Annotated in this window: 96 protein-coding genes (1 of these 96 only partly in view); 40 read left to right on the top strand and 56 right to left on the bottom strand. The window is 72.2% G+C overall.

Translation table 11 applies throughout. The features are described from left to right. The 8 genes from ABZ928_RS47505 to ABZ928_RS47470 form a co-directional block, all read right to left on the bottom strand. Positions 1 to 224 (bottom strand): alcohol dehydrogenase catalytic domain-containing protein (locus ABZ928_RS47505; RefSeq protein ID WP_361534396.1); only part of this gene is annotated, 224 nt, incomplete at its 3' end. 14 nt (positions 225 to 238) lie between these two features. Beyond that, a complete protein-coding gene (gap, locus tag ABZ928_RS47500) occupies positions 239 to 1267 on the bottom strand; it encodes a type I glyceraldehyde-3-phosphate dehydrogenase (RefSeq protein WP_361534393.1) in 1029 nt (342 codons plus the stop codon). Positions 1268 to 1398: 131 nt separating this feature from the next. Beyond that, positions 1399 to 2097 (bottom strand): response regulator transcription factor, encoded by a 699-nt coding sequence (locus ABZ928_RS47495; protein WP_361534390.1) that lies wholly within the window; start codon positions 2095 to 2097, stop codon positions 1399 to 1401. A gap of 180 nt (positions 2098 to 2277) precedes the next feature. Next, complete coding sequence (locus tag ABZ928_RS47490) at positions 2278 to 2898, bottom strand: hypothetical protein (protein WP_361534387.1); 621 nt, start codon at positions 2896 to 2898, stop codon at positions 2278 to 2280. A gap of 143 nt (positions 2899 to 3041) precedes the next feature. Beyond that, positions 3042 to 5429 (bottom strand): phosphoketolase family protein, encoded by a 2388-nt coding sequence (locus tag ABZ928_RS47485; RefSeq protein ID WP_361534384.1) that lies wholly within the window; start codon positions 5427 to 5429, stop codon positions 3042 to 3044. A gap of 184 nt (positions 5430 to 5613) precedes the next feature. Beyond that, positions 5614 to 6444, bottom strand: a complete 831-nt coding sequence (locus tag ABZ928_RS47480; RefSeq protein WP_361534381.1) for a universal stress protein — start codon at positions 6442 to 6444, stop codon at positions 5614 to 5616. After that, positions 6441 to 6941: a pyridoxamine 5'-phosphate oxidase family protein gene (locus ABZ928_RS47475; RefSeq protein ID WP_361534378.1), complete on the bottom strand. Its 501-nt coding sequence runs from the start codon at positions 6939 to 6941 to the stop codon at positions 6441 to 6443. The genes ABZ928_RS47480 and ABZ928_RS47475 overlap by 4 nt, the downstream gene beginning before the upstream one ends. A gap of 131 nt (positions 6942 to 7072) precedes the next feature. Beyond that, on the bottom strand, positions 7073 to 7753 hold the full coding sequence (locus tag ABZ928_RS47470; protein ID WP_361534375.1) for a pyridoxamine 5'-phosphate oxidase family protein: 681 nt from the start codon (positions 7751 to 7753) through the stop codon (positions 7073 to 7075). Positions 7754 to 7955: 202 nt separating this feature from the next. Between ABZ928_RS47470 and ABZ928_RS47465 the strand changes: the two genes are divergently transcribed. Further along, positions 7956 to 8339, top strand: a complete 384-nt coding sequence (locus tag ABZ928_RS47465) for an STAS domain-containing protein (RefSeq protein WP_361534372.1) — start codon at positions 7956 to 7958, stop codon at positions 8337 to 8339. Between the two features lie 18 nt (positions 8340 to 8357). On the opposite strand, the gene ABZ928_RS47460 is transcribed toward ABZ928_RS47465, so the two are convergent. Then, the gene (locus ABZ928_RS47460) at positions 8358 to 9359 is read right to left on the bottom strand and encodes a nitroreductase family protein (protein ID WP_361534370.1); all 1002 of its coding nucleotides are present in this window, start codon (positions 9357 to 9359) and stop codon (positions 8358 to 8360) included. Between the two features lie 225 nt (positions 9360 to 9584). Between ABZ928_RS47460 and ABZ928_RS47455 the strand changes: the two genes are divergently transcribed. From ABZ928_RS47455 to ABZ928_RS47445, 3 genes are all read left to right on the top strand, one after another. Continuing rightward, positions 9585 to 10154 carry a hypothetical protein gene (locus ABZ928_RS47455; protein ID WP_361534368.1) on the top strand — a complete coding sequence of 190 codons (570 nt, stop codon included), beginning with the start codon at positions 9585 to 9587 and terminating at the stop codon, positions 10152 to 10154. Positions 10155 to 10248: 94 nt separating this feature from the next. Then, positions 10249 to 11991, top strand: a complete 1743-nt coding sequence (locus tag ABZ928_RS47450) for a GAF domain-containing sensor histidine kinase (protein ID WP_361534365.1) — start codon at positions 10249 to 10251, stop codon at positions 11989 to 11991. 86 nt (positions 11992 to 12077) lie between these two features. Next, complete coding sequence (locus tag ABZ928_RS47445) at positions 12078 to 12500, top strand: pyridoxamine 5'-phosphate oxidase family protein (RefSeq protein ID WP_361534362.1); 423 nt, start codon at positions 12078 to 12080, stop codon at positions 12498 to 12500. 243 nt (positions 12501 to 12743) lie between these two features. Here the strand turns inward: ABZ928_RS47445 and ABZ928_RS47440 are convergent, their stop codons facing one another. Together ABZ928_RS47440 and ABZ928_RS47435 are read right to left on the bottom strand one after the other, a co-directional pair. Next, positions 12744 to 13316, bottom strand: a complete 573-nt coding sequence (locus ABZ928_RS47440) for a hypothetical protein (RefSeq protein WP_361534359.1) — start codon at positions 13314 to 13316, stop codon at positions 12744 to 12746. A 128-nt stretch (positions 13317 to 13444) separates the two neighbouring features. Then, positions 13445 to 14104, bottom strand: a complete 660-nt coding sequence (locus ABZ928_RS47435) for a YceI family protein (protein ID WP_361534356.1) — start codon at positions 14102 to 14104, stop codon at positions 13445 to 13447. 362 nt (positions 14105 to 14466) lie between these two features. Here ABZ928_RS47435 and ABZ928_RS47430 point away from each other — a divergent pair, with 362 nt between their 5' ends. Continuing rightward, positions 14467 to 15192 carry a carbonic anhydrase gene (locus ABZ928_RS47430; protein ID WP_361534353.1) on the top strand — a complete coding sequence of 242 codons (726 nt, stop codon included), beginning with the start codon at positions 14467 to 14469 and terminating at the stop codon, positions 15190 to 15192. Between the two features lie 107 nt (positions 15193 to 15299). Here the strand turns inward: ABZ928_RS47430 and ABZ928_RS47425 are convergent, their stop codons facing one another. From ABZ928_RS47425 to ABZ928_RS47390, 8 genes are all read right to left on the bottom strand, one after another. Further along, positions 15300 to 16238 carry a hydrolase gene (locus tag ABZ928_RS47425; RefSeq protein ID WP_361534350.1) on the bottom strand — a complete coding sequence of 313 codons (939 nt, stop codon included), beginning with the start codon at positions 16236 to 16238 and terminating at the stop codon, positions 15300 to 15302. Positions 16239 to 16417: 179 nt separating this feature from the next. Next, positions 16418 to 17386: a TIM barrel protein gene (locus tag ABZ928_RS47420; protein WP_361534347.1), complete on the bottom strand. Its 969-nt coding sequence runs from the start codon at positions 17384 to 17386 to the stop codon at positions 16418 to 16420. Further along, positions 17383 to 17991 (bottom strand): nucleoside deaminase, encoded by a 609-nt coding sequence (locus ABZ928_RS47415; protein WP_361534344.1) that lies wholly within the window; start codon positions 17989 to 17991, stop codon positions 17383 to 17385. Before ABZ928_RS47415 ends, ABZ928_RS47420 begins: the two co-directional genes overlap by 4 nt. Positions 17992 to 18007: 16 nt before the next feature. Then, positions 18008 to 19528, bottom strand: coding sequence for a GMC oxidoreductase (locus ABZ928_RS47410; RefSeq protein ID WP_361534341.1), 1521 nt, complete (start codon positions 19526 to 19528; stop codon positions 18008 to 18010). A 1-nt stretch (position 19529) separates the two neighbouring features. Further along, entirely contained in the window at positions 19530 to 20669 is a 1140-nt protein-coding gene (locus tag ABZ928_RS47405; protein WP_361534432.1) for an ROK family transcriptional regulator, read from the bottom strand. 35 nt (positions 20670 to 20704) lie between these two features. Then, positions 20705 to 21526 (bottom strand): carbohydrate ABC transporter permease, encoded by an 822-nt coding sequence (locus tag ABZ928_RS47400; RefSeq protein ID WP_361534338.1) that lies wholly within the window; start codon positions 21524 to 21526, stop codon positions 20705 to 20707. Continuing rightward, complete coding sequence (locus ABZ928_RS47395; RefSeq protein ID WP_361534335.1) at positions 21523 to 22464, bottom strand: sugar ABC transporter permease; 942 nt, start codon at positions 22462 to 22464, stop codon at positions 21523 to 21525. Before ABZ928_RS47395 ends, ABZ928_RS47400 begins: the two co-directional genes overlap by 4 nt. 7 nt (positions 22465 to 22471) lie before the next feature. Then, the gene (locus ABZ928_RS47390; protein WP_361534332.1) at positions 22472 to 23767 is read right to left on the bottom strand and encodes an extracellular solute-binding protein; all 1296 of its coding nucleotides are present in this window, start codon (positions 23765 to 23767) and stop codon (positions 22472 to 22474) included. Positions 23768 to 24054: 287 nt separating this feature from the next. Here ABZ928_RS47390 and ABZ928_RS47385 point away from each other — a divergent pair, with 287 nt between their 5' ends. The 3 genes from ABZ928_RS47385 (at position 24055) to ABZ928_RS47375 (ending at position 26611) form a co-directional block, all read left to right on the top strand. Further along, entirely contained in the window at positions 24055 to 24684 is a 630-nt protein-coding gene (locus ABZ928_RS47385) for a hypothetical protein (RefSeq protein WP_361534329.1), read from the top strand. Positions 24685 to 24770: 86 nt separating this feature from the next. Continuing rightward, complete coding sequence (locus tag ABZ928_RS47380) at positions 24771 to 25490, top strand: DUF1775 domain-containing protein (protein ID WP_361534326.1); 720 nt, start codon at positions 24771 to 24773, stop codon at positions 25488 to 25490. A 44-nt stretch (positions 25491 to 25534) separates the two neighbouring features. Then, on the top strand, positions 25535 to 26611 hold the full coding sequence (locus ABZ928_RS47375; protein ID WP_361534323.1) for an NAD(P)-dependent alcohol dehydrogenase: 1077 nt from the start codon (positions 25535 to 25537) through the stop codon (positions 26609 to 26611). A gap of 40 nt (positions 26612 to 26651) precedes the next feature. Here ABZ928_RS47375 and ABZ928_RS47370 read toward each other — a convergent pair whose 3' ends face one another. After that, positions 26652 to 27170: a MarR family transcriptional regulator gene (locus tag ABZ928_RS47370; RefSeq protein ID WP_361534320.1), complete on the bottom strand. Its 519-nt coding sequence runs from the start codon at positions 27168 to 27170 to the stop codon at positions 26652 to 26654. A gap of 40 nt (positions 27171 to 27210) precedes the next feature. On the opposite strand from ABZ928_RS47370, the gene ABZ928_RS47365 reads away from it, so the two are divergent. Next, positions 27211 to 28128 (top strand): EamA family transporter, encoded by a 918-nt coding sequence (locus ABZ928_RS47365; protein ID WP_361534317.1) that lies wholly within the window; start codon positions 27211 to 27213, stop codon positions 28126 to 28128. A gap of 20 nt (positions 28129 to 28148) precedes the next feature. After that, positions 28149 to 28952, top strand: coding sequence for a class I SAM-dependent methyltransferase (locus ABZ928_RS47360; RefSeq protein WP_361534314.1), 804 nt, complete (start codon positions 28149 to 28151; stop codon positions 28950 to 28952). A 74-nt stretch (positions 28953 to 29026) separates the two neighbouring features. Here ABZ928_RS47360 and ABZ928_RS47355 read toward each other — a convergent pair whose 3' ends face one another. The 5 genes from ABZ928_RS47355 to ABZ928_RS47335 form a co-directional block, all read right to left on the bottom strand. Further along, positions 29027 to 30208, bottom strand: a complete 1182-nt coding sequence (locus ABZ928_RS47355) for a barstar family protein (RefSeq protein ID WP_361534311.1) — start codon at positions 30206 to 30208, stop codon at positions 29027 to 29029. 50 nt (positions 30209 to 30258) lie between these two features. Then, entirely contained in the window at positions 30259 to 30849 is a 591-nt protein-coding gene (locus tag ABZ928_RS47350) for a ferredoxin (RefSeq protein ID WP_361534308.1), read from the bottom strand. After that, positions 30846 to 31400, bottom strand: coding sequence for a hypothetical protein (locus ABZ928_RS47345; RefSeq protein ID WP_361534305.1), 555 nt, complete (start codon positions 31398 to 31400; stop codon positions 30846 to 30848). Before ABZ928_RS47345 ends, ABZ928_RS47350 begins: the two co-directional genes overlap by 4 nt. A 58-nt stretch (positions 31401 to 31458) precedes the next feature. Then, positions 31459 to 32688, bottom strand: a complete 1230-nt coding sequence (locus ABZ928_RS47340) for a glycosyltransferase (protein ID WP_361534302.1) — start codon at positions 32686 to 32688, stop codon at positions 31459 to 31461. A 153-nt stretch (positions 32689 to 32841) separates the two neighbouring features. Beyond that, a complete protein-coding gene (locus tag ABZ928_RS47335; protein ID WP_361534299.1) occupies positions 32842 to 33771 on the bottom strand; it encodes a LysR family transcriptional regulator in 930 nt (309 codons plus the stop codon). Positions 33772 to 33912: 141 nt separating this feature from the next. On the opposite strand from ABZ928_RS47335, the gene ABZ928_RS47330 reads away from it, so the two are divergent. Next, the gene (locus ABZ928_RS47330) at positions 33913 to 35127 is read left to right on the top strand and encodes an MFS transporter (protein ID WP_361534296.1); all 1215 of its coding nucleotides are present in this window, start codon (positions 33913 to 33915) and stop codon (positions 35125 to 35127) included. Between the two features lie 25 nt (positions 35128 to 35152). Here ABZ928_RS47330 and ABZ928_RS47325 read toward each other — a convergent pair whose 3' ends face one another. Next, positions 35153 to 36382 carry a SpoIIE family protein phosphatase gene (locus ABZ928_RS47325; protein WP_361534293.1) on the bottom strand — a complete coding sequence of 410 codons (1230 nt, stop codon included), beginning with the start codon at positions 36380 to 36382 and terminating at the stop codon, positions 35153 to 35155. Positions 36383 to 36518: 136 nt separating this feature from the next. Here ABZ928_RS47325 and ABZ928_RS47320 point away from each other — a divergent pair, with 136 nt between their 5' ends. The 5 genes from ABZ928_RS47320 to ABZ928_RS47300 all read left to right on the top strand — a co-directional run bounded on the left by ABZ928_RS47320 (position 36519) and on the right by ABZ928_RS47300 (position 45439). Further along, positions 36519 to 37622: a serine hydrolase domain-containing protein gene (locus tag ABZ928_RS47320; protein WP_361534291.1), complete on the top strand. Its 1104-nt coding sequence runs from the start codon at positions 36519 to 36521 to the stop codon at positions 37620 to 37622. Between the two features lie 142 nt (positions 37623 to 37764). Continuing rightward, the gene (locus ABZ928_RS47315) at positions 37765 to 40215 is read left to right on the top strand and encodes a SpoIIE family protein phosphatase (protein WP_361534288.1); all 2451 of its coding nucleotides are present in this window, start codon (positions 37765 to 37767) and stop codon (positions 40213 to 40215) included. A 72-nt stretch (positions 40216 to 40287) separates the two neighbouring features. Further along, complete coding sequence (locus ABZ928_RS47310) at positions 40288 to 42966, top strand: SpoIIE family protein phosphatase (protein ID WP_361534285.1); 2679 nt, start codon at positions 40288 to 40290, stop codon at positions 42964 to 42966. Between the two features lie 167 nt (positions 42967 to 43133). Beyond that, on the top strand, positions 43134 to 43907 hold the full coding sequence (locus tag ABZ928_RS47305; RefSeq protein WP_361534429.1) for a chitosanase: 774 nt from the start codon (positions 43134 to 43136) through the stop codon (positions 43905 to 43907). 167 nt (positions 43908 to 44074) lie between these two features. Next, positions 44075 to 45439, top strand: coding sequence for an FAD-dependent oxidoreductase (locus tag ABZ928_RS47300; protein WP_361534282.1), 1365 nt, complete (start codon positions 44075 to 44077; stop codon positions 45437 to 45439). Between the two features lie 70 nt (positions 45440 to 45509). Here the strand turns inward: ABZ928_RS47300 and ABZ928_RS47295 are convergent, their stop codons facing one another. Beyond that, positions 45510 to 46145, bottom strand: a complete 636-nt coding sequence (locus ABZ928_RS47295; RefSeq protein ID WP_361534279.1) for a GNAT family N-acetyltransferase — start codon at positions 46143 to 46145, stop codon at positions 45510 to 45512. Between the two features lie 83 nt (positions 46146 to 46228). On the opposite strand from ABZ928_RS47295, the gene ABZ928_RS47290 reads away from it, so the two are divergent. Both ABZ928_RS47290 and ABZ928_RS47285 read left to right on the top strand, forming a co-directional pair. Further along, positions 46229 to 47194 carry a DUF1152 domain-containing protein gene (locus ABZ928_RS47290; RefSeq protein ID WP_361534276.1) on the top strand — a complete coding sequence of 322 codons (966 nt, stop codon included), beginning with the start codon at positions 46229 to 46231 and terminating at the stop codon, positions 47192 to 47194. A 97-nt stretch (positions 47195 to 47291) separates the two neighbouring features. Continuing rightward, positions 47292 to 47786, top strand: coding sequence for a lamin tail domain-containing protein (locus tag ABZ928_RS47285; protein ID WP_361534273.1), 495 nt, complete (start codon positions 47292 to 47294; stop codon positions 47784 to 47786). Positions 47787 to 47804: 18 nt separating this feature from the next. Here the strand turns inward: ABZ928_RS47285 and ABZ928_RS47280 are convergent, their stop codons facing one another. The 4 genes from ABZ928_RS47280 to ABZ928_RS47265 form a co-directional block, all read right to left on the bottom strand. Beyond that, on the bottom strand, positions 47805 to 48806 hold the full coding sequence (locus tag ABZ928_RS47280; protein WP_361534270.1) for a hypothetical protein: 1002 nt from the start codon (positions 48804 to 48806) through the stop codon (positions 47805 to 47807). Next, on the bottom strand, positions 48803 to 49165 hold the full coding sequence (locus ABZ928_RS47275; protein WP_361534426.1) for a PadR family transcriptional regulator: 363 nt from the start codon (positions 49163 to 49165) through the stop codon (positions 48803 to 48805). The genes ABZ928_RS47280 and ABZ928_RS47275 overlap by 4 nt, the downstream gene beginning before the upstream one ends. A gap of 81 nt (positions 49166 to 49246) precedes the next feature. Further along, positions 49247 to 49990: a dienelactone hydrolase family protein gene (locus tag ABZ928_RS47270; RefSeq protein WP_361534267.1), complete on the bottom strand. Its 744-nt coding sequence runs from the start codon at positions 49988 to 49990 to the stop codon at positions 49247 to 49249. Continuing rightward, positions 49987 to 50706, bottom strand: a complete 720-nt coding sequence (locus ABZ928_RS47265; RefSeq protein WP_361534264.1) for an NAD(P)-binding domain-containing protein — start codon at positions 50704 to 50706, stop codon at positions 49987 to 49989. Before ABZ928_RS47265 ends, ABZ928_RS47270 begins: the two co-directional genes overlap by 4 nt. A gap of 103 nt (positions 50707 to 50809) precedes the next feature. On the opposite strand from ABZ928_RS47265, the gene ABZ928_RS47260 reads away from it, so the two are divergent. Beyond that, positions 50810 to 51415, top strand: coding sequence for a TetR family transcriptional regulator (locus tag ABZ928_RS47260; RefSeq protein ID WP_361534261.1), 606 nt, complete (start codon positions 50810 to 50812; stop codon positions 51413 to 51415). 228 nt (positions 51416 to 51643) lie between these two features. Further along, on the top strand, positions 51644 to 52696 hold the full coding sequence (locus ABZ928_RS47255) for a hypothetical protein (RefSeq protein WP_361534258.1): 1053 nt from the start codon (positions 51644 to 51646) through the stop codon (positions 52694 to 52696). A gap of 119 nt (positions 52697 to 52815) precedes the next feature. Here ABZ928_RS47255 and ABZ928_RS47250 read toward each other — a convergent pair whose 3' ends face one another. After that, positions 52816 to 53835: a hypothetical protein gene (locus tag ABZ928_RS47250; RefSeq protein WP_361534255.1), complete on the bottom strand. Its 1020-nt coding sequence runs from the start codon at positions 53833 to 53835 to the stop codon at positions 52816 to 52818. A gap of 282 nt (positions 53836 to 54117) precedes the next feature. On the opposite strand from ABZ928_RS47250, the gene ABZ928_RS47245 reads away from it, so the two are divergent. The 3 genes from ABZ928_RS47245 to tgmB all read left to right on the top strand — a co-directional run bounded on the left by ABZ928_RS47245 (position 54118) and on the right by tgmB (position 55766). Beyond that, a complete protein-coding gene (locus ABZ928_RS47245; protein WP_361534252.1) occupies positions 54118 to 54393 on the top strand; it encodes a YkvA family protein in 276 nt (91 codons plus the stop codon). Positions 54394 to 54583: 190 nt separating this feature from the next. Further along, positions 54584 to 54775, top strand: a complete 192-nt coding sequence (gene tgmA / locus ABZ928_RS47240) for a putative ATP-grasp-modified RiPP (RefSeq protein WP_361534249.1) — start codon at positions 54584 to 54586, stop codon at positions 54773 to 54775. A gap of 16 nt (positions 54776 to 54791) precedes the next feature. Next, on the top strand, positions 54792 to 55766 hold the full coding sequence (gene tgmB / locus ABZ928_RS47235; RefSeq protein WP_361534246.1) for an ATP-grasp ribosomal peptide maturase: 975 nt from the start codon (positions 54792 to 54794) through the stop codon (positions 55764 to 55766). Positions 55767 to 55785: 19 nt separating this feature from the next. On the opposite strand, the gene ABZ928_RS47230 is transcribed toward tgmB, so the two are convergent. The 3 genes from ABZ928_RS47230 to ABZ928_RS47220 all read right to left on the bottom strand — a co-directional run bounded on the left by ABZ928_RS47230 (position 55786) and on the right by ABZ928_RS47220 (position 57162). After that, complete coding sequence (locus ABZ928_RS47230) at positions 55786 to 56337, bottom strand: YciI family protein (protein ID WP_361534243.1); 552 nt, start codon at positions 56335 to 56337, stop codon at positions 55786 to 55788. A gap of 51 nt (positions 56338 to 56388) precedes the next feature. After that, positions 56389 to 56604, bottom strand: coding sequence for a hypothetical protein (locus tag ABZ928_RS47225; RefSeq protein WP_361534240.1), 216 nt, complete (start codon positions 56602 to 56604; stop codon positions 56389 to 56391). Between the two features lie 102 nt (positions 56605 to 56706). Continuing rightward, on the bottom strand, positions 56707 to 57162 hold the full coding sequence (locus tag ABZ928_RS47220; protein ID WP_361534237.1) for a DUF2269 family protein: 456 nt from the start codon (positions 57160 to 57162) through the stop codon (positions 56707 to 56709). A gap of 205 nt (positions 57163 to 57367) precedes the next feature. On the opposite strand from ABZ928_RS47220, the gene ABZ928_RS47215 reads away from it, so the two are divergent. Beyond that, a complete protein-coding gene (locus tag ABZ928_RS47215; protein WP_361534234.1) occupies positions 57368 to 58339 on the top strand; it encodes a helix-turn-helix domain-containing protein in 972 nt (323 codons plus the stop codon). Here the strand turns inward: ABZ928_RS47215 and ABZ928_RS47210 are convergent. Continuing rightward, positions 58232 to 58549, bottom strand: a complete 318-nt coding sequence (locus tag ABZ928_RS47210; protein ID WP_361534231.1) for a DUF5133 domain-containing protein — start codon at positions 58547 to 58549, stop codon at positions 58232 to 58234. The two genes, ABZ928_RS47215 and ABZ928_RS47210, sit on opposite strands and share 108 nt — an antisense overlap. A 253-nt stretch (positions 58550 to 58802) precedes the next feature. On the opposite strand from ABZ928_RS47210, the gene ABZ928_RS47205 reads away from it, so the two are divergent. Continuing rightward, positions 58803 to 59129 (top strand): hypothetical protein, encoded by a 327-nt coding sequence (locus tag ABZ928_RS47205; RefSeq protein ID WP_361534228.1) that lies wholly within the window; start codon positions 58803 to 58805, stop codon positions 59127 to 59129. A 39-nt stretch (positions 59130 to 59168) separates the two neighbouring features. On the opposite strand, the gene ABZ928_RS47200 is transcribed toward ABZ928_RS47205, so the two are convergent. Both ABZ928_RS47200 and ABZ928_RS47195 read right to left on the bottom strand, forming a co-directional pair. Beyond that, the gene (locus tag ABZ928_RS47200) at positions 59169 to 60941 is read right to left on the bottom strand and encodes an ABC transporter ATP-binding protein (protein ID WP_361534225.1); all 1773 of its coding nucleotides are present in this window, start codon (positions 60939 to 60941) and stop codon (positions 59169 to 59171) included. A gap of 121 nt (positions 60942 to 61062) precedes the next feature. After that, positions 61063 to 61920, bottom strand: coding sequence for an aldo/keto reductase (locus tag ABZ928_RS47195; protein ID WP_361534222.1), 858 nt, complete (start codon positions 61918 to 61920; stop codon positions 61063 to 61065). A 257-nt stretch (positions 61921 to 62177) separates the two neighbouring features. Between ABZ928_RS47195 and ABZ928_RS47190 the strand changes: the two genes are divergently transcribed. Next, a complete protein-coding gene (locus ABZ928_RS47190; protein WP_361534219.1) occupies positions 62178 to 63056 on the top strand; it encodes a Gfo/Idh/MocA family oxidoreductase in 879 nt (292 codons plus the stop codon). A gap of 233 nt (positions 63057 to 63289) precedes the next feature. On the opposite strand, the gene ABZ928_RS47185 is transcribed toward ABZ928_RS47190, so the two are convergent. The 3 genes from ABZ928_RS47185 to ABZ928_RS47175 all read right to left on the bottom strand — a co-directional run bounded on the left by ABZ928_RS47185 (position 63290) and on the right by ABZ928_RS47175 (position 65580). After that, positions 63290 to 64258, bottom strand: a complete 969-nt coding sequence (locus tag ABZ928_RS47185) for an aminoglycoside phosphotransferase family protein (protein WP_361534216.1) — start codon at positions 64256 to 64258, stop codon at positions 63290 to 63292. 15 nt (positions 64259 to 64273) lie between these two features. After that, positions 64274 to 64600: a hypothetical protein gene (locus tag ABZ928_RS47180; protein WP_361534423.1), complete on the bottom strand. Its 327-nt coding sequence runs from the start codon at positions 64598 to 64600 to the stop codon at positions 64274 to 64276. Between the two features lie 80 nt (positions 64601 to 64680). Beyond that, on the bottom strand, positions 64681 to 65580 hold the full coding sequence (locus tag ABZ928_RS47175) for a GNAT family N-acetyltransferase (RefSeq protein ID WP_361534213.1): 900 nt from the start codon (positions 65578 to 65580) through the stop codon (positions 64681 to 64683). Between the two features lie 236 nt (positions 65581 to 65816). On the opposite strand from ABZ928_RS47175, the gene ABZ928_RS47170 reads away from it, so the two are divergent. Further along, a complete protein-coding gene (locus ABZ928_RS47170; RefSeq protein ID WP_361534210.1) occupies positions 65817 to 66911 on the top strand; it encodes a PP2C family protein-serine/threonine phosphatase in 1095 nt (364 codons plus the stop codon). Here the strand turns inward: ABZ928_RS47170 and ABZ928_RS47165 are convergent. Then, complete coding sequence (locus ABZ928_RS47165; protein ID WP_361534207.1) at positions 66898 to 69147, bottom strand: MMPL family transporter; 2250 nt, start codon at positions 69145 to 69147, stop codon at positions 66898 to 66900. The genes ABZ928_RS47170 and ABZ928_RS47165 overlap by 14 nt on opposite strands. 151 nt (positions 69148 to 69298) lie before the next feature. Between ABZ928_RS47165 and ABZ928_RS47160 the strand changes: the two genes are divergently transcribed. Beyond that, positions 69299 to 69505 carry a hypothetical protein gene (locus ABZ928_RS47160; protein ID WP_361534204.1) on the top strand — a complete coding sequence of 69 codons (207 nt, stop codon included), beginning with the start codon at positions 69299 to 69301 and terminating at the stop codon, positions 69503 to 69505. Between the two features lie 37 nt (positions 69506 to 69542). Here ABZ928_RS47160 and ABZ928_RS47155 read toward each other — a convergent pair whose 3' ends face one another. Next, the gene (locus ABZ928_RS47155; protein ID WP_361534201.1) at positions 69543 to 70673 is read right to left on the bottom strand and encodes a sulfite oxidase; all 1131 of its coding nucleotides are present in this window, start codon (positions 70671 to 70673) and stop codon (positions 69543 to 69545) included. A 91-nt stretch (positions 70674 to 70764) separates the two neighbouring features. Between ABZ928_RS47155 and sthA the strand changes: the two genes are divergently transcribed. From sthA to ABZ928_RS47140, 3 genes are all read left to right on the top strand, one after another. Continuing rightward, positions 70765 to 72168: a Si-specific NAD(P)(+) transhydrogenase gene (gene sthA / locus ABZ928_RS47150; RefSeq protein ID WP_361534198.1), complete on the top strand. Its 1404-nt coding sequence runs from the start codon at positions 70765 to 70767 to the stop codon at positions 72166 to 72168. Between the two features lie 282 nt (positions 72169 to 72450). Next, positions 72451 to 73923 (top strand): APC family permease, encoded by a 1473-nt coding sequence (locus tag ABZ928_RS47145; protein ID WP_361534195.1) that lies wholly within the window; start codon positions 72451 to 72453, stop codon positions 73921 to 73923. An 11-nt stretch (positions 73924 to 73934) separates the two neighbouring features. Further along, positions 73935 to 74894 (top strand): hypothetical protein, encoded by a 960-nt coding sequence (locus ABZ928_RS47140; RefSeq protein ID WP_361534192.1) that lies wholly within the window; start codon positions 73935 to 73937, stop codon positions 74892 to 74894. Positions 74895 to 74900: 6 nt separating this feature from the next. Here the strand turns inward: ABZ928_RS47140 and ABZ928_RS47135 are convergent, their stop codons facing one another. From ABZ928_RS47135 to ABZ928_RS47115, 5 genes are all read right to left on the bottom strand, one after another. Continuing rightward, complete coding sequence (locus ABZ928_RS47135) at positions 74901 to 75959, bottom strand: HoxN/HupN/NixA family nickel/cobalt transporter (protein ID WP_361534420.1); 1059 nt, start codon at positions 75957 to 75959, stop codon at positions 74901 to 74903. A 188-nt stretch (positions 75960 to 76147) separates the two neighbouring features. Continuing rightward, positions 76148 to 77002, bottom strand: coding sequence for a proteasome subunit beta (gene prcB / locus ABZ928_RS47130; RefSeq protein ID WP_361534189.1), 855 nt, complete (start codon positions 77000 to 77002; stop codon positions 76148 to 76150). Between the two features lie 109 nt (positions 77003 to 77111). Further along, entirely contained in the window at positions 77112 to 78050 is a 939-nt protein-coding gene (locus tag ABZ928_RS47125; protein ID WP_361534186.1) for a lysylphosphatidylglycerol synthase domain-containing protein, read from the bottom strand. After that, positions 78047 to 79567 carry a hypothetical protein gene (locus tag ABZ928_RS47120; RefSeq protein ID WP_361534183.1) on the bottom strand — a complete coding sequence of 507 codons (1521 nt, stop codon included), beginning with the start codon at positions 79565 to 79567 and terminating at the stop codon, positions 78047 to 78049. Before ABZ928_RS47120 ends, ABZ928_RS47125 begins: the two co-directional genes overlap by 4 nt. A gap of 165 nt (positions 79568 to 79732) precedes the next feature. After that, entirely contained in the window at positions 79733 to 80128 is a 396-nt protein-coding gene (locus tag ABZ928_RS47115; protein ID WP_361534180.1) for an SgcJ/EcaC family oxidoreductase, read from the bottom strand. An 83-nt stretch (positions 80129 to 80211) separates the two neighbouring features. On the opposite strand from ABZ928_RS47115, the gene ABZ928_RS47110 reads away from it, so the two are divergent. Next, on the top strand, positions 80212 to 80874 hold the full coding sequence (locus ABZ928_RS47110; protein ID WP_361534177.1) for a nucleoside/nucleotide kinase family protein: 663 nt from the start codon (positions 80212 to 80214) through the stop codon (positions 80872 to 80874). Here ABZ928_RS47110 and ABZ928_RS47105 read toward each other — a convergent pair. Next, entirely contained in the window at positions 80859 to 81227 is a 369-nt protein-coding gene (locus tag ABZ928_RS47105) for a helix-turn-helix domain-containing protein (protein ID WP_361534174.1), read from the bottom strand. The two genes, ABZ928_RS47110 and ABZ928_RS47105, sit on opposite strands and share 16 nt — an antisense overlap. Before the next feature lie 103 nt (positions 81228 to 81330). Between ABZ928_RS47105 and ABZ928_RS47100 the strand changes: the two genes are divergently transcribed. Next, on the top strand, positions 81331 to 82176 hold the full coding sequence (locus ABZ928_RS47100) for an NAD(P)H-binding protein (RefSeq protein WP_361534171.1): 846 nt from the start codon (positions 81331 to 81333) through the stop codon (positions 82174 to 82176). A 22-nt stretch (positions 82177 to 82198) separates the two neighbouring features. Here the strand turns inward: ABZ928_RS47100 and ABZ928_RS47095 are convergent, their stop codons facing one another. The 6 genes from ABZ928_RS47095 to ABZ928_RS47070 form a co-directional block, all read right to left on the bottom strand. Further along, positions 82199 to 84028: a hypothetical protein gene (locus tag ABZ928_RS47095; protein WP_361534168.1), complete on the bottom strand. Its 1830-nt coding sequence runs from the start codon at positions 84026 to 84028 to the stop codon at positions 82199 to 82201. A 13-nt stretch (positions 84029 to 84041) separates the two neighbouring features. Continuing rightward, positions 84042 to 85751: a hypothetical protein gene (locus ABZ928_RS47090; protein WP_361534165.1), complete on the bottom strand. Its 1710-nt coding sequence runs from the start codon at positions 85749 to 85751 to the stop codon at positions 84042 to 84044. Between the two features lie 2 nt (positions 85752 to 85753). Then, the gene (locus ABZ928_RS47085; protein ID WP_361534162.1) at positions 85754 to 86656 is read right to left on the bottom strand and encodes a carbohydrate ABC transporter permease; all 903 of its coding nucleotides are present in this window, start codon (positions 86654 to 86656) and stop codon (positions 85754 to 85756) included. Then, on the bottom strand, positions 86653 to 87573 hold the full coding sequence (locus ABZ928_RS47080) for a sugar ABC transporter permease (RefSeq protein WP_361534159.1): 921 nt from the start codon (positions 87571 to 87573) through the stop codon (positions 86653 to 86655). The genes ABZ928_RS47085 and ABZ928_RS47080 overlap by 4 nt, the downstream gene beginning before the upstream one ends. A gap of 128 nt (positions 87574 to 87701) precedes the next feature. Beyond that, a complete protein-coding gene (locus tag ABZ928_RS47075; protein ID WP_361534156.1) occupies positions 87702 to 89024 on the bottom strand; it encodes an extracellular solute-binding protein in 1323 nt (440 codons plus the stop codon). 273 nt (positions 89025 to 89297) lie between these two features. Further along, positions 89298 to 90428 (bottom strand): ROK family transcriptional regulator, encoded by a 1131-nt coding sequence (locus ABZ928_RS47070; protein WP_361534153.1) that lies wholly within the window; start codon positions 90426 to 90428, stop codon positions 89298 to 89300. A gap of 309 nt (positions 90429 to 90737) precedes the next feature. On the opposite strand from ABZ928_RS47070, the gene ABZ928_RS47065 reads away from it, so the two are divergent. The 6 genes from ABZ928_RS47065 (at position 90738) to ABZ928_RS47040 (ending at position 99820) form a co-directional block, all read left to right on the top strand. Next, a complete protein-coding gene (locus ABZ928_RS47065) occupies positions 90738 to 91637 on the top strand; it encodes a BadF/BadG/BcrA/BcrD ATPase family protein (RefSeq protein WP_361534150.1) in 900 nt (299 codons plus the stop codon). Positions 91638 to 91804: 167 nt separating this feature from the next. Then, on the top strand, positions 91805 to 93739 hold the full coding sequence (locus ABZ928_RS47060) for a phosphatase PAP2 family protein (protein ID WP_361534147.1): 1935 nt from the start codon (positions 91805 to 91807) through the stop codon (positions 93737 to 93739). Positions 93740 to 93831: 92 nt separating this feature from the next. Continuing rightward, positions 93832 to 95499, top strand: a complete 1668-nt coding sequence (locus tag ABZ928_RS47055) for a phospholipid carrier-dependent glycosyltransferase (RefSeq protein WP_361534144.1) — start codon at positions 93832 to 93834, stop codon at positions 95497 to 95499. Between the two features lie 71 nt (positions 95500 to 95570). Further along, positions 95571 to 96494, top strand: coding sequence for a MurR/RpiR family transcriptional regulator (locus ABZ928_RS47050; protein ID WP_361534141.1), 924 nt, complete (start codon positions 95571 to 95573; stop codon positions 96492 to 96494). 452 nt (positions 96495 to 96946) lie between these two features. Then, the gene (locus ABZ928_RS47045; protein WP_361534417.1) at positions 96947 to 97321 is read left to right on the top strand and encodes a hypothetical protein; all 375 of its coding nucleotides are present in this window, start codon (positions 96947 to 96949) and stop codon (positions 97319 to 97321) included. Positions 97322 to 97465: 144 nt separating this feature from the next. Then, a complete protein-coding gene (locus ABZ928_RS47040; RefSeq protein WP_361534414.1) occupies positions 97466 to 99820 on the top strand; it encodes a SpoIIE family protein phosphatase in 2355 nt (784 codons plus the stop codon). Positions 99821 to 100050: 230 nt separating this feature from the next. Here ABZ928_RS47040 and ABZ928_RS47035 read toward each other — a convergent pair whose 3' ends face one another. After that, positions 100051 to 100695 carry a peptidoglycan-binding domain-containing protein gene (locus ABZ928_RS47035; protein ID WP_361534138.1) on the bottom strand — a complete coding sequence of 215 codons (645 nt, stop codon included), beginning with the start codon at positions 100693 to 100695 and terminating at the stop codon, positions 100051 to 100053. A gap of 164 nt (positions 100696 to 100859) precedes the next feature. On the opposite strand from ABZ928_RS47035, the gene ABZ928_RS47030 reads away from it, so the two are divergent. Then, positions 100860 to 101211, top strand: partial view of a polysaccharide lyase 8 family protein gene (locus ABZ928_RS47030; protein ID WP_361534135.1) — the beginning only. The gene runs 2093 nt beyond the window's last position; the window shows 352 of its 2445 coding nt (coding positions 1-352); its start codon is at positions 100860 to 100862; its stop codon lies off the right edge, out of view.

Raw genomic sequence — 101211 nt, 5'->3', positions numbered from 1 at the left:
GGGACGCCGGCGCCGACCGCCTGCACCGGGCCCACGCCTTCGTGGCCCGGGATGAACGGCGGCCGCGGCTTGACCGGCCAGTCGCCGTGCGCGGCATGGATGTCGGTGTGGCACAGCCCGGAGGCCTCCATCCGCACCAGCACCTGACCGGGGCCGGGCTCAGGGACCGGCAGCTCCTGGATCTCCAGGGGCTTGCCGAAGTCGGCGACAACCGCTGCCTTCATCATCTTCTCCTGCTTCAGTTCCGCGGCAGACGGCCGGCGACGTACTCGGTGAGGTCCAGCAGCCGGTTGGTGTAGCCCCACTCGTTGTCGTACCAGCCGAAGACCTTGACCAGCTCGCCGTGGGCCTGGGTGAGCGGGGCGTCGAGGACGCAGGAGGCCGGGTCGCCCACGATGTCGCGGGAGACGATGGGGGCGTCGGAGACCCGCAGGATCCCCTTCAGCGGCCCGTCGGCGGCCTCCCGGAACGCGGCGTTGACCTCGTCGACGGTGACCGCCCGGTCCAGGACCACGGCGAGGTCGGTGAGCGAGCCGTCCTCGACGGGGACGCGTACGGCGATGCCGTCGAGGGTGCCGGTCAGCTCGGGCAGGACGAGGCCGACCGCGCGGGCGGCCCCGGTGGACGTGGGGATGATGTTGACGGCGGCGCTGCGGCCGCGGCGGAGATCCTTGTGCGGCCCGTCCAGGACGACCTGGTCGTTGGTGTAGCCGTGGATGGTGGTCATGAGGCCCTTGTCGATGCCGAAGCGTTCGTCGAGGACCTTGACCATGGGGGCCACGCAGTTGGTGGTGCAGGAGGCGTTGGAGACCACGTGGTGGCGCTCCGGGTCGTACGTGCTCTCGTTGACGCCCATCACGACGGTGGCGTCGACGTCCTTGCCCGGCACCGACAGCAGCACCTTGCGCGCCCCGGCCTTGAGGTGCGCGGCGGCCTGTTCCTGGGTGCGGAACCGGCCGGTGGACTCGATCACGACGTCCACGCCGAGGTCGCCCCAGGCCAGTGCGGCCGGGTCGCGTTCGGCGCTCACGGCGACGCGGTGGCCGCTCACCGTGAGGGAGGTGTCGTCGTGCTCGAGAGTGCGGCCGATGCGACCGTACGTGGAGTCGTAGGCCAGCAGATGGGCCAGGGCGGCCGGCGAGGTGATGTCGTTGACGGCCACGATCTCCACCGGAGTGCCGGCGGCGGTCTCCGCCCGCTCCAGTACGAGTCGCAGGTAGTTGCGTCCGATGCGGCCGAAGCCGTTGATGCCCACGCGCACGGTCATGTCCGTCGCCCTCCCGATCGATTCGCGTCTGTGTTCGCCTCCAGCCTGCTGGCGAGCGCGGGATCGGGCTTGGGCCGCACGGGGACCGGTTCAGGGACGTTCGGCCCACCCGGCGGGCCCCGTGGGCGGGCTCAGTCGCCTGCCTGCCGGAGCCGGTCCTGGGCCTGGGCCTGGGTGGCGATGACGGCGGCCTGGATACGGCGCTCCACGCCGAGCTTGGCGAGCAGGCGGGAGATGTGGTTCTTCACCGTCTTCTCCGCGAGGAAGAGCCGCTGGCCGATCTGGCGGTTGGTGAGTCCTTCGCCGATGAGGGCCAGGATCTCCCGTTCCCGGTCGGTCAGGCCGGGCAGGGCGTCCGGTTCCTCCTCCTGCCGCTGGTCCTGGCGCAGCCGTGCCATCAGCCGGGTGGTGGCGCTCGGGTCGAGCAGGGACTGGCCGGCGGCGACCGTGCGGACGGCGCTGACGAGGTCGGAGCCGCGGATCTGCTTCAGGACGTAGCCGGCGGCGCCCGCCATGATCGAGTCCAGCAGGGCCTCCTCGTCGTCGAACGAGGTCAGCATCAGACAGGTCAGCTCCGGCATCCGCGAGCGCAGTTCGCGGCACACCGTGACGCCGTCGCCGTCCGGGAGGCGTACGTCGAGGACGGCGACCTGCGGGCGCAGCGCGGGGACCCGTACCAGGGCCTGCTCGACGGTGCCGGCCTCGCCGACCACGGAGATGTCCGGCTCGTCGTCGAGCAGGTCGCGCACCCCACGGCGTACCACCTCGTGGTCGTCCAGCAGGAAGACCCGGATCGGGTTGTCGGGACCGGGTTGCCCGGTGTCGGCCATCGGTTGCTCCTCGTCACTGTCGTCCGCCGGTCTCGCTCGCCGGCGGATCGGCTCCCGACTCCGATCCTCCCCGCTTCCGGGACCAAGGACCAGGGCCGTTCGGCCCTGCCGTCCCTGTGGGCACACGGGAGCGGGGCACCGTTCCCGGTGCCCCGCTCCCGCATGATCCGCCGGTTCAGGTCAGGTGAGCCAGCGGTTGCGGTCGACGAAGGGGATCCTCGCCCAGGCCCTGCCCAGGCCCCAGGTGGCACCCGCGCCCGCGACCGCCACCGCGATCAGGACGACCGCGTAGATCACGTGGTAGTCGACGAACGGGTTCGTCGACATGCTCAGCGATCCGTCGGAGAGGTGCTTGGCGGGCGGCCACTCGGCGATCCACATCAACGCCATCATCACGGTCCCGGCCACCGCCGCCAGGCGCAGCCCGATGCCGAGCATGAGCGCCACTCCGACACCGAGCAGACCGAGCATGAACAGCCAGTCCGCCCAGCCGTCCCCCGCCCAGTCGTGGAACGTCGACTCCATCGGACCGGCCGCCACCGAGCCGAGGAAGCCCTTGGTGGGCGATCCGCCGTCGATCCAGCCCTTGCCGGACGCGGTCGCGTAACCGAACCCGAACGTCTTGTCCAGGAACGCCCACAGGAAGACGAACCCGGTCAGCAGCCGCAGCCCCGCGAACACGTACGCGCGCGTCGCGGTCACCGCCGCCGTCGTGTCGGCCGTCACCGCGGCCGTCCCGGTCCTGCGCCGGGACGGAAAGTGGAACCCCAGATGCCGGTGCGGGTTGTCGTGCACAGCCATGGTGCTCATCCCTTCCAGAGGATCACGCACGAGGATCTCGACGACTGTCTCGTCGCACCATCAATGTCCCGCTCCCCGCCCCGGGTTCGGAGGGGCTGCGAGCCCCCCGCCGTGGGGCCGAACGGCCCTGATCGGCGGCCCGTTCAGCCGTCCCAGGACCAGTCGGCGATCTCGGGCAGATCGGTGCCGTGGTCGCGGATCCAGGCGTGGTGGCGCAGTCGGGCGTCCTCCATGGACTGCCGTACGGCCGCGGCGCGCACCGCGAGGCCGGGGACGCGGTCGATGACGTCCATGACGAGGCGGTAGCGGTCGAGGTCGTTGCGGACGACCATGTCGAACGGGGTGGTCGTGGTGCCGATCTCCTTGTAGCCGCGGACATGCAGGTGTGCGTGGCCGGTGCGGCGGTAGGCGAGGCGGTGGATCAGCCAGGGGTAGCCGTGGTAGGCGAAGATCACCGGCTTGTCGGGGGTGAACAGGCCGTCGTACTCGAAGTCGCTCATCCCGTGCGGGTGTTCCTCGCTCGGGAGCAGCCGGGCGATGTCGACGACGTTGACGACGCGCACGGCGAGTTCGGGCAGATGGCGGCGGAGCAGCTGGGCGGCGGCCAGGATCTCCTGGGTGGGGACGTCGCCCGCGCAGGCGAGGACGACGTCGGGTTCCCGGGTGCCGTCCTCGGTGCCGGCCCAGTCCCAGATCCCGGCGCCGCGGGCGCAGTGCACCTTGGCCTGTTCCATCGACAGCCAGTCGAAGCAGGGCTGCTTCCCGGCGACGATGACATTGACGTAGTCGCGGCTGCGCAGGGCGTGGTCCGCGACCGACAGCAGGGTGTTGGCGTCCGGCGGGAAGTAGACCCGTACCGCTTCGGGGCTCTTGTTGAGGATGTGGTCGACGAAACCGGGGTCCTGGTGGGAGAAGCCGTTGTGGTCCTGCCGCCAGACGTGCGAGGTGAGCAGGTAGTTGAGGGAGGCGATGGGGGCGCGCCAGGGCAGCCGGCGGGTGACGCGCAGCCATTTGATGTGCTGGTTGACCATCGAGTCGACGATGTGGACGAAGGCCTCGTAGCAGGAGAACAGTCCGTGCCGGCCGGTGAGGAGGTAGCCCTCCAGCCAGCCCTGGCAGGTGTGTTCGGAGAGGATCTCCATCACCCGGCCGTGCCGTTCCAGGTGTTCGTCGACCGGGAGGGTCTGCGCCTGCCAGGCCTTGCCGCTCGCGTCGAAGACGGCCTGGAGCCGGTTGGAGGCGGTCTCGTCGGGGCCCACGATCCGGAAGTCGCGGCGCTCGCGGGTTTCCCGCATGACGTGTTCGAGCAGGTCGCCGAGGACCCGGGTGGGTTCGTGGAGGGTGGCGCCGGGCTTGTCGACGGGCACGGCGTGGCGCTCCAGCGGGGGCAGGGGCAGTTCGCGCAGCAGCAGGCCGCCGTTGGCGTGCGGGGTGGCGCCCAGGCGCCGGGTGCCTTCGGGGACGCAGGCCAGTACCTGGTCGCGGGGGCGGCCGTGTTCGTCGAAGAGTTCCTCCGGCTTGTAGGAGCGCAGCCACCGCTCCAACTGCCGCAGGTGGTCCGGGTTGTCGCGGACGGCCGCCAACGGCACCTGGTGGGAGCGCCACGTTCCCTCGACGGGCAGGCCGTCGACCTCGGCCGGGCCGGTCCAGCCCTTGGGGGTGCGCAGCACGATCACCGGCCAGTGCGGGCGCTCGGTGACGCCGTCCTCGCGGGCCGAGCTCCGGATGGCGGCGATCCGTTCCAGGGCGTCGTCCATCGCGGCGGCCATGGCCCGGTGCACGGTCATCGGGTCGTCGCCGGTGACGTGGATCGGGGCGTGTCCGTATCCCCGCAGCAGCGCGTCGAGTTCGGACTCGGGGAGCCGTGCCAGCACCGTCGGGTTGGCGATCTTGTAGCCGTTGAGGTGGAGGATCGGGAGGACGGCTCCGTCGTGGACCGGGTCGAGGAACTTGTCGGAGTGCCAGGACGCGGCCAGCGGGCCGGTCTCGGCCTCGCCGTCGCCGATGACGCAGGCGACGAGCAGGTCCGGGTTGTCGAACGCGGCGCCGTAGGCGTGGGAGAGGGAGTAGCCCAGCTCGCCGCCCTCGTGGATCGAGCCCGGGGTCTCGGGGGCGACATGGCTCGGGACGCCGCCGGGGAACGAGAACTGCTTGAAGAGCCGGGCCATGCCCTCGGCGTCCCGCGTGATGTCGGGATAGGTCTCGCTGTACGAGCCCTCCAGCCAGGCGTTGGCGAGGACGGCGGGGCCGCCGTGGCCGGGCCCCCAGATGCACAGGGCGTCCTGGCCGCGGGCCTTGACGACGCGGTTGAGATGGGTGTGCACGAGGTTCAGGCCCGGGGACGTGCCCCAGTGGCCGAGCAGCCGCGGCTTGATGTGCTCGGGGCGCAGCGGCTCGGTCAGCAGCGGGTTCGCCATCAGGTAGATCTGGCCGACCGCCAGGTAGTTCGCGGCACGCCAGTGGGCGTCCAGGGCCTTGAGTTCCTCGTCCGTGAGCTCGGCGGTGGACGCCTGCGGTGTGTCGACGGACATGTCGGGTCCCTTCCAGGGGCGGGATACGGAGGGTGGGTCGCGGGGTGGAAGTCGCGTGGACCGGTGCGCGGTGCCGGTGTGCCGCACCGGTACGCCTTGTCGGTGTGCGTCCTTCCACCCTGCTCTCGCCCGCCGGGTACCCGACAGGGCCGACCGGCCCCTCCCCTGGGGCCCGCCCGGCCGGTCAGCCGCTCGGCACGAACACCACGGGGCAGTGCGAACGGTGCAGCAGCGTGTGGGCGACCGGGCCCAGGCGCGGCCGCATCCGGCCGGGGTGATGGTGGACACCGACGACGGCGAGACCGGCCTCGCGGGTGGCCTCCAGCAGGGCGTGCGCCGGGTTGGTGCGGACCGTGCGGGCCTCGACGGTGACCGCGGGGTAGCGCTCGTGCAGTTCGGCCATGCCGAAGCGCGGTACGGCCTCCTCGGCGGCGTCGCGCCGGGCCAGTTCGCGCTGGCCCGGGCTGGTCGCGGGCAGCGGTGAGGGCAGTTCGGGGGTGATGTGCCGGTGGATCCAGGAGTGCACGACGCGCAGGCGGGCACCGCGCCGCTCGGCTTCCTGGAAGGCGTAGGCCGCGGCGTCCGCGTCGGCGTCCCCCGCCAGGCCGAGCAGCACGTCCCGGTCGCCGTCGCACGGATGGTCGCCGCGGACGACGAGGAGCGGGCTGTGCGTGTGGGCCGCGAGGCGCACACCGACCGAGCCGACGAGGAGTCCGGTGAGCCCGCCGAGGCCACGGTTGCCGACCACGGTGAGGGCCGCGCCCTCGCTCTCCCGAACCAGCGCCCGCACCGTGCCGGCCTCGGACGCGGTGGTCACGACCGGCAGGCCGGGATGGTGCTCGCCGACCCGTGCGGCCGCCGAGGCGAGGACCGGTCCCGCCGTGTCCCGGTCCGCCACCGCGTGGACGATGCGCAGGGTGGCGCCGCGGGCGGCGGCTTCCTGCGCGGCCCGGTCCAGCGCGCGTACGGCGATCAGGGATCCGTCCACTCCGACGACGACGTGCTGGGTACTCATGACACTGTTCCCTTCTGATCTCCCGAAGTGCTGTTCATCTGTCGTGCCGGCGTCGCCGCTCCGGTCGAGAGGTCCAGGCCGTACATCGTGCGTCCGCCGACCAGTTCACGGCCGGTGATCAGTTCGGGCTCGATGCGGACGAAGACCTCCACGGGCGCGGGCGCCCAGGAGCGCGGTCCCACCCGGCACAGCCGTTCGTGCTCGGCGGGGTCGGTCACCACGGCCGCCCGGCCGGTGACGACCACGCTCCAGCCGGACTGCGCGACGGCGTCGACCTCGTCCGCCTCGAAGCCGACGACCACGCCGTCAATCGCGCGGGCCAGTTCGGAGGCCGCCGAGGTCCGCAGCACCACGGCGCTGTCGTCGAGGCCGAAGTTGACCGGGAGGACGGCGGGCAGGGCCTGGTGCGTGTGGACGATGCGGCCCACCGACGGCCTCGCCAGCAGGTTCAGGCACTCCTGCCGGTCGAGTTCGCGGAATCCGTCGTTGGGGTACATGGCCACCGCCTTTCACCAGGTGCAGCGGATGCGTCCCATCGTCGGCGGGAGGACCGCCCGGGGAGAGGGGCCATGGGTCCCTGCCCTGCCGGAGAGCGGCCCTCACGGCACATCCGCACGGCCGTGCCACGTCAGTCGATCGCGCGGCCGGTGATACCGAAGGCGTCGACGCACACCCACACCTCGCGCCGGCCGCCTGCCCAGGGGGCGCTGTACGCCCGCTCCGCGAGGCGGCGCCGGTCCTGCGGGTGTGCCACGCCGCGGGCCCGGCCGCGCACGAGGACGCTCCAGCCGCGGCCGAGAGCCTCGTCGATGTGGTCGACCTCGAACGCGACCTGTTTGCCCAGGACTTGTGCGGGGGCGGAGCCGGTGGCGGTCCGGAAGGTGAGGACTCCGTCGACGACGGAGTAGTTCACGGGCAGGACCATCGGTCCCTCGGCGCCGGTCCAGGCGACCCGGCCCACGCCGTGGGTGCCGAGCCGGGCCCAGCACTCCTCCGTGCCGAGTTCGGAGAAGTCGGGGTCGCGGGCGGGCTGTCCTTGACCGGGCGGACGGCCGGTGTCGCCGCCGGTGAGGGCCGTGACGGTGGTCTCCAGGGCGCCCGCGAGAGACAGCAGCACGCTCCTGCCCGGTGCGGCGGCGGGCGACTCCTCCAGGTACGTCAGGTAGTGGACGGACATCCCCGCCCGGTCGGCCGTGTCGCCCGGCGTCAGCCCGAGTTCCGTGCGCCGCTGTAGGAGACGGCGTCCGAGGTCACTGCGTGCGAGTCCGGTCGGTGTGTTCGGCGCGGGAGTCGCCGTGTGCTCGTCCACGATCCCTCGCCTCCCTTCTCTCAGGCGGCCGAGGCGGCCGGTGCCACACCTGCCTCGCGGCTTCAGCTTGTCCCCGGGAGCCCGCGCGTTGCCATGGGCCGGTTGGCCCCGGGACCTCGCCGAACAGGGTCGATCGGTCGGTCGGGTGATCGGGGCCGAACGGCCCTTCCGCCCCACCCGGCTCCCCCGCTTTCCTCGGACCATGTCCACACACCGTCCAGAGCCCGCGCCCCGTCCCCCGCAGATCGGCGCGACCGTGGTGGAACTGCGCGGCGAACTCGACGTCCTGGCCGCCCTGAACCTCTCCGCCCGCCTGGACGCGCTCACCGCCGGGCCCCGCCCCGACCTGGTGCTGGACCTGCGGGGCGTGTCCTTCGTCGACTGCGGCGGGCTCGGTCTGCTGAGCCGGGCACGGAACCGGGTGCTGGCCCGGCGGGGCCGGCTGCGGCTGGTCTCCGACAGCCCCCGCTTCCTACGGGTCCTGCGGTGCACGCGGCTGGCCGGCGTCTTCGAGATCCACCCCGATCTGCCCACGGCCCTCGCGGCGGACCCCGCCGGGAACCCGGCCGTCACCGCGGTCGCCTGAGGGGCGCGCCCGGACGGGTCACCGCTCGGGCGGCTCCGTGTCGAGCACCGCGTCCGGGGCGCGCCGCGGGGTCGCGGGGCCGTCGGGGCCGTAGCCGAGGCGGACGAGTATCTGGGCGTACCCGGTGTGCTCGGGGTCGGGGCTCAGTTCACGGCGCAGGTCGGGCCATTCCATCGGCTGGTGCAGCAGGGACGTACGCAGTCCGTGGGCCGTGGCCACCAGCAGGACGTGTTCGAGGGCCTGTCCGGCCCGCAGCCAGTCGGCGCGGCGGTCGTGGACCGTCGTCAGCAGGGCGATGACGGGTCCGGGCTCGAAGTTCTGCGCGGACAGCTCCTCGGTGTGCCGTCGCGCGGTGAAGTCCCGCATCGGGAGCTGCTCGCGCGCGTCCTGCGGGCCGAGCGCGGACTGCGGAAGGCCGAGGTCGGCGGGGTCGTCGGGGTCTTTGTGCACCCAGCGGCGGCTTTCCGTGCCGCGGTCGGGATCGAGCCGGTTGCGGCGCTCGGCCTCGGCGGTCACCCGCAGCAGCCGGGCCGTCTCGGGCGGCTCGGGGAAGGTCAGCGACGCGCCCTCCATGTGGGCGGCCTCAGCGATCTCGACGCGCGCGTTCTGCGCGAGCGGCCGCCCGGAGAAGGGGAAGCGGCTGCTGTGGCGGCGCCAGATGGCGGGATACAGATCGGTGCGGTGCCGCATGGTGTGCCGGCTCTGGGAGGCCGTGAGCCTGACGGTGGCCAGCAGTGCCGTGTCCTCGGGGCGCGGCAGCAGCCGTACGACGGGTGACCAGCCGAAGTGGGCCACGGCGACACGGAGGTTGAACACGGACGCGCCCACCGACAGGTGCAGGGCGCGGGCGACGGGGTCCGCGTGGCGCAGGCTCCGTTCCTGGGCGGCGCGCACCTCGAAGGCGCCCGCCTCGGGGTCCAGCCGGTAGCGCCACGGCTGGGTGTTGAAGAACGAGGGCGCGGCCACGGCAGCCGAGATGCAGGACTCCAGGGTCGAGGCGTCGAGAGGTGCCGTACGCATGGTGTCCTCCTTCCCTACGGACGTCGGACGGGTACCGATGTCCTTCGAGGATGGGAGCGGGGCCCCGGCGCGGTGAGGGGCCGTTGGTCCCTCGTCGGCGGCCGGACAGGTCACCCCGGAGTCGGTGCCGGTCGGCCCTGCGGAGCGCTCTGTTCGGCCCCTGCCGCGGGCGGTTGCGGGCTGACACCGTGCTGGCAGTGACATGGACGAGGAGGTGCGGAGACGATGCGTGGCGGCAGGCGCACGAAGAAGACACTGTGGCGGTGGCGGAGCAACCCGCTGCGCCGGCGCGACGACGTGCTGGAGGCATGGATCGTCCTGGCCGTCTGGGCGGTCATCGCGGTCGGCGGCACGCTCGCCGGAATCGTGACAGCCCGAGCCGCGGACGACACCTTCGACCGGCAGCGCGCCCAGCGGACCCCCGTCAGCGCCGTACTCCTCGCGGACACCCCCAAGGCCACCTCGAACGCCTACCGGTCCTCCGCGAAGGTCCGCTGGACCGGCCAGGACGGCACCACCCACACCGCCAAGGCCCTGGTGGAGAGCGGGAAGAAGGCCGGGTCGCGCATCACGCTGTGGACCGACCCGCACGGCACCCTGGTCACCGCTCCGCCCAGCCCGACCGGCGCGGCCGTCGAAGCCGCACTGCTGGGTACCTCGGCCGCCCTCGCCGCGGCGGGGCTCGTGTTCGGCGCCGGCGGGCTCGTGCGGTGGCGGCTGGAGCGGCGGCGCATCGCGCAGTGGGGCAGGGAGTGGGACCTGGTCGGCCCGCAGTGGGGCCACAAGACGAGTTGACCGCGCCGCTTCGCCCGGTGCCGGGGCGCCGTCGCCGGGCGCCTGCCCCGTCGGGCATCCTGAGGGAGAGGTCCAAGGGGTGAGGGGAGCCGTGGTGGAGGAGCGCGCACAGGGTCGGGGCGACACCGGGATCACCGGCACGCCCCACCCCCAGTTGCGGCTGGACGAGCTGCTGGAGGGACTCCAGGAGCAGGTCCGGCATGTACGAGAGGCGCGGGACCGTATGCACACCCTTCTGGACGCGGTGCTCGCCGTGGGCTCCGACCTCGATCTGCGGGTGGTGCTGCGGCGGATCGTGGAGTCCGCGGTCACCCTGGTCGACGCCCGGTACGGGGCGCTGGGCGTGCTCGGCGAGGAAGGCACCATCACGGAGTTCATCACCGTCGGCATCGACGAGGAGACCATCGCCCGGATCGGCCACTATCCGCGCGGCGAGGGCATCCTGGGCCAGCTGATCCGCCACCCCGAGCCGCTGCGGCTGGCGAATCTGGCGGAGCATCCGGCGTCCGTGGGGTTCCCGGCCGGGCATCCCCCGATGACCAGCTTCCTCGGCACTCCCATCCGGGTGCGCGGGCAGGTGTTCGGCAATCTGTACCTCACCGACAAGCGGGGCACCGGCGAGTTCGACCCCGACGACGAGGCGGTGCTGCGGACGCTGGCCGCCGCGGCGGGTGTGGCGATCGACAACGCCCGGCTCTACGACGACGCCCGCCGCAGACAGCGGTGGCTGGCGGCCAGCGACGAACTCACCCGCAGTCTGCTGTCGGGCCGGGACCCGGCCGAGGTCCTCGACTCGGTCGTCACCACGGTGCGGGAACTGGCCGGCGCGGACCTGGTCACCCTCGCCGTCCCGGTCGGCGGCGACAGCGGCGAGCTGGTCGTGGAGGCCGCGTCCGGCACCCGGGCCGACGAAGTGCGCGGTCTGGTGCTGCCGGCCACGTCCCTGGCGGCGAAGGTGTTCACCTCCGGGGAGCGGGTGACGAGCGACGCCGTCAGCGCCGATCCGCGCGCCGAGGGCGGCAGCGCCTCCCTGGTCACGCTGGGCTCGGCGTTCTTCGTGCCGCTCGGCGCCCGGGAACGCGTCCGGGGCGTGCTCATGGTGGCGAACGTGCCCGGTGGCGCGGTGTTCCCGGAGGCCACCATCGACATGATCACCGCGTTCGGCAGCCAGGCGGCCCTCACGCTCGAAGTCGCCGAGCACCGCCGGGAGGCGGAGCGGATGCTGGTGCTCGGCGACCGCGACCGCATCGCCCGTGACCTGCACGACCTGGTCATCCAGCGGCTGTTCGCGGGCGCCCTGTCGCTCCAGTCGGCCCTCGGGCACATCGGTGACCGCCCGACGGCGAGCGAGCGGGTCCAGCGGGTCGTGGACGACCTCGACGACACCATCAAGGTCATCCGGTCCACCATCTACGCGCTGCGGGAGAGCGACCGGGCGCGGGGCGGCGGACTGCGGGCCCGTCTGGTCGCCGACACGGACCGGGCCGCACGGGCCCTCGGCTTCTCCCCGGCGCTGCGCATGACCGGGCTGATCGACACCGACGTACCCGCCGAGTACGCCGAACACCTGCTGGCCGTGCTCGCCGAGGCCCTCTCCAACGCCGCCCGGCACGCAGGCGCCACGGCGGTCGGCGTCGGCGTGGAGGTGGCCGACGGGGTGCTCCGGCTGCGGGTCACGGACGACGGACGCGGCATCGACCCCGCCGTCACCCGCCGCAGCGGCCTGGCCAACCTCGGTCAGCGCGCCGAGGAACTGGGCGGAACGCTCACCGTGTCCCCGAACCGGCCGAGCGGCACGGTCGTGGAGTGGGCTGTCCCGCTCCCCTCGCCGGCCTGACGCTTCCGGTGCCGCACCCGTGGGGCCCTCGCACAAGGGCCGACCGGCCCTAACCATGACCGCGCGGCCGGGTGGAGCATGGTCCGATGGTCCACAACGACGGCTTTCGTACGCTCGACCGGCAGGAATGCCTGCGCCTCCTGGCAAAGGTGCCGGTCGGTCGCGTCGTGTACACCCGTAGCGCGCTGCCCGCGATCCTCCCGGTCAACTTCTGTCTGGACACGGACTTCTCCGTGCTGCTGTGCACCTCGTCCGGCTCGGATCTCGCGCGCGCCGTGGACGGCGTCGTGGTCGCCTTCGAGGCGGACGAGTTCGACGCCGCGACCCGGTCCGGCTGGAGCGTGGTCGTCACCGGCCGGGCCGGCGTGGTGACCGACCCCGCCGAGCACGAGGCGCTCACACGGACCGGCCCGCGTTCCTGGATGCCCCTGCACGACGGCGTGTTCGTACGCATCGAGCCGGAGATGGTCACCGGGCGGGAACTGGGCGCGGCCCACAGCACCGACTGACGGTCCGCTCCCCGGGAGTTACTGGTCCTGCACGCCGCCCGCTCCCCGCCGGCCACGCCCTGCGCACCGGGACCGAGCAGCTCGCGGGTCGGCGCGCGGGGACACCCGCCCGCAGGATCCGCTACGAGGTCTTCGGCCCCGGCCTCTGGCTCGCCGGCACCACGTCCTGACCGAGGGGCCGTCGCCTCGGCGGGGCGCGCCCGGAAACACGGGCCAGGGACCCCGGCGGGCCGCCCCGGCTCCTCAGCCCGTCTTCCCGCCCCGCCGGGTGTCAATCCGCTCCCACTCCGCGTCCCACTCGGCGAGGCGCCGCCGTTCCAGGCTCAGCCGTACGATCCAGGCGGCGCCCAGCACGGTCCCGCCCAGGCCGATGGCGGCGAGGACGCCGCCCGCGACACCGTGCAGGCGGGACTCCTCCTCGGTCAGCGGTTCGGGGGTGATCCTGCCCTCGTCGTCCGTCCACACGGTGACGGCGCTGTTCGCCCGGCTCCCGACCGGCACCCGGGCCTGCTCGGTGTGCGTCCTGCCGTCCGGCGTGGTCCAGCGCACCGTGGCCCACACCCGGTGATCGGCCACGACACGCGCGGGGCCGTCGCTCTCCGCGTCCTCGACGAGCACGGCCGAGACCGCGCTGACCCCCGCTCGCTGCCGCTCGGCCGTCGTCTCGATCGCGTGGGCCGCCACGACACCCGCGATCACCCCGCCGACCAGTGCGAACACCCACGCCGAGAGCACGACCCAGGCCTCGACGAGGTCACTGCCCCGCCGCAACGGGTTCCGCCGCCACCGCCACCATCGCGTCCGTGCCACCGCCATCGGCCGACACCCCCTCGTGAGCACCGACAGCACACCTCCAGTGTGCGCCCGACGGAGCCCACTGCACGGGTGCTGACAGCACCCGGCGCGGTAGGGGGGCCGGGGGTGGCCGACCAGGCCTACACGTGTCAGCCCGCAGGCGCCGTGCGGATCGCGGCGATGTCGAGCTGGAGCCGTACCTTCTCGCTCACCATGGCGCCGCCCTCGGCCAGCCTGGAGTCGTAGTTCAGGCCCCATTCGGAGCGGTTGATGGTGGTGGTGCCGTCGAATCCGGCCCGTTGGTAGCCGAAGGGGTCGGTGACGTGGCCTATGTAGGTCAGTTCGAGGACCACCGGGCGGGTGGCGGACTTGATGGTGAGGTCGCCGGTCATGCGGTAGACATCGTTGCCAACCAGCTCCACGGCGGTGCTGGCGAACCGCATCCGCGGGTAGTTCGCCGAGTCGAGGAAGTCCCGTCCGGTCAGATGGGCGTCGCGTTGTTCCACGCCGGTGTCGACGCTGGCGGTGGACAGTACGATCTCCGCCTGCGAGCGGGACGGGTCGCGGCCGTCGAAGTACAGCCGGCTCTGATACTCCGCGAAGGCGCCGCGGACCGTGGTCACCATCGCGTGCCGCACGGAGAAGCCGATCCTGCTGTGGGCGGGGTCGATGACCCATTCGCCGGTCAGGGGCGCCAGCGCGGGATCCGGAAGGACCCCGGCACCGACGGCCGGTGACATCGTGGGGGGCTGGGGCGTGACGGTGCGCTCCGTGCGACGGAACGAAGTGTCACGGCTGAACAATTTCATGATTCACCTAATTACTGCACGGGAGTTCGAGCCGCAAGTCCTCATCGGCGCTCGCCGAAAACTCCACACATTCGCCATCCCTTCACCTACTCCGCCCCGAGGGGAAATCCGGCCGGAATGGAGACGATGCCGGGGTTTTGCAGTGGAAACAGGGCGAAATCCGCGGACGGGTAGAGCGAGGAAGAAGTGGAGGACTCCGAATTTCCGATGGGAACGACAGAGTCCCCGATATGCGGGACCGTGCACCTGCCGCGAATTCGATACCTCACCCCCCGCGAGGTTGTCTCAAATGCAGTGCACAGGACCGTCAAGAGACACCCAAGCCGGAGATCCACTCGGGGCTCGGTCATACGTTCGTCGCCGTGAACTTCTCAGACACCCCCCACAGAACGGGGCGCCGGACGCTTCTGCGCGCCGGCCTCACCGGTGCGGCAGCCCTCGGCACCGGCCTCTCCCTCGGCGTCTCCCCCGCCTCCGCGACCCCCGCCGGCACCCGCGCCCGGCCCAGCACGCCCGGGGAGGCGCTGCGGGAACTGGCCGCGGGCAATCTGCGCTGGCGCACCTTCCGCGAGCGGCATCCGGACGAGACACCGGCCACCCGGCAGGCTCTGACGACGGGTCAGCACCCCTTCGCGCTGATCCTCGGCTGCATCGACTCCCGGGTGCCGCCGGAGCTCGTCTTCGACCAGGGGCTCGGCGATCTGATGACCGTGCGCAGCGGCGGCGAGGTCCTGGACGAGGCCGTGCTGGGCAGTGTCGCGTACGGGGTGCTCGAACTCGGCATACCGCTGGTGCTGGTGCTCGGCCACCAGTCCTGCGGCGCGGTGAAGGCCGCCGTCGAGGCCGACATATCGGGGGCTCAACTGCCCGCGCACATCCAGTACTTGGCCGATCAGATACGACCGAACATCGACCGCACCGAGGAGGGCGACGCCCGCGTCGACGCGACCATCGACGCCAATGTCCGTGCCATCCGCTCCCGTATCGCCGGCGAGCCCGACCTCGCCGCGAAGGTGGCGGCCGGTGAACTGGCCGTCGTGGGCGCCCGTTACGAGCTGACCAACCAGCTCGTGCACCGGCTGGCCTGACACGGTTCGGGGGTTGCCGACGCCGTGAACTCGCCGTCGGCAACCCCCTGTTCCCCTTGTGAGGACTCAGAGGACCCAGAGAACTCAGAGGACTCAGTGGTCTGGCATCAGGAGGACAGCCACTCCGTGGCGTTGAGGGCGAGGGCCGCGTTCGTGGCGCCGGTGTCGTTCCAACCGTCGTAGAGGGTGTTGCCGGACTGGCCGGTGCCGTCGTCGATCGGGGAGCTGTCGCCCCAGAACGCGATCTTTCCGGTGCCGAAGGTGCTGGTGGCGAAGAACGCGCCGGTGTTGCCGGAGTAGCCGCTGCGGTAGAGCAGGCCCTTGACGGCCGAGTTGTCGGCGGGCTTCAGCGTGGCCGTCGTGCCGCTGGCGATGAGGCTCTTGGTGACGGTGCCGAACGAGCCGTGCAGCACGGGGTTCGTGCTGTCGCTGATCGCGGCCGGGTAGCCGGAGCTGATGCTGAGCGAGTCGATGGAGAAGCCGAACGGGTCGGTGGAGTCGACGCTGTTGTTCGTCATCAGGTCGTTGAGGATCTCGACCGCGTCCTCGCCGTCGTTGTTGCGGTCGGCGCCGGTGTGGTCGGAGATCATGAACAGGCCGCCGCCGTTCTTCACGAAGTTCATGATCGCCGTCTTCTCGGCGGTCGTGAACAGCGTGTTGGGCTCCGGCAGGACCAGCGTGTCGAAGTTCGACAGATCGGTCGCCTTCGAGCCGCCGTAGGTGAGGCTGGAACCCGACGGCAGGGTGTCCAGCGTGTAGTCGCCGGTCTCCTGGAGCGCCACGCCCCAGGAGGACAGCGCGCCCGTCCAGTCCGTCTCGTCGGAGGGCGAGGAGTCCTCGCCGGTGGGGTCGGGCTGGCTGGTCGAGATGATCCAGTCGGCGTTGCCGGCCGTTTCGGCGTGCGCGTTGTCGAAGAGGATGCGGTGGGTGGTGGCGGCGGCGGCCGGGGCGGCGGTGGTCGCCTGGACGGCGGCGCCGGTGGCCAGCAGGCCGAACACGGTGACGGCGGTGGTGAGTCTGCGGGGGGACGAGCCGAGGCCGAGCATGCGGTGAACCTCCGGAAGTGGGGGAAGGGAGGCGGTGCGGGCGCCGAATCTGCGCGCGTAGAACGGAAGTTGGGGGACTCCCGCGCCACACAAGGGTGGACGCTACACACAAGATCCAGACCGGCGGCAGAGCCCGCCGCGGCTTCACGTAGATCTCTTACCGTGCCCGACCGCCCCCGTCACCGTGCCCGACTGCCCCCAGGAAAGCCGCTGTTGACCGTTCCGGCCCACGCGGCCTTCGCCACCGCCGTTCCCGCCCGCAGCGCGGCCACGGGGTCGGCGGCCTCGTCCAGCTCGATCAGCACCGTCCCAGCCCCCGGGGTACGGGCCATCGCCTCGGCCCAGCCCGGCCAGTCCACGATGCCGGTGCCCAGCTCCGTCATGAAGGGCTGCTGCCGTGCGTACACCGTCTCGTCGATGGTGAGGTGCACGTCGATCGGCCGCACCGCGTCCTTCCAGTGGGCGAGGGCTATCCGCGGGGCGTGCCGACGGGCGACGGCCACCGGGTCGCCGCCGCCGAGGGCGATGTGGCAGGAGTCCGGGCACAGCCACACATAGCGGGGGTCGGTCAGGGCCATGAACAGGTCGATGTCCCGCTCGTACCACAGCGTGCTGTTCGACTCGGTGTGGAACGCCAGCCGCACCCCGTGCCGGGCCACTTCCTCCCCCACCGCGTGCGCGATGTCCGCCATCCGCCCCATGTAGGCGGCGTCGACGAAGAACGGCGGACGCTCCCCGTACGTCGTCCGCATCGGCAGCCCCGCCACCAGCAGATCCGCGGCCGCCTCCGCGAGGAAGGCCGCACGGCGTGCCGCGTCGGCGACGATCGCGGACAGGTTGTCCCCGGCGCGCCAGTCCGGGGCGTCCTCGCCCGCGATGAACGCGCTGACCACGGACAGGCCCCGTGCGGCGAGGGCCTCGCGGAAGGCCGTCGCGGTGCCGTAGGCGCGTACGGCCGTGTCGATGTCCCCGGGTGCGAAGGTCAGCTCGATGCCTGTGACCTCGGTCTCGGCCAGCGCGTCCATCAGCCGCTCCCAGAAGCGCCGGGGGTGCGCGGCGGCCAGCTCCCGCACCGCGTCCGCGGAGCCGACACCCCAGAACTCCGGGTGGTAGAAGGTGATGATGTCCGTGGCGAAGCGCGGTATCACTGGTCACCGCCCCGGGCGTTGTAGACGACGACGTCACCGGCGTCGACGGCCGCCCGGTAGTCGCCGAACACCTCCAGCGCCTCCTCACGCAGCACATCGCGGACGACCTCGATGCCCCGCGCCTCGAACTGCTCGGCCCAGTCCGCGCCCAGCGGGCCTTCGTCGAACGTGGTGAGTTCCTCCAGTTCCTTGCCCTCGCCGGCGACGACGAGACTGCGCACCCCGGACCACATGGTGGCGCCGTAACACTGGATACAGGGACGCCAGTTGACGACCAGTTCATGGGCGGGCAGGCCCTCGCCGCCGAGGTCCCAGCCACCAGTGGCCGTCTGTGCGAGGCCGAGGGCGACGACCTCGGCGTGGGCGCTGGAGACCCCGGAGGCGAGGACGACGTTGACGCCGACCGAGACGATCCGCCCGGTGTCCCGCTCCGCGACGAGCGCCGCGAACGGGCCGCCGTTGCCCTCCCGCCAGTTCCGGTCGGCGAGCCGGTGCACGAGCCGCATCCGCTCCTCGCGGCCGGGGATGACGGGCGGTACGTCGGACAGGGCGTCATCGATCCACGCGGGCAGCCCCACGCAGTACTCCTTGGCGATGTCGATCACTCTTGCTCAAGTCCTCTCAGTGGGCGGCGAGTTGCCGTGCGGCGACGGCGCGGGCGGCGCGGACCGCGGTCACCATGCCGGTCAGGGTGACGTTGGCGGCCATCGGGGTGGGGATCACACCGTTTCCGGCGAGGTAGAGGTTGTCGAGGCCCCACACCCTGCCGTCCGGGTCGCACACGCTGGTGCCGTCGTCGCCGGCCCCGGCGCGGACCGTGCCGGTCAGGTGCAGGGACGAGCCGGGCGGCAGGAGGGCGCGTTCGGTGGCGGGGTCGAAGGAGCCGAACTCCTCGGCCAGTGCCCGGACTTCGTCGAGCGCCCGGTTGATCAGCCGCCGGTCGGTGTCGCTGTAGCCGAACTCGACGCCGATGCGGGGCATTCCGGCGAGGTCGGTCTCGGTCGGTGAGAACACGAGCCGATTCTCCGGGCGGGACTCGACCGGAACGTACAGCGACATGCCCACCGAGTGGGCGAGGGGACGGTCGTCCTCGTCCACATAGGTGCGGTTCATGATCTGGCCGTGGAAGGGCTGGTCCGTGCCGTTGTGGGGCAGCCAGAGCGAGTCGGTGCAGAACTCGCCGGGGCGGGTCCGCGGCAGGTCGTCGAGGGTGAGGCCGAACCGGTCGAGGTCGAGCAGGACCCGCGCGGTGACGAACGCGTGTTCGTTGAGGTGGCGGCCGAGGGCGCTCGGGCGGATCCCGGAGGCGTAGAGGAGCTGCGGGGTGCGCAGGGCGTCGGCGCACACCACCACGGTGTCCGCGCACAGCTCGGACTCCCGGCCGTCGGCGACCCGCCGCAGCCGCGCGCCCGTCACCCGGTCGCTCATGACGACGAGCGAGGTCACGAGGGTGCCGGTGAGGAGGGTGAAGAACGGGTCCGTGGCCGTGGCGAGGGCGGGGAAGATCGTGGCCGGTGCGGTGCGGGGCATGGGGCCCGAGGAGGTCGGGGTCACGGCCATGGGCATCGGCTGGGGGCGCCGGTCGTACGGCCCGGTGGCCCCGTAGCGGCGGCGCAGGACGTCCAGCACGACGCGCCCGGTCCCGGTCGGGCCGATCGGGGACGGCGTGACGGCCAGCAGTCCGCCCGCGGTCGCGAGGTCCGCCGCCCAGCTCTCCGGGTCGCCGAAGTCGAAGACCTCGTCCCCGGCGGGCCAGGGTGTCGCGGCGGTCCAGTGGACGCCCATGCCGCCCGTGTTCCAGGCGAGCGCGGCCTGCGGCATGGCCTCGCTGCCCTCACCGAAGGCGAGGGCGTGGACCATGCCGGGCGGGAGGTCGGCGAGCCGGTCGGGGATCTCGCGGGTCGCCTCCGCGCCGGTGTACATGCCCTGGATGCCGGTGGCGACCTGTTCGTTGTAGCGCGCCCACAGGGTGGGGTCGTCGAGGTCGTGCAGATGCAGACCGGGGGTGCCGCCGATGGGGGTGCCGCCGTCGACCATGGTGAGACGCAGGGACGGATCCGTCTCGCGCAGCAGGCGGGCCATGGCGGATCCCATGATGCCGCTGCCCACGATGAGGACGTCGGTGCGGGGGGTGTGGGGCAACTCAGACTCCGTGGGGCGCGGGGGCGTGGGGGCCGAAGAGCTCGGTGTCCATGCGGTCGAGGGCGAGTTTCACGGCGCCGACGAGCGGGGCGTCGTGGCCGAGGCCGGTGGCGCGGAGTTCGACCGCGGGGGTGCGGGCGGCGCGCAGTGCCTCCCGGACCCGGGGCAGCAGGACGTCGGCCGCGTCCTCCAGGCCGCCGCCGAGCACGATGAGGGAGGGGGCGACCGTCCAGGAGAGGGTGGTGAGGATCGACGCGATGTTCTCCACGAACTCGTCGACCTCGGCGAGCGCGGTGGCGTCACCGGCCCGGGCCGCCTCGAAGCGGGCGAGCGCGACGGCCCGTTGGGCGGTCTCGGGCGAGGTGAGCCAGGCCACCGGACGGTGCTCGACCGACCCGGCGGGCATCGACACCGCCTCCACGATCTCGCCCGCGGCGCCGTCGAGCCCGCGGTGCACCGCGCCTCGGATGAGGATGCCGAGGCCGGCCCGGTTGCCGAGCATCGCCCATACGACGTTGTCGTGGTCGCCCGCCACCCCGCGCCAACGTTCCCCGAGCGCACCGAGGTTGGTGTCGTTGTCGGCGAACCAGGGCATCCGCACCCGCCGGGCGAGTTCCTCGGGCAGATGCACGCCTTCCCAGCGGGTGGTGTGCACGAGACGCCGTACGACCCCCTCGTCGTCGATCGCGCCACCGCCCGCGAGCACGCCCGCGCGCAGCCGCTCAGGGGACCCGCCCGCGTCGGCGAGGGCCTCCAGGACCAGCGCCGCGGCGTCGTCGAGGGTGATCCGGGGGTCCTGGTAGGCGCGCAGCGGGCGGTGGGCGCGGCCCAGGATGTGGCCGCGTACGTCGGCGACGACCGCGGAGGCGTCGACGGTGGTGATGCGCACGGCCGCCAACAGGGCGTGTTCGGCACGCAGTTCGTAGCGGCGGGCGGGGCGTCCGGCGCAGCCGCTGGTCGGGACGCGGTCGAGTTCGGTCACCCAGCCCGCGTCGACGAGGGTGTCCAGGACGAGTTCGATGGTGCGCCGGGACAGGCCGGTCCGCTCGGCGAGGGCGGTCAGTTTCATCGGCCCCGCCGACACCGCCAACGTACGCAGAATGACCGAGGTGTTGACGCGCCGTACCGCGCTCTGGTTCATGCCCGGCGTCAGCTGCTGCGCGGGGGCCGGCGCTCTCACCGCATCCCCGTTCCGGCGATGCCGCGCACGAAGTGCCGTTGCAGGAACAGGAAGAGGACCAGCACGGGCAGCATCACGACGATCGCTCCGGCGAGCATCAGGCCGTAGTCGGTGACGTGCGAGGCGGCCTGGCTGGTCGCGGCGAGACCGACGGGCAAGGTGTAGGCGGTGGTGCTCTGGGCGACGATCAGCGGCCAGATGAAGTTGTTCCACGAGGTGAGGAACGACATGATCGTGATCGTCGCGAGGGCGGGGCCCGCCAGCGGGAGGTAGACGCGGAAGAAGATACGGAACTCCCCCGCGCCGTCGATGCGGGCCGCCTCCAGCAGTTCGTCGGGGATCGACAGCGCGTACTGGCGCATGACGAACACGGACAGCGGCAGGGCCACGGCGGGCAGGGCGATCCCGGTGAGGGTGTCCGCGAGACCCAGGTCGACGGTGATCACGAACTGGGGGACGAACACCGCCGTGAACGGCACCATCATCGCCGCCATGACCGCGCCGAACGCGAGCCGTTTCCCGGCGAAGTCGAGCTTGGCGAGCGCGTATCCGGCGGCCGACGCCGCCACGACGTTGCCGAGGACGACGATGCCGGCGACCACGATGCTGTTGGTCAGGAACCGGCCGAAGCCGTCGAGGGCGAACAGCCGCGTGAAGTTGTCGAAGGTGACGTGCTGCGGCCACCAGGCGCCGGGGTCGGAGCGGATCTCGTCGAGGCTGCGGAGCGAGCCGCTCACCACCCACACGAAGGGCAGCAGGGTGAGCAGGGCGCACAGGACGAGGGCGGCGTAGAGCAGGGGTCGGCGGGGTGCGGTCATGTGCGGGACCTCAGCATCCGGAACTGGACGGCGCTCACCAGGGCGACGAGCACGAGCGTCACGAACGACGCGGCGGACGACATGCCCAGCTCCCCCGCCCCGAACTGCCGGTAGGTGTACAGCGCCACCGACTCCGTTGAGCCCAGCGGTCCGCCGCCGGTCAGCAGGTACGGCTCGTCGAAGACCTGGAGGTAGAAGACGCTCAGCAGCACCGACACCATCAGGGTGGTGGGCAGCAGCAACGGCAGGGTGATGTGGCGCAGTTGACGCCGGCGGCCGGCCCCGTCGAGGGCGGCGGCCTCGTACACCTCGTGCGGAACGGCCTGGAGCCCGGCGAGGAACAGCACCATCGCGGTGCCGAAGTTCCGCCAGACGCCCAGCAGGATCACGACGGGCATGGCGAGGTTCGGGTCGTCCAGCCAGTTCGGTCCGGCGAAGCCGAGGACGCCGAGCACCTTGTTGACCGTGCCGTCGGCGTTGAAGGCGTACTGCCAGATCAGTGCGACCGCGACGATGTTGGTGACGACCGGCGCGAAGAACACCGAGCGCAGCACGCCCCGCAGGCGCCGGACGCGGGAGTTGAGCGCGAGGGCCAGCGCGAGCCCGGTGCCCATGGTCAGCGGGACGCCGACGGCCACGAAGAGGGCGGTGTTGCCGAGGTCGCGCAGGAAGCTCGCGTCCTGGAACAGCCGGAGGTAGTTCTCGACGCCGGTGAAGTTCACCGCGAACGGGTGCCGCAGATCCGCGCCGCGCAGATCGGTGAGGCTGAAGCCGAGGGCGGCGACGGCGGGGATCGCGGTGTAGAGGACGAACACGACGGCGAACGGGGCGAGGAACACCCAGGCGACAGCCGTACGACGGCCGCGCCGCGCCTTGCGCGGGGTGGCCGGGGCGCTGCGGGGCACCGCCCGGGTACCCCGTACGAGGGTCGAGGTCATCGGCGGCTCACTCCGCCCCGGTCCCGACGCTCTCGGCGTACGCCTGGATGGCGGCGGCGGCCTTCGTCGCGCTGGTCGTGCCCTTGGCGACGGCCTCCATCTCCTTGCCCATCCGGGTGGCGACCTGCTGCCAGGTGCTCACCTGCGGGAAGGCCCGGGTGTTCTTCAGCTGGGTGAAGAAGGCGTCCAGGAGGGGCTGTCCGGCAATGGCGGAGTCGTCCCAGGCGGAGATGACGGCGGGCAGGGAGCCGTACGCCTTGTACTGGGCGACCTGGGTGCTGGGCTTCGCCATGTGCCGGATCAGCTTCCAGGCCGCGTCCGGGTTGCCGCTGTCGGCGAGCACGCCCCAGCTTCCGCCGGCCGAGAAGGAGACGCTGCCGGCGGACCCGGCCGGGAGGGGCGCGGTGGCGACATGGGACGCCGTCCAGCCGTCCTTCTTGGCAGCGGTGTCGAGCTGGCCGACGACCCAGGGGCCGGTGATCATCGCAGCCGTCTTCCCGGAGACGAAGTACGGCTGTGCGTCGAGGAAGGTGGGCCCGCTGGTGTCGGCGGTCTTCGCGGTGAAGAACGACGCGTTGTACGTCAGCGCGTCCGCCATCGCGGCCGTGTCGAGGGTCCACTTGCCGTCGGCCAGCAGGGAACCGCCGGCCTGCCAGGCGTACATCGCGACGTCCTGGCCGTTGAAGATGTCCCAGCCGATGTCGGCACCGAGCCCGTGCCCGGCACCGGCGCCCTGGAGCGCCTTGAGGAACGGCACCATGGCGTCCCAGGTCTTCGGCGCCTTCGCACCGGCCTTCGCGGCGAGGTCGGAGCGGTAGACCAGCGCGTACGTGTACGCGTACCAGGGCACCGTGTAGGCGATGTCCTTCGCCACCCCCGCGTCCCAGAGGCTCGTGAAGAAGATGCCCTGGTCGACGACACCGTCCGGTACGGGTCTGAGGATCGACGGGTCGACGAACTGCGCCTGGGACTCCGGGAAGAACTGGGCAAGATCGGGTCCCTTGCCGGCCGCGATCGCGGACTGGAGCTTCGTGTAGTACTCGCCGTTCGGGATCAGCGTGATCTTCACGGTGAGGTCGGGGTTGTCGGCCTTGAAGGACTTGAGGACCTTGTCGAGTACGTCGGCGTCGCCCTGCGCGGCCCACACCGTGACGGTGCCCTTGGCCGGGGAGTCGTCGACGCGCTCGGTGCTGCCGGTGGCCGCGCTGCCGTCGTCACGCCCGCAGCCCGCCAGCGGAAGGGCGAGGGCGAGGGAAAGGCCGGCGGTCAGCCGCAGGGCGCCGCGTCGGGAGAGGTCGGGCACGGTGGGCTCCTGGGGATTTCCGGGGGAAGTAGCCAATTCGGCGCGAGGCATCCCCCGAGGTCGATGGGGTCTGTGCCGCCGACAGCGACGCTACGAACGATGTGTTTCGGCCACATGGCGAGGTCGGCCCGCAATAATTTCGGAACTTGTAGCGAAATCGGGCGGGAGCGGATGCGGGGGCGCTCCCCGGCATCCAGCCACAGCCGACGGCGACGGCGGTCGGCTCGCCGTCTCTTTTGCCGTCCTGCCTGCGCGCGGCGCCGCCCATGGCCCAAGATGAGCTGGTCATGCCCCGCCCCGCACCGCACCGTCCAGCGCCCCTGCCCGTCCTGCGGGCCGCGGTGTTCGCCGTCGTCGGCGCGGTGCTGGGGGTGAGCGTGCATCACCTGGCCGCCGAGGGTGCCGTGCCGTGGGCGCGGGGTTCGGCCGTGGCCGTCGGGCTCTTCGGTCTGGGGCTGGTGGGCGTACGCCGTCCGCGGCACGTCGGCACGGTCGTCGCCTGGAGTGTCGCGGGCCAGTCGGGTCTGCACCTGTGGCTGACGCTCAGCGCCCACCCGCGCCCTCCGGCCCACCACCACGCCGCGCACCTTCACGGCGCCCACGCGGGCTCGTACGACTCCGCGGCCATGACGGCGGGCCACGCCCTGGTCGCCGTACTCGTCGCGGTGCTGCTGCATCGCGCGGACGCGGCGTGCTGGACGCTCGCCCGGGGTATGACCGCGGTGCTCGACGCGGTACGGGCCCAAGTCGCCGCGGCGCGGGCGCTGTTCAGGCGTCCCCGGACGTCCGCGCGACGGCTCGGGCGGCCGGTCCTCCCTCGGGCGGACGGCACCCGGCCCACGGCGGCGGTCCCGCTGCTCGCGCACGCGGTGGTGCGGCGCGGTCCTCCCTCCTCCAGGTCGGCTCTCGTCAACTGACCCCGCCAGGCGGCCTGTTACCCGGCTGCCTCGGCACCCTCATGCCGGGACACCCGTTGCCCCGGCACCCCCACCTGGAGACACCCATGTCCCGCACCATGCGCCGCCTCGCCGTCGCCACCGCGGCCGCGGCAACCGCCGTCGTGCTCACGGCCGTTCCGGCCGCCGCCCATGTCGAGGTCGAGTCCGCCCACGCGCAGGCCCTCGCCCAGAACGTCGAGATCACCTTCACCGCCGAGTCCGAGTCCGGCACCGCCGGCATCACCCAGCTCAGGATCGTGCTGCCCGAGGGCATCGCCCCGTCCGACGTGACATACGGCGAGGGCCCGGACGGCTGGAAGTTCAGCACCACCGCCGACGGCTACACCGTCAAGGGCCCGGCCGTGAAGGTCGGGGACGACGCCGAGCACTCCATCGTCGTCCGGCAGCTGCCCGACGCGAAGGAGCTCACGTTCAAGACGCTCCAGACCTACAGCGACGGCAAGGTCGACCGCTGGATCGAGCTGGGCGAGTCCGACGACGGCGACGGACACGGCCATGGCAACGAGGCCCCGGTCCTGAAGCTCAAGGCCGCGGCACCGGGGGCGGCCTCGGTCAGCCCCACACCCACCGCCGGCGCCACCCCCTCGCCCAGCCCGACGCCGACCGCCGACGGAACGAGCGCCGCGCCGACGCCACAGGCCGCCGACACCGCGAAGGACGAGGAGGACGGGGGTCTGTCCACGGGCATCTGGATCGCCGTCGCGGTCGTCCTCGTGGCGGCCGTGGTCATCGTCGTACGACGCCGTGGACGCGCCCAGCAGTAGGCCCGACCCGGCGTCAAGGGCCCCCGCACCGAGGTGAGCCGACGGTGCGGGGGCACTGGCCAACCGCGCCGTTCGCGGCGACGATCCAAGGGAGCACCGGCAAACCGGCGGTCGAGGTCAAGGTGAAGGCCAAGCTCAAGGAGAGCCCGATGAAGGCCATCGTCCAGCACGCCTACGGCTCCACCGACACCCTGGAGTTGAGGGACATCGAGCGTCCCGTCCCCCGGGCCGACGAGGTGCTGGTGGAGGTGCGCGCCGCCGGTGTGGACCCCAGCGTGTGGCATCTGATGACGGGACGCCCCTACATCGCGCGGCTCAGCCCCCAGCTCGGACTGCGCCGCCCCGCCCACACCGTGCGCGGCTGGGACGCCGCCGGGCGGGTCGAGGCGGTCGGGGCCGAGGTGACCGGGTTCAAGCCGGGCGACGAGGTCTTCGGCCAGTGCGACGGCTCGTTCGCCGAGTACGCGTGCGGCAAGGCCGAGCAGCTGGCCGTGAAGCCCGCCGCGCTCTCCTTCGAGCAGGCCGCCGCCCTCCCGGTCTCGGCGGTCACCGCGCTCCAGGGCCTCGACATGTCCCGCCCGCAGCAGGGGCAGAGGGTGCTGGTCATCGGCGCCTCGGGCGGGGTGGGCTCGTACGCCGTCCAGCTCGCCGCGCACTACGGGGCGCGGGTCACCGGTGTCTGCGGTCCCGGCGGCGCCGAGCTGGTGCGCTCGCTCGGCGCGGCCGACGTCATCGACTACACCCACGAGGACATCACCGCCCGAGGGGTCGGGTACGACTTCGTCCTCGACGCCGCCGGCAACCGCTCCCTCTCCCGCCTGCGCCGCGTCCTCGCGCCGCGCGGCATCGTCGTCTTCGTGGGCGGGGAGGACGCGGGCCCGCTGCTCGGCGGACTGGACCGCTGGGTCCGCGGGCTGGCCCTGTCCGTCTTCGTGGGCCAGCGTTTCCGGCCGCTGATGGCGGTCACGCGGCAGCAGGACCTGCTGCGGATCAAGGCCCTGGCCGAGACGGGCGCGCTCACCCCGGTGATCGACCGCACCTACCCGCTGGACGAGGCGCCCGCGGCCGTACGGCATCTGGAGACGGGCCATCCGCGGGGGAAACTGGTCCTCACGATCTGAGGCAGCCCCCTCCTTTCTCTCCCCCGAGGCCGCCGACGGGTCATCCGTCGGCCGGCGCTCCGGGTGGTTCCACGCGGGCGAGCCAGGTCGTGAGGAGCGTTTCGAGGGCCGCGGCCTCGGCGGGCTCCAGCAGGTCCAGGAGCTGGCGTTCGTTGCGCATGTGGTCGGCGAAAGCGCGGTCGATCAGATCGCGTCCGGGCCGGGTGAGGGCGACGATCCGGCCCCGCTGGTCATCGTCGGCCCGGCGGCGGGTGACGAGTCCGGCGCGCTCCAGGCGGTCGATGCGCTTGGTCATCGCGCCCGTGGTGACCATGGTGTGCGCGGCGAGTTCGCCGGGCGCCCGCTCGAAGGGCTCTCCGGCGCGCCGCAGGGCGCACAGCACGTCGAACTCCCCCTCGCTGAGCCCGTAGCGGCCGTAGACGAGGCACAGCTCCTCGGTGAGCCGGTCGGCGAGGCGGTGCAGTCGCCCGATGACCCCCTGGGGAGCGACGTCGAGGTCGGGTCGTTCGCGGCGCCAGTCGGCCTGGATACGGGCCACGCGGTCCAGTTCTTCCTCCATGGGGGTCACAGTACCTTCCCCGGAAGCTATATTATCTTCCATGGAAGCTAACAGTCGGTGGGTGGCGCTGACCGCGGTCGCTCCGGTGGCCTGGGGCACCAACTACTTCGTCACGCACGAGTACCTGCCGGCGGACAGCCCCCTGTACGGGGCCGCCCTGCGGGCGCTGCCGGCCGGCCTGGTCCTGCTGCTCCTGTGCCGACGGCTGCCGCGCGGCGCGTGGTGGGGGCGGGCGGCGGTGCTGGGTCTGCTGAACGTGAGCGTGTTCTTCGTGCTCGTCTACGCCGCTTCCCAGCTGCTTCCGACGAGCGTCGCGTCGACCGTGATGGCGGTGTCCCCGCTGACGATGATGCTCATCGCCTGGTCGCTGGTCGCCGAGCGCCCCCGCGCCGGGCATCTCGTCGGCGCCGTGATCGGCCTAGGCGGGGTCTGTCTGATGCTGCTCTCCGGGGAGGGCGGGGTGAGCGTGCCGGGGGTGCTGGCCTCGGCGGGGGCGATGCTGGTGTCGTCGTTCGGCCACATCCTGACGAAACGGTGGGGCGCCGGTACGGACGTACTCGCCTCGACGGCCTGGCAGTTGACCGCGGGGGCGCTGTTCCTGCTCCCGGTCGCCGCGGTGGTGGAGGGCCCGCCGCCCACGCTCTCCCTCACGGCGATCCTCGCGTTCGGCTATGTCTCCCTCGTCGCCACCGCGCTGGCGTTCGTCGCCTGGTTCGCCGGGCTGCGGCATCTCCCGGCGGGGACGGTGGGCCTGATCGGGCTGCTCAACCCGGTCACGGGCGTGCTCCTCGGCACAGTGGTCGCCGGGGAGGTGCTGACGGCGAAGCAGCTGTGCGGTCTCGCGCTGGCACTGATCGGCGTAGTCCTCGGCAGGCCCGCGCGTTCGGTCCGCCGGGGCTCCGGCGCGCGAGTCCTCACGCCTCCGGTGTCCGAGCCCTCCGCCTGCGATCGCCGCTGAGTGCGGTGCAAAGTGGTGCCGTGACCGAACGACACTTCGACGTATGGGCGGCCGGGAACGCGTACGAACGCTACATGGGCCGGTGGAGCCGCCTCGTCGCCGCCGAGTTCGTGACCCGTCTGCCCTGCCCGCCGGACGCGCGATGGCTGGACGTCGGATGCGGTTCGGGCGCGTTGACCTCCACGGTCGCCGCCCGCTGCCGACCGCGGGCCCTTCTGGGCCTGGACGGTTCCGCCGCCTTCGTGACCACGGCACGCGCGTCGACCCCCGCACCGGCCCGCTTCGCGGTGGCGGACGCCCAGGCCCTGCCGCTGCCGGACGCGAGCTTCGACATCGCGGTCAGCGGCCTGGTCCTCAACTTCCTTCCCACACCCGCCGCCGCGCTCGCCGAGGCGGCACGCGTGGTGCGCCCCGGCGGCCAGATCGCCGCCTACGTATGGGACTACGCGGAGGGCATGCAGTTCCTCCGCTACTTCTGGTCAGCCGCGACCGAGGTGGACCCGACGGCCACCGCCCACGACGAGAGCCGCCGCTTCCCGCTCTGCACCCCACCCGAACTCCACCGCCTCTGGGACCGGGCCGGACTGACGGAGGTGACGGTCGAACCGATCGAAATCACCACCCCCTTCCCCCACTTCGACGACCTGTGGCACCCCTTCCTGTCCGGCCAGGGCCCCGCCCCCGGCTACGTCGCCTCCCTCTCACCGGTCACCCGAGAGCAACTGCGACGGACGCTGCACGACCGGGTACCGGCCGGGGCGGACGGGTCGATCACGCTGAAGGCCCGGGCGTGGGGCGTACGGGGCCGTAAGCGAGGCCGTTGACGGGGCGCCGAGGTATTCCACGGCCCCGGGAGACGACCTGACGGTCGTGGGCGAAGACTGTAACGGGCCCCGGGCTAACGGAGATCGACGGTGGCGCCGCAGCGTTCGAGGAGTCCGACGATCTCCTCGAAGTAGCTGAGCCCCGACTCCTGTACATCGTCCGCGAACGCCTCACGCGCGATGCGGGAGTCGTGCCAGACCAAGGTGAAGGGCAGGGCGATCCCGAAACCGCCGCTCAGACAGTCCTTGAACGCGTTCCACTCCCGCCCGAAGTAGCCACCGGGCCCCACCAACGCCTCCGCCATCGCGCAATGCAGGCCAGGTTGGTCGGTGACGAACCGGCCGTCGAGGTGGTGGACGCCCCCGGAGCGGTCGGGCCCCTGGTCGTCCATACCGGGGGCGGTCAGATCCAGCCACGCGGCCCGGCCCTCAATGGCGTAAGGGGCCCATTGATTACGGGCCTTCGGGCGCCCGCGATACCACGTCTCCCAGACGGGACGGGCCGACAGCGCAGGCCGGTCCCCGCCGCCGTCGGTGAGCTTGATGTCCCACAGGCCGGCCCCCAGGACGGACGGGCGGGCTGTCTCGATCCGCAGGTACACACTGTGCCGGTACATCACCCGGCCATGGCGGTCCAGCGCCCACAGCCCCACCCAGTCCCGGTCGTCCTCGCGCCGTCGTCCGAGCACGGCACGCAGGGGCTCGGCCGCCTCACAGCCGATGAGGCGCATCGGCACCGCGCCCGGTCCGTAGCGGGCCACGAACAGCCCTTCGACATCCAGACATGACCCGGCGGGCGCGGCAGCCGGCCCGGCGAACACCTTGAACGCCCGCTCCGCCGGCAGCGTGTGCCGCCACGCGTGCTCTTCCTGGACGCCCGCGCCCACGACGACATCCACGAGGGCAGGACCGTTCGGGTCCGGGTTCGGGTTCGGGTGCGGTTGATGGGCCAGTACGACGCTGTCGACGAGGGTCCACCACTGCAGCGGCCGCTCCTCGTCCCACACCTCGACGCACACGTCGCCCAGCAGCGAGGTCGCCTCACCGCCCGGCAACAGGGCGTCTCTCAGAGCGCCTTCGGGTGTGCAGCCCCGCAGGACCAGTACCTCGCGGGGCGGGGGCACCGGGTCGACGAACATGCCCTCGACGGCGGCACATCGCCCCCAGTACCGCTCCTCACCGTCCTCGTCCTCCTGAACCAGCAGATACCTGACCGGGAAACTCCGCTCCCAGTCCGCGTGATCAGCGCCCCGCACCCATCCCCCACGTCCGCACGACAGACCCCAGACCGCGGTACGGCCTCGGATCAGAGCAACGGAAGCCTCTCACCCCGCCGCGGTTCACGCCTCTCCATAAGCCAGTACAGATACCCCCGCAGGTAGTCCTCCAACTCGCCGTCCAGGTAAGCAGCAAACGCCCGCAACGCCTCCGGCCGATTCTGATCACCCGCGAGCTCGCCGCTGATCCACTCACGAACGGCCCCGCGCCCGGCCCACCACTCCCTCACCGCCTCCGGCGTCCAGTGATCGTCACCGTCCCACGCGTAGCCGCCCATGGGTTCGTCGTGGGCCATCTCCACCAGCCCGGCCACCTCACGCGGACTGGCGGGCTGGCGGTGGACGAACTCGAAGCACTGATCACTGGAGAGCACATGCTCAGGCAGGTAGTACGGCCCGTTCAGCCCGTCGTCGGTCTCCCCGGCATAGAACGGCCCGGGGACATTGAGCCAACTCCGCTCCTCCCAACGCCCGCCACCCATCGAGTCCGTGAGCCGCCGGGCGGTGGGCAACGGGTTCCAGTACGCCAGGTCCCGCCACGGACCGTCCGCCGGGTGGCGACTGAGACGGGCGCGCAGGTCCACGGCGGCTTGCTGGAGCCGTTGTTCGTGGGAGTTCACAGTGGCTCACCGCCGAGGCCCGTCCGGCGGACGGACCGCGGCGAGAATGTCATGGGTCCTATCCAGCCCTGGCGGACGAGGGCGATCTGGGAGGGCAGCGGGGACACCGGATCGACCGCCCGGCCTCGTGACCAGTTCTCCAACAACCCCTCCGTCGTGGCGACGGCGGACACCACCATGGTCACCTTCAGTTCCCCGTCGCTCCAGGTGTTCCAGAGCGCCCAGCCCTCGATCCTCGGCTCCACACCGATCCGAGCGCACACTTCGTGGTAATCGTCCTCCACCCCGGCCGGCATGGCTCCGGGCTTCAGCACCGAGGCTCCGACCAGCCGCACCGGAGGGCGGTCCTCCTCGGTGCAGCCGTCGCCCTCGAAGTGGTAGCTGCGCACTGCCCGAGCGAGCGCGTTCACACTGCGCTGGAGCGGTGTCGACGCTTCCGGGTTCGCCTCGAACGAGAGCCAACCTTCCTCGGCCGCCTCCGCTTTGACACGGTCCGCGAGGCGCTCGATCTCCCGGAGATAGTCCAGCTCACTGAGCTCGGGTGAGGTCATGGCCCGAAGTTTCGCACCGGCTGAGACTGCGGCGACACGGGTTATCGACCGGGCATGCCTAGTCGGCGGCCCGTTCGCCGTCGATCTCGTCGAGCAGCCGCTTCGCGGCGACGGTCGCGCCGTCGGTGCGGAGGGTGGTGGAGACGGCACGGGCTCGGGCGTTCGTCTCGGGGGTCAGGGTGGTGGCGAGGGCGGCTGAGAGGGAGTCGACGGTGGGGGTGCGGTCGTGGTGGGCGGTGCCGATGCCGAGTTCGGCGATGCGGGTCGCCCAGTACGGCTGGTCGGCGATGCGGGGGACCACGACCTGGGGGGTGCCGGCGAGTGCCGCGGTTGTCGTGGTGCCGGCGCCGCCGTGGTGGATGACGGCGGCCACGCGGGGGAAGAGTGCCTGCTGGTTGACCTCGCCGACGACGAGGCAGTCGTCCGCGTCGTCGATCGGGGCCAGGCCCGCCCAGCCCCGGGCCAGCAGCACACGGCGCCCCTGTCGCCGGATCGCTTCCACTGCCACCCGGGCGATGTCCTGCGGGGCGTGGGTGGCCATGCTGCCGAAGCCGACGTAGACGGGCGGTTCGCCGGCCTTCAGGAATGCTTCCAAGTCCTCGGGGAGCGGTCGGTCGTCGGGCAGGATCCACGCGCCGGTCTGGACGACGTCGAGGTCCGTCCGGCCCTGCGCCGACCACAGGGTCTCGTCCGCCGCGAGCCACGGGCGGTCGGTCAGGACGTGGTCGCGGACGTTGTCCACGGGCGGCAGCCCGATCGCCGCCCGATGCCGGTTCAGCGCCTCGCCGTACAGGGAGTTCACCCGCTGCGCGTCCTGCTCCCACAGCACCTTGTTGTCGGTCTCGCCCTCCGGGGACGGCTTCCCCGGCCGCGCCCCCGGCGGGAAGTGCCGCGACGGCAGTCCGAGCGTGTGGAAGCACGCGAGGACGTAGTGGATGCCGAGCTTCTCGGCCACGTCCCGGGCACCGGCCGGCATCAGTCCCGTCGCCACCAGCGCGTCGCACCCCTCGGCGGCCTCGGTGAACACCGTGAACCGCGCGGACACCAGCTCGGGCGCGAGCCGGAACGCGTCCTGCACCGTCGGCGGCTTGGCCCCGGCGACGATCGAGCGCACCGTCGGACCGAACGGCACCATCGGCACACCGACCCGGTCCAGCAACTCCACGAACTCCTCGTCCGGAGGCGCACACACCCGCACCTCGGCCCCTAGCTCCCGCAACGCCACCGCCAGCCCCGCCACCGGTTCCACGTCTCCGCGCGACCCCCACGTCGTCAGCAACACACGCATTTCGCGACCCCATTTCCGCAGCTCTCGGACTTCGGCCGCCGATTGTGCGGCACAACGGGGGCCTTGCCGCAAGCCCCCCAGTGCGCTATAGGTTGATAGTGGCGGGGAGAGTCAACTCCCTGCCTTTCGTTTTGGGCGCCGGCCGCTGTCGGCTCACCTCGCCCAGTGCGGCGTCCACGTCTCCGCCCCACCCAACCCCGGCCGCGCGCCTTCCAGGAACGTGCGGAGTGTCTCCAGCGCCGGATGGGCGTTGTCCGCGCGCCACAGCAGGGAGTGCGGGTACACCGGTGCCGGGTCACGCAGTGCGATGCGGCGCAGGTCCTGGCTGGCAGGCCAGACCATGCGGGTCTCCGCGCCGACCAGCGTGGCCAGGAGCGCGGAGTCGGCGATGGTGTCCAGGAGCGGGTCGGTGCCGAAGTCGGGTCCGGTGGCCTCGATGGTCAGGCCGAACTCGGTGGCGAACTCCTCATAGTAGTCCGCCCATTCGGTGCCGGGGACGAGGCCCGGCATCCAGATGCGGTGCCCGGCGAGCCGCGCCGGGGTGACCTCGCGGGCCGTGGCGAGGGCGTGGCGCGGGCCGGTGAGAAGCTGGACGGGTTCGTCGTGGACCCGGGCGGTCGCGATGCCGTCGGGGAGGTGGCGGGCGGGGACGGTGACGGCCCGGAAGGACGCGTCGATCGCGCCGGAGCGGACGGCGGCGAGGGCCTCCTTGGCGTCGAAGAGGGTCACCACGTCGAGCGGCACGTCGGGGTGGGCGCGATGGAAGTCGCGCAGCAGCGCCGCCGGGGCCAGCCGACGGCCGATCACGTCCACACGCAGGGCACGACTGCCGGGCCGTACCGAGGCGAGGGCCCGCTCCTCGGCGTCGAGGAGTGCCCGGGCGTGCGGCAGGAAGGCCTGCCCGTCGATCGTGAGCCGCACTCCGCGCGCCGTGCGGGTGAACAGCCGTACGGCCAGCTCCTTCTCCAGCGCGGCGAGCCGTTTGGAGACCGCCTGCTGGGTGACCGCCAGGGTCGCGGCGGCGTCCTGGAACCGCCCCGCCTCCGCGGCCGCGACGAACGTGCGCACGGCGTCGAGGTCCATGCCCGCCATCGTAGAGACCCCTCGCAGAGCCCTCTCGTAGAGACACAACCAAGGGTTGTGGCTCACCCGCGCGGGCGTTGTTTGATCTGCGGGTCCGTCGACCGCTTGGATGTCCCGGGACCCGAGGAGAGAGGCGGCGGTATGGGGCGGGCGTTCGGGTGGTTGTGGGCGGCGTACGCGGTCAGCTCGCTGGGCACCTGGCTGGCGTTCAACGCGTTTCCGCTGGTCGCGATCCTCGCTCTGGACGCCGGACCGGCGCAGGTGTCGGCGCTGGCCGCGGCGGGGCTCGCGGTCGGGGCGGTGGTGGCGGTGCCGCTCGGGCCGTGGGTGGAGTTCCGGCGCAAGCGGCCGGTGATGATCGCCATGGATCTGGTCCGGTTCGCCCTGCTGATCAGCGTGCCGGTCGCCTTCGCTCTCGACCTGCTGAGCTTCGTACAACTCCTGGTTGTGTCCGTGCTCGTCGCCGCCGCCGACATCACCTTCACCAGCGCGTCCGGCGCCTGCCTCAAGGCGCTGGTGCCGAAGGAGGACCTGCTGGCGGCCAACGGGCGCTTCGAGGCCACGATGTGGACCGCCACCATGCTCGGCCCGCCCCTCGGCGGTGCGGCCGTCGGCCTCTTCGGGCCCGTGACGACGATCGCCGCCGACGCCGTGAGCTATCTGCTGTCGGCAGCCGGGATCCGCGCGATGGGCGGGACGGAGACCCGACCCCCACGACCCGCCCCCGGCACCCGGCTCAAAGCCGGTGACCTGTTCGACGGTTGGCGCTTCATCCTCGCCGACCCCGCCCTGCGCCCGCTGTTCCTCAACACGGTCCTCGTGAACGCGTTGATCATGGTGGCGATGCCCCTGCTCACCGTCCTCATGCTCGGCCCCCTGCACTTCACCCCCTGGCAGTTCAGCCTCGCCTTCGCCGTGCCCTGCATCGGCGGGCTGATCGGTTCGCGGCTGGCCCGGCGGCTGGTCGTGCGCCGGGGACGGCACAGGGTGCTGATCATCGCCGGGGTGCTGCGGGTGTGCTGGCCGATCGGGCTGGCCTTCATCGGCCCGGGGCTGCCCGGGCTCCTGCTCGTCATGGCCGTCGAGTTCGCGCTGATCACCTGCTGCGCGGTCTACAACCCCGTCCTGGCCGCCTACCGCCTCGAACTCGCCCCGCCCGACCGTGTCGCCCGCACCCTGTCCGCCTGGTCCGTCAGCGGCAAACTGACCACGGCCGCCCTGACCGCGCTGTGGGGTCTGCTCGCCGCCGTCACCAGCCCGCGCACCGCGATCGCCGTGGCGGGGGTCCTCCTCCTCGCCACCCCGCTGCTGCTCCCCCGGTCCGACCGCTCCCGGTCCCTCATCGCCGCGGGGTGAGCGTCACGATGGCCATGGCCGCCGCTCACAGCCGCACAATGATCAACGCCGTGTCGTCCGTCGTCCCCTCCGGCGGAAGCAGCTCCAGCAGCACCGCGTCCGCCATGGCCTCCGGATCGGCGTACCGGTGCCGGGCGAGGGACTCCGCGAGGCGTTCGAGGCCGGTCTCGATGTCCTCGCGGCGGCGCTCCACCAGCCCGTCGGTGTACAGCACCAGCGTGGCGCCCGCGTCGAAGACGGTCGACGCCTGCGGGCGCGGGACGGGGTCGGGGCTGGCGTCCAGCGGAGGGTCGGTGGCCCCGTCGAGGAACTCGACCTCGCCGTCGGCGTGGACGAGCGCCGGCGGCAGGTGCCCGGCGCTGCTGTAGGTGATGGTGCGGGCGTCGAAGTCGATGAACGTGGTGACCGCCGTGGCGGACTCGGCGCCGGGGACCACGTGCGCGTACCGGCCGAGGACGTCCATCGCCTGCGCCGGCCCCTCCGCCACCCGTGACGCGGCGCTCAGCGCGCTGCGCAGCTGGCCCATCACACAGGCCGCCGCCAGCCCGTGCCCGACGACGTCGCCCACCGCGACGCCGACGCGGTCGCCGCCGATCCGGTCCACGAGGTCGTACCAGTCGCCGCAGACGTTCAGCGCGCCGACGGCGGGCCGGTAGCGGACCGCCGCCCGGTGGTCGCGCACCCTGCGCGGCGCGGGCAGCATCGCCTCCTGGAGCGCGAGGGCCACTTCGCGCTCGCGCGCGTGGGCCTGTCTCAGACGCTCGTTGACCTCCTGCAACTCCCGCGCGCGGATGTACAGTTCGGCCTCCAGCGCCCGCGCCCGGGTGCCGACCGGGCCGCCGCGGTCGCGGATGAACTCGGTGACCTCCTCCACCCGGTGCACGAGGAGGGCGGTCTCGCCGTCGGGGCCGGGCACGGGTGCGTTGATCGGGCTCCAGTAGCGCTCCTCCCAGCGCCCGGGCTGCTCCAGCGACTGGACGTCGTACCGCTGTACGGCCATGGTGTCGCGCTCGCCGGTGGCCAGGACGCGGTGCAGGGAGGCGGCGAGGTTGCGCATGCCGGAGGCGGCCGGGTCGTCGGGGTTGTCGGGGAAGACGTCGAAGAGGTAGTTCCCGACCAGTTGCTCCCGGCTGCGGCCGGACATGCGGACGAACTCCTCGTTGACGTCGGCGTACACGAGCTCGGGGGTCAGGAGCGCCACCATGCCGGGGAGCGCCTGGAACACCGCTGCGTAGTCGATCTCCGCGTCCGCCATGGCCCTGCCGCCTCACTGCCGATATCGCCTCACTTCCCACGATATGAGCCCCGGCCGACCGACGTGGCTCCCCCGGAGCCGCGGGTGCCGGAAATTGGGTTGCCAGCGGCCCGTCACGACGGGCTAGGTTCCGTCCATGGCAGACATCCAGGGCTCGTACGACGACCTGTTCACCGCCGTTCCCAACGCGCTGGCCGCCTACCTCGACGCCGGGGACGTCGGCGGTTCGGCCGCGGTCTTCGTGGACGGCGAGCCGGTGGTCGACGTGTGGGGCGGCCTCGCCGACGCCGAGCGCGGGGTGCCGTGGGAGCGGGACACCCTCACCGGCGTCTGGTCGGTCACCAAGACGATGACGGCGCTGTCCGCGCTGATCCTCGCCGACCGGGGCGAGCTCGACGTGGACGCGCCCGTCGCCCGCTACTGGCCCGAGTTCGCGGCCGAGGGCAAGGAGAAGGTGCTCGTACGGCATCTGCTCGGGCACACCGCGGGCCTGCCGGACTACGACGGGCCGGTGGAGGACCTGTACGACTGGTCCGCCGTCACCGCCCGGCTCGCCGCGCTGGCCCCGCAGTGGGAGCCGGGCACCGACGCGGGCTACCACTCGCTGACCCAGGGGTTCCTCGTCGGCGAGGTCCTGCGGCGGATCACCGGACGTACCGTCGGCGAGTTCTTCGCCGAGGAGGTGGCCGGCCCGCTCGGCGCCGACTTCCACATCGGGTTGTCCGCCGAACACGACCACCGTGTCGCGCTCGCCGTCCCGCCGCCGGGACACGACGAGACCTACACCGCCTCCGCGGCCGCCAAGGAGTCACCCGCCGGCGCGACCGCGCTCCGGGTCCGCGACGGCAACGGCATCCCCTGGCGCCGGGCCCAGATCCCGGCGGGCAGCGGCTACGGCAACGCCCGCTCGGTCGCCCTCGTCCAGTCGGCGATGGCCTGCGGCGGCACGGTGGGCGGGACCCGGCTGCTGTCCCCGGAGGGCTGCGCACGGGCCTGGGAGGAGCAGTTCAGCGGCGTGGACCGGATCCTCGGCACCCCGATCAGCTGGGGCCTCGGCTACGGCCGCTTCGGCACCACGTACGGCTGGGGCGGCTGGGGCGGCTCCCTCGTCATGGTCGATCCCGGCGCCCGCATGGCGGTGGCGTTCGTGACGAACCAGATGCGGGAGCCGGCGGAGGACCAGCGGGGGCTGGAGCTGGTGATGGCGGCGTACGAGGGGGTGCAGGGGCTGGGCGGCTGATCGAACCCGCCCGCCGCCACGCGAACCCACCCTCCGCACCGGCCTCCCGAGGCGAATCCGCCCCACCCGGATGCGCCGCGGGCGCCTTCTGGCGCATTCTTGCTGTGTCGCCCGTTCGGCGGCTCAGGGACGAGGCAGGCCGATGACTGGGAGCGGCGTAGACACGCACCGGGTGCCGGGACGGCTGGCCCCGCTGCTGATCGACGCCTCGACGGAGGCGATCGGCGCGGCCGGGGGTCACGCCGGCGGGGTCTACCTGCGTTCGAGCACGCCGGGGATGCTGCGCCTCGCGGTGCTCGCCGGGCTGCCGGGGCCGCTGTTCCGGCCCTGGTGGCGGCTGCACGCCGACCGGCCGTTCCCGGTCGCGGACGCGTACCGGCTCGGGGTGCAGGTGGTGCTGCCGAACGCGACGGAGACCATGCGCCGCTACCCGCAGTTCGCGGCAGGTCTGCCGTTCCAGTTCGGGTCGCTGTACGTGCCGGTCGTCGGGGCGGCGGCGACCTTCGGCGTCCTGACCGTGCTGCGGCCGGCGGCCGCGGACGCCACGGAGGTGCTGGCCGAGCGGGAGCGGGTGGCGGGCGTCGCGGAGGAGCTGGCCCGGCGCCTGGAGGGCCTGCGGGAGGACGGTCCGGTCGCCTGGGACGGTGAGCCGCTGTGCGTACGGCCCCCGGCCGCGCATCCGTCGGCCGGGCGGCTCGGCCGGTTCGCCTGGGACCCGGCGACCGGTGTGGTGACGGCGGACGCTCAGCTGTACGCCCTGCTCGGGGTGGCGCGGGCGGAGTTCGGCGGCACGGTCGAGGCGCTCGCGGAGGCGGTGTCCCCCGGCGACGCGCACCGTGTGCTCGCGGCGCTGCGGGAGACGGCGGCGAGCACCCCGTCGCTCCCGCTGTACGTACGGGCCGCGGACGGGGGGCTGCGGCTGATGGAGTTCTGGACCCCGGACTCCGCCGCGGGCCGTCCCGGCGCCCGGCCCGTGCGCGGGTTCGTGCTCGACCCGGGGCCGGGTGCGGCGGGCGACGCCGCCGCCGACCTGCTGCCCGAAGGCGTGTTCTGCCTGGACCGGCTGGGACTGGTCTCCTACGCCAATCCGCGCGCCGCTCAGCTGCTGCACCGGCCCCGGGACGTCCTGCTGGGGCGTCCGCTGTGGGAGGGCGTGCCGTGGCTGAACCAGCCCGACTTCGAGGACCATCTGCGCAGCGCCCTGCTGTCCCCGGCCCCGGTCCACGTCCAGGTGCGGCGACCGCCCGACCTGGAGGCCGCCTACGAGGGCGACTGGCTCGCCGTATCGGTGTATCCGGGGCCGGACGTGCTGACCTGCACAGTGCAGCCGACCAGCCGGATGTCGGGCGCCGTCGAGCCGTCCGGGCCCGGCAGCTCGTCGCTGGCGCCGCTGTACCGGCCCATCGTGCTGGCGATCGCCCTGACCGAGGCGGTCACCGCCCGCCAGGTGTCCGCGGTGGTGATGCGGGAGCTGCTGCCCGCGTTCGGCGGCCGCCGGCTGGCGATCTACCTGCTCCAGGAGCGGCATCTGTACCTGGCGTGGGAGTCCGGCTTCCCGCCCGGCTTCCTCGCCCCGTTCGACGGCGTGGCCCTGGAGACCCATCTGCCCGGGGTGGAGACGCTCACCACGGGCCGGCCGCTGTTCTTCGACTCGATGCAGCAGCTCACCGCCGCCTACCCGGGCATCCCGCTGGACGCGACGGAGGGTGCCCGCGCCTTCCTGCCGCTGATCGCCTCCGGGCGTCCGGTCGGCTCCTGCATCCTCGGCTTCGACCGCCCCCGCACCTTCAGCGGCGAGGAACGCTCGGTGCTCACCGCGCTGGCCGGGCTGATCGCCCACGCCATGGAGAAGGCGCAGCGTTACGAGAACGAGGCGGCGCTCGCCCGGGGACTCCAGCAGGCCCTGCTCCCCCGTCGTCTGACGGAACATCCGCTGGTGGAGACCGCGGGCCGCTATCTGCCCGGCACCCAGGGCATGGAGGTGGGCGGCGACTGGTACGACGTCGTCGAGTCGGGCGACGGGCTGGCCCTGGTCATCGGGGACGTCCAGGGGCACGGGGTGCAGGCCGCCGCGACGATGGGCCAACTGCGCACCGCGGTGCGGGCGTTCGCGCTCGGCGACCGGCCGCCCGACGAGGTGATGTCCGGCACGAACCATCTGCTCATCGACCTGGATCCCGGCCAGTTCGCGAGCTGTTGCTACATCCGCCTGGACCCGGTCACGGGGCTCGCCCGGGTGGCCCGCGCGGGACATCCCCCGCCCCTGTTGCGCAACCCGGACGGCAGCACCCGCGTCCTCGACCTGCCCGGCGGGGTGGTGCTGGGCGTGGACCCCAACGCCCGTTACCCGGTCACGGAGTTGCGGATCGAGCCGGGCGCCGTCCTGGCCCTCTACACCGACGGTCTGGTCGAGCGGCCCGGCGGTGACATCGACGACGGCATCAGCGCGCTGCGGGTGGCGCTCGCCCGGGCGGGGGCGCCGACGGCCCGGCTGGCGGGCATCGCCGACCGGCTCACCACGGCGGCCCGGCATGCCGCCGACCGCCCTGACGACATCGCCCTGTTGCTCGCCACCCGGAGGAGAGAGCGATGAGACTCCGTGAACAACCTGTCACGGTGTGTGACGCCTCTCGCCTCCTGGGGCCGTGCAGTGTAGACATGGCACATGGCCCGACTCTCGCAGCGTGACGCAGGCCGGTCGCGGCGCGGGCGAGTCGCCGAGGTGCGGTCGGCGCTGGGCGGGCGCAGCGTCGCCGGACAGGTGTTCGTATCCCAGGTCGTGATCGTGCTGCTGCTGGTCGTGGCCGCGGTGGTGGCACTGGTGCTCCAGGTGCGGCACGACAGCACGACCGAGGCCCGCAACCGCTCGGTCGCCGTCGCCGAGGCCTTCGCCAACGCCCCCGGCACCGTAGAGGCGCTCGACGCCCCCGATCCCACCGCGGTGCTGCAACCGCGCGCGGAGGCGGCCCGCAAGGCGACCGGCGTGGACTTCATCGTGGTCCTCAACACCGACGGCATCCGCTACACCCACCCCAAGCCGGACCGCATCGGCAAGAAGTTCGTCGGCAACCTCGCCCCCGCGCTGCGCGGAGAGGTCGTCACGGAGGAGATCGACGGGACCATCGGCCGGCTCGTCCAGGCCGTCGTACCGATCAGGGCGCCCGACGGGAAGGTCGTGGGCGCGGTGTCGGCGGGCATCACGACCGAGCATGTCGGCGGCACCGCGGACGAGCAGATGCCGCTCCTGCTGGCCGCCGCGGCGGGCGGACTCGTCCTGGCCATGGGCGGCACGGCGCTCGTCGGCAGGCGGCTGCTGCGCCAGACGCACGGTCTCGGCCCGCACGAGATGACCAGGATGTACGAGCACCACGACGCCGTCCTGCACGCCGTGCGCGAGGGCGTGATCATCGTGAGCGGCGAGGGCCGGCTGCTGCTCGCCAACGACGAGGCGCAGCGGCTGCTGCACCTGCCCGCCGACGCCGAGGGCCGCGATGTCCTCGGCCTCGGTCTGCCCACCGACACCGCGGAGCTGCTGGCCTCCGGCCGGGTCGCCACCGACGAGGTGCACCTGGTCGGCGACCGGCTGCTGGCCGTCAACCAGCGCGCCACGGAGCTGGAGGGCGGCCCGGCCGGGAGCGTGGCGACCCTGCGCGACTCCACCGAACTGCGGGCCCTGTCCGGCCGCGCCGAGGCCGCCCGCGAGCGCCTGAACATGCTGTACGACGCCGGCGTGGGCATCGGGACGAGCCTGGACGTGACGCGGACCGCCGAGGAGCTGGCGGAGCTGGCCGTGCCCCGGTTCGCGGACTTCGTCACCGTGGACCTGTTCGACGCCGTGCTGAGCGGCGGACAGCCGGACACGGCCGCCGATCTGCGCCGTACGGCGTTCAGCGGGATCCGCAAGGACGCGCCGCTGTACGCGGTGGGCGAGCGGATGCGGCTCGTCGCGTCCTCCCCGCAGGCCCGCTCGCTCCGTTCCGGCCAGGCGGTCCTCGAAGCACGCCTTGCCGAGGCCCCGGGGTGGCGGGCCCAGGATCTCGAACGCACCGCGCAGGTCCTGGAGTTCGGCATCCACTCGCTGATCGCCGTGCCGCTGCGGGCGGGCGCCCTGGTGCTCGGTGTGGTCAACTTCTGGCGCTCGCAGAAGCCCGAGCCCTTCGACTCGGACGAACTCGCCCTGGCCGAGGAGCTGGTGACGCGGGCCGCGGTGTCCATCGACAACGCCCGCCGCTACACCCGCGAGCACACCATGGCGGTGACGCTCCAGCGCAGCCTGCTGCCGCGCAATCTGCCCGAGCAGAACGCCCTGGACATCGCCTACCGCTATCTGCCCGCGCAGGCCGGGGTGGGCGGGGACTGGTTCGACGTCCTGCCGCTGTCCGGCGCCCGGGTGGCGCTCGTGGTCGGCGACGTCGTGGGCCACGGCCTGCACGCGGCGGCGACGATGGGCCGGCTGCGCACCGCGGTCCACAACTTCTCCTCCCTCGACCTCCCGCCCGATGAACTGCTGGCCCTGCTGGACGAGTTGGTCGGCCGCATCGACCAGGACGAGACCCAGGAGGGCGAGAGCGCCCCGGTCACCGGCGCGACCTGTCTGTACGCCGTGTACGACCCGGTCTCGCGGCGCTGCACCCTGGCCCGCGCCGGACATCCGCCGCCCGCGCTGATCCACCCGGACGGCAGCGTGGAGTTCCCCGAGGTGCCCGCGGGTCCCCCGCTGGGTCTGGGCGGGCTGCCGTTCGATACCGCCGACCTCGAACTCGCCGAGGGCAGCCGTCTGGTGCTGTACACGGACGGCCTGGTCGAGGACCGGGAGCGGGACATCGACGTAGGCCTGGAACTGCTGCGGGCCGCGCTGGCGCGGGCCGGTGACTCGCCGGAGAACACCTGCCAGGTCGTGCTCGACTCACGGCTGACGTCCCGGGCGAGCGACGACATCGCCCTCATCGTGGCGCGCACGCGGGCCCTGGCCGCGGACCAGGTCGCCGAGTGGGACGTGCCGTCCGAGCCGGCGGCCGTGGGGCGGGTGCGGGCGGACGTCACGCGGCAGCTGGCCCGATGGGGCCTGGAGGAACTGGAGTTCACCACCGAGCTGATCCTCAGCGAGCTGGTGACCAACGCGATCCGCTACGGCGGCGATCCCATCCGCGTCCGGGTGCTGCGCGACCGCACCCTGATCTGCGAGGTCTTCGACAGCAGCAGCACCTCGCCGCATCTGCGGTACGCGGCGATGACGGACGAGGGCGGCCGGGGCCTGTTCCTCGTCGCGCAGCTCGCCGAGCGCTGGGGGACCCGGTACACGCCCGAGGGCAAGGTCATCTGGGCGGAGCAGACGCTGCCGTAGCGCGCGGCTTGTCGATAGGTACGAACCTTTGACGCGACGGGTGTTCACTGTGCCTCGCATCTGATAGTAAACCTTCCTATCAGTGCAAGGAACGGCCAACTCCCCACCCCCCACCTCCACTTGGAGCCGCCGTGAAGCACCTGTCCCGCCGCGCCCTGCTCGCCCTGATGGGCGCGTCCACCCTCACCGTCCCCCTGCTCACCTCCGAGGCCGCCGCGGTCTGCGCCAAGGCGACCGGCCTCGACGACCCGGCGAAGAAGGAGATCGCCATGCAGCTGGTGTCGAGCGCGGAGAACTCCTCGCTCGACTGGAAGGCCCAGTACAAGTACATCGAGGACATCGGCGACGGCCGCGGCTACACCGCCGGGATCATCGGTTTCTGCTCCGGCACCGGCGACATGCTCGACCTGGTCGAGCTCTACGCCGACCGCCGCCCCGGCAACGTCCTCGCCCGGTACCTGCCGGCGCTCCGCGAGGTCGACGGCACGGACTCGCACGCCGGGCTCGACCCGGACTTCCCCCGGGACTGGCGCCGGGCCGCGCAGGACTCCGCCTTCCGGCAGGCGCAGAACGACGAGCGGGACCGGGTGTACTTCGACCCGGCGGTGCGCCGAGGCAAGGCCGACGGGCTGCGCACGCTCGGGCAGTTCGCCTACTACGACGCCATCGTCATGCACGGCGACGGCACCGATCCGACCAGCTTCCGCAACATCCGCGGGCGCGCCCTGAACCGGGCCCGGCCGCCGGCCCAGGGCGGCGACGAGGTCGCCTACCTCGACGCCTTCCTGGACGCGCGGGTCTGGGCGATGAAGCAGGAGGAGGCGCACAGCGACACCAGCCGCGTCGACACGGCCCAGCGGGTCTTCCTGCGCGCCGGCAACCTCGACCTCGACCCGCCGCTGGACTGGAAGGTGTACGGCGACAGCTACCACATCGGCTGACGCGGTCGAAGCGCTCGCGCCCGGTGTGAGAGTGTGCTCGCACACCGGGCGTCCGCTCATAACGTAGCTTTATGAGCTCATAGATCGGACCCGCGTACCAGCTTAGGCTTGCCTTAGCTTAGGCTTCCCGTCGAGATCGTTTGTAGCCGCTCGAAGGGAACCTGATCATGCCCCGCCCCCTGCGGGTAGCAATCGTCGGCGCCGGCCCCGCCGGTATCTACGCCGCCGACGCACTGCTCAAGTCCGACGTGGCCACCGAGCCCGGTGTGTCCATCGACATCTTCGAGCGGATGCCCGCCCCGTTCGGGCTGATCCGGTACGGCGTCGCTCCCGACCACCCCCGCATCAAGGGCATCGTCAAGGCGCTCCACCAGGTCCTCGACAAGCCGCAGGTCCGCCTCTTCGGCAACATCGACTACGGCACCGACCTCCACCTCGACGACCTGCGCGCCTTCTACGACGGCGTGATCTTCTCGACCGGCGCCATGGCGGACCGCGAGCTGAAGATCCCCGGTGTCGAGCTGGACGGCTCCTACGGCGCCGCCGACTTCGCCTCCTGGTACGACGGCCACCCGGACGTCCCGCGCACCTGGCCGCTGGAGGCCGAGAAGGTCGCCGTCCTGGGCGTGGGCAACGTGGCGCTCGATATCTCCCGCATCCTCGCGAAGACGGCGGACGAGCTGCTGCCGACGGAGATCCCGCCGAACGTCTACGAGGGACTGAAGGCCAACAAGGCCGTCGAGGTCCATGTGTTCGGCCGCCGCGGCCCGGCGCAGGCGAAGTTCTCCCCGATGGAGCTGCGCGAGCTGGACCACTCGCCCAACATCGAGGTCATCGTCAACCCCGAGGACATCGACTACGACGAGGGCTCGATCGCCGAGCGGCGGGGCAACAAGCAGGTCGACATGGTCGCCAAGACCCTGGAGAACTGGGCCATCCGCGACATCGGCGACCGGCCGCACAAGCTGTTCCTGCACTTCTTCGAGTCGCCGGTCGAGATCCTCGGCGAGGACGGCAAGGTCGTCGGCCTGCGCACCGAGCGGACCGAGCTGGACGGCACCGGCAACGTCAAGGGCACCGGCCAGTTCACCGACTGGGACGTCAACGCCGTCTACCGCGCGGTCGGTTACCTCTCCGACAAGCTCCCCAAGCTGCCCTGGGACATCGGCTCGGGCACCGTCCCGGACGAGGGCGGCCGCGTCATCGAGGAGAGCGGCGAGCACCTCCAGTCGGTGTACGTCACCGGCTGGATCCGCCGCGGACCGGTCGGCCTCATCGGGCACACCAAGGGCGACGCCAACGAGACGGTCGCGAACCTGCTGGACGACTTCGCGGGCGGCCGCCTCCAGACGCCGGCCTCCCCCGAGCCGGAGGCGGTCGAGGCCTTCCTCGCCGAGCGCGCGCTCCGCTTCACCACCTGGGAGGGCTGGTACAAGCTGGACGCCGCCGAGCAGGCGCTGGGCGAGCCGCAGGGCCGCGAGCGCGTGAAGATCGTGGAGCGTGAGGACATGCTCAAGGCGAGCGGCGCGTAAGCGAGTTCGCGGTGTACGCCGTGACGGGGCCGGGGCTCATCCCCCGGCCCCTTCACGCGCGCGTACGGCACTACAGGCGGTCGAGCTCCCCGGTCGTACGCCCGAGACAGGCGACGGGACCACCGAGATCCGGCACGTCGATCTCGTGGAAGCCGAGCCGGTCGTAGAAGGCGCGGGCAGGGATGTTGGCCGTCGCCATCACCAGATGCACGGCCGGCACCCCGCGTTCCCCCAGCGCCCCGAGGAACGTCCGCATCAACTCCCGCCCGTACCCGCGCCCTTGCCACGCGGGCAGCAGGTCGATGTGCAAGTGGGCGGGGTACGCGGCGAGTTCGGGCACGACCATCCGCTCGGGGTGGTGCAGCAGGGGGATCATCGCCTCGTCCGGGGTGCTCGGCGGGCCGCTGGGCTCGGGGTAGCGCCCGGCGACCAGCGGCAGCCACTTGGCACGGAAGTCCTCGGCGAACCGAGGGGTGTCGGCGGTCCCGAGGATGTACCCGACCGCCTCCCCTCGTCCGTCGTCCAGCACGAAGGCGAGTTCCGGCTCCAGCTCGGCGTACGGAGCCGCGAAGATCACCGGCAGGATGGACGGGTCGGTGTAGACGGGGCGGCTGTCCAGGCCGTTGTGCGCGGTGCGGACGCAGATGTCGTCGAGGGCGGCTCGGTCCTCGGGACGGTACGGGCGGATCACGGCTGACGAAGTCACCGCAGCATCCTGCACAGTTGGGAGCGCTCCCACAAGTACCTGCGCCCGACCGCCGTCCGAAGATCGCCTGTTAGCGTCCTGCGGTGTTCACCCTTCAAGAGCCTCCCTTCTTCACCCGTCTGCGCTCCGCCCGGCGGGTGCTCGTCGCCGGCGCGGGCGGCGGTTTCGACGTCTACGCCGGTCTGCCGCTGGCCCTCGCGCTGGGGGCGGCCGGCAAGGAAGTGCATCTGGCGAACCTCTCGTTCGCGGATCTGTACGGCCTCGACCCGGACGTCTGGCTGGACCGGGACGTCGCCGCGATCGGCCCGGACATCACCATGCGCGGCGACTACTTCCCCGAGCGGACCCTCGCCCAGTGGCTGGACCGCCAGGGCCTGCCCTCGACGGTGTACGCCTTCCCCCGCTCCGGCGTACGTCCGCTGCGCGCCGCCTACCGGACCCTCTTGGACCATCTGGGCCCGGTGGACGCCGTCGTGCTGGTGGACGGCGGCACCGACATCCTGATGCGCGGCGACGAGCACGGGCTCGGCACGCCGGAGGAGGACATGGCCAGTCTGGCCGCGGTGGCCGGGCTCGACGGGATACCCCAACGTCTGGTGGCCTGCCTGGGGTTCGGGGTCGACTCCTACCACGGCGTCAACCACGCCCTGGTCCTGGAGAACCTCGCCGCGCTGGATCGCGAGGGCGCCTACCTGGGCGCCTTCTCCCTGCCGCGCGAGAGCCGCGAGGGCGCGCTCTACCTCGACGCGGTGGCACACGCCCGGGAGGCCACCCCGGACCACCCGAGCATCGTCAACGGCTCCATCGCCGCCGCCGTCCGGGGCGACTTCGGCGACGTCCGCTTCACCGAACGGACCCGGAACAGCGAGCTGTTCATCAACCCGCTGATGTCCCTGTACTTCTGCGTGGACGCCCCCGCCCTCGCCCGCCGCAACCTCTACCTCGACCGCCTGGAGAACACCGCCCTGATGCGCCAGATCAGCTCCGCCATCGCCGGCTTCCGCGACGAACTGCCCCGCCAGCGACCGCCCCGCGCGTACCCGCACTGACCGAGACCCCATTTCGGGGAATCGGCCGTTACCGCACAGCAAGGCTGTATACGCTCCAGGTTCTTCTTCACCGAACCTTCACAAGGGGGACTTTGTCATGCGTATGCGTCTCGCCGCCACCACGGCCGCGGCCGCCGGCACGCTCATAGCGGTGGCCGCCGTGCCCGCGCAAGCCGCCGAGTACACGTCCGCGCTGAAGATCCGCGGGGTCCAGTACGACGCGCCCGGGAGCGACTCCAACAGCTGTTCCACCGGGAACACCGACGAGGAGTACGTGACGATCAAGAACTATTCCTCGACCAAGACCGTGAATCTGAAGGGGTACTGGGTCGAGGACGCGGTCGGGAACTGGTTCGAGTTCACCGCGAACCACTACCTCCAGCCCGGTGACTACGTGAAGCTGCGCGGCGGCAACGGCAGCGACTCCGACGCGAAGAACGTCGTGTACCGCGACAACTGCAACTTCATCTGGAACAACGACAAGGACACGATCTACCTCTTCAAGCCGTCCGGCAGCCGGGCCGACGTGCACTCCTACACGAAGAGCGGGTCGGACCCGGACCGCAACGGCTACATCAAGTTCCACAGCTGAGCGCGCGGCGCGGCCTCGTCACCGAGGGGTCAGGTCGCGCCTGGCCACCGCCCCCAGGACCACGACCAGCAGGGCGAGCGCGGCCGCCTGGGCGAGGGCGCCGGCAAGGAAGACGGTGGGCAGGGGGAGGCCGCGCCACAGGAGCAGGGACGCCGTTCGGACGGCGAGGATCAGTAGGCCCAGTACCGCCAGTGCCAGGGCACCCTCGCCGGCACCGGGTTCGGCGTGGCGGGCGCGCAGCAGCAGCCAGCCGGCGACGGCGAGGACGAAGCAGGTCGCGGGCGCCCAGGCGATGTCGGCCATGGCGGGGAGGAGCGCGACGGAACCGCCCGTGACGACGCAGCAGGCCAGGAAGGCGAGGCCGGGAGTGCCGAAGGGCAGGGCGGCCGGCGGGGCGTCGCGGTGGTAGGCGGCGCACACGGCGAGGGCCGGCAGCCAGGCGAACAGGGCGTTGGCGGTGACGAAGTACGGGGCCGACATCGGCCAGTCGGTCACCAGCGGCTCGATCAGCGGCCACAGCGAGGGCAGCGCGGCCAGCACCACGGCCACGCGGGCGAGGCGCCTGCGGTCGTGGAGGAGGGCGAAGAACCCGACCGTCCACAGCAGCGGCAGCACCCATCCGGCGATCGCGACGACGGTCGGCAGCGGACCGCTGCCGGTGAAGCCGGTCAGGAAGATGTCCCACTCGTGTGCCCCGCGGGTGGCCGACCACGTCACCCGCAGCACCTCGTCGGAGACGATGGCGGCCGCCTGGAGCAGTACGGCGTACAGCGCGAAGTGCCGGACGGCCGAACCGAGCAGGGCGTAGCGCCGGGGCGCCCCGGCGGCGGCCAGTCTGCTGCGGACGGCGAGGGCGGCGACGCTCGCCACCTCGCCGAGGGTGGGCCTGCTCTGGTCCTGGGTCTCCTGGTCGACGTCCCAGAGGTAGACCTCGACCATCTCCTCCTCGCGGGCCCTGCGGTAGTAGGCGGGGAGCATCCGCAGCACCGTGCGGTAGCGCGCTTCGAGCAGGGTCGTCATGCGAGGCCTCCCGCGAGTCCGGGTCCGGTGACGGGCGGGGCGCCGGTGGCCTTGCGGCCCTCGGCCATCCGCCGCTTGGCGGCGCTGGCGCCGGCCGCCATCCGCTCCGCCTCGGCGTCGAGGGCCCGCATCCCCTCGTCGGTGAGGCGGTAGTAGCGCCTGAGGCGGCCCTGCTGCACCTCTTCCCGGTCCAGGACGATGAGCCCGTCGGCGGTGAGCCGGTCGAGCACGCCGTAGAGGGTGCCGACCCGCATCTGCACCGCACTGTCGGACAGTTCCTCGACCTCCCGCAGGATGCCGTAACCGTGCCGCGGTTCGTCGGCCAAGGCGGTCAGGACGAAGAACGCCGCCTGTGTCATGTTCCTCGATGCCATGGCACCAGAATATATCGGCTTCCGATATATATCGAGAGCGCGACGCGCACCTTGGCCCGATCGGGTTCAGAGCGCGCGGCCCAGCAGCTCCAGCAGTGCCGCCCAATGCCGTTCCGTCGCCTCGGCGCCGTACATCGCCGTGTCGGCCTGGGTGAAGCCGTGGTGGGCGCCGGCGTAGACCTCGGCGCGATGGCGCACCCCCGCCGCGGTGAGGGTCTTGTCGAGGCGGGCGATCTGGTCGGCGGGGTTGGTGGTGTCCTGGTCGGCGTGGCCGAAGTAGAGCTCGGCGGTGATGCGCTCGGCGAGCAGGTGGGGGCTGTCCGGGGCGTCGGTGGCGAGGAACGCTCCGTGGAAGCCCGCCGCGGCGGCGACCCGGTCGGGGTGGGTGCCCGCGGTGCGCAGGGCGAGTCCGGCGCCCATGCAGTAGCCGGTGACGCCCACCTTGCCGTCGGTGGTGAGCGGGGACGCGGCGAGCCAGTCGAGATAGACGGCGGCGTCGCTCATGGCCCGTTCGGGGGTGAGACTCAGCGCGGCCGGGCGGAGGCTCGCGATGATCTCGGGGCGCTCGGCCGGGTTGATGAAGTCGGGCAGCTCCACCACCGGCGCCCGGCCGGAGCGGTAGAAGACGTTGGGCACGAGGACGGTGTAGCCGGCCGCGGCGAGCCGGTCCGCCATGCCCTTGAGGTGCGGGCGCAGTCCGAAGGCGTCCATGTAGAGCAGGACGGCGGGGTGCGGGGCACCGTCGTCGGGGTGGGCCAGGTAGGCGTCGGCGGTGCCGTCCGGGGTGGGGATGTCGATCATCGTGCTCATGCGGTGGCCCTCCCGGCCTCGACGAGTTCCTTCACGCGGGCGGCCGGGACCGGCACCCCCGGGCTGGCGAAGAACCAGCGCCGGGCTTCTTCCTGGCTGAGCCCCTCGGGGCGCTCCCCCATGTACGGCTGGACGTAGGCGGGGCTGCCGGGCCCGAGGGCGCCGCTGTCGGCGAGGCCGCCGATGTCCACCGCGTCGTAGCCGAGCGCGTCGAGGAACGCGACCACCTCGGCCTTGGCCCCGGCGTGGTCGCCCGCGACGGGCAGGGCGCTGCGGTCGGGGGCGCCGGCGGGGCGGGCGAGGGCGACCAGGTGGTGGAAGTCGATGGTGGCGAAGGTCTTCACCACCCGGGAGTCGGCGAGATGCCGCTGCACCAGCGAACTGGAGGTCAGCTCGCCCGAGTCGATCGCGGGGATGCTTCCGTCGCGCTGCGGGTGATGGACCATCGCGTCGATCACGGTCCGGCCGGCGAGTTCGGTGGCGGACAGCTGCTCGTAGGCCTTCAGCGGTACGGCGGCCACCACCAGGTCGGCGGCGTCGGCCGCCTCGGCGGGGGTCGCCGCGCGGGCGCGCCCGCCGAGTTCGGCGACCAGGTCCGCGAGCGTCTCCGGACCGCGCGAGTTGCTCAGCACGACGTCCATCCCGGCGGCCACGGCGAGGCGCGCGACGGCCCCGCCGATCATGCCGCCGCCTATCAGTCCGAGGGTGTGGGGCACGAGGTCTCCATGGTTCTCCATATCCAATGTGGAACTGAGTGTCACGCTAGCCACTGAGATCCACTCTTGCAAGTGAGAGTCGCGGAGACGGTACGATCGTGAGGTGAGCGGAGCAGTGCGTACGAACACCAGAGACATCGCCCGGGCCGCCGTACGGGCCGAACTGGCCCAGGTGGCCTTCGAGTTGTTCCGTCGCGAGGGGTTCGACAAGGTCACCCTCGACGACCTGGCGGCGGCGGCCGGGGTCTCGCGCAGCACCTTCCTGCGCTACTTCGGCACCAAGGAGGACGCCGTGCTCGGCGCCTTCGAGGGGCACGACCGCCGGGTCGCCGACGCGCTGCGCGCCCGTCCCGCGGACGAGGACGAGTGGACGGCGCTGCGGGGCGCGATGGACACCGTCATCGAGCGGTACCACGAGGATCCGGAGGGCTCGCTGGCGACGACCCGGCTCGTCCGGGAAACGCCCGCGCTGTGCGCCCGCCACCTGGAGAAGCAGCACAGCTGGCGTCCCGCCCTGGCGGAGGCGCTGGCCGAGCGGTCGGGTACCGAGGGGCCGCCGACGCTGGCCCAGACGGTGCGGGCGGCCGCCGCGATCGACTGCCTGGGCGTCGCCCTCGACCACTGGACGGCCTCCGAGGGCCGGCTCGATCTGGTCGCCCTGCTGGACGAGGCCTTCGCCGTCCTCGCGCAGCCCGCGACGCGCCGGTGAACAGGACCCGCCCCTAAGCGGATGACGGGCGGGCCCTGTTCGTCCGAGACATTGTGCTGGTCGCGCCCCGCCGGGGACATGGGTGAACGGCGACCACCCGAGGTGCGTCGCGCACACCCCGAGTGCGCGGGCGCGCGCGGCACCGCTCGGGACACCCCCGCGTGAACCGGGCCTACCTGCGGTGACGATACTGGTGGGTGCACGATCCCCCGCCCCACAGATGGACTCATGCAGATCTCCCCCGCGCCCCTGCCCCTCACCGTGTGGCCCGCCCGCGGCCGCCACGTCGGTTCCGCCGCCGCCGAGGTCCTGCGCGTCAACCTGCGGCAGCTCAAGGACGGCGCGGTCGTCGACGACTTCCACGAGCTCAAGGAGGAGCGGGCCTTCGAGGCCCGCTGGCGGGTCGACGGCGAGGTGACCGTACGGGCCCGGCTCACCCTCGGTCCCGGCGACGAGTGGGTCCTGGCGGCGGAGGCGGAACAGCCCTGGCGGCCCCGATGGCCGTCCCCCGTCGGCATGTTCTGGCCGCTCGGCCCGGACGCGGACTGGGACCACGACACCGTCGCGGGGCTGCGGTTCCGGGAGGCCAACCGGCTGCCCGAGGACGACAAGGAGCTGCGGCGCCTGCTGCGGGACTGTGTGCGCGGTTCCTGGGCCGTGCACATCGTCGTCCACGAGGCCATGACCCCGGACGACCGCGGCCTCCGCCCGCTCACCGGGCATCTGCCGTCGAGCCTGCGCCACCGCGTGGTGGAGCACCGGGCGGCGCCGCACCAGCTGCGGGCCGTCAACTGGGCGCTCAAGGAGTTCGGCGTGCAGGTCCCGCGCGGCGGCGCCGTCGTCCTGCCCCCGCTCCCCTTCGACCACGACGCCGACGAGTTCTCCGTACGCAGTGTCTTCCTGGACGGCTCGGAGCCGACGGAGCTGATCGACGCCGTGACCCGCTTCACCGCGCTGCCGCGGCCCTTCCCGGAAGGTGCCGAGGAGGCGGTCACCGCGCTGCGCGAGCGGTGGCGGCTGACGACGCTCGAAGAGGAACTGGCCCGTCAGCGCGAGCTGGTCACGATGTACGCCGAGGCGCTCGACGCGATGACGAAGTCCCGTGACCTCTACCGCGAGGCCGCCGAGCGCGCCAACGAGGCGCTGGCCGCCTACCGCGAGGCGGGCGGCCTCGAGCCCGCCGAGCCGCCCGCCGAACCGCCCGGCTCACCGTTGCAGCAGCTCACCCGGACCCTCGAACGCTTCAAGCCCCGCAAGGCCCCACGAGAAGGGGGCGGTTGAGCAGCGAGGGCACGCGCGCGTGCGGGGCGTCGGCGTCGGCCCAAGCGGGCGGCGCGGTCATGACGGCGGCCTCGCCACCGTCGTACCACGGGAGTTGACCGCGGCGCCCGCGGAAGGCCCTACTCGGCCAGCAGGCGGTCCGCCGCGCTTCGCCTCGGTGTGTGCGAGGCCAGGCGGACGACCAGCGCGGTCAGTGCCGCCAGGGCCGCGCACACGGCGGCGAGGCCCGCGAGCCAGGCCGGTGCCAGGGTGAGGTCGAGGGCCCCGGCGAGTCTGCCCGAGGCGAAGCGGCTCGCGTACAGCTGGGACGCGGCCAGGGCCGCCGGGAGCAGGACCGCGCCGGCCAGCACCGGGAGCGCGGGGCGTGCGGCCACCAGCAGGCCGAGCAGCAGGCACAGGGCGCTCAGGCCGAGGACGAGGCCGTAGCGGCGCACGGACACGCCGTCCTGGTGCACCGGAAAGTGGGCGACGGCACAGATCAGCAGGGCCAGGGCGGTGAGCCGGCCGGGCCAGGCGGGGGCCGTCCTGGAGCGCGGGCGCACCGGGCCGGTGAGCCCGGCGGGGACCGGTGCCGGATCGACGTCGTCGACCGGGGTGGCCGGTTCGGCGGCCTGGGGCGGGTGTGTTCCCCGGCGTTCCTCGGCCAGGCGTCCGATGAGGTCCACGAGTTCCTCGACGGGCCGGCCGGTGGCGGCCGCCCTGACCGCCTCCTGCCCGCAGTGGGGCTGGAGCGGTGCCTGCTGGAGGAGGGCCATCAGCCGGGTCACGTCCTCGACCGGGCGGGACTCGGCGGCGGCGCGGATCGCCTCGTCGGCGCTCGCCGCGTCCCGGGGCGGGCGGGTGAGCAGCACGACCAGCCTGGTCACGTCGTCCACGGAACGGTTCACGCCGACCGCGCGGAGCGCGTCGACCGTGGCCCGCGCGTAGAGCGGGGACTGTTCGAGCAGCGTGATGAGCTGGGCCACCTCTTCCAGCGGCCGGTCGGCCACGGCGGCGCGCACCAGGCCGTCGACCGGGTCGCCGTACGCCGCCGGTCCGCTCGCGCCTTCGACGACGGGCAGCGGGCTCAGGGAGCCGGTGTTCTCCGTGGCGGGTATGGCGGGGTCGTTCGACTGCGGGGTTGACGAGCGAGTGCTCATGCTCAGGTCTCCAAGGGAGTGGATACGGCCGCTGCCGCGCGCCCCGACGCGCCACGCGACGTTACGGTGACCATTACTAGGTGCCGGTGCCGGGCCGTGCCACTCGGATGCGCCACGCGTATGACTGCCGCCCGGCGCCCACACCCCAGCACTCCCACTGGTGTTCGAGTGCACCCGTTTGACCTCCGGGGGCAATACCGGCGCCCCGAGGGGGAATCCGAGTATGCGTGCGCACTTCACGGCGCCCCGGAACCTCGCGGCGTCCCGTACGGAGGAGGGCCGTTGGACATCACCACCCGATGGATCGCCGTCGCCGCGCTCCTCGCGGCGGCCGTCCTGGCCGTCGCGGTCGCGGTGTTCGTACGGCTGGTGCGGGCCCGGCGCGGTCTGGAGCGGGCCGGGCTTCCGACCGGTCCGCGCTGGGTCTTCTGGGGTGCGCTGGCGTACTTCTTCCTGCCGGCGGACCTGGTGCCCGATCCCGTGTACCTCGACGACATCGGGGTCCTGCTCCTGGCCTTGCGCACCATGCGCAGACATTCACGCAGTGAACCTGTCTGAGTTCACCCACGTCTCCTCCGTTGTCCGGTCCGTCGGCCGGACTATCAACCGCCTATGACTACGCAGCGTAAGGAAACCAATCACCCGTTCGATTCGTATAAGTCTCAGGAAGCCGACGGAAGTCGGCGGCCCGGGCGACGGCGCAAGGTGACCATCGCTGGATCGGCGCAGGATTCACGAGGGAGAGACGATGCAACCGTTCGCGCTCAACTACGCACGTCCGGCAGCGGAGTCGGAGGTCATGGCTCCGTATGTCTACGACACCGGGCTGCAGTTGAACGTGCTCTCGGACGGGCGGATCGCCGCCCATGACCGGGCACTGCTGAGAGAGCTCGGGACCACGACCTCCACCGCGGGGTCGAAGACGCACTTCGACGACTGAACACGGGCGGCCACACATGACCGTGTTGATCCTGACCTGTGAAGCGGATGTCACCGCCGACATGGTGGTGGTCCATCTGCACGCCACGGGGGTTCCGGTGGTCCGCCTCGACCCCGCCGACCTGACCGAGGGCGCGGCGCTGTCGGGCGAGTACGTGCACGGGGCGTTCCGCGGCCATCTGTCGTCGGGGGGACGGCTGGTGAGCATCGGCGGGCTGCGGTCCGTCTGGGTGCGCCGCCCCGGCACCGCGGCGACCCGGGCGGCCCAGCCCTCGGGCTGGCTGACCGAGGAGTCGTCCCAGGCGCTGTACGGGATGCTCCGCAGCTCGGGGGCGCGCTGGATGAACCACCCCGACGCGGCCCGCCGGGCCCGGCACAAGCCCTGGCAGCTGCGGCACGCCCAGCGCAGTGGACTGCCCGTGCCGGCCACCCTGATCACGACCTTCCCGCAGGCCGCCCGGGAGTTCTCCGCGCGCTATCCGGACCTGGTGGTCAAGCCGGTCTCCGGGGCGCATCCGCAGGACCCGCCCCGGGCGGTGCCGACCAGCCGGGTGGCCCCTGACACGGACTTCGCCGCCGTCGCCTTCGGACCCACGCTGCTCCAGCGGCGGGTCGCCAAACGGGCGGACATACGGCTCACCGTGGTGGGCGAGCGGATGCTGGCCGCCCGCAAGGTGACCGCGGCGGACGACGAGGTGGACGTCCGGTTCGCCTCCCCCGCCTCCCCGTGGCGCGCCACCGATGTGCCGCCCCGGGTCGCGGACGCGGTGCGCGCCTATATGCGGGACGCCGAACTGGCCTACGGTGCCTTCGACTTCGCCGAGGACGCCGACGGGACCTGGTGGTTCCTGGAGTGCAACCAGTCGGGACAGTTCGGCTTCGTCGAGGTGGAGACGGGTCAGCCGATCGCCCGCAGCATCGCCGAGTGGCTGGCCCGCCCCGAGCCGGGCGCCGAGGCGCACGCCAACGGCAGGGACACCGCGGCGACTTGAGCGTCCTGGCCTGTCGGCTCTATCGGCGTCCGCCGAACTCCCAGTCGTGGACCTCGATGTCCGCGTACCGGTCCGCGGTCAGGACGGCGCGTGCCGTGTCCGGGTCCGGGGCCCGGAGCAGTACCGCGGTCCCCAGCCAGGTCTCGCCGTCGTCGGACAACAGCGGCCCGTACGCGACGAGTTCGTCCCGGTCGGGCGGTACGTCGAGGTCGGCGGCCTGACCGGCGGTGCCGAGGCCGAGCACCAGGTACCGGTCGTCGCCGGTGCGGCCGCCGGGGAAGTCCCACATGGTGCGGCCCAGCAGATTGCGCCACCGGCGCAGCAGCACGTCCCGGTACGCGCCGGCCTGGTATCCGGGCTCGTCGAAGGCGAACGCGCGGGCGGCGGCGGGGTCCGGCAGATCCACGATGTGCACACTGCCGGTGGGCGTCTCCCCGTCGGCGCCGAAGGTCGGGCCGCGGGCGATCAGCTCCTTGGCGTACCGGTCCATGTAGGACCAGTGCTCTTCCAGCAGCTCCTCCCGCAGCGGGAGGGAGCCGGGCCGGTCACGGTGGTAGCAGAAGAACTCCATGCCCCGGACCCTGCTCGATGCCCGGCCGCGGCTCAACAGGGTTTCACGGTGTCACAGCTGTCCGGGGCCGGGCATGAGGGCGTTGCGCTGCCACTGCGGGGCCGGGGTGGTCGGCAGCTCCCCCAGGTGGGAACGGCCCATGGACATCAGGGGCTGCATGACGAACTCCAGTTCCCTGCTGACTCGCTCGGCCTCCCTGCGAACCTGAGTGGGTACGTCGCCGCGCTCCGCGATGAGTCGGTCATAGATGGGGGAATCCTGGAACACCCGTCAACGTGCCTTTCGTGTCATGGCCCATATGTATGGGCGCAGCTGCCGAGTCTAGGCGCCCCTGCACCCTGCGGGGTGAATTCGCCCGTTCGGCTTGACTCAGGCTCCCGTCGTGGAACCGGGGCGGACGATCATGAGGACGGTGACGGTGGCCCACAGCAGGTTGAAGATGCCGGTGAGCATGGCGAGTTGAACCGTGCCGGACCGGTCGACCGACTGCCCCTCGCCCACCTGTTCCAGCAGCTCCTCCTGGCGGGGCAGCACGAAGGCGACGAGGATCCCGGCGGCCACGGCGGTCAGGGTGATGGAGATGATCAGCCAGCCGTCGCCCAGGATGCCCATCGCGGCGGCGGTGGCGAAGCCGAGCAGGGGCACCGCCAGACCGAGGCGGGCGTAGAAGCGGCAGACGCGGTGCAGCAGGGCAACGGTGGCCTGGCCGCCCTCGGGGGTGCCGGCGCGGCGCGCGGCCGGCGGGAACATGCTGGCCGCGACGGTGACGGGGCCGATGGCGACGATGGCGGCCAGGACATGGAGGGACAGCAGGAACTTGGTCATCGGGAGGTGTCCAGGGGCGGTCGGCGGGACGGGTCGACGGCCACGCTAAAGATCCTTTCGCCGGGCGCACAGTGGCTGGAACGACAGGATCCGACAGATTCCCGCCAACTGCTTCAGCAGCGAATCCTTGTCCGATCCGTCTTCGTCATGCGGCTTCTTCATGCGGCTTGGACCGGGTGGCGGGAACCTGCCTATCGTGGCGTTCATGCACACCGTGGCGATCCTCGCTCTCGACCAGGTGGTGCCGTTCGACATGGCGGCACCCATGCAGGTCTTCGACTGGACGCGGCTGCCGGACGGCCGCCGGCCCTACCGGATCCGGCTGTGCGCCGAGTCCCCCGAGGTCCGGGCCGACGGCGGTTTCTCGCTGCGCGTCGAGCGCGGCCTGGAGGCGCTGGCGGACGCGGACACGGTGATCGTGCCGGGCTGCTCCCCGGCGGCCGGACCGACACCGGCGCCCGTCCTGGACGCACTGCGGCGGGTGGCGCAGGCGGGCACCCGGATCGCCTCGGTGTGCACGGGTGCCTTCGTGCTGGCCGAGGCGGGGCTGCTGGACGGACTGCGCGCGACCACGCACTGGGTGGCCGCCCAGGAACTGGCCCGGCGCTTTCCCGAGGTCCGGGTCGAGCCGGACGTCCTCTACGTCGACAACGGCCGGATCCTGACCTCGGCCGGGGCCGCCGCGGGGCTCGACATGTGTCTGCACATGATCCGGCGCGACCTCGGCTCCGCGGTCGCCGCCGACGCCGCCCGGATGTCCGTCATGCCGCTCGAACGCGAGGGCGGACAGGCCCAGTTCATCGTCCACGACCATCCGCCGGTGCCGCGCGGCTCGACCCTCGAACCCCTGCTGGAGTGGATCGAGGACCATCTGGCCGAGGAACTCACCCTGGCGGCGATGGCGTCCCGTTCCGGGATGAGCGAGCGCACCTTCAGCCGCCGGTTCCGTGAGCAGACCGGCAGCACACCGTTGCAGTGGCTGTTGCGGGCGCGGGTGCGGCGCGCCCAGTACCTGCTGGAGAACAGCGATCATCCGGTCGAACGCATCGCGCGGCAGACCGGGTTCGGCTCACCGACCGCTTTCCGCGAGCGGTTCCGCCGGGTGGTCGGCACCAGTCCGCAGGCCTACCGTTCGGCGTTCCACGGGAGGACGGGGGCCCCGGTCGCGCGTGCCTGAACCGGCGGCGGCGGTGCCGGCCATGAGCAGGGCGTCCGCCTTGGCGACCGCGTCGTAGACGTCGGTGGTGCCCATCATGACGCACAGCGTGTAGCTGACGTCCTCCAACTCCCTTGCCGTTTCCGGCCTGCCACGCTCCGCGTAGGCGATCCGCAGGGACGCGTACCGCGTGAGCAGCTTTCTGACGGCTTTCGGGTCCGGAACCAGCACGGAGAGCCCCTCTCTTCACTTATCGCATGCGTGTGCCCAGGCAAGGGAAGACCAGTCCCGCTCTTCGCTCTCCGGCCCGCGATTGACGGAATCCTGTCGCCCGGTGCCCGACTCGCGCTCGATTCCCGCCGGTGCGCAACCCACAGGAGTGACGTTCCGGCGGGTACCGCGCCCACCCGCTTCCCTCCGGGCCGCGGACAGTTGAACAGGGGGCTCAAGTACGCACAGCCGACTGTACGAACGGTGTACGCCCATGAACTGCCCCCGGCGCCTGCTCTACGCGCTCTACGTCACCACGAGCGCCGGCCTCGCCTGGACCACGGCCCTCGAGTTCCGGCACGGCCCCGCGTGGGCCGGGTTCCTCTTCGCCGCCGCGAGCCTCGTCCCGCTCATCGCGGTCATCCGCGAATCGGAGATGCCCCACGAGCCCTTCATCGCGTACGGCGTCGCGGCCGGCGCGCACGAGGACGTCGTGCGCGCCGAGCTGGACGGCGCGTGCTGCGAACGCTGGTGGACGAGTTGCGGCACGGATCACGACACGACGTGTCCGCACCGCATCCCGCGCAGCAGCGCCGCCTGAGAGCCCTGCCGCCAGGTCGCCCGACGTCCGACGCCTGCCTCAGGCGACCTGGCCGCTGTGCAGGGCCGTGTACGCCCCGCCCCGCGACAGGAGTTCCTCGTGCGTGCCGATCTCCTGGATCCGGCCGTCGCCCATCACGACGATCCGGTCGGCGCCCCGCACGGTGGACAGCCGGTGCGCCACCACGAACGTGGTACGGCCGCGCAGCAGCCGGGCGAGCGCCTGCTGCACCAGGGCCTCGGAGCGGGTGTCGAGGGCCGAGGTCGCCTCGTCAAGGACCAGCACCCTGGGGTCCCTGATCAGGGCGCGCGCGATGGCGAGCCGCTGCCGCTGGCCGCCCGACAGCCGGGCGCCGCGCTCGCCGACGACCGTGTCCAGGCCCTGCGGGAGCCGCTCGACGAACTCCAGCGCGTTGGCGTCCCGCAGCGCGGCCCGCACCGCCTCCTCGTCGGCCTCGTCCTCCATGCCGTAGGCGACGTTCTCGCGGATCGTGCCGTCGAAGAGGATCGACTCCTGCGGCACGACGGAGACGTACCGCCGGTAGGTGCGCAGGTCGAGGCCGTTCATGTCGGTGCCGTCGAGCAGCAGCCGGCCGGAGGTCGGGCGGATGAAGCCGATGACGAGGTTGAGCACGGTGGACTTGCCCGCGCCGGACGCGCCGACCAGGGCGATGGTCTCCCCCGGCCGCACGGAGAGGGTGAAGTCGTGCACGGCGGGCCGTTCGCCGTCCGTGTAGGCGTGCCCGACCCGCTCGAAGGCCACGGCCCCGCGCACCTCGGACACCTGCGACTTGCCCTCGTTGTCCTCCAGTTCGGGCGCCTGGAGGACCTCGCCGACCGAACGCACGGACTCCAGGCCCTTGGTGATCACCGGAGCGAGACCCGCCAGCGTCGTCGTCGAGTTGGTGAGCGTGGTCAGGAAGGCGCTGAGCATCACGACGTCGCCGGGGGTGACGCCCCAGACGCCGTGGTACGACACCAGCGCCGCACCGGCGAGGACGAGCACACCGACGACGTTGAGCACGACCCAGGCCAGCGAGCCGAAGCGGCCGTTGACGAGGTCGAGCCGGTTGCCCGAGGTGAGCAGCCGGTCGAGGGTGCCGTCCATGCGGCGCAGTGCCTTGCGCTCCAGGCCGTGGGCGCGGGTGACCGGGATGAGCCGGGTCATCTCGGTCACGCGGGACGAGAGGGTCTCCACCTCGTGGCGGAAGTGCTCGTTGTGGGTGCGCAGCCGGGCCCTGAGGCGGGCCACGACGAGCGCGGCGGCGGGCACGACGACGAGGAACACCGGCAGGAACTCCGGTGTGCGCACACCGATGATGACGAGGCCGCCGATGAGGACGGTGCCCGCGCCGAGCCCGGTCTCCGCGGTCTGCTGCACCATCTGCTCCACGGTCTCCACGTCCCGTACGACCTTGGCCTGGAGCACACCGGCGCTGACGCGGGAGTGGTAGCCGATGGACAGCTGCTGCATCCGGGTGCAGAGCGCGGAGCGCAGGGAGGTGCCCATGCGGCGGACGCTGCCGTACAGGAGGCGGACATAGAGGACGTGCAGGGGGTAGTTGACCAGCAGGATCAGCAGAATGATCCCGGTGCTCAGCCAGAGTCGGCCGATCGGCCCGTGCTCGACGACGGTGTCGATGATGGACGCGGTGATCAGCGGCAGCAGCCAGACCGGGCTGTGCTTGACGGTGAAGATGCCGACCGCGGCGGCGAGGCGGCCGCGGTCGGCGCGGAACAGGTAGGCGAGGGTGCGGACAGGGTGCTCGCCCCGGTAGCGGTGGTCGAGCGGTCTCTCCAACGGCGAGGCCATTGGCGGTGGTTCCTTCCGAGGGTCCGGATCAGCAGGTCTCCGGCCGGCGACCTGCCGGCAAGCGGCTTCCTGGCAAGCACGCAGCCTGCCAGCAAGCGCTTTCTCCCCACCTCGCCCCGCTCTACACCGCGTCGAGCGCGGCGATCTCCTCGGCCGTGAGAACGAGTTCGGCCGCGGCGACCGAGTCACGGATCGTCTCCGGGCGGCTGGCGCCCGGGATCGGTACGACGACCGGTGACTTGGCGAGCATCCATGCCAGGCACACACGCTGCGGGCTCACCCCGTGCTCCTCGGCGATCCGGGCGAACGGCGCGTAGGCGGAGCCCAGTTCACGGGCCCGGGAGATCCCGCCCAGGGGGCTCCAGGGCAGGAAAGTGATGCCGAGTTCGTCGCACAGGCGCAGCTCCGGCTCGCTGGAGCGGAACGCCGGGGAGAACTGGTTCTGCACGGAGACCAGCCGGCCCCCGAGGATGTCCTGGGCCTGCCGGATCTGCTCCGGGTTCGCGTTGGAGATCCCCGCGAGCCGGATCTTCCCCTCGTCCAGCAGGTCCCGTACGGCGCCGACCGACTCCGCGTACGGCACGCGCGGGTCGGGCCGGTGGAACTGGTACAGCCCGATGGCCTCCACGCCGAGCCGGCGCAGGGACGCCTCGCAGGCCTCCTTGAGGTGCTTCGGGCTGCCGTCGAGGGTCCAGCTGCCGTCGCCGGGCCGCAGATGGCCGCCCTTGGTGGCGACCAGGACGTCCGCGCCCCGCTCGTGGGAGGAGAGGGCCTTGGCGATCAGGGTCTCGTTGTGGCCGACCTCGTCGGCGTCGCGGTGGTAGGCGTCCGCGGTGTCGATGAGGGTGACGCCCGCGTCGAGGGCGGCGTGCAGGGTGGCCAGGGAACGCGCCTCGTCGGGCCGCCCCTCGATCGACATGGGCATCCCGCCCAGGCCTATGGCGCTGACCTCGACATCACCGATGCGTCGTGTGGGCATGGGTCGTGACCTCATTCCGGCGGGTGGGTGCGGCAAGCGGTTTCGCCACGGCGTACGGGCACCAGCCTGGCCCGGTCCGCGGCCGGAGGTCCAATAGAAGAAAGTGAACGCATTCAGCACTCACAGGCCTGAATTGCGGCGTGTGTCAGGGCCGGTTCGGTCCTTGTCCTCCACTTGGTTGCGCGGCCTTCGGGTGCGTGTGGCACGCTCCCCTTCGACCGGTCGTTCCCTGTTCGGCGGTGTGGAAAGGCGGCGGTATGCGCATCGGACTGCTCGGCACGGGCCCCTGGGCCGAGGGGGCGCACGCGCCCGCCCTGAGCCGGCACGGCGAGCTGGAGTTCGCCGGGGTGTGGGGGCGTCGCCCGGACGCCGCCAAGGAGTTGGCGGGCCGGTTCGGCACCCGGGCCTACGACGACGTCGACGCGCTGTTCGCCGACGTGGACGCCGTCGCGGTGGCCCTGCCGCCCGCCGTGCAGGCCGGCCTCGCGGTGCGGGCGGCGCGGGCGGGCTGCCATCTGCTGCTGGACAAGCCGCTCGCGCCGACGGTCGAGGAGGGCCGGGCCGTGGTGGAGGCGGTGCGGGAGGCCCAGGTCGCCTCGGTCGTCTTCTTCACCACCAGGTTCCAGAGCGTCACCGAGGCATGGATCACCGAACAGGCCGCCGTCGAGGGCTGGTTCACCGCGCGGGCCGAGTGGCTCGGCGCGGTGTTCACCACGGACAGCCCGTTCGGGGCGTCCCCGTGGCGGCGGGAGAAGGGCGCGCTGTGGGACGTGGGCCCGCACGCCCTGTCGGTGCTGCTACCGGTCCTGGGTGACGTACGGCAGGTCGCGGCGGCCGCGCACGGTCCCGCGGACACCGTGCACCTGGTCCTCGAACACACCGGTGGCGCGTCGAGCACCCTCACGCTGAGCCTGACGGCCCCGCCCGCGGCGGCGGGAGCCTCCGTGGAACTGCGGGGCGAGGCCGGGGTGGCGCTGCTCCCGCGCAGCCCGGACGGCGCGGTCCCCGCGCTCGAACGCGCCGCGGACGCCCTGCTCGCCGCCGCCCGCACCGGCCGCCCGCATCCGTGCGACGCCGCGTTCGGGCTGCGGGTCACGGAGATCCTGTCGACGGCGGAGGGGATGCTCACGGGGTGAGGATGGCCGGCGGTCGGTGCGGTGGGGCTGCTTGCCGGGTGTGGGGCCGCGAGTCGGTACGGAGGGGCTGCTTGCCCGGTGTTGAGGCTGCCAGTCGGCCGGAACGGCCGCTCGCCGGGAGTCGGGGCCGCCAGCCGACCGGAGGGACCGCCCACCGGGAGTCGGGGCCGCCAGTCGGCGCGGAGGCCCTGCCGGTCGCTGACACCGGGGCGCCGTTCACCCACTGAGGCCGATCACCACTCGGTGGCGACGGCCTCCGTCAGTCGGGCGAGGGCGGCCGGGTCCGGCAGGCTCGCCAGCGTCTCGACGGCCATCCGGCTTCCGAACTCGCGCTGTTCCGGGGTCACATGGGGGTCGATCGCGCACTCGGCCTGGACGCGCACGAAGTTCAGGTCGGTCGCGATCAGCATGGAGAACGAGTCCAGGCTCTTCACCGTCGCCCGGCCTCCCGCGTCGACGTACGCCCGCACGAGCCGTCGGGCGGCGTCGGCCGAGAAGTCGTTGCCGCCCGCCCACACGTACACGGCACGGGCGAGTTCGCGTTCCGCCGAGACGGGCCCGGCGTTGTCCCAGTCGAGGAGGATGGGACCGGCCGGGCCGACCAGGACGTTCTGGGGCCGCATGTCGAGGTGCGATGTCACCACGTCGGCCGGGCCGGAGGCGGAGACGTGGCGGGCGAGCTCCGGTATCCGGGTGTCGATGAACCGGCCGAGCGTGTCCGCCCACGGCAGCCCGGCCCGGCGGATCTCCGCGTGCAGCCTCGTCCAGTCGGCGTCCTGGGGACACTCCTCGTACCAGGCGTCCGGTGTCTCGCGCGCCCCCTCTCCGGCCCGGTGGAGGAGGGCGAGGGTTCGGCCGCACCAGCTCAGCAGTGCCGGGTCCGAGGGGTCCGCCTCGGTGCCGTCGACCCAGTCGTACAGCTTCACGTGGGAGCCGGTGAGCCGCGTGACATGGGTGCCGTCGCGGTTCGGGAGTAGCCGGGGCGCCGAGATCCCCAGCTTCTCCGAGGCGTCGCGCAGCGCGGCCTCCCGCCGGACCTGTTCCTCGTCGCAGCCGAAGAGCAGTTCCTTCACCGCCCAGGCCGAGTCGGGCCCGGACAGCTTCCAGATCTGCCCCAGCGCGCCGCGCGTGACGGGTGTGAAGGTCCACGGTCCGTCACCGAGTGCGTAGGTCTCCGCGATTGACACCGCTGCGCTCTGCATACAGGTCCTCGTCACCTATTCGTCGAACGGTTCGTCGCTCCACCGGAACCAGGCCCGGTCCCCGTCGATGTGCAGCAGGAACTCGGGGACCGGGCCGTCCGGCGAGCACAGGGACACACGTCGCCTGATCTCGTCGTAGACCCGCTCCCACTCCTCCCCCTCGCCCCCTTCCACCAAGGCGAGTTCGCGCGCGAACAGCTCTCGGAGGGCGTCGAAGGCGGGTGCGGCGGTGAAGCGGCCCGACAGCCAGGGGAAGTCGGCGTCGTCGATCAGGATCTCCCCCACCGGCTCGTCGCCGCTGTGCGGATGCCGCAGATGCCAGACCTGGCCGTCGAACCCCAACTCCGCCTCCGCCACCTGGTGCCGCTGCTCACCGACACCTTGCCATCCGGCACTGACAGTCGGGCCTTCTACCGGGCTTCCTACCCCTGGTCGGCGGGGCGGTGGAAGTTCACCCTCTCCCTCGTGACCGGGTAGCCGACCTTGGCGAAGTGCGCGGCCATCGGCAGGTTGCCCTGGTCCGTGTCGGCGACGATGCGGTCGGCGCCCTGCTCCGCGAGGAAGTGGGTGCACTCGGTCAGCAGGTCGTAGGCGTAGCCGTGGCCGCGCTGTTCGGGGACGACGCCGATGAAGCCGACGATCGGGGCCTGGTGGTTGCGGGCCGGGACATGGATGCCCACCAGGTCGCCCTCCGGTGTCCGGGCGACCTGCCACCACGCGCGCGGGGACGGGCACCAGCGGAAGAAGTCGAGCTCCTCCTGGGCCGCCCGGTCGAGGCCGCCCTCGGCGATGGTCTTGAGCGTGTGGGCGTCCAGGGTCGCGGAGTGGATGCGGCGCAGCGCGTCGAAGAAGACCGCGTCGTCCGGTTCGGCGGCGAAGACCAGACGGCCCGGTCGCTCCGGCAGACCGCACTCGGGGGTCCAGTTGTACTTGAAGCGCTCGACCAGGAGCTCGTACCCGGCGGAGCGTGCGGCGGCGAAGCGGGCCTCGACGGCCGCGCGGAGCGCCGGGTCCTCGCGCCAGCCGGGCGGGAGGCTGAAGTCGATGTCGACCTGCCAGAGCGCCGTGCGCAGGAGTTCGGCGGCCGCCTCCGTCTCGCCTTCGGCCAGGTCGAGCCGGTCGACGCAGAGCGGTTCGGTGTCGTCGGGGCCGCCCCACCAGGCGGCGCGGGCGACGATCCGGCCGTCGCGCACCGCCACGCGCTGCCATTCGGGGCGGTGTTGGGTCAGCGGGTGTGCTTCGCGCACGCCGAGCGGGTCGGGCAGGGAGTCGAACTCGTGGGCGGTGCTCTCGTCGAGAGCGCGGATGACCAGAGCGGTCATGGATTCCTCCGGGATGTGAACTGCGTGGAGCGCTCCCGGGAAGGTCAGATGCACACGCCGGGGGCAACGGGAAGGGAGCGCTGGATGTGGATGAACTGCATGGCTCTCGCCTCCTTCCGTCTCGTCTCGGGGCGTGACACGCACACGCTAGGAGATCATCGGGGCGCGCGTCCACCGGATTTACGCGGCGGCTCACTCGGCGTGCGCGGCGGGCCCGGCCGTAGGAGCGTGGAGGCGTGGGAAAGGCGCACGTCATCCGGGATCTCCGGGACTGGGACCGGCGGGGCTGGCTGCACGGCGCCCCGCCGCCCGGCTGGGTGCGGATCCTGCCGCCCGCCCTGCTCGCGGGGGTGTGCGCGGCGACCCTGACCAGTACCGCCCCGCTCGACATCGGCTTCCTGCTGGGCGCCATCCCGCCGCTGGCCGTGCTGTCGTACGGGCCCCTCGCGACCGCGCTGCTCGGCGCGCTGGTGGTGACCGTGCTGGTCGTCCCGGCGTTCCAGCTCAACGACCCCGGCACCACCGATCTGCTCACCGTGAGCTTCGTGGCGGCGCTGAGTGTGCTCGTGTCATTCGTCCGCAGCCGGCGTGACGCCCAGCTGGTCACCGAGCGCGCCGTCGCGGAGGCCGCCCAGCGGGCCGTCGTTCCGCCGCTGCCGGAACGGGTGGGGCCGGTGGAGTGCACGGGCCTGTACCGGGCGGCGCAGCGCGGGACCCTGGTGGGCGGGGACTTCTTCGACGTACGGCAGGGCCCTTACGGGGTGCGTGCGGTGATGGGCGATGTGCAGGGGCACGGGCTGTCGGCCGTGGCCACGGTCGCCTCGCTGCTGGGCGCCTTCCGGGAGGCGGTGCTCGACCAGCCGGACCCGGAGTCGGTCGCGGCGCGGCTCGACCGGCGGCTGGTGGTGGACTCGGCGGACGTGCCGCACGCGGAGCTGTTCGCGACGGCGGTGCTGCTGGAGTTCGCGCCCGACGCGCGCTCCGTGCGGGTCGTGGTGTGCGGGCATCCGGCGCCCGTGCTGCTGCGGGACGGGCGGGCCGTCGAGCTGGAGGTGACGGCGGGTGTGCCGCTGGGGCTCGGGCTGGCCGGGGCGGGGGTGCCGCGGGGGCTCACGGTGCCGTTGCGGGCGGGCGACCGGCTCTTCCTCGCCTCCGACGGGGTCTCGGAGGCCCGGAGCGCGGCCGGGGACTTCTACCCGCTGCTGGAGCGGCTCCCCGGGTTCGCCGACGACGAACCGGCGGTCATGGTGCGGCGGGTGTGGCGCGACGTCACCGGACACTGCGGGACCGTGCTGGACGACGTGACGATGCTCGTCCTCAGCCCTGCATGACCTTCGGTCTGGCGGCCGCCGCCTCGTGCTCCCCCTCGGCGTCGATGTGCGGCAGGACCCGGTCCAGCCAGCGGGGTGTCCACCAGGCGTGCCGGCCCAGGAGGGTCATGACCGCCGGGACCATGAGCAGCCGTACGACGGTCGCGTCGATCAGGACGCTCACGGCGAGGCCCAGTCCGAGCATCTTGACCACGATGTTGTCGCTGACGATGAACGCGGCAAAGACGCTCACCATGATCAGTGCCGCGCAGGTGATGACACGGGCGGTGATCTCCAGCGCGTGGGCGACCGACGCCTCGGCGTTCCCGGTGCGCACCCAGGCCTCGTGCACCCGGGAGAGCAGGAAGATCTCGTAGTCCATGCTCAGCCCGAAGATGATCGCGAACATCATCATCGGCACATAGCTCTCGATGGGCACCTTGCCGGAGACCCCGAGCGCGGGTCCGCCCCAGCCCCACTGGAAGACGGCGACGACGACACCGTACGAGGCGGCGATGGACAGGACGTTGAGGACGGCCGCCTTCACGGCGACGAGCAGGCCGCGGAAGACGGCGAGGATGATCAGGAAGGCCAGCGCGACCACCACGCCGATGATCAGCGGCAGCCGGCTGGAGACGATGTCGCGGAAGTCGACCTGGGCCGCGGTCGTGCCGGTGACATAGCCCTGGGCGTCGGTGCCGGTGACCGCGGCGGGCAGGGTGTCGTCGACCAGGCGGTTGGTCAGGTCGGTGGTGTCGGCGCTCTGCGGTGAGGTTTTCGAGTAGACGGTGCCGATGAGGACGTCGCCGTCCTTGGTGGGTGTCAGCGGGGTGACGGCGGCCGCGCCGGACACGCCGTCGAGGGTCTTCTGGGCCTGGCTCGCGAGGGCGGAGCGCCCGGAGTCGGGGACGCCGCTCTGGTCGATGACGACGGTGAGCGGACCGTTGGATCCGGGGCCGAAGGCGTCGGTCATCAGGTCGTAGGCGCGCCGGTCGGTGAAGGACCTGGGGTCGGCGCCGTCGCCGATGTGGCCGAGCTGGATGGAGAACACCGGGATGGCGAGGACGACCACGGCGGTGACGCCCGCGGCCAGATAGCGCCAGGGGTGGTGTTCGACGCGCTGCGCGTAGCGGTGCCAGGTGCCGTGCGGGGTCGCGCCCGGCTCGGCGTCGGTCTCGGCGACGGGGCGGCGGACCCGGTAGCGGTCGATCCGGGTACCGATCAGGCCGAGCAGGGCCGGGACCAGGGTGAGGGCGCCGAGGACGGCGGAGACGACCGTGACGGCCGCGGCGAGCCCGAGTTTGCCGATGAAGGTCACGCCGGACGCGGACAGTCCGGCGAGCGCCACGATGACCGTGCAGCCGGAGACCAGCACGGCGCGGCCACTGGTGGCGGTGGCCCGGCCCGCGGCGGTGACGGGGTCGGCGCCGTCCATGAGGTTCTGGCGGTGGCGGGTGATCAGGAACAGCGCGTAGTCGATGCCGACTCCGAGCCCGATCATCGTGGCCAGGGTCGGCGAGACGGTGGCGAAGGTGAACGCGGAGGCGAGCAGTCCCAGACAGGCGAGGCCGCCGATCACACTGATCAAAGCGGTCACCAGGGGCAGTCCGGCGGCGATCACACTGCCGAAGCCGACGAGCAGCACGACGATCGCCACGGCGAAACCGATCAATTCGCTCACCCGGTCGTCGGCGGCGGGCCGCGCCAGTTCGCCGAGCGGCCCGCCGTACTCGACGTCGGCGCCGGCCGCCCTGAGCGGCTGGACGGCCTTGTCGACGCCGGGCAGGTAGTCGTCGCCGAGGGTGGAGGGCTGGACGTCGAAGCGGACGGTGACGTAGGCGGTCTTCGCGTCGGAGGACAGCGGGCCCACCGGCGAGGCGGTGGCGGTGAGCGGGTTCTGGACGGCCAGGACGTGCGGCAGCTTCTGCAGGTCGGCGACGGCCGTGGACATCTGGGAGTCCAGTGCGGTGAGGGCCTTGTCGCCGTCGTGGACGACGATCTGGCTGCTGTAGCCGCCCGCCGCCGGGTCGTGCTTCTTCAGGACGTCCAGGCCCTGCTGGGACTGCACGTCCGGGAGGGAGAAGTTGTCCTGGTACTCACCGCCGACGGACCGGTTGAGGGCCTGCACGGCGACCAGGGCCACGAGCCAGGCGACGATGACGATCACGAAGTGCCGGGCGCACCACTGCCCCAGCCGTCGCAGTGCCCCGATGGCGGCGGTCCCCTCGTCCCCTGCGGTGTCTCGGGTGGGTGACATGGCCTGGACTTTCGTTCGCTGCCCCCGGCTACTCCCATTAGACGCCCGGCCGATCACGTCGGCATCCCGGCCGTGGCCGCTCCGGATGCACGCCGCGCTCTCCAGGTGAATGGTGATATCGGACCCGCTGACGACCCGAGGAGCAGAGATCATGCCGACGTCACAGCCCGACGCGTCCGGGCCGTCCGAGGACCGCGCCACCCCGGACGCCCTGCTCCACACCCGTACCGGCACCGAGGTGTCGCCCGAGGACGTGGTGCTTGCCGCAGGCAGGGACCTGACCCCGCGCAACCTGGAATGGGCCAGGCGCAAGATCGAGGCCGAGGGGCCCGCGGCCCTGGAGAAGCTGCTGCCCTGAACCGGCGCCGTCGCGGGCCCGGTCCGCACCGGGCCCGTCAGTCCGGCGCGTCCTCGTCCAGGCAGAGCACGGGCACCCGCTGGACCAGGTTGTTGGCGAACCCGCCCCGGTTCCACGGCTGTTCGAGCGGCTGCGTGTGCCCGTCCTCGTCCGTGGCCCGCGCGCTCAGCACATGCTCACCGGGCGTCGCCGTCCACATGGCACGCCATCGGCGCCACGCCCAGCGGTGCCCGCCGTCCGGCTCCAGCTCCGCCCGGTCCCAGGTGTGTCCGCCGTCGGCGCTCACCTCGACCCGCGCCACGGGCGCCGCCCCCGACCACGCGCGCCCCTCCAGCGCCACCGGGCCAGGCCGGACCACGCGGGCCCGGGACATGAAGTCCGGGAATCCCGGCGGCACCAGCAGGGCGCGGGGCACGATGCGGGTGACGGGTTCGCCGGGGTCCTCGGGGTGCTGCCGGACGCGGTAGGCGACGGCCTGCTGGAATCCGGTGAACTGCGTGTCGGTGACGGTCACTTCACGCAGCCACTTCACCTGCGCCATGCCGTACCAGCCGGGCACGACCAGCCGCAGCGGGTGGCCGTGCTGGGGCGGCAGCGGGGCGCCGTTCATGGCGTACGCCACCAGCACCTCGGGTGCGCCGCCCGTGGCCGTGGCGAGCGGCAGGGCGCGCTGGTAGTCCTGCTCGACCCCGCGCTCCACCCCGTGGTCGGCACCGGTGAAGACCACGTCGACGGCGCCGGACTCGACGCCGGCCCGCTCCAGGAGCAGCCGCAGCGGGACGCCCGTCCACTCGGCGGTGCCGACCGCCTCGACGAGCCAGGGCTGGCTCACCGGGCGGGGCGTCAGCAGGGCCCGTCCGTTGCCCGCGCACTCCAGTGTCACCCGGGTGGTGACCTGCGGGAACGCCCGCAGTTCGGCCAGGTCCAGCCGCAGCGGGCGGCGGACCAGGCCGCCGACGGTGAGCCGCCATGCCGTCTCGTCGGGGACGTACGGGATGTCGTAGTGCGTCAGGACGTAGTGCAGGCCCGGCGGGGTGAGGTCGTGGCGCAGGGCCTCCAGGGGCAGTCCGTGGTTGCGGGTGGCGAGGGCGAGTTCGTCCGGGCCGATGCCCTCGTCGGGGCCGGCCAGCCGGGCGGGTGCGCTCGCGTCATCGAGTCGATGGCCCATGCCACCAGTGTCGCCCCGCGGGCCAACCCTTGCACGGTGTCCGCCGGTTCACCCTTTCGGAGCGGGCCCTCGGGCTGCCAGACTGCGGAGGGTGCCCGACTTCGACATGCTCGTCATCGGATCCGGTCCGGGTGGCCAGAAGGCCGCCATCGCCGCGGCCAAGCTGGGCCGCCGGGTGGCCGTCGTCGACCGCCCCGACATGGTCGGCGGGGTCTCCATCCACACCGGCACCATTCCCTCCAAGACCCTGCGCGAGGCGGTGCTGTACCTCACCGGTCTCACCCAGCGCGATCTGTACGGCCAGAGCTACCGGCTGAAGGAGGACATCACCGTCGCCGATCTGACCGCCCGCACCCAGCACGTGGTCAGCCGCGAGGTCGATGTCATCCGCAGCCAGCTCTCCCGCAACCAGGTCTCCCTCTTCGCCGGAACCGGACGCTTCGTCGACGCGCACACCGTCGCCCTGCGCGAGGTGACCGGGCATGAACGGATGCTCAGCGCCGAACACATCGTGATCGCCACCGGTACCCGGCCGGCCCGTCCCGACAGTGTCGAGTTCGACGGCCGGACCATCATGGACTCGGACAACGTCCTTGCCCTGGAACGGGTTCCGCGCTCCATGGTCATCGTGGGCGCCGGGGTCATCGGCATGGAGTACGCGTCGATGTTCGCCGCGCTCGGCAGCAAGGTCACCGTGGTGGAGAAGCGCGCGGGGATGCTCGACATGTGCGATGTCGAGGTGATCGAGTCGCTCAAGTACCACCTGCGGGACCTCGCCGTGACCTTCCGCTTCGGAGAGACGGTGGCCGCGGTCGAGCGGCATCCCCGGGGCACGCTCACGATCCTGGAGAGCGGCAAGAAGATCCCCGCCGACGCCGTCATGTACTCGGCGGGCCGGCAGGGCCTCACCGACGAACTCGACCTGGACAAGGCGGGCCTGTCGGCGGACCGGCGGGGCCGGATCACGGTCGACGCGTTCTACCGCACCGAGGTGCCGCACATCTACGCCGTCGGGGACGTCATCGGGTTCCCGGCGCTGGCCGCGACCTCGATGGAGCAGGGGCGTTCGGCGGCGTACCACGCCTTCGGCGAACCGGTCGGGCAGATGCACCAGTTGCAGCCGATCGGCATCTACACCATCCCGGAGATCAGCTTCGTGGGGCGGACGGAGGACCAACTCACCGAGGAGAGTGTGCCGTTCGAGGTCGGTATATCCCGTTATCGGGAGCTGGCGCGCGGCCAGATCATCGGCGACTCGCACGGCATGCTGAAGCTGCTGGTGTCCCCCGAGGACCGCACGCTGCTCGGGGTGCACTGCTTCGGGACGGGGGCCACCGAGCTCATCCACATCGGGCAGTCGGTGATGGGCTGCGGCGGCACGGTCGACTATCTCGTCGACGCGGTGTTCAACTACCCGACGCTCGCCGAGTCCTACAAGGTCGCCGCTCTCGACGCCACCAACAAACTCCGTCAGATCGACCGGATCGGGGACTGACCTGCGGGCTCGACAAAGCCCCTGACCTGCGGGGCAGTTGGATCCGGGAGATTGCCTTCCGGTCAATCTTGAAAGGGCGCCCGGTAGGGCTATCATCACTCGCACACACGGTGTGTGACCGTCTGCCGACGCGATGCTGAACGGTGTCCGCCGCCCCCCATGTGCCGCCCCTGGCCGAGGCCATCCTCCCTCCGGTCCGAGGCGGGTCCAACCCCCCACCCCCCATTACGTCGTCGGGGCCTGGTCGTCCCCGCGTCGTGCACGACGGAAAGCAGTTTGCGCATGAGCAACAACAGGGGCAGAGGGCTGCAGGCCAACGCCCTCGGCACATTCGACACGGTGGTGATGGCCGTCGCGGGCAGCGCCCCGGCCTACTCGATCGCCGCGACCACCGCGGTGCTCGTCGGCGCGGTGGGCCTGGCCAGCCCGGCGGCGCTCCTGTACTGCGCGATCCCGATGCTGGGCATCGCGCTGGCGTTCAGCTATCTCGGCCGTATCGACGTGAACGCGGGCGCCAGTTACTCCTGGGTGGGGCGCACGCTGCACCCCTTCCTCGGCTTTCTGAGCGGCTGGGCGCTGGTGGTCTCGGCGACCATCTTCATGGTGGCCGGCTCGCTGCCCGCCGGTTCGATGACGCTGGCGCTGTTCGACGAGAACCTCGCCGACGACACCGCGCTGTCCACCCTGGTCGGCGCGGCCTGGTTCGTGATCATGCTCCTCGTGGTGCTCGGCGGCGCCCGGCTCACCGTCCGCGCCCAGCTCCTGATGTCCGGTGTCGAGCTGGTGATACTGGCCCTGTTCGCCGTGCTCGCCTTCTTCCACACGGACAACGCCCGGGTCTTCGACTGGTCCTGGTTCGGCTTCGACCAGTTCGACGGCGTGTCCGGGTTCGCGTCCGGTGCGCTGATCGCCGCGTTCTACTACTGGGGCTGGGACGTCACCAGCAACCTCAGCGAGGAGACCCGCAACAGCCGTCGTACGACGGGACTCGCGGGACTGATCGGGGTCGGGATCGTCTTCCTGCTGTTCGAGGTGTTCACCGTCGCGGTGAACGTCGTGCTGACCTCGACGCAGATCCAGGACAACGACGCCAATGTGCTGGCGGTGCTGGGCGAGGAGGTCTGGCCGGGCTGGGGCGGCAAGCTGCTCGTCGTCGCGGTGATGCTGTCCACCATCGCCACCCTGGAGACCACGCTGATCCAGGTGACGCGCTCGCTGTTCGCGATGGGCCGCGACCGTACGATGCCGTCCGCGCTGGGCAAGGTGCACCGCGAGTGGAACACGCCGTGGGTCGCCATCGCCGTGGTCGGCGCGGTGGCGCTGGTGATGTTCATCGCCTCCAACGCGCTGGGCTCGGTGGGCGACATCCTGTCCGACGCGATCTCGGCGATCGGTCTCCAGATCGCCGTCTACTACGGTCTCGCGGGCCTCGCGGTGGTGGTCGCCTACCGGAAGATGCTGCTGAGGTCGGCGTCGAACTTCTTCTTCGGCGGGCTGTGGCCGCTGCTGGGCGCGCTGTTCATGTTCTGGGTCTTCGTCGAGTCGCTGGGCGAGCTGAGCGGCGCCGCGGTCGGCATCGGCGTGGGCGGGCTCGCCGTCGGGCTGGTCCCGATGCTCTGGTACTGGCGGCAGGGCAGCGACTACTACCGGCCCGCCAAGCTGGACGCCGCGCGCACCGTCGAGGCGGAGTACGTCCCCGACCGGGCCGTGCCCGCGCAGTCCCGTGCCCATGAGGGTCTCCCCACCGATTTCTGAGGGAGACGACGATGGCGCGAGACCGCTTCGCTCCCGACTTCGACCCCGATCTCGGGGACGTGCCCCTCACCACGGCCCGCCAGGACATCGTGATCGGCCGCTGGCAGGGCCTGCGGGAGCTGCTGCGGGCCACCGGCCCCGACTGGCCGGTTCGCGGCCACCGGGTCCGGGTCCTGGCCCAGGCCTGCGCGGGCAGTTCGACGGCGGAGTCCTGGCTGGCCGCCGAGCCGCACAGCGCCGACGCGCTGGTGCTGCGGGCGGCTACGGAGACGGCCCGGGCGTTCAACGTGGCGATCGCCGCGGGCCGGGGTGTACCGATCGAGCAGCACCGCGTCGACACCGCGGTGACGTCCTGCCTCCAGGCCGCTTCCGCGTACCCGGACGATCCGACGCCGTGGATCTCCCTGATCTCCGTGGCCCGGCTGTACCCCTCGGGCGTACGCCGGCAGGAACTGGCGCGCTGGTGGGACGAGTTGCACCAGCGCGACCCGTACAGCGTGGAGGGCCATCTCCAGGTGCTGCACTACTACTCGTCCCGCTGGCACGGCACGCACGGTCTGATGTACGACTTCGCGCGCGACGCGGCCGGCGTGGCACCGCCGGGCTGCGCGCTCCCGGTGCTCGTCCAGTACGCCCGCGTCGAGGAGTTCCGCTTCGCCCTGGACGCCGCCAAAGGACGGCAGTCCTCGGTGGCCCTGGCGCAGCACTGGAGCAACGACGGCGCCGTCAGCGACGTACGCCGCACCTGGCACCGCTGGATCGCGGGCCGCCCGGAGACCGAGGTCACCCCCGCCGAGCTCCGCGACCTCAACTACCTGACCCACGCGGCCTGTCTCGCGGGCCTGCCGGACATCGCGGGGGCGCTGTTCCGGATGCTCGGACGGCGGGCGACCCGGACTCCCTGGTCGTACACGGGCGAGCCGGACAAGCAGATCGTCAAGTGGCGGAAGGAAGTGGGGCTGCGCGCCTGATCCGCGTCAGTGGTCGGCCAGGTCGGCCGTCCACTTCTCCTCGATGCGGCCGTACTTCCACACCAGCAGGGCGACGATCCAGGTCAGGACGAACAGGGCGACGACCACGAAGCCGAGGGCGTTGAGGTCGAGGCCGGAGATCCAGTCCCAGAAGGGGCCGTGCAGGTCGGCCTTCTCGGCGACGAGGCCGAGGAGTTCGACCGTGCCGATGACGAGGGCGACGGCGACGGACAGGCCGGTGACGGTGAGGTTGTAGTAGACCTTGCGGACCGGTTTGGAGAAGGCCCAGCCGTAGGCGAAGTTCATGAAGGTGCCGTCGATGGTGTCCAGCAGGGACATGCCGGCGGCGAAGAGGACGGGCAGGCACAGGATCGCGTACCAGGGCAGCCCGGACGCGGCGCCCGAGCCCGCGAGGACGAGCAGCGCGACCTCGGTGGCGGTGTCGAAGCCGAGGCCGAAGAGGAGGCCGAGGGGGTACATCTGCCAGGACTCGGTGATCGACTTCATGATGCGGCCGAGGAGCCGGTTCATGAAGCCGCGGTTGTTCAGCTGCTCCTCCAGGGCCGCCTCGTCGAAGCTCCCCGAGCGCATCCTGCGGAACACCTTCCAGATCCCGGCCAGGATGACGAGGTTGATGCCGGCGATGACGTAGAGGAAGACGCCGGAGACCGTCGTGCCGATCAGGCCGGTGACGTCATGGAGTCCCGAGTCGTCGTCGCGGACGGGGCCGGCGAGGGCCTTGACGCCGAGGGAGAGCAGGAAGGTCAGGGCGAAGACGACACTGGAGTGGCCCAGGGAGAACCAGAACCCCACCGACAGGGGCCGTTTCCCCTCCCCCATGAGCTTGCGGGTGGTGTTGTCGATCGCGGCGATGTGGTCGGCGTCGAAGGCGTGCCGCATGCCGAGGGTGTAGGCGGTCACGCCGATCCCGATGCCGAAGGACTTCTCGCCGACGCTGTAGTGCCCGGGGGCGACGAGGGCGACCAGCGTGAACCAGCCGATCACATGGAGCGCCACGATGAACGCGGCCATCCCCCCGACCCTGATCCACTCCTCCCGTGTCATCGAGCCGCGGACACGGGACCAGAGCGGAGCGGAGTCAGGGGCGGCCGTCATACGGGGAGGATCTTTCGTTCGGTCGTACGGCCGCGCACCGCAGCCTCGTGCCATCCTCCAGTACCTGCAACTCATGTGCAGTAAAGGCCGTGGCAGATCTTCCCCACGGGAGGGGAAAGTCCACGGTCAGGACGGTGTCAGGGGGTCGCCGTCGGGCCGTCCGGGCTGCTGCGGCGGTGCTCGACCATCTCGCGGGTCAGTTCCTCCGTCTCCGGTTCGGGCAGCCGCTCGAAGCCGTCCTCGGTGATGACCGAGACGATCGGGAAGATCCGGCGGTTGATGTCGGGGCCGCCGGTCGCGGAGTCGTCGTCCGCCGCGTCGTAGAGGGCCTGGAGGGCGGAGAGCGCGGCCTCCCGGCGGGACATGCCCCGGTGGAACAGCTTCTTCAGCGCGCCGCGGGCGTAGGGCGAGCCGGAGCCCTCGGCGTGGAAGTCGGTCTTCTCGTACAGGCCGCCGGCGACGTCGAAGCTGAAGATGCGGCCCTTCTCGCCGTCCGGTGCGGTGTGGTCGTAGCCGGTGAGGAGGGGGACGACGGCGAGGCCCTGCATGGCCTGGCCGAGGTTCTGCCGGATCATGCCCGCCAGGCGCCGGGCCTTGGCGTTGAGGGTCATCGGGATGCCCTCGATCTTCTCGAAGTGCTTGAGCTCGACCTGGTACAGCTTCACCATGTCCAGTGCGAGGCCGACGGTGCCGGCGAAGGCGACCGCGGTGTAGTCGTCCGCCGGGTGCACCTTCTCCAGGTCGCGCTGGGCGATGAGGTTGCCCATCGTGGCCCGGCGGTCGCCGGCGATCAGCACACCGTCGCGGTAGGCGAGGGCCAGCACGGTGGTGCCGTGCGGGAAGGCGTCGGGCGCGGCACGCACTCCGTCCGGGAAGGGCCTGCGGGTGGGCAGCAGCGCCGGTCGGTGCGCGGCCAGGAACTCGGTGAAGGACGAGGTACCGGGAGTGAAGAACTCCTCCCCCAACCGCCCGCCCCGCTCACTGTCCGTCATGGCGTTCCCCCTCGTCTGCCCGGGCCGACATCCGAGTCCTACCTGTAGCCGCCGTGCGGGAAACACGCGGTCGTCGTCACAACTGCCCTCGGGAAGCGTCCCGTTGCTCTCACAACGCCTTGCGCCGCACCAGCACCCCGAGCACCACGAGGCCCGGCACCAGCGGCAGCCACACCGTCAGGAGCCGGTAGCCGAGCACGGCGGAGGCGGCCGCGGTGGCCGGGGCGCCCGAGGCGGTGAGGGCGAGGGCCAGGGCCGCGTCGAGGGAGCCGAGGCCGCCGGGGGTGGGCAGCAGGGCGGCGGCGCTGCTGGCGGCGAGATAGAGCAGCGCCACCCGGGCCGGGGGCAGCGACAGGGCCACGGCCTGGGTGACGGCGATCAGGACGAGGGCGTGCAGGGCGGCGAAGGCGAGCGAGCCGCCCCAGAGGGCCGCGGCCCGGGACGGGTTGGCGTGCACGGCCCTGATGTCGGCGATCACGGCGGCCAGCGCGCGCCGGCACCGCGACCAGGCCAGCACACCGGCCACGCCGACGGCCGCGGCAAGCAGCGCGAGGAGCACGCCCGCCGAGAGCCGCGGCATCCGCAGGACGCCGGGGCAGGCCACCGTGAGCGCGACGATCAGGACGGCCCGGACGGCCACCCCCGCGGTGCCCTTCACGGCGAGGGCGCTCGCCGCGCGGCCGGCCGGCAGCCCGCAGCGCATGAGGAAGCGGAGGTTGACCACGCCCGCGCCGAGCCCGGCCGGCAGCAGGTGGTTGGCGGCACAGGCGGCGAACTGCGCGGCCACGAGCCGCCCTTGGGGCAGCCGCCGCACCACCGCGCCCTGCTGGGCCAGTGCCGCGCAGACCCAGGTCGCGGCGGCGGCCGTGGCCCCCACCAGCAGCCAGCCCTGGTCGGCGACGGCGAGCCGCACGGCCCCTTGTTCGAGCACCGGCCAGTGCCGCCGGGCGAGACAGGCCGCGCCGATCAGGACGGCGAGCGAGAGCGCGCCGTGCCAGTAGACGCGTCTTCGGCCAGGGGCGGCGACGACGACCGGTTCGGACGTCATGGGCCGCCGCCGTCCCCGGCCGGTGCGTCCGGCCCGTACGTCGTCCGGGCGCCGCCGCCGTCCCCTGCGGGGCCGACCCGTACGTCCGCCCCGTCCGCCAGCCGGTACGGGGTCCAGTCGCGGGCGTACCCGGCGGGAGGGCTGCCCGGGTAGACGAGGTGGGCGACCGGGACGCGGCGGGCGGCGTCCTGGATCTCGGCCGCCGTGGAGTTGGTGTTGGGGCCCTTGACGGCCGCGGAGGAGCAGCCGGTGTAGTAGGCGATGGGCAGCGCCTCGTACCCGGTGAGCACGCAGGGCGGGCTGACGCCCAGGCGGTGGAGTTCGTCGGCGGTCCGCTCCCAGGCCTGGCGGTCGGTGGTGCCGCGGGTGACGACGCGGTCGACGACGGCGTACTGCACCGCCAGGTGCGCGGCGAGGCCGAGCGCGACGAGGGTCGTGGCCATCGGCCGCCATCCGCCGCCGGGCGCGGTCACGAGACGGAGGAGGCCGTCGGCGATCGGGATCGCGGCCAGGGCGTAGGCGGGCAGGAGGAAGCGGGGGGCCGCGTACCCGATCAGGAACAGGTACGGGAACGCCGCCGTGGTGGCGCAGAGCAGCGGGATCAGGCTGTGCGCGGTGCGCCGGGCGCGGACGGCGACGACCAGGCCGAGGACGGCGAGCACCGGGAGGACCAGCCACCACACGGTCAGCGCGGGATGGGGCATCGAGCCGGTGCACGGGCGGCACAGGGTGCGGCCGACCTGGCTCTTCATCTGGTCGTCGACGGCGAAGTTCCAGCCGAGCCCGCCCTGGATGCGGGAGCCCTCGTGCAGCCGCTGCGCCAGGCCGCCGTAGCTGACGTACGCCTCGATCACCCACTGGGCGGCGCCGAGGGCGAGCCCCGCGACGAGACCGCCGAGCAGCCGCCACCGTCGGCCCACGACCGTGAGGACGAGGAGGGGCACCGTCACCCAGACGGCGTCGGTGGGCCGCATCAGGGCCATCAGGGCGGCGCCCGCCAGCACGCCCCACACCCGGCCCTTCAGGAAGCAGCCCACGGCCACCAGGGCGCCGATCGCCACCCAGTAGTTGGGCATGGCCTGCGGACCGTAGTAGAGCGTCACCCACAGGGAGGCGAAGAGTGCCCCGGCGCCCGCGAGGACGCGGGCGGGGAAGACTCCGCGCCAGACGCGCAGTGCGAGGTAGAGGGCGAGTCCGGACAGGACCGCGAGATAGATCCGCAGCAGGGGTGTGGACGTCGACCAGGAGGCGATCGGCGCCACCAGCAGGGACACGCCACGCGCGCGTGGGGCGCTGAAGTAGGAGGCGGGGGCCTGGGCGCCGACCTGGCTGACGTACACGGTCTCATCCCAGCCGAGGCCCATTCCGGGCCGTACGAGTGCCAGCTGGGCGAGGACGAACGCGGCGGCCACGCCGGCGAGCAGGGCGTCCCCGCGCGTCCGCCGGAGCCTGCCGGGCACGGGCACCGTCTCGTGCCTTCGCGCGCCTGTCAGCACGGCGTTCACGCCCTGCGTCATCGTCCACCCCTCACCCCTACACGCCGTAGGGCTCCTGAGACCCCACGGCTTTGAGCTGGGGAAATACAGAAAACACGGACAAACTAACCCGCGTCCCGTCTGTACGCAGCGCGAAGTTCGGCCAGGTGCCTCATATTTCGTCCGATAATCGGCGCAACCTGTGCGTCAGTCGTGCGGGAACGAGTGGTGCTCGTGGGCGACGAGCCAGCGGCCGTCCTGTTTGCGCAGACCGAACGTCAGCCGCAGGCGCAGGGTGGGGTGTTCGGCGAGTTCCTCGGGGGTCGCGCAGCGCAGGAGGGCGTGGGCGTAGGCGACCTCGGAGCCGGCGGTGACGTCGAGGGTCTCGATGTCGAAGCAGGCGCCCTGGGCCTGCCAGGCGAAGAACGGGGGCCAGGCGGCGCCGTAGGCGGCCAGTCCGTGGATGCCGTGGTGGGGCGGCGGCACGTCGTACATGACGATGTCCTCGGCGTGCCCCGCGAGCACGCCGTCGAGGTCGCCCCGGTGCACGGCGTCGGCCCAGTCGGTGATGAGGGTGCGGATCTGTGTGACGTCGTCGGGCACGGTGGCGGCTCCCTCCTGGGTCCCCTCGCCATCCTCCCCGCCGCCCCGGGTCCTCGCCCGGCGGCGGGTGACACACTCTCCGTGTGCCCCTGACTTTCGACGACCTGCTCCTCCGCGCCCGTTCCCTCGTCCGGGCCGACCGGCGCGCGATCCTCGGTATCGCGGGCAGCCCCGGCGCGGGGAAGACGACGCTCGCCGAGACCCTGGTGCGGGAGCTCAACGCGGGCGGTGAGCCGTGGGTGGCGCACGTCCCCATGGACGGCTTCCATCTGGCCGACGTCGAGCTGGACCGGCTCGGCCTCCGCGACCGCAAGGGCGCGCCCGGCACCTTCGACGCGGCGGGATACGCGGCGCTGCTGGGGCGGCTGCGCGGGCGGGAGGACGACGGCATCGTGTACGCGCCCGGCTTCGAGCGGGTGCTGGAGCAGCCCATCGCCGGGGCCGTGCCGGTGGCGCCGACGGCCCGCCTTGTGGTGACCGAGGGGAACTATCTGCTGCTGGACACGGGCGCGTGGACACGGGTGCGGCGGCAGCTGGACGAGGTGTGGTTCTGCGAGCTGGACGAGCGGGAGCGGATCCGCCGGCTGGTCGCCCGCCACGAGGAGTTCGGCAAGGGGCACAAGGAGGCCGTGGCCTGGGTGCTGGGCACGGACCAGCGCAACGCCGACCTGGTCGCCGCGACCCGGGACCGGGCGGACCTGATCGTGCCGGCCACGGCGCCGGCGGGCCGTCAGGCGGTGTCGTAGGCCTGCCGGGCCTGTTCGACCGCGTCGAGGTGGTCGGCGGACCAGTCGGCGAGGTGCGCGAAGAGCGGGCCGAGGGTGCGGCCCAGCTCGCTGATCTCGTACTCGACCCGGGGTGGCACCTCGGGGTGGTACGTCCGCACCACCAGCCCGTCACGCTCCAGCTGGCGCAGCCGCTGGGTCAGCACCTTGGGCGTGATCTTCGTGATCCGCCGCTCCAGCTCGACGAACCGCTGCCGGCCGTGCGCGTGCAGGCTCCACAGGATCGGGGTGGTCCAGCGGCTGAACACGATGTCCACCACCGGCGCTATGGGGCAGGCGAGTTCGGGGTCCTGAGCGGTGTCCGTGACCTGCATCCGCGTCCCTCCGGGGTAGTCACTTTCCTCTAGGTACCTACTATATCCACGGTGTTAGCGTCCCTTCGTCGGCAACAACGCCGGTTTCACAAGGGAGTTGCTCATGATCGTGGTGACGGGGGCGACGGGGAACGTCGGCCGGGAGCTCGTCCGGACGCTGGCCGCTTCGGGTGCCGAGGTGACGGCGACGTCGCGGCGGATCGCCGAGGGGGACGTGCCGGACGGCGTGCTGTCGCGGCGGGCGGAGCTGACGGATCCCGACAGCCTCAAGCCCGTGGTCGACGGCGCGGAGGCACTGTTCCTGCACGACGGCGGCCCTGTCGCGCATCTGCTCGACGTCCCGCGGCTGCTGGAGGTGGCCGAGGCCGGCGGGGTGCGCCGGGTGGTGCTGCTGTCCTCGCTGGGCGTGGTGACCAGGCCGGAGTCGGCCTCGCACGGCGGTACGGCGCGCGCCATCCAGGAGGCCGTACAACGCTCAGGGCTGGCGTGGACCCTGCTGCGACCGGGCGCCTTCCACTCCAACGCGTTCCAGTGGGCGGATTCCGTGCGGGAACAGCGCACGGTGGCCGCGCCCTTCGGGGACGTCGGTCTGCCCACGGTCGACCCGGCCGACATCGCGGCGGTGGCCGCGGTGGCCCTGCGCGAGGACGGACACGCCGGGGAAGCCTACGAGTTGACCGGCCCGGCCGTGGTGACGCCCCGTCAGCAGGCCCTGGACCTCGGGGAGGCGGTCGGTGAGCCGGTCCGGTTCGTCGAGCTGGGCCGGGACGAGGCCCGGGCGCGGCTGCTGCACTTCATGCCCGAGCCGGTGGTCGACACCACCCTCGCCGTCCTCGGCACGCCCACCCCGGCCGAGCAGCGGATCAGCCCCGACATCGAGCGGGTCACCGGGCGGGCGCCGGGGACGTTCGCGGAGTGGGCGCGACGAAACGCCGAGGCGTTCCGGTAGGCCGCTCCCCGTACGCCGGCGCTCACGCGCGCAGGGTCAACTCCGGCTCTCCCTGGGCGTCTCCGGCGGGATCACCGATGACGGCCGTGAAGGCCTCGGTGCGGACGGTCAGTCCGTCGGCACCGTACTCGAAGGCGGGCGTGAACTCCCCGCCGGGCCCGTAGCGCACCGCGAAGACGTGCAGGCCCTCGGGCGCGTCCGGCACCGGTTCCGCCTCCAGGGCCGTCGAGGAGACCAGGTGACGCCAGCCCTCGTCGGGGTTTCCGTAGCCCCGGGGGTCCTCGGCGAGGGCGAAGGCGGCCAGCTCCTGGGTGGTCTCCGAGCGGGCGTCGAAGTGCTCGGCCCCCGCCGACTCCGGGTGGGTCAGCCGGAGTTCACCGGCGGAGGCGACCCGCGCCTCGGCGGTCCGGCGGACCCGGTCGCCGTCGTCCTCGGCGTACGGCAGCCCGGCGAGCAGATACGGCGTGCCGGGGAGGCGCTCCACGGCGACCGTCATCCACAGGCTCGCACCGTCGGTGACGTACAGGGACCGCACGTGCCGCAGGACGTGGTCGCGGCCGACGACCGGCTTGGTGACCAGCTTGGCCACGAGGCCGCCGGTCCGTACGTCACGGACGCGGACCCGGCCCATCGGCCGGCAGAAGACGAATCCGTCGACGACCGGACCGAACCCGTGCTGCCGGTCGACCGCAGCGGGCAGGTAGTACGTGCCGTCCGCCTCGACCACCGCCGGGGTCATGTGACTGTCGAAGGCCACCGACACGGCGCCCGACCGGAGTTGATGCCGGGCGGGCTCGGTCGACGGCGTGCGGTGCCAGGGCGTGGTGTCCTGGATCTGCCAGACCAGCATCCACGCGAAGTGGCCGTCGACCCCGCCGTCCTCCTTCACCGCGTGCCGGGCCCAGCGGCTGTCGCCCCGGTAGCGGCCCAGGTCGGAGCCGATGCGGGAGCCGAAGTAGCGCAGGCCCAGGACCGACTCGAAGGCGGAGTGCTGCTCGCTGTAGCGGGGGCCGCCGTTGTCGAAGCCGCCGTTCGTCAGGCGGGCGTCGATGTAGCGGGCGAGGGCCTCGCCGTCCTCGGCGAAGATCTCCTCGCCGCTGATCCGGTGGGCCTGGGCGAGGAAGGAGAGGGAGATCGGGCCGTAGTTGTTGTCGTAGGCGCCGCCGTGCTCGGGGGGCAGCAGGAAGCCGCGGTCACGGACCCGGTGGGCGCGGATCTCGTCGGCGTACAGCTCCAGCGCCCGCTGCCGTACCGACTCCCGCTCCGGCCCCGGCAGATGGGCGGCAAGCATCAGGCCGCCGACCACACAGCCGATCGCCTGATTGCCCGCCTCCTGCGGGTTGAAGAAGGTCGCCTCGGTCAGCCAGCGCCAGTATCCGCGTGCCACGTCCAGGAGTTGAGCCCGCGACCCGTCCTCGACGAGGCCGTCCGCCAGGTCCAGCACGTTGACCGCCTGGAGCAGCGCCCACACCGTGCTCGGCCAGTCGCCGATGGGGTGGGCGCCCGCCGCGAGGGTGTAACGGGCGTACGGGAGGCCGGAGTCGCGCACCTTGAGGTTGGGGTAGCCGGGGTTGTCCTCGGTGTAGACCCGCTCCCTCAGATGGAAGGCGAGGCTGCGGTTCACGGCCTCCGGCAGTCTCGGGTCCTTGCCGCGCTGCCAGTTGAGGGCGAGCAGGGAGGTGATGCCGAGCGAGGTGTCGCCGATGTCGTCGAGGCAGTCGGGGTGTTCGAGGTTGCCCTCGGGGGTGAGGCGCGCGAGGGCCTGCTCGGTGACGTCGGCGAGGACGGCGTCGTACGCCTCCGGGGTGTCCGGCAGGTCGTGCAGCGGTCCGAGCTGGCGTGGGAGGTGCAAGGAGATCAGCCCTTCATGCCTGAGAGGTGGCGCGCAGTGTGAGGGTCAGTGTGTGCGGTCCGTGTCCGCCGAGGTAGACGCGGTTCCCGGTCGTCGCGTCGGTGCCGCCGGCCACGGTGTAGTCCTGCCCCGGGTCGTAGCGCAGTACGTCGGTGCGGTCCGGTCCGGCGAGGGGTTCGCCCGTTTCCACGGTCGCCTCGACGCGGATCTCGTCGTCGCCGACGCGGTAGGTCATCGGCTCGGTCGTCAGGCACCAGCGTCCGTCGCCGAGCGGTACCACGCCCTGCGGCTCGCCGCCCGGCCGGAAGGTGAGTTCGAGGGCCCAGGGCACCGAGGGGCCGCTGATGTCGATCCGCAGGTCGGCGCCGTCGTCCCGCAGGTCCACCTCGACGCGGGTCGTGTGGGAGACCTCGTCCTGGGGGCGGTCGGGGAAGGACATCGCGGCGGAGAAGCGGCCCTCGTCCACCAGACGGTAGGCGCCGTCGTCGCGCCTTCGGTCCTTCGGGAGCGGCTGGTAGTAGGCGGCTGTGAGGGTCTGGCTGAGCCGGTACCGGTGGTCGGCGATCCGTTCCATGTCGGCGGCGCGGAACGGGCCCAGGTCGAAGAACGTCCGCGAGAGGCGGACCGCGTCGAGGACTGCGGCACCGGCGAACAGGCGCAGGAAGGTGGGGTTGCAGGCGAGGCCCGAGCGGATGCGCCGGTGCTCGGGCACGTCGGAGCCGCCGTACACCACGGTGTGCGCGGTGGCCGAGACGTGGGCGGCGAGGCGTGCGGTGCTCAGGTACCGGTCGCGCGGGAGCCGCTCCGCGTCCGGGGCCGGCAGGGTGCGGCACAGGTCCGGGGTGAGGAGCGTCTGGGCGAGCAGGTCGGGGTCGTGGATGCCGTCGGCTGCGGCCAGGCGGGCCGCGCGGGCGAAGTCGCCCCGGCCGGTGCGGATCGCGAGCAGCCGGTAGTGCGGCAGGTAGGGCCACACCGCGAACGACTGCCTCTGGTCCTGGCGGCGCGAGTGGACGGTCTCCACCGTGCCGTCCGGCCTGATGAGGTCCAGGGTCGCGGCGAGGTTGCGTTCGACGGCGGCCGGCAGGTCGCTGCGCCCGAGCACCTCGGCCAGCACCAGCAGCGCCGGGTTGGTCACGATGGACGCGTAGACGGCGCTGCGTTCCGAGTACAGGCCCTCCGCGTCGATGTCGACGCCCTCGGCGAGCCACTCCTCGACGCGGTCGAGCAGCCGGTCGTCGGGGAACGAGCGGTGGAGCCGGGCGAGTGCCGCGCTCAGCTCCCAGCGGTGGTTCGGGGTGTGCACCCCACCGGTCAGGAGGCTGGGGGTGGCGGCGCGGGCGATCTCGGCGAGCGCGGCCGTCACCTCGCCCAGTTCCGGTCCCGCGTCGGCGGCGAGGACGTACGCGTCGCACACGTCGTTGACGGTGAACGCGGAGTCGGGCGGTGACTGGACGTTGTCGCCGCCCGCGAAGAGACCGGAGGGCGTCTGCACTGCCCGTAGGGCGCGCAGGTGGGTCAGTGCGGCGGCGACCGCGTCTCCGCTGCCGTGCAGGGCCGAGTCCGGGGAACGGTAGGCCGCTGTCAGGGTCTTCACCCGCCGCGCCAGACCACGGTGCGGCACGCCGGCGGGTGCCACGTCCGGGTCGGCCGCCAGGGGGGCGGCCGTCCGGTCGGCGGCGTGCGCCGCCGACCGGACGAACTCGTGGTCGAGCGGGTGGGGCAAGGTCAGTCCTTCAGTCCGGCGTTGATGTCGGCGTTCATGACGTACCGCTGGAAGACCAGGAAGACGGCGATCAGCGGGATCATCGAGATGACCGAACCGCCCAGCAGCACCGACCAGTTGATGTTCTGGGCGCCGACGAGGCTCTGGATGCCGATCTGCACGGTGAACTTGTCGGGGTCGTTGAGCATCAGCAGCGGCCAGATGTAGTCGTTCCAGCGCCACTGGAAGGACAGGATGGCGAGCGTCAGCATGATGGGCCGGGAGATCGGCACCATGATCCGCAGGAAGATGGACAGTTCGCGGGCGCCGTCGATGCGGGCGGCCTCGATCAGCTCGTCGGGGACCGTCAGGAAGAACTGGCGGAACATGAAGCAGCCGGTCGCGGTGAGCACCGCCGGGAGGATGATGCCGCCGAAGGAGTTGTAGAGGCCGAGGTCGCGGACGACCAGGAACTCCGGGGCGAGCATGACCTCGGACGGCAGCATCGTGGTGGCCAGGATGCAGACGAAGAAGACCTTGAGCCACTTGTTGTCGTACTTGGCCAGCGCGTACCCGGTGCAGCAGCTGGCGCCCACCGTGAGGACCGTGGTGATCACACACACGAGGGCCGTGTTGATGAAGTACTGGGAGAAGTTGGCGCTGTCCCACGCCTCCTTGTACCCCGACAGGGTGGGGTTGTGGGGAAGCACGGTCAGCGGCAGGGAGAAGAGGTCTCCGGCCGGCTTGAAGGAGCTGAGGACGAACCACAGCACCGGGAGCCCGTAGAGGGCCGCCATGATCCACAGCAGGGTCGTCGCGGACACCACGTGCCGAAGCCCACCGTTGCCCCCGCGGCGGGACTGCTTCTTGGACAGGGCCCGGACGGAACCGGTGTCGACCTTGCGCGGTGTGTCGGTGGTGGTCATCGGTTCTCCATCCGCCGGTTGACGATCAGCTGGATGATCGCGACGGCCATCAGGATGAGCATGAGCACGAACGACGCGGCGCTCGCGTAGCCGATCTGGCCGGTTTTGAAGCCGGTTTGGTAGATGTACTGGACGAGCAGGTTGTTCGACGTGCCCGGTCCGCCGTTGTTGAGGGCGAGGAAGAGCGGGTACTCCTTCATCGCGTTGATCGTGTTGAGCAGGATGACGATGAAGGAGGTGGGCGCGATGCTCGGCAGCGTGATGCTGATGAACTGCCGCCAGGGGCCCGCCCCGTCGAGGGAGGCCGCCTCGTAGTACGAGGTGGGCACGTTCTTGATCGCCGCGATGAACAGCAGCATCGAGAAGGCCGTTCCCCACCAGGCGCCCGCCATCACCACGACGCCCAGCGACAGGTCCGCGTTGGACTGCCACGCGATCGCGCTCCCGCCGAGCTGCTCGATGACGTAGTTGATCAGTCCGAAGTTCTCACCGAACAGCCACCGCCACAGGACGCCCACGACGATGGGCGAGATGAGCCACGGGATGAAGAAGATGACCCGGGCGATCGAGGCGCCCTTGGCCTGCTTGCTCACCACGAGGTTGGCGATGAGCAGGGAGAGCACGAAGTTCAGCGGTACGACCAGCACGGTGTACAGCAGCGTCCGGGACAGCGCGTCGTAGAACGTGGAGTCCCCGAACAGGTTCTGGTAGTTGTCCAGTCCGACGAACTGGAACGCTCCCACACCCGTGTAGTTCGTGAACGAGTAGACGAGCCCGATCACCGCAGGCCACACGAAGAACAGCGAGAAGAGCACGACGTTGGCCGCGATGAGGACGAGCGGCGCGAGGGTGTACTTGCTGCGTCTCCTGGTCCGGCTCGGCGGGCTCGCTGACACGTCCGAGGCGCGTTTTGTCATCTTCCTGACTCCGTGCTGGTGGAATGGATTGCGGTGGGCTCAGACCATGCGCCCGGCATCACAGGGGATTCCGGGGGCCGGGCGGCGGCGGTGTCTTGACCCCGCCGCCCGGGCCTGCCGGACTGTGATCAGCCGCCGACCTGCTGGTTGTAGCCGTCCACGATGTTCTGCAGCGCCTTGTCCGCCGACTGCTGGCCGTTGATCGCCTTGCCGAGCTCCGTCTTGGTCGGGTCCTCGGTGAGGCTCTTGCCCTTCAGCACCCAGTTGGTCTGCGCGCCGTTGAAGTAGCCGGAGATCGGGTCGTAGAGCGGGATCTCCTCGTTGTAGAGCTTGAACGCCGCCTGCGCCGCCTCGGACTTGAAGGGGTACGTCGGGTTCAGACCGCTCTCGACCGGCAGGAAGCCGGAGGCCTCGCACAGCGCCTTGTAGTGGGCCGGCTCGTACAGCCAGGACAGGAACTTCGTCGCGGCCTTCGCGGCGTCGGCGTTGTTGTTGAAGCCGACCGTCATGCCGCCGCTGTTGACGTCACTGGCCTGCACCGGCTGGGCGGGGGTCGGGACGCTCGCCCACTCGAACTTCTTGATGCTGTCCGCGAAGGCGGGCACCTGCCACACGCCGGACCAGTAGGCGACGACGTCACCGCTCTGGAACATCGCCGACGGGTCCGCGCCGCTCGTCCACACCGACTTCGGCATGGTCTTGTCGTCGTTCCAGCCGACGAAGGTGTTCACGGCCTTCTTGGTCGCCGCGTCCACCGAGAACTTGCCGGAGTCGTCCGCGTGGACGTACTTGCCGCCCATCTCGTACACCATGGCGCGCAGGCGCGACGGCGACTGGTCGAAGGTCAGGGAGTACTTGGCGTCGGTCTTCTCGCGGACCTCGTTCGCCGCCTTGATGAACTCGTCCCAGGTCCAGGTCTTCGAGGGAGAGGTCGGGTAGTCGACGCCGGCCTTCTCGAAGAGGGACTTGTTGATGAACATGCCGGACGCGGTGACGTCCGAGGGGATGGACAGCACCTTCCCCGACGAGTCCTTGGCGAGGAAGTTCGCGTTGATCTTGTTCGCCTTGTTGTTGGCGATGTCGCTGAGGTCGAGCAGCTTGTTCGACCAGATCGGGTCCAGCGCCGGGACGGCGGCCACGTCGGGCAGCGAGTTCGCCTGGGCGGCGTTGTGCAGCTTGGTCGTGTAGCCGTCGTAGGGGATGTTGACGAGCTTGACGGCGACGCCGGTTTCCTTCTTGTACTGCGCCACCATCTTCTTCCAGCCCGCGTCCTGCCCCGGCACCGTGGAGATCCAGAACGTCAGCGACTTGGAGGTGCCGCCGGAGTCGGAGCCACCTCCGCAGGCGGAGAGCAGCAGGGCACCTGCCGTGGTCACGGCAGCGAGGGAAGCCAGGCGGCCCATACCGCCGCGGCCGAGTCGGCGAGAGCGCCGCGCACCTACATTGATCATCTTCGATCCCTTTTTCGTCACACGGGACGGAGCACGGCGCCGACCAGGCGGCACTGGTGCATTTTGCAGGAAAAGTCACTTTCCGGGGGCGCGGCCTCGCCCGGCCGCGTCATCCTGACGGGCGAGGATCCCCGGCCTCCGGCCGTCACCGCACGGGCACGCCCTCGTGCGGTTGCCGTACGTCGAGTACGGGCGGGACGCTCGCTCCAAGTCGGCGTCCCGGCCAACTTAGAAAGCGCTTGTCCGGACATTGGCAGACCGAGCCGGAAACCGTCAATCCTTGGTCCCCCCGCCCTGGGTCACGGTTTGGACTCCCCGGGCGACCGCGAGGCGGGCGGCGCCCACGACGGTGCCCAGATCCCCCACCGTGCTGCTGACCACCTCGGTGGGCCAGCTCAGCCGCGCCATCTCGGCCCGCACCCCCGCGAGCAGCTGCGGATCCGCGCCGGTACTGCCGCCCAGGACGATCAGCCCTGGGTCCAGTACGGCGGTCACGGCGGCGGCCAGCCGGCCGATGTCGGCGGCGTGCCGGTCGACGGCCGTACGGGCCGCCGTACGGCCCTCCCGGGCGCGGGCGAAGAGCTCGTCCGGGGTGCGCGGGCGGGGCCCGTCGGTTTCCGGCCAGGCCTCCGCGGCCCGGCGCACCAGCGAGCGGGCGCCGATGTACTCCTCCAGGGCCTCCTGGCGGGGCTCCACGGCCTCGTCCCAGGGGTAGGGCAGCCGGGCGAGCTCACCGGCCGCGCCGTTCGCTCCACGGAGCACCTGGCCGCCCACCACGATGCCGAGACCGATACCGACGCCTATGCGCAGATAGCCGAAGGTGTGTCTGCCGCGCGCGGCGCCCTCGTGCAGTTCGGCGAGCGCGGCGCAGTTGACGTTGTTCTCCAGGTGCACGGGGACGCCCCGGGGCAGGGCGACGGTGATGGCGTCGAAGACCGGCCCGGCCTTGGCGGTGGCGGGTCGCGGCCCCGCGCCCTCCTGCTCGGCGGTGACATCGCCGACGGCGACGACGATGGAGCGCACCGGGGCACCCTCGGGCAGCGCGAAGACGGCCTCGCGGACCACGTCGGCGGCCTCGTCCCGGGAGCCGGTGGCCTGGGCGAGCAGCGTGCCGTCCAGGGCGCAGCCGCGCACCCGGGTCAGGGCGGGGCCGAGGTCGACGGCGAGTACCGCGCCGGCCGCCGGTCCCAGACCGTACACGGCGGCGGAGCGGCCGGTGGTGCCGGAGGCGGTGCCGGAGTGGGCGGCGAGCCGGGCGCCCTCCAGTTCCGCGACGGCGGAGGAGACCGTCGGTTTGGACAGGCCCGCCAGGCTCGCGAGCTGCGGGCGGGTCGCCGTCCCGGCCCGGGCGAGAACGGCGAACACGGCGCTCGCGCTCTCGGTCAGTCGGGGGGCTTCCGCCACGTCGTGTTCCACAGTTCTCCCACGGAGGTCGAGCGCCGCGCCCCGGGGTCGAGGAGGCTCCACGGGAGGCGGCGATGGGATGCCATGACGTCGCGCGTTCCCGCCCCGCAGCGGCTCTGCGGTGGTCGAGTGCGCGTTTTCTCTTGACGCACTGTACTTCGTTAGTTAACTTCCTAACGAACGTCACGGTACTCGCCTGCCGTGGTCCGTCCAGAGGCCCGTCCCGGGGCTTCCCTAGTTCCCAACTGCCCTTCCTCCAGCACGGTTTCGCCCGCCGTCGCATGCTCGCGCAACGACGAAAGAGGATCCGTGCAGGAATCCGTTCCCGTAGTGGTCGGTATCGACGTGGGCGGCACCAAGACGCATCTGCGCGCCTTCGCGGGCGACACCCCGGTCGCCGATCACGTCCGCTCCAGCAGTGGCTGGCGGCCCCACGACCCCGTGGCCGCCGCCGGCTGGCTGGCCGCGCTCGCCTCCGACGCCCTGCCGTCGGGCATCCGCCCCTCCGCCCTGGCGGTCGGCGGACACGCCTGCGAGACCCCGCGCCAGTGCGCGCAGATCCGTACTGCACTGCAACTCCACTTCGACGCGCCCGCGCTGGTCGTGGGCGACGCCGAACTCCTCGTCCCCGCCGCGGGACTGGACAAGGGCGTCGGCCTGGTGGCCGGCACCGGTTCGGTCGCGGTGGGCCGCTTCCCCGACGGCCGCCCCGCCCAGGTCGGCGGCTGGGGCGCGGTCCTCGGCGACGAGGGCGGCGCCGCCGGTCTCGTCCGCGAGGCCGCCCGCGCCGTATGGGCGGCCCATGACCGAGGCGAGGAGCCGGACGCGCTCGCGCACGGGCTCGTCGCCTCCTTCGACGTCCCCGAAGTCCCCGCGCTCGGGGCGGCGATGGAAGCCGCCACCGACATCTCCGCCGAGTGGGGCCGGCACGCCCCCGCCGTGTTCGCCGCGGCCGAGGCGGGCTCACCGCTCGCCCGCCGGGTCATCGAGGAGGGCGGCCGCTCGCTGGCCGCGCTCGTCGAACGGCTCGCCGCGCGCGGGGTCCCGGTGGACGACGTGGTGGTCGCGGGCAGTACCGTCCTCGCCCAGCCCGTCCTGTACGACGCCTTCGCCTCCGCCCTCTCGGACACGGTGCCCGCGGCCCGGCCGCAGCCGCTGCGGGTGCCGCCGGTCGAGGGGGCGGTGGCGCTGGCGCGTTCACTTCTGTGACACCCGCCGGACGCCGGGTCCTCCCCGGTCCGACACAACTCGCCCGTAGATCTTCGCTCGTAGCCTCATGGGGCCGCACGCGTCTCGTACGTCTCACCGCGCCCCACGGGCTGTCATCGCACGACTCCCCCGGCCGTACGGCCGAAGAACTCAAGAGAGGCAGCAGCATGCCGTCATCCGCCGGGCCCCGCTCCACGTCGCCGGTCAGTGAACTCGCCGTGAACAGAAGGGGCTTCCTCCGGACGTCCCTCGGTGTCTCGGCCGGTGTGCTGGCCGCGCCCACCTTCGCCTCGTGGCTCGGGGCCGCGGACGCGAAGGCCGCGACCGGTGCCGCCGCGTTCGTCGACGACTACAAGACCAACATCACGGCGAACCAGACGGCGGAGACCAACGCCGTCATCCGGATCCTCGGCGGCTTCGCCGAGATATGGAAGACCGGCGGCGCCTGGAACACCGGCACCCCGCTGCTGCCCGAGATCCTGCGCGCCAACATGCGCTACTGCGCCCGCCTCACCGGGGCGCGCACGGACGCCCAGGCGAAGGAATCGTTCATCTACGACCGCCAGCACCAGAGTTACGCGATGATCGGCGCGCTCGGTCCACTGGCCGACCTGTACAAGTCCGGTGCCAAGGCGGTCACTTCGATCACCTCCGCGCCCGAGGGCACCCCCTCGGGGAAGATCAACGACGCCGTGCCCGCCGACGCCCCGGCCGGTTCCGCGCTGGGCGCGGGCTCCTACGACTCGGCGCTCGGCCAGGTCGCCCGGCTCGTCGACACGGTGCGCGGCCCGTACGCCTCCGGCAACCCGGCCAAGTTCGCCTTCCAGTACCCGCGTCCGTGGCGGATGAACGAGGAGAGCGAGGTCGTCGACACCGGCGCGACCGACGCGCTCGGCTTCCCCGTCTACGAGTCCGAGGTGATCGTCGCCCCGCAGCTGCTGTGGCAGCGCGGCACCACCCCGGCGGAGGACGGCGGCTTCCCCAGCGGGCACACCAACGCCTTCCACCTGGCGGCGCTGGCGTTCGCGTACGCCGTCCCGGAGCGCTTCCAGGAGCTGGTGACCCGCGCCTTCGAGCTCAGCCACACCCGGATCATGTCCGGCATGCACTCCACGGTCGACGTCCTCGGCGGCCGCGTCATGGCCACCGCTCTGGCCGCCGCCGCCCTCGCCGACCCGGCCAACGCCGACCTCAAGGCCGCGGCCCGCGCCCAGGCGCTCGCCTACTTCGAGGCGCGGACCGGCACGACGGCGGACACGCTCTACGCCTACGCCCACTCCGACACCTCGGACGCGTACGCCGACCGCGACGCCAACGCCTGCCTGGTCGAGCCCAAGCTGACATACGTCCTCACCCGCCACGGGCGCAGCGAGCCGCTGACCGTGCCCAAGGGCGCCGAGGTGCTGCTGGAGACGCGGCTGCCCTACCTGGACGCCGAGCAGCGGCGCGAGGTGCTGCGCACGACCGCCCTGCCCTCCGGGTACGTCCTGCTGGACGGCTTCGAGCAGTGGGGCCGGCTCAACCTGTTCGCCGCGGCGGACGGTTACGGCTCCTTCGACTCCGACGTGACCGTCACCCTCGACGCCGCGGCCGGCGGTTTCGGTGCCGCCGACACCTGGCGCAACGACATCGACGGCGACGGCGGCCTGACCAAGCGCGGCACCGGCTCCCTCACCCTGACGGGCCACAACCGGTACACGGGCGGCACCGTGGTGCGCGAGGGCGTGCTGTCCGCCGCCTCGGCGCACGCGCTCGGCCACGGCGACGTCCGGGTGTCGGGCGGCACGCTGCGCGTGGCGACCAAGTCCTCGGCGCAGATCCACGGCGGCTACGCCCAGGAGTCCTCGACGCTCGGCGTGACGCTGCGCTCGGGCCGCGGCCCCGCCCTGGAGGTGACCCGGCGCGTGCTGCTCGGCGCGGGCAGCGTGCTGTCGCTGTCGCTCGACTCCGAGAAGCCGCCGGTCGCGGGCAGCACGGTGCGGGTGATCGGTTCGGCGGGGCTGCGCGGCCGGTTCGACCGGGTGGAGCTGAACTCCGACACGCTGCGGGCCGTACCCGTCTACACGGCGGAAGGTCTGTCGGTACGACTCCTGAAGCGGTGACGCCCCGCGGGGCGGGAGCTGATGCAGAGTAGGCGCATGAGGCGTCCTCGCATCGCTCCCGCCCCCGCGCGGCCCCTGTCATCGCGGGGCGGATGATGGCACGCGAACCCCACCCGGTCATGGACCGGGAGGCACCCCCCGAGGCACCCGCCCCACGGTCGCCCAGGCGCCCGGCCCGACGATGGCTCGTACCGCTCCTCGTCGCCGTCCTGCTGGCCCAGATGGCCGCCGCGATGGTGACCACGGCTGTGCAGCAGACACCCACCATCGACGAGCCGGTGTACGTCGGCACGGCCGCCGACTCCCTGCACGAGCACGAGATCCGCTACAACCCCGAGCACCCGCCCCTGGGCAAGCTCGTCATAGGGCTCGGGGTCGCCGTCGCCGACCCGCACTACGACCCGTCCTTCACCGGGGACCAGGGGCAGGTCGGGCGGCATCTGCTGTACGAGTCCGGCAACGACCCCTGGCGGGTGATGCTGTGGGCACGGCTGCCGGTGATCGTGCTGACGCTGGCGTTCGGCCTCGTGGTGTTCGCCTTCGCCCGTGAACTCACCGGCCCGGCGGGCGGAGTCGTCGCGCTCGCCCTGTACGCCTTCTCCCCCGACGTCATCGCGCACGGCTCGCTGGCCACCCTCGACGTACCCGCGGCCGGTTTCCTGCTGACGTCCGCGTGGCTGCTGTGGCGGGCCCGGCTGCGGCCGCGCCTATACGTGCCGCTGGCCGGAGTCGCTGCCGGGGCGGCGCTCGCCACGAAGATGAGCGCCCTGCCCGCCCTTCCGGTGCTGCTGGCGCTCGCGGCCTGGTCGATGTGGCGCCACGACCCGACGCACCGCCGCACGGCGCGGCTCGCGGCCGGGGTCGTGGCGATGGCGGTCATCGCGGTCGCGGTCGTCTGGGTGTCGTATCTCGTGGTCGATCCGCGGCTGCGCTGGAGTCCGCGGCAGCACATCCCCGTGGTGCACGGGCTGCGGGCGCTGCTGGTGGATCTGATGCCGTTCCCGGAGGCCTACCGGGACGGGATGCGGGTGCAGTTCGGCTTCGAGAACCACCCGTGGCAGGGATTCCTGTTCGGGCACCTCTACACCGGCTCCCTCTGGTACTACCTGCCGGCCGCGCTGCTGGTGAAGACCCCGCTCGGCATGCTCGCGCTGTGGGCCGCGGGTGCCGTCGCGGTCGTGACGGTACGGCGGTTGCGGCCGGCGGCGCCCTATCTGCTGATCCCCACCGGTGTGCTGCTCGCCTCGGCCATGACCGGCTCCCGGGACTTCGGCACCCGCTACGCCGTGTTCGTGCCGATGTTCCTGGCGGTGGCGGCGGCCGGCCTGCTCGCCGCGCGATGGCGGTGGGCCGGTGCCGTGACGGGGGCGCTGGTGCTGTGCGTCGCGGTCAGCTCGGTGCGTACGTTCCCGTTCTATCTGCCGTACTCCAACGAGGCGTTCGGCGGGACGGCGAAGACGCATCTGCGGCTGCACGACTCCAATGTGGACTGGGGCCAGGACCTGGGCCGGCTCGCCGACCGGCTGCGCGAGCGGTATCCGGGCGAGCGGATCTGGCTCGTCTACAAGGGCAGTGGGGTGCCGTCGTACTACGGCATCGATGCCTCCGACCCGCGCACGGTGCCCTTGGACACCGTGCGCGGGCTGCTGGTGGTGTCGGACTCCTCGGTCGCCAAGGCCACAGGCCGGCTTGCCCAGTTGATCGACAGCAGCGACTCGATCGATCAAGTCGGTCATTCGATCACGATCTACCGACGGTGAGCGCACAGCCCCTGGTCACGACCGTGTGTGAGCTATGTTGAGGCACTGTGGAAGACAAAGGAGGCGCACCGGTGCCATCGCCGCAGCAGGCACGCGCACAGGCATCCGCGATCACCTCTGGCAAGTCGGTTCCCGAGGCCGAGGCCTCACCGACCTCCCAGCTCAGGACACTCTTCGACCGGCCCCGGCTGTCCCCGGGGCAACGGCGCATCGCCCAGTACCTGATCGAGCACATCACCGAGGCGGCGTTCCTCTCGATCACCGATCTCGCCGAGCGGGTCGGAGTGAGCCAGCCGTCGGTGACCCGGTTCGCCGCGGCGGTGGGGTTCAGCGGGTATCCGGCGCTGCGGGAGAAGCTCCAGTCGATCGCGCTCGGCACCCTGGCGGGCGGCCCCGCGCCGGCCGAGGAGAACCGCGGCAACGAACTCCAGGCGGCGGTGGACGCCGAGATCGACAACCTGGAGAACCTGCGGCGCGACTTCGCCGACCCCGACCAGGTCATCGACATCGGCCGCAAGCTGTCGGAGTCGACCCCGCTGACCGTGCTCGGGCTGCGCATCTCGGTGTCGCTCGCCGAGTACTTCGCCTACGCCGCGCGGCGCGTCCACCCCGACGTACGGCTGGTGACACTGGGCGGCAGCGTCGCCTACGACGCGCTCCTGCAGTCGCGTGAGGCGGGCGGCACCTGGGTCCTGGCGTTCTCGATGCCCCGGCACGCGCAGGAGACCCTGACCGCCGTACGCGTGGCCCGCAGCGCGGGACTCAAGGTCGCCCTGATCACCGACCTGGCGCTCGGCGCGATCGCCGACGAGGCGGACATCGTCTTCGCCACCGGCACCGGCTCCCGCCTGGTCTTCGACTCCTACGCCGCCCCCGGCGTGATCGCCGCCGCCCTGCTCCAGGCCATGACCGACGCCGACCCCGAGCGCACGCACGCCCGCCTCGAGGAGTACGAGCAGATCTCCGAGCAGCACCAGTTCTTCCTGCGGGACTGACCCGCCCCTTCCGGCCCCCTCCGGCCACACCTGCCGAACAACACCACAAGGGGATCAATCACCTCATTTCCCGCATGAATGTTTTCATACGTCTTGCAAAGCGGACGGCATATATAAATACTGCTCACGGATCGCACCCGGCCGCTCCCGGGACACGTTCCGCACCCCCGTCCCCACCCGCTCCACCTCCGCATCTGCCCGTAGAAAGCCGACGGTCCGCCCATGCGCACGCTGCACCATCCGCCGCGCGGCCGCCGTCTGCCGACCCGGGCCCCTGCGCGGACATCCGAAGCCGCCGTCACCTACCCGCGTCGGCGCCCCGGGTGTTCGATCGGGCCTCGCCTCGGCGAGCGCCCTGGGCGGCCCCGGTCATCCCCTAGGCCGGGGCCGCCCATATCCGTCGGACCACCCCTCCTGACGCCGCACACCCGGAAGAGATGGCCATGACTCCCATGACTCTGACGACCACGCGCCTCAGCCCGGACTGGCCCTGCCAGGTCAAGACGCCCGGCAGCTACGACTGGGAGCGCTCGGCGGCCAAGTGGCTGCGCGAGCTGGTGCCGGCCCGCTACGCCAGCTACCCGGCGCTGATCCGCCACCCCGTCCTGCTCGCCCGGCACGCGCAGATCCAGGTCCAGCACGAGATCCGGGTCGCCCGCACCGCCCTCCAGACGGCCCGCGCCGACCTCCCCGCGCTCGGCCTGCCCGAGTCGGTCATCGAGCACACCATCAAGCTGTACGCCGCCGAGGTCCTCCAGCTTCAGCACATCGCCCGCAGCGTCCGGGCCGTCACCGGGGCCCTGATCAACCACGGCGCCGCACACTGAGGCCCGGACCGCGCCCCGGGCGCCGGGCGTCGACCGGGGCGCGGGAACTCCGCACTTTCGGGTGAAACCAATGGTGACAAGGCAGTGATCGACCCGCGGGCGATGTGCGATGCTCGACGCGTGACGAGCGAGCCAGCCGGCCCGATGGAGTCCGGTCCCGCCCCTGACACAGTCGCACTGGCCAGGACCGTCGCTCTCCAGCGCGCCGAGCTGGACCGGCTGCGCGACCAGGCGGCGACCGCGGCCGTGGTGGAGCGTGCCAAGGGCGCGGTGATGGCGCTGACCGGGTGCTCCCCGGACGCCGCCGGCGAGGAACTCCTGCAACGCGCCAAGGCCGCGGACCACACGCTCCTGGAGGAGTGCTGGATCACCCTCGGCGGCCTGGTCCCGCCCCTGCTCGACACCGCGCACCAGCCCGACACGGCTCATGACACCGCGGTCCCCGCCTCCCGGGACACGCCCGATCACCGCATCCCCGACCTGAGCCGGCTCGGCAAGGCCCTCGTCCGCGTCGGGACCCCGCAGGACCTCGCCCGGTGCCTCCTGGAACATCTGTCGGCCGCGGAGGACGCCGACGCCATCATGATCTTCGAGCGGCTGCCCGCCGGGGGCCTCGAACTGATCGGGCACGCGGGAATCGACGACACCCTGGCCGCCCAGTGGCGCCAGGTGCCGCCGCTGAGCGGGATCGCCGCGCTGGAGGCGCTCGAAGTCCTGGAGCCGCGCTGGCTGGAGGACCTCGACACGGACCGGCAGCGGTATCTGCTCATCGGCGACCCCCCGGAGCGCTGGCTGTCGCGCGCCTGGCTGCCCGTCATCAGCGGGGACACGGCCGCCGTCTGCCTCGGGATCCTGCGCACCCGCGGCGGGCCGTTCACCCCGCGCACCCGGGAACACCTGCTGGCCGTCGCCCGGCTCTGCTCCGGACGTCTGCGCGCCTTCGACCCGCGCCTGGAACCGGCCACCGACGCCGCCGTGACCGCCGTGCAGCAGGTCCTGGACACCCTGCCGGGCGCGACGATGCTGCTCACCCCGCTGCGCACCGCGTCGGGCGACACCGAGGACTACCGCGTCTCCGCCGCCACCGAGGAGGCGTTCGACCTCCTCGGCCGCACCGGCTCCGAACTGGTCGGGCTGCGGCTCCTGGAGTGCTTCCCGACGCTGTCGGACGAACAGCCCCTGTGGCAAGGGCTTCGGCACACCCTGACGACCGGGGAGCCGTACGAGGGCGAGCCGTTCGCCCAGCAGGCGATGGTGGCCGGGGTCGCGGAACTGTCCATGTACTCGGTCCGGGTGGCCCGGCTCGGCGCCGGACTCGCGCTCACCTGGATCCGGCACGACCCCTCGGACCGGCAGGAGCAGCGGCTCGCGGACCTCCAGCGGCTGGGCAACCTCGGCTGGGCGAACTGGAATCTGATCACCCACGAGGTCACCTGGTCCTCGCAGGTCTACGCCGTCCTCGGCCGGGATCCCGCCGAGGGCCCGGTCCGGATCACCGCGCTCCCCGACCTCACCCTGCCCGAGGACGTGCCCGCGCTCACCCGCGCCGTCGGTGACCTCATCCGGCACGGGCGGCCCTGCGCGATGCCGTTCCGGGTCCGGGCGGCGGACGGGGTCCGGCATCTGCGGATCGTCGCCGAGGCGGTCACCGACCTCCAGGGCGCGCCCGTCGAGGTGCACGGCTTCGTACAGGACCTGACCGCGCAGCGCAGCGCCGAACTCGCCCTGGTCCAGAGCGAGCAGGCGATCGTGACGCAGCACGACGTCCTGCGTGCCGAACGGACGCTCGCCGCCCGGCTCCAGCACGCGCTGCTGCCCCTGCCCACCAGACCGCAGGGGCTGGCCGGGCTGCGCGTCGAGATCACCTATCTGCCGGCGCAGTCCGGGATCCATGTCGGCGGCGACTGGTTCAGTGCGATCGAACTGCCCGACGGCGACGCCCTGTTCGTCGTCGGTGACGTCGCCGGGCACGGCATCGACGCCGTCGCGACCATGGCCCAGCTCCGCTTCACCGCGAAGGGCATGGTCATCACCGGCTCCTCGCTGACCGGTGCGCTGGCCCGGCTCAACACCCTGCTGCTGCACTCCCGTGACTCGCACGGCACCGCCACCATGGTCATGGCCCGCTACAGCCCCGCCGAGCGCCGCCTGGTGTGGGCGCAGGCCGGGCATCCGCCGCCGCTGCTACTGCGGGGCGGCGAGGTGCGCTATCTGGACCGGCCGAGCGGCATGCTGCTCGGGGCGAGCGCCGAGCCGCGCTTCACGGAGGCCGAGTGCCGGCTCGAACCCGGCGACCGGCTGCTGCTGTACACGGACGGCCTGGTGGAGCGGCCGACGGAGGGCATCGACCGGGGTCTCAAGCGGCTCGCCGAGGGCGTACTGGCCCACCGCGCCGACGAACCGGGCTCGCTGGGGCCGCTGTTGGCGGAGCTGCTGGAGGGTGAGCGGCGGGACGACGTGTGCGTGGTGGACATCCGGGTGCCGTCGGACGAGGTCTAGGACGCTGGGCCGGGCCTGGTTCCGGACAGGACGTCACTCGTCGTTGCGATGCCGCCAGTACCAGCACACGCCCACGACGAGGGCCACGAGGAACAGGGCGGGCAGCAGGAGGCCCGGGATGCGGGTGGCGCTCATCGGCATGCCTTCGGTCGGACGGGTGCCTCCATCGTGAGGCCCGTCGACCGGCGGTCCGCTGTTCTTGCGCGATGCGTTACCCGGCGTTCGAGAGATCAGCCCGTTCGGGACTCCAGTGCGAGTCGGGTGTCGTTCCCGTAGACGCCGGTCTCGTCGCCCCGGATGCCGTACCAGAGCTGGAAGCGGGCCACGGCCTCGGTGAGGACGGTGTCGTAGGTGCCGTTGGTGGGGCCGTCGCGGTAGACGTCGGGGATGCGCAGGAGGCGTTGCTGGAGCTCGGTCACCTCAGGGCCGCTGTCGCCCTCGCGCAGGGTGCCGGGGCCGTCGGGGTCGGCGGCGGCCGGGGGTGCCGAGGCGGTGGGGCTGGGGGTGGGGGTCGGTGTCGGGGAGGGTGCGGAGGCCGCGGTGTCGTCGGCGCGGCCCGGGAGCAGGAGGGCGCAGCCGAAGCCGATGAGGGCGGCGGCGCTGACGCCCACCACGACGGCGGCGCGGCGCAGGCCCGATCCGGGACCGTGGGGGCGGGGGCCGTAGTGGGCGGGGACGGGCGGCAGTTCCTGGGTCGCGTCCTCGGCGTCGGAGAGCCGTCGCGGCATCACCACTGACTCGTAGCGGGAGTTCCCGGGCGGCGGGTCGTCCCGGAACAGTTCCGCGAGGGCGTCGGTGCGGCGCGGGCGCAGGACCCGGATCGGCTCCAGGGGCGGGCGGTCCTGCGGTCGCCCGCGCTCGGGCGGTGTGGCCATCTCGCTCTCCTTCGGTCCCGTGCACGAGGCCGGACTCTCGCGCACTGATACGCGCCTGCGGCCCGCCTAGTTCAGCGGCTCTTCCCGAAAGTCGAACGATCGATACGCTCACCTTGGTGCGAACTGTTGAGCGTTTGATCGATGGCGTGCTAGAAACCGCCGTCATGACGACTCGTTGGTCACGCCGCGGCTTTCTGGCCGCAAGCACCGGTACCGCTGTCGCTGTCGGTCTCCCGGCACAGCCGAGCCTCGCCCTTCCGTCCGCCGTGCGGGCCGCGGACGCGGACGAGTTCACGACCCTGCGGGCGAAGTGGCGCACGCTGATCCTCGGCGAGGGGTTCAGCCCCACCGCCGAACCGTTCAAGAGCCGGCTCACCGAACTGGGTACCACCGCGGCCCAGTTGCAGTCCTCGATGGCACCGGCATCCGGTTCCCTGTGGCCGGACCTGGTGTACGCGGATCCGGAGCCCGACACGGACCAGGAGTCGTACGGCTACTCGGGCAACCTCAACACCA

It is taken from the genome of Streptomyces sp. NPDC046909 (genome assembly GCF_040644695.1).
Classification (GTDB): Bacteria; Actinomycetota; Actinomycetes; order Streptomycetales; family Streptomycetaceae; genus Streptomyces.
The sequence above is the reverse complement of the archived record's forward strand: the minus strand, read 5'-3'. Positions and strand labels throughout refer to the sequence as shown.

What these genes read in the sequence shown, in the direction of transcription:
- gap (WP_361534393.1), bottom strand. Translation starts at nt 1,267, where the DNA reads ATGACCGTGCGCGTGGGCATCAACGGCTTCGGCCGCATCGGACGCAAC.
- ABZ928_RS47495 (WP_361534390.1), bottom strand. Translation starts at nt 2,097, where the DNA reads ATGGCCGACACCGGGCAACCCGGTCCCGACAACCCGATCCGGGTCTTC.
- ABZ928_RS47490 (WP_361534387.1), bottom strand. Translation starts at nt 2,898, where the DNA reads ATGGCTGTGCACGACAACCCGCACCGGCATCTGGGGTTCCACTTTCCG.
- ABZ928_RS47485 (WP_361534384.1), bottom strand. Translation starts at nt 5,429, where the DNA reads ATGTCCGTCGACACACCGCAGGCGTCCACCGCCGAGCTCACGGACGAG.
- ABZ928_RS47480 (WP_361534381.1), bottom strand. Translation starts at nt 6,444, where the DNA reads ATGAGTACCCAGCACGTCGTCGTCGGAGTGGACGGATCCCTGATCGCC.
- ABZ928_RS47475 (WP_361534378.1), bottom strand. Translation starts at nt 6,941, where the DNA reads ATGTACCCCAACGACGGATTCCGCGAACTCGACCGGCAGGAGTGCCTG.
- ABZ928_RS47465 (WP_361534372.1), top strand. Translation starts at nt 7,956, where the DNA reads ATGTCCACACACCGTCCAGAGCCCGCGCCCCGTCCCCCGCAGATCGGC.
- ABZ928_RS47460 (WP_361534370.1), bottom strand. Translation starts at nt 9,359, where the DNA reads ATGCGTACGGCACCTCTCGACGCCTCGACCCTGGAGTCCTGCATCTCG.
- ABZ928_RS47455 (WP_361534368.1), top strand. Translation starts at nt 9,585, where the DNA reads ATGCGTGGCGGCAGGCGCACGAAGAAGACACTGTGGCGGTGGCGGAGC.
- ABZ928_RS47445 (WP_361534362.1), top strand. Translation starts at nt 12,078, where the DNA reads ATGGTCCACAACGACGGCTTTCGTACGCTCGACCGGCAGGAATGCCTG.
- ABZ928_RS47440 (WP_361534359.1), bottom strand. Translation starts at nt 13,316, where the DNA reads ATGGCGGTGGCACGGACGCGATGGTGGCGGTGGCGGCGGAACCCGTTG.
- ABZ928_RS47435 (WP_361534356.1), bottom strand. Translation starts at nt 14,104, where the DNA reads ATGAAATTGTTCAGCCGTGACACTTCGTTCCGTCGCACGGAGCGCACC.
- ABZ928_RS47425 (WP_361534350.1), bottom strand. Translation starts at nt 16,238, where the DNA reads ATGCTCGGCCTCGGCTCGTCCCCCCGCAGACTCACCACCGCCGTCACC.
- ABZ928_RS47405 (WP_361534432.1), bottom strand. Translation starts at nt 20,669, where the DNA reads ATGAACCAGAGCGCGGTACGGCGCGTCAACACCTCGGTCATTCTGCGT.
- ABZ928_RS47400 (WP_361534338.1), bottom strand. Translation starts at nt 21,526, where the DNA reads ATGACCGCACCCCGCCGACCCCTGCTCTACGCCGCCCTCGTCCTGTGC.
- ABZ928_RS47395 (WP_361534335.1), bottom strand. Translation starts at nt 22,464, where the DNA reads ATGACCTCGACCCTCGTACGGGGTACCCGGGCGGTGCCCCGCAGCGCC.
- ABZ928_RS47385 (WP_361534329.1), top strand. Translation starts at nt 24,055, where the DNA reads ATGCCCCGCCCCGCACCGCACCGTCCAGCGCCCCTGCCCGTCCTGCGG.
- ABZ928_RS47380 (WP_361534326.1), top strand. Translation starts at nt 24,771, where the DNA reads ATGTCCCGCACCATGCGCCGCCTCGCCGTCGCCACCGCGGCCGCGGCA.
- ABZ928_RS47370 (WP_361534320.1), bottom strand. Translation starts at nt 27,170, where the DNA reads ATGGAGGAAGAACTGGACCGCGTGGCCCGTATCCAGGCCGACTGGCGC.
- ABZ928_RS47365 (WP_361534317.1), top strand. Translation starts at nt 27,211, where the DNA reads ATGGAAGCTAACAGTCGGTGGGTGGCGCTGACCGCGGTCGCTCCGGTG.
- ABZ928_RS47345 (WP_361534305.1), bottom strand. Translation starts at nt 31,400, where the DNA reads ATGACCTCACCCGAGCTCAGTGAGCTGGACTATCTCCGGGAGATCGAG.
- ABZ928_RS47340 (WP_361534302.1), bottom strand. Translation starts at nt 32,688, where the DNA reads ATGCGTGTGTTGCTGACGACGTGGGGGTCGCGCGGAGACGTGGAACCG.
- ABZ928_RS47335 (WP_361534299.1), bottom strand. Translation starts at nt 33,771, where the DNA reads ATGGACCTCGACGCCGTGCGCACGTTCGTCGCGGCCGCGGAGGCGGGG.
- ABZ928_RS47330 (WP_361534296.1), top strand. Translation starts at nt 33,913, where the DNA reads ATGGGGCGGGCGTTCGGGTGGTTGTGGGCGGCGTACGCGGTCAGCTCG.
- ABZ928_RS47325 (WP_361534293.1), bottom strand. Translation starts at nt 36,382, where the DNA reads ATGGCGGACGCGGAGATCGACTACGCAGCGGTGTTCCAGGCGCTCCCC.
- ABZ928_RS47320 (WP_361534291.1), top strand. Translation starts at nt 36,519, where the DNA reads ATGGCAGACATCCAGGGCTCGTACGACGACCTGTTCACCGCCGTTCCC.
- ABZ928_RS47315 (WP_361534288.1), top strand. Translation starts at nt 37,765, where the DNA reads ATGACTGGGAGCGGCGTAGACACGCACCGGGTGCCGGGACGGCTGGCC.
- ABZ928_RS47310 (WP_361534285.1), top strand. Translation starts at nt 40,288, where the DNA reads ATGGCCCGACTCTCGCAGCGTGACGCAGGCCGGTCGCGGCGCGGGCGA.
- ABZ928_RS47305 (WP_361534429.1), top strand. Translation starts at nt 43,134, where the DNA reads ATGGGCGCGTCCACCCTCACCGTCCCCCTGCTCACCTCCGAGGCCGCC.
- ABZ928_RS47300 (WP_361534282.1), top strand. Translation starts at nt 44,075, where the DNA reads ATGCCCCGCCCCCTGCGGGTAGCAATCGTCGGCGCCGGCCCCGCCGGT.
- ABZ928_RS47285 (WP_361534273.1), top strand. Translation starts at nt 47,292, where the DNA reads ATGCGTATGCGTCTCGCCGCCACCACGGCCGCGGCCGCCGGCACGCTC.
- ABZ928_RS47280 (WP_361534270.1), bottom strand. Translation starts at nt 48,806, where the DNA reads ATGACGACCCTGCTCGAAGCGCGCTACCGCACGGTGCTGCGGATGCTC.
- ABZ928_RS47275 (WP_361534426.1), bottom strand. Translation starts at nt 49,165, where the DNA reads ATGACACAGGCGGCGTTCTTCGTCCTGACCGCCTTGGCCGACGAACCG.
- ABZ928_RS47270 (WP_361534267.1), bottom strand. Translation starts at nt 49,990, where the DNA reads ATGAGCACGATGATCGACATCCCCACCCCGGACGGCACCGCCGACGCC.
- ABZ928_RS47255 (WP_361534258.1), top strand. Translation starts at nt 51,644, where the DNA reads ATGCAGATCTCCCCCGCGCCCCTGCCCCTCACCGTGTGGCCCGCCCGC.
- ABZ928_RS47250 (WP_361534255.1), bottom strand. Translation starts at nt 53,835, where the DNA reads ATGAGCACTCGCTCGTCAACCCCGCAGTCGAACGACCCCGCCATACCC.
- tgmA (WP_361534249.1), top strand. Translation starts at nt 54,584, where the DNA reads ATGCAACCGTTCGCGCTCAACTACGCACGTCCGGCAGCGGAGTCGGAG.
- tgmB (WP_361534246.1), top strand. Translation starts at nt 54,792, where the DNA reads ATGACCGTGTTGATCCTGACCTGTGAAGCGGATGTCACCGCCGACATG.
- ABZ928_RS47230 (WP_361534243.1), bottom strand. Translation starts at nt 56,337, where the DNA reads ATGGAGTTCTTCTGCTACCACCGTGACCGGCCCGGCTCCCTCCCGCTG.
- ABZ928_RS47220 (WP_361534237.1), bottom strand. Translation starts at nt 57,162, where the DNA reads ATGACCAAGTTCCTGCTGTCCCTCCATGTCCTGGCCGCCATCGTCGCC.
- ABZ928_RS47215 (WP_361534234.1), top strand. Translation starts at nt 57,368, where the DNA reads ATGCACACCGTGGCGATCCTCGCTCTCGACCAGGTGGTGCCGTTCGAC.
- ABZ928_RS47205 (WP_361534228.1), top strand. Translation starts at nt 58,803, where the DNA reads ATGAACTGCCCCCGGCGCCTGCTCTACGCGCTCTACGTCACCACGAGC.
- ABZ928_RS47200 (WP_361534225.1), bottom strand. Translation starts at nt 60,941, where the DNA reads ATGGCCTCGCCGTTGGAGAGACCGCTCGACCACCGCTACCGGGGCGAG.
- ABZ928_RS47195 (WP_361534222.1), bottom strand. Translation starts at nt 61,920, where the DNA reads ATGCCCACACGACGCATCGGTGATGTCGAGGTCAGCGCCATAGGCCTG.
- ABZ928_RS47190 (WP_361534219.1), top strand. Translation starts at nt 62,178, where the DNA reads ATGCGCATCGGACTGCTCGGCACGGGCCCCTGGGCCGAGGGGGCGCAC.
- ABZ928_RS47185 (WP_361534216.1), bottom strand. Translation starts at nt 64,258, where the DNA reads ATGCAGAGCGCAGCGGTGTCAATCGCGGAGACCTACGCACTCGGTGAC.
- ABZ928_RS47175 (WP_361534213.1), bottom strand. Translation starts at nt 65,580, where the DNA reads ATGACCGCTCTGGTCATCCGCGCTCTCGACGAGAGCACCGCCCACGAG.
- ABZ928_RS47165 (WP_361534207.1), bottom strand. Translation starts at nt 69,147, where the DNA reads ATGTCACCCACCCGAGACACCGCAGGGGACGAGGGGACCGCCGCCATC.
- ABZ928_RS47160 (WP_361534204.1), top strand. Translation starts at nt 69,299, where the DNA reads ATGCCGACGTCACAGCCCGACGCGTCCGGGCCGTCCGAGGACCGCGCC.
- ABZ928_RS47155 (WP_361534201.1), bottom strand. Translation starts at nt 70,673, where the DNA reads ATGGGCCATCGACTCGATGACGCGAGCGCACCCGCCCGGCTGGCCGGC.
- ABZ928_RS47145 (WP_361534195.1), top strand. Translation starts at nt 72,451, where the DNA reads ATGAGCAACAACAGGGGCAGAGGGCTGCAGGCCAACGCCCTCGGCACA.
- ABZ928_RS47140 (WP_361534192.1), top strand. Translation starts at nt 73,935, where the DNA reads ATGGCGCGAGACCGCTTCGCTCCCGACTTCGACCCCGATCTCGGGGAC.
- ABZ928_RS47135 (WP_361534420.1), bottom strand. Translation starts at nt 75,959, where the DNA reads ATGACACGGGAGGAGTGGATCAGGGTCGGGGGGATGGCCGCGTTCATC.
- prcB (WP_361534189.1), bottom strand. Translation starts at nt 77,002, where the DNA reads ATGACGGACAGTGAGCGGGGCGGGCGGTTGGGGGAGGAGTTCTTCACT.
- ABZ928_RS47125 (WP_361534186.1), bottom strand. Translation starts at nt 78,050, where the DNA reads ATGACGTCCGAACCGGTCGTCGTCGCCGCCCCTGGCCGAAGACGCGTC.
- ABZ928_RS47120 (WP_361534183.1), bottom strand. Translation starts at nt 79,567, where the DNA reads ATGACGCAGGGCGTGAACGCCGTGCTGACAGGCGCGCGAAGGCACGAG.
- ABZ928_RS47105 (WP_361534174.1), bottom strand. Translation starts at nt 81,227, where the DNA reads ATGCAGGTCACGGACACCGCTCAGGACCCCGAACTCGCCTGCCCCATA.
- ABZ928_RS47100 (WP_361534171.1), top strand. Translation starts at nt 81,331, where the DNA reads ATGATCGTGGTGACGGGGGCGACGGGGAACGTCGGCCGGGAGCTCGTC.
- ABZ928_RS47085 (WP_361534162.1), bottom strand. Translation starts at nt 86,656, where the DNA reads ATGACCACCACCGACACACCGCGCAAGGTCGACACCGGTTCCGTCCGG.
- ABZ928_RS47080 (WP_361534159.1), bottom strand. Translation starts at nt 87,573, where the DNA reads ATGACAAAACGCGCCTCGGACGTGTCAGCGAGCCCGCCGAGCCGGACC.
- ABZ928_RS47075 (WP_361534156.1), bottom strand. Translation starts at nt 89,024, where the DNA reads ATGATCAATGTAGGTGCGCGGCGCTCTCGCCGACTCGGCCGCGGCGGT.
- ABZ928_RS47060 (WP_361534147.1), top strand. Translation starts at nt 91,805, where the DNA reads ATGCCGTCATCCGCCGGGCCCCGCTCCACGTCGCCGGTCAGTGAACTC.
- ABZ928_RS47055 (WP_361534144.1), top strand. Translation starts at nt 93,832, where the DNA reads ATGATGGCACGCGAACCCCACCCGGTCATGGACCGGGAGGCACCCCCC.
- ABZ928_RS47045 (WP_361534417.1), top strand. Translation starts at nt 96,947, where the DNA reads ATGACTCTGACGACCACGCGCCTCAGCCCGGACTGGCCCTGCCAGGTC.
- ABZ928_RS47040 (WP_361534414.1), top strand. Translation starts at nt 97,466, where the DNA reads ATGGAGTCCGGTCCCGCCCCTGACACAGTCGCACTGGCCAGGACCGTC.
- ABZ928_RS47035 (WP_361534138.1), bottom strand. Translation starts at nt 100,695, where the DNA reads ATGGCCACACCGCCCGAGCGCGGGCGACCGCAGGACCGCCCGCCCCTG.